This is a genomic window from Streptosporangium becharense, from assembly GCF_014204985.1.
In the GTDB taxonomy this organism is placed as follows: domain Bacteria; phylum Actinomycetota; class Actinomycetes; order Streptosporangiales; family Streptosporangiaceae; genus Streptosporangium; species Streptosporangium becharense.
In genome coordinates this window covers 4,236,292-4,351,634 of record NZ_JACHMP010000001.1, presented here as the reverse complement: position 1 = coordinate 4,351,634, position 115,343 = coordinate 4,236,292, and the positions used below count along the sequence as shown (strand labels likewise).

Sequence of the window (115,343 nt, the reverse complement as noted above, 5' to 3'; positions counted from 1 at the left end):
GCTGAGGAGCCCACCGCCTCCGGTGCGGACGTGAAGGTTCACCCCGCCCCGGAACCCGCCCGGCCCCACGACAGCCGTGAGGGCACTCCCACGGTCATCGTCGACGACCTGCACATCATCTACCGGGTCTACGGCGCGGCCACCGAGGCGGAGAAGGGCAACGCCGCCAACGCCCTCATGCGCCTCCTCAAGCGCCAGGGACGCCCGCAGATGAAGGAGATCCACGCCGTTCGCGGGGTGTCCTTCGTGGCCCGCCACGGCGACGCCATCGGCCTCGTCGGCCGCAACGGCTCCGGCAAGTCCACCCTGCTGCGGGCCATCGCCGGTCTGCTGCCCCCGCACTCCGGCGCGGTCTACACCGACGGCCAGCCCTCTCTGCTCGGCGTGAACGCCGCGCTGATGCGCGAGCTCACCGGCGAGCGCAACATCGTGCTCGGCTGCTACGCGATGGGCATGAACCCCAGCCAGGTCAAGCAGAAGTATGACGACATTGTCGACTTCTCCGGCATCGGGGAGTTCGTGCAGTTCCCCATGTCGACCTACTCCTCGGGCATGGGCGCCCGGCTCCGCTTCGCCATCGCCTCCGCCAAGTCCCACGACGTGCTGCTCATCGACGAGGCCCTGGCCACCGGCGACCGCGAGTTCCGGCGCAAGAGCCAGGATCGCATCAAGAAGATGCGCGAGGAGGCGGGCACGGTCTTCCTCGTCGCGCACAACCTCGACGTGATCGAGGAGACCTGCAACCGGGTCATCTGGCTGCACAAGGGCAAGATCAAAATGGACGGCGACCCGAAGACCGTGCTCGCCGCCTACAACAAGGGCTGATCGCAGGGCAAGATGAGGGGCGACCGACAAGACGCTCCTCATCGGAGGTGAATCGTGTCCTCACAGCCACCGATCCCATATGACTTCCTGCCCCAGGTCCCGGCGCTGACCGTCGAAAGCGACGACGTCCGCGACGGCGAGCGCCTGTCCGAGCGACACGTGTTCGACGGCTGGGGTGCGAGCGGCCAGAACGTCTCACCCCACCTGCGCTGGTCCGGCGCCCCCGACGGGACCCTCAGCTACGCCGTCACGTGCTTCGACCCCGACGCCCCCACCGGCAGCGGGTTCTGGCACTGGCTGCTGTTCGACATTCCCGCGGACGTGACCGAGCTGCCCGCCGGCGCCGGTGCGGCCGGTGCCGGCCCGGGGGTGCACGGCCGCAACGACTACGGCACCAACGCCTACGGCGGCGCCGCCCCGCCCCCCGGCCACCCGCACCGCTACATCTTCGCGGTGCACGCCCTCGACGTGGAGAAACTCGGCGTCGATGCCGACGGCTCACCCGCCGTGGTGGGCTTCAACATCACCGCTCACACCCTGGCCCGCGGCTACATCGTGCCCGAGTACGAAAGCTGAGCCGTGTCGATGGCGGCGCCGTGTTGATGGCGGCGCTGTGCTCGATGGCGACGCTGTGCTCGACGGCGACGCCGGCGCGTCGCGGTTCAGACGCTCCGACCCGGCTCCTTCCCTCGTCGCGCTGTGCTCGACGGCGACGCTGCGCGTCGCGGTTCGGACGCTCCGACCCGGCTCCTTCCCTCGTCGCTCATCCGCTGCGCTCCTTCGCTCCTCAGTCCAGTCGCCGGCGCGTCCTCACGGGCGCTTCACGCCTTCACGGGCCCTTCTGGCGGGAGTGGGACGCGCGGGGTGAGTGACTGACAGGGAGTTCGGTGTTCCGATATGATTCGAACGTTGTTTCGATCTGAGGAAGCCGTCATGGAGTGGGGGCGCGCGATGCGAGAGCTGTCAGCCGCGATCGACCACCTGGCCGTTGAGGACCCATCGGAGGTTCCTCGTCTCCAGCTCACCGAGCAGCTCATCGAGTTGCACTGGCAGATGGCGAGGCTTCAGGCAGAGATCGCCCGTCGCACCTCCGTGCGGGGCCCGAGTCGCTGAAGTGGAGAAACCGGCCGGTGAGCACCGGCCGGTTTCTCTGTGCCGTGACCGGGCGGCCCCCACCCGCCGCGGCGGCCGCCCGGTCCCTCCCGCCACCGGAGTCACCCGGCGGCGATCTCGGTCACCGGTCCTCGTCATCGGCCACGGAGGCGACGGCGCCGGTGACAGTCGGGGTGCTCCCCGCGGTGGCCACGCTCACCGGTGGGGAGATGTCGTCATGGACCCGCACGTTTTCGCCGAACGCGTGGAGACCGCGAGCCCGTCACCCGGATCACCGGCGGGGCGAGGTGCGGGTTTTCAAAAAGCCCCGCCGGAAGTCACTCCGGCATTTGTACCACCACCGCCACCGGCTCCCAACCCGAACCGTGAAGTCCGGTCGCCTCCGGCAGCCCGGCCTGTAGCCCCGGCACGGACGTGCCGACCAGGCACAACGGCCCATCCACCTCGGCCAGGAAAACCGAAATAAGGTAACAAATACCCGCGAAATTTTCCGCTTTATATGACGAATGCCTCAACCGCCGGGAGCCGTGTCCGTTCGGCGCAGGACACCCTGCGGAGAAGGGAGAGAAAAGAAAACCCGATGGTCCAGGCACCGGATTTTCCATCCGCCGGATGCTCGCTTGACCCGGCGGGTCAGCCGAGTCGCAGGGTGGCCGTCTTCGAACCGTCTTCGAACCGCCTTCCCGGTCCGCCGGCCGTCCGAAGGCGTGAACGCCCGCCGTGGCTCTCTCCAGGAGCCGGTGCCCACGGGCCGGATCGCGGCACCGGCCCCGGACACGACCCGCCCGGCGGGGACAGGCGGCATCGCAGTCCGTTCACTGTGGAACAACATGTCGGAGGTATCGAGATATATCTTGAATAGTCGTACACTCGCCCTATGAGCCCTCAGGACTCCTCGCCACCGGCCTCTCGGCACGCCGCCTCGCGGGTGCCCGCCCTTGCACCCGGCTCCGCCCTGCGGGCGTCCGACGCCGACCGTGACCGGGTGGCCGCCGTACTGGGCGAGGCACTCGCCACCGGCCGCCTGACCAGCCTTGAGCACGCCGACCGCCTCGACGCGACCTACGCCGCGGTCACCGTGAGCGATCTCGTCCCGATCACCGGCGACCTTCCCGACGTGACCGCCACCTCTGCGGCCTCCCCCACCGACCGGCAGGAGGTCGGCGCCCTGTTCAGCAAGGTCGTCCGAGGCGGACGCTGGCTCGCCGGACGACACACCCGGCTCAGCGCGACCTTCGGCGCGCTCATCGTCGACCTGTCCGAGGCGGTGCTCCCCGGTCGCGAGATCACTCTTGAGGTCGGCGCTCACTTCGGCAAGCTGATCATCCGGGTGCCCGAAGGCGCCCATGTGATCGACGAGGTCAGCGGAATGTTCGCCAAGCGCCACATCTCCGGCGGCCAGGGGGGCGAGGGCACCCCCGTCATCAGGGTCGTGGGCCGCGCCGCCTTCGGGAAGATCGTCGTCTCCCGGGAGAGAACCGACTGGAATCTCCCAAGCAACCCCTGATCGCCCCGGCGGCACGATCACTCCGCAGCCCGCCTACGATGCGGACAAAACATCCCGCATGAGGTGACCGCTTGCCCGAGACAGACGCCCCCGGCGTCCTGCCGATCGCACTGGACGCGATGGGCGGTGACCACGCTCCCGACGAGATCGTGGCGGGAGCCGTACAGGCGGTGCGCGAGCACGGGATCCCCGTGGTGCTCGTCGGTGCCCCCCGCCCCCTCGCCGAGGCGCTCGCGCAGCACGACGCGACCACCGAGATCCCCATCGTCCGCGCCGAGGAGGCCCTGGCCATGGACGCGGGCGCCCTCGCCAGCCTGCGACGCCCCCGCTCCAGCATCGCCGTGGCATGCCACCTCGTCCGCCGGGGCGAGGCCGGCGCCGTCGTCTCCGCCGGATCCACCGCCGGGATCGTCGCCACCGGCAAACTCAGGCTGCGCAGCCAGCACGGCGTGCTGCGACCGGCCATCGCCGTGGCCCTGCCGACCCGGCCGCACCCCACCGTCCTCCTCGACGCGGGAGCGAACGCCGAGGTCAAACCGGAGATGCTGGTGCAGTTCGCCCACCTCGGCGCCGCCTACGCGGAGACCGCCCTCGATGTCGAGGCCCCCCGGATCGGCCTGCTCACCATCGGCAGCGAACCAGAGAAGGGCAACAAGATCGTCAAGCGTGCTCACGAGCTGCTCTCGGCCGCTCCCGGCCTCGACTTCGCCGGCAACGTGGAGGGGCACGACCTGCTCAGCGGGGCCGTCGACGTCATCGTCGCCGATGGTTTCACCGGCAATGTGGCACTCAAGACCATGGAGGGCAGCGTCCGCTTCGCCTTCGCCGAACTGCACGAGACGATCATGGAGAGCCGTACGGCCAGGGTGGGTGGCCTGCTGCAGAGACGGCGTATCAGGGAGCTCCATCGGCGGCTCGACCCCGAGGCTCACGGCGGAGCCGTGCTACTCGGCCTGAACGGCACCGTGGTCATCGCGCACGGCGCCGCCCGTGCCAAGGGTGTCAGCGCCGCCTGCCTGCTCGCAGCCAGGCTGTCCGCCCACGGGGTGGTCACCCGCATCGGCGAACGTCTCGCCCCGGCGCGCCGCCCGCACCTCCCGTGGTGAGCCGCCCGCACCTCCCCGCTGAGACGCCGGTACCTCCCCGGCAAGGCGCCGGAGCCTCCCATGGTGAGCCGCCCGCATCTCCCCGCTGAGACGTCCTCACGCCTTCACCCGCGTCTTCCCCTGGCGACCCTCTTCACAATCGCACGCCCCCGGATAAGCCGCCGGTTCAGGAATGTCCAGCCGATACCCTTAGACCATGACCGACCCGCAGTTCGTACTCACCGAGCGCGTCCAGCAGGCGCTGGCCGCGGCCTTCGGCCCGGAGTACTCCGACGCAGACCCGCTGATCCGTCCGTCCCAGTTCGCCGACTACCAGGCGAACGTGGCGATGAGCCTGAGCAAGCGACTGCGACGGGCGCCGCGGGAGGTCGCCCAGGAGATCGCCGACCGGCTCACCGGCCCGGCCGACGGCGCTGAGCCGTTCCCCGGCACGGTCGAGGTCAGCGGTCCCGGCTTCCTCAATCTGACGCTCTCCGACGACTGGATCGCCGCCCGGGCCGCCGAGACGCTGACCGACCCGCGCACCGGCGTCGGCCTGTCCGCCCCGCCGCAGACCATTGTGATCGACTACTCCGCACCCAACGCGGCCAAGGAGATGCACGTCGGCCACCTGCGCACGACCATCGTCGGCGACGCCCTCGCCCGGATCCACGAGCACCTGGGCAACAAGGTCATCCGGCAGAACCACCTGGGCGACTGGGGCACGCCGTTCGGCATGCTCATCGAGCACCTGCTCGACATCGGCGAGGAGGCGGCCGTCGCCCAACTGGAGGCCGGCGAGGGCAACGCCTACTACCAGGCCGCTCGCTCGAAGTTCGACACGGACCCGGAGTTCAACAAGCGCGCCCGGGCTCGGGTGGTCACCCTCCAGGCCGAAGAGCCCGAGACCATGCGCCTGTGGCACATCTTCATGAACGCCACGGTCCGCTACTTCAACAAGGTCTACACCCAGCTCGAAGTGACGCTGACCGACGACGACATCGCCGGCGAGAGCATGTACAACGCCATGCTCGCCCAGGTCTGCGACGAGCTCCAGGAGCGCGGCATCGCCGTCCTCAGCGACGGCGCGCTGTGCGTCTTCCCGCCCGGCTACACCGGGCGTGAAGGCCAGCCGCTCCCCTTCATGATCCGCAAGAGCGACGGCGGGTACGGCTACGCCACCACCGACATGGCCACGATCCGCTACCGGGTCGACGACCTCAAGGCCGACCGGATCATCTACGTGATCGGCGTCACCCAGTCGCTGCACATGTCGATGCTGTTCGACTCGGCCCGGCTGGCAGGCTGGCTGCCCGACCACGTCAGGGCCGAGCACGTCCAGATCGGCAGCGTGCTGGGCGCTGACGGCAAGATGTTCAAGACCCGGAGCGGCGAGTCCGTCAAGCTCCTCGATCTCCTCACCGAGGCCGAGACCAGAGCCGCGGCGGTGATCGAAGATCGCGACTACGCGGAAGAAGAGCGCGCCGGCATCGCCCACGCCGTCGGCATGGGTGCGGTCAAGTACGCCGACCTGTCCGTCAGCCACGACAGCGAGTACGTCTTCGACTTCGACCGCATGCTCGCCCTGACCGGCAACACCGGCCCCTACCTGCAGTACGCCCAGGCCCGCATCCGTTCCATCTTCCGCAGGGGCGGCCTCTCCCCGGCGGAGGCGGCCGGTCCGGTCGTCCTCGGCCATCCGGCGGAGCGCGCTCTGGCCCTGCGACTGCTCGGGTTCGGCGCCACCGTGAACGAGGTGGCGGAGAACTCCACGCCGCACAAGCTCGCCTCCTACCTCTTCGAGACGGCGAGCGCCTTCACCACGTTCTTCGAGAACTGCCCGGTGCTCAAGGACGACGTCGCCCCGGCTGTCCGGGCCTCACGGCTGGCTCTGTGCGCGCTCACCCTGAAGGTGCTGGAGACCGGTTTGGGGCTTCTCGGCGTCCAAGCGCCTGAACGCATGTAACCTACCGCCCGGATGATCGCCTTGTTTCCGTAAACCAAGGCGATCATCCGGCAAAGTCGTATTCGGCGCGCCTCCCAGCGGGGATGTCCGAAGCGCACTACGCTGGCGCGGTCATCGGTCACAACTTCGGGGAGTTCTCTGCCTTGAGCATGGACCTGACCGCGAATCCGCACGTTGAGATGGAGTTGCACCGTTACGCGGAGGCTCTCCTGGCCGAGTTGGCCGCCGGCTCCGTCCTCTCCGTGCCACCCGCGGCTCTCACCGATGTCCCCGGCCACTGGCTGGCTCCCGCCGTCGAGGCTCTGACGCTGCTCACCCGCGGCGAGGACGCCCTCGACGCTCTCGGCCGTGCCGCCCAGTGTGACGAACGGCGCACCGCGCTCTTCCTCTGCCTCGCCCTCGCGGTCTCCGGCCAGGGCGACCGGATCCACGCCTCGTGGCTGGGCACCGCCTTCGGCGACCTCTCCCTCGACCGTCCGGTGACCCACGGCCAGCGTGCGCTCTGGCTCGCCGCAGCCAGGGGTGCGTACGGCCCCGTCGGCAAGATCTTCGTGCTCCGCAAGCTCGACGCGGTGTCGGCATCGCCCGCCTCCGAGCCGGACCGCTGGTTGAACGCGCTGACCCCCGCCGAACCGTCGGTGGCCGTGTCACCGTCCCTGGCCGGCTTCCCCGACCTCGCCGGGCTTCCCGAGCTGGCCGACCCCGTACGCGCCGCAGCCCGGCTGGCCCAGCTGCGCGACCGTTGCGCCGAGATCACCTCGGCCGGTGAGAACAGGCGTGGTGACCGCGCCGGTGGCGCGGCGGACAGGCGAGACCACCTGAGGAGAGCGTCCACCGGCTCCGACGCACCGGACGGACTGCTCGACGCACCGGACGAACTGCCCGGTGGGCTCGCGGGCCTCGCCGCCGCGCAGGCCGACCATTCGGGTGAGGCGACCGTCGTGTGGAGCGAGGACGAACCGCTGGCCGTGCTCCGCCGACTGATCAGTACGGCCGATGCCTCGGAGGCGCCCGCGAAGCCGCTCACCGGGTATCTCCTCAGCGACCTGAGACCCGGCTCGCATCCTCACCTGGCGGCGATCGCGTTGCACGTGGCCGCGCCGATCGTGCGGGAAGCGGCCGAGAACCTGGAGCGGGCCACCCACGTCGAACCACCCGAGGCGGTCGCCGTGCCGATCCTCGGTCACCGCGTGACGCTCCACCCCGAAGGCCCCGACCCCGAGTCGCTGGCCGACGCCGAAGCGCACGTCACCTCCGAGGGAATGCCGGTCCGCGGACGGCCCTGGGACGTCTACGCGCTGTTCGTTCTCACCGCGGTGGCTCTCGTGGCCGCCCTCGTCGTACCAACGCCTCCGTCCGCCGCCCTGGCCGCCCTCGCTCTGCTTCCGGCCGCCGGCGGCGGCTACCGGCTGTGGCAGCGACGCAGACGCGAGCGGGCGGATGCCGAATACGTGGCCGCCCAGCTCTCCGAGCTCCGCGAGACGGCCCAGAGCGCCGTCTGGGCCCTGCACGAGTATGCCCGTGAGTCCGAGGAACGCGCTCAGCGCGCCAAGACGGACCTGGCCGAACTCATCCGTCTACTCCGTAGAGGTCCTCGCGCCGGATAGCGCCGGATGGCGCCGCCGCGTGATCCGGAAACGGTGGTGCTCCCGGCCCCGGCGATGCCCCCAGCCCTGGCGAGGCGACCCCGGCCCCAGTCCGAGTGAGACGATCCCGGCCCCGGCGAGAGACTCCCGGTCCCGGTGAGAAGACCGGGGCGAAGAACTCTGCCGCAGGGCGTGGGACGGTGCGCAACGTGGCACGGTATGCGGCGCGGCACGGTATGCGGCGCGGCATGACGCCATGTCCCCGATCTCAGGACCCGTGAAGCGCCGGCTGTGCGACACGCGGGTCAGCCGTTGGTGATCTCCACCTCGGCGGGGGCCAGCAGGAAGACCTTCTCGGCGATCCGCTCGATACGCCCCTCGCAGCCGTACGCCAAGCCCGCGACGAAGTCGACCATCCGCGTGGCCTCAGCGGTGCTCATCCCGCTGACATCCATGATGACGGTCTGTCCTTCTCGGAAGTGTTGCCCGATAACCGGTGCGTCGTTGTACTTCAGCGGCGCCAGCATCACGATCCTCGACGGTTCGCTCACCGCACCCCAGCGCTTGGCCGCACGCTCGGAGGCAGACTCCCAGTCGTCGTCCTCGACCTCGACCTCATCCTCGTAGTCGTAAGGCTCGTCATACTGCTCTGCCTCGCCCAGGCCAAGGTAGCTGGCTACCTTACGCACTGCCCCCATCGGCTCGTCCTTTCCTCAGGACCACGCCGCACCGGCCTGTCCCTACACCTTGGACGGTAACCGACGATCCGGAGTTCGCCATGCGACACGCCCAGCGCTTATTTCCACTTTGTACGACTACCGCACTGGTTTGCTTGATCCACGACTTTGCCCGATCCCTCGGCCCGTCTTCAACCGATATCTCCGCTGCGACTACCATCGCCTCATGCGGATCTACACGGTCGATTCGTTTACCGACGAATTTTTCAAGGGTAACCCTGCTGGCGTCTGCATACTCGACGAACCGGCTCCCGATGCCTGGATGCAGTCCCTTGCGGCGGAGATGCGGCACTCCGAGACAGCCTTCCTGCTCAAGGGAGGAGTCGGCGAGCCGCACTCGCTCCGGTGGTTCACGCCGACGACCGAGGTCATCCTGTGCGGACATGCGACCCTGGCTACGGCGCATGTGCTGTATTCCACAGGAACGGCATCAGAAACCCTCGAATTCTCCACGAAGAGTGGAATCTTGTCTGTAGCCAAGGACAAATACGGGTTAATCACCATGGATTTCCCGGCAAAAGCACTCCAAGAGACCGCTCCTCCGGAGGGGTTGATCGAAGCACTGGCCGTCCGACCTGTTTGGGTGGGAAAAAACGTTCGCGACTACCTGGTCGAAGTCGAGTCCGAGGACGAGGTGCTCGCCGTGTCCCCCGACTTCCGGGCCCTGGAGGCCGCCGACGCGCGGGCGACCATCGTGACGGCTCGCGCGTCGCAGTCCGACGCCGACTACGTGTCCCGGTTCTTCGCACCTCAAGGTGGGGTTCCAGAGGACCCGGTGACCGGCTCCGCGCACTGCGCTCTGGCACCGTACTGGTCGGCCAAGCTCGGCTCCGACACGCTGGTCGGAACCCAGCTCTCCCGACGCGGAGGGTCGATTCGCACGACGGTTCGAGGCGACCGGGTGGAGCTCGCGGGCCGCGCTGTCACAGTGTTCTCGGGCACGCTACACGTCTAACCGGACACCACATGCCTAAACATCCGTAAATGGAGGAAAGAGCCCAACAAGCTCGAAGAAAATCGCTGTGAATACAAGAAGAGCCCCGTCAGCTCCATGGCCCTGAACCGGTCCAGTTCCTTGAAGGCTGAACCGGCCCAGTGACTTCGGAGTGACAAACCGAATCGATCCCTGTGAGCTTCCTCCACAGGCCGGGAACCCCATCCCGTCAAAGGCCGCCGTGAGCGGACACCGGGAAACCCTGGCCGGCGGCCATACGTATACCGGTACACGAGCATGAGGCCCCCAGACGGACAATTCCCTCCTCGACCTGGAGGCAGAGGAGGGGGAAGGACACTGAGCGCCTGACCACGGGTGGTCGGCCGCATCGTATGGCGAAAGTCTCGGTCCCGCCCCGGCGCGATCAGCCGGGCGGTCCCCAGAGCGGCCGTCGGGGAGATCTGAAGAGGACTGTCTCGTCGGCGGCCTTTCGTCGATCTCTGCCCGCGATGGATCAGGGCTACGCAACCACCTGGGCTCGCCGGTGCCGCACACCTCACCACCGAAGTCGCCGGCCTGCCGACAGCCCAGCACTTCAGGAACGGCCCCCTGACAGTACGGTCCACGCAGCACTCCTCGGCATAGGTCATGTAGCACTCATCCCAGCAGAAGCCACCGACATCAAAGGTCCACCCGGGAAGACCCGGGCTGCGGCCGTTGGTGATCACCAGTGGACGTTCAGCACCGCCCAGGGCACCCAGGGCCCGGTGGGCACAGCCCGAGGCGTCTTCCGCTGCCCCCATGGCGCTGGGCCAGTGAGCGGCGGGTCAGTGAGCGGCGGGAGCGCGAAGAACGGCAGAGCACAGCAGGAAGGAGCCGAACCTGCGCACCTCTCCTCCACACATCCTCCACACACCAAGGAGGGGCCCGACCTCCTCCGCGCGCCAAGAAGATGCCCGGCGGAATCCCTCGCATACGCGCAAAGGACCCTGCGCACTCTTCCCTCGCCCACACGAAAAAGAGAGCCCTGCACCGCCCCTCCCGCACCCGCACCCGCACAAAAAAAGGGGGGCCCGCCCCCGGACCCCCCTGACACACAAAAAAAGGGGGGCCCGCAAACCCCCGGAACCCCATACAACCAAAAAAGAAGAGCCCCCCACCATCCCGGCCGGCCCCCCGCACACGCACACGCACACGCACACGCGCACGAAAAAAAATGAGGGGGAGGAGCCCGTCCCCTCACGGGACGGACCCCTCCCCCTCACATAACGATTGTCCGGCGGCGACCTACTCTCCCACACCGTCCCCGGTGCAGTACCATCGGCGCTGAAGAGCTTAACTTCCGGGTTCGGAATGTAACCGGGTGTTTCCCCTTCGCCATAACCGCCGTAACCCTATGAAACACACAACCCACCGGTTGCTGCCTCAGAATTGCCTAGTGGACGCGAGCACAACAAGACTGCTTCATGGTCAAGTCCTCGGCCTATTAGTACCGGTCAGCTCCACACATTACTGCGCTTCCACCTCCGGCCTATCAACCCGGTCATCTCCCGGGAGCCTTACCCCCTCACAGGGTGGGAGACCTCATCTCAAGGCGAGCTTCCCGCTTAGATGCTTTCAGCGGTTATCCCTTCCGAACGTAGCCAACCAGCCGTGCTCCTGGCGGAACAACTGGCACACCAGAGGTTCGTCCGTCCCGGTCCTCTCGTACTAGGGACAGCTCCTTTCAAGTCTCCTGCGCGCGCAGCGGATAGGGACCGAACTGTCTCGCGACGTTCTAAACCCAGCTCGCGTACCGCTTTAATGGGCGAACAGCCCAACCCTTGGGACCTACTCCAGCCCCAGGATGCGACGAGCCGACATCGAGGTGCCAAACCATCCCGTCGATATGGACTCTTGGGGAAGATCAGCCTGTTATCCCCGGGGTACCTTTTAGCCGTTGAGCGACGGCGCTTCCACATGCCACCGCCGGATCACTAGTCCCAGCTTTCGCTCCTGCTCGACCCGTCGGTCTCACAGTCAAGCTCCCTTGTGCACTTACACTCGACACCTGATTGCCAACCAGGCTGAGGGAACCTTTGGGCGCCTCCGTTACCCTTTAGGAGGCAACCGCCCCAGTTAAACTACCCACCAGACACTGTCCCTGATCCGGATCACGGACCGAGGTTAGACGTTCAAAACGACCAGAGTGGTATTTCACCAATGACTCCACCCGAACTAGCGTCCGAGCTTCACCGTCTCCCACCTATCCTACACAAGACGCTCCAAACGCCAATGTCAAGCTGTAGTGAAGGTCCCGGGGTCTTTCCGTCCTGCTGCGCGTAACGAGCATCTTTACTCGTAGTGCAATTTCACCGGGTCTGCGGTTGAGACAGCGGGGAAGTCGTTACGCCATTCGTGCAGGTCGGAACTTACCCGACAAGGAATTTCGCTACCTTAGGATGGTTATAGTTACCACCGCCGTTTACTGGCGCTTAAGTTCTCACCGTCGCCAGGCAAGCCTGGCTAAGCGGTCCCCTTAACGTTCCAGCACCGGGCAGGCGTCAGTCCGTATACATCGTCTTACGACTTCGCACGGACCTGTGTTTTTAGTAAACAGTCGCTTCCCCCTGGCCTCTGCGACCCCCACCAGCTCCGGACGCACGGTCCATCACCAGCGAAGGCCCCCCTTCTCCCGAAGTTACGGGGGCAATTTGCCGAGTTCCTTAACCACAGTTCACCCGATCGCCTTAGTATTCTCTACCTGACCACCTGAGTCGGTTTCGGGTACGGGCCGCCGCGACACTCACTAGAGGCTTTTCTCGGCAGCATAGGATCACCCACTTCGCCACAATCGGCTCGGCATCACATCTCAGGATACGCGGACCGCGGATTTGCCTACGGTCCTCCCTACATGCTTACCCCAGGAACAACCATCGCCTGGGCTGGGCTACCTTCCTGCGTCACCCCATCGTTTACCTACTACCAGATCAGGCCAGGCGTTCACCCTGACGCCCGCTCCGAAGAGCAGACCGGGTTAAGGACCCTTAGTATCACTGGATTCAGTATGGGCGCATCACAGCGGGTACGGGAATATCAACCCGTTGTCCATCGACTACGCCTGTCGGCCTCGCCTTAGGTCCCGACTTACCCTGGGCGGATTAGCCTGCCCCAGGAACCCTTGGTCATCCGGCGCAGAAGTTTCTCACTTCTGATTCGCTACTCATGCCTGCATTCTCACTCGCACGGCCTCCACAACTGGGTCACCCCGCTGCTTCGCCGGCCGCACGACGCTCCCCTACCCATCAGCGTCTCTCAACCACAAAGGCTCGAGTTCATACGCTAATGCCACGACTTCGGCGGTGTACTTGAGCCCCGCTACATTGTCGGCGCAGAATCACTTGACCAGTGAGCTATTACGCACTCTTTCAAGGGTGGCTGCTTCTAAGCCAACCTCCTGGTTGTCACTGCGACTCCACATCCTTTCCCACTTAGCACACGCTTAGGGGCCTTAGTCGGTGATCTGGGCTGTTTCCCTCTCGACTACGGAGCTTATCCCCCGCAGTCTCACTGCCACGCTCTCACTTACCGGCATTCGGAGTTTGGCTGACGTCAGTAACCTTGTCGGGCCCATCGGCCATCCAGTGCTCTACCTCCGGCAAGAAACACGCGACGCTGCACCTAAATGCATTTCGGGGAGAACCAGCTATCACGGAGTTTGATTGGCCTTTCACCCCTAAACACAGGTCATCCCCCAGGTTTTCAACCCTGGTGGGTTCGGTCCTCCACGCGGTCTTACCCGCGCTTCAACCTGCCCATGCCTAGATCACTCCGCTTCGGGTCTACAGCATGCGACTCAAACGCCCTCTTCAGACTCGCTTTCGCTACGGCTCCCCCACACGGGTTAACCTCGCCACACACCATAACTCGCAGGCTCATTCTTCAAAAGGCACGCAGTCACATCACAGCCCTCCGAAGAGGACTACGCTCCTACGGCTTGTAGGCACACGGTTTCAGGTACTATTTCACGACCCCTCACCGGGGCACTTTTCACCTTTCCCTCACGGTACTCGTGCACTATCGGTCATCAGGGAGTATTTAGGCTTACCAGGTGGTCCTGGCAGATTCACACAGGATTTCTCGGGCCCCGTGCTACTTGGGATCCCCTCCAGAAGCCCCCACGATTTCGCCTACCCGGCTCTCACGGTCTACGGCAGCCCTTCCCAGAGCTTTCGACTATCACAGAGGTTTATCACTTCTCACAGTCCCGGCAGAGACCGTCGGAGAGTCCCACAACCCCGCACACGCAACGCCCGCCGGCTCTCACACGTGCACGGTTTAGCCTCTTCCGCTTTCGCTCACCACTACTCACGGAATCACTATTTGTTTTCTCTTCCTACGGGTACTGAGATGTTTCACTTCCCCGCGTTACCACCAACCGCCCTATACATTCAGGCGGAGGCAACACCACATGACTGGTGCTGGGTTTCCCCATTCGGACATCCCCGGATCACCGTCTGGTTGGCGACTCCCCGGGGCTTAACGCAGCCTCCCACGTCCTTCATCGGCTCCTGATGCCAAGGCATCCACCGTGTGCCCTAAAAAACTTGGCCACAAAGATGCTCGCGTCCACTATGCAAATCTCAAACAACAAACAGCCACCGCACCCACCCACCCCACCACGGGAGCGGACGACACAGCCCTGTACACGAGGCCAAACGAACCAGGACCCACCCACCGCATCGCCATCACGACGACCGGCCGGCACGCCCCTGAGAGTGTCCGTTCCCTCAGGACCCAACAGTGTGTCCAACCAGCCCGGCCCTCCGGCAGACCAGCGTTCCCTCTCCCCCGGAGACGAACCCCGGAAGCGGTACTAACGGCCCGGTGACCCCGGCCTGGTTGAGTAGCCAGTGCTCCACTAATGAGCGCGCCGTGTGCAGGACACGCGCCTGCAGACACGACATGAACCCGCGCCCCCACCCCGAAGAGGTGGAACCACGCGAGCCGACTGCTCCTTAGAAAGGAGGTGATCCAGCCGCACCTTCCGGTACGGCTACCTTGTTACGACTTCGTCCCAATCGCCAGCCCCACCTTCGACCGCTCCCCCCAGCAAGCTGGTTGGGCCACGGGCTTCGGGTGTTGCCGACTTTCGTGACGTGACGGGCGGTGTGTACAAGGCCCGGGAACGTATTCACCGCAGCGTTGCTGATCTGCGATTACTAGCGACTCCGACTTCATGGGGTCGAGTTGCAGACCCCAATCCGAACTGAGACCGGCTTTTAGGGATTCGCTCCGCCTCACGGCATCGCAACCCTCTGTACCGGCCATTGTAGCATGTTTGCAGCCCAAGACATAAGGGGCATGATGACTTGACGTCATCCCCACCTTCCTCCGAGTTGACCCCGGCAGTCTCCCATGAGTCCCCACCACCCCCGAAGGAGCGTGCTGGCAACATGGAACAAGGGTTGCGCTCGTTGCGGGACTTAACCCAACATCTCACGACACGAGCTGACGACAGCCATGCACCACCTGTCACCCGGTCCGAAGAGGGCTCTGTCTCCAGAGCTTTCCGGGCGATGTCAAGCCTTGGTAAGGTTCTTCGCGTTGCGTCGAATTAAGCAACATGCTCCGCCGCTTGTGCGGGCCCCCGTCAATTCCTTTGAGTTTTAGCCTTGCGGCCGTACTCCCCAGGCGGGGCGCTTAATGCGTTAGCTACGGCGCGGAAACCGTGGAAGGCCCCCACACCTAGCGCCCAACGTTTACGGCGTGGACTACCAGGGTATCTAATCCTGTTCGCTCCCCACGCTTTCGCTCCTCAGCGTCAGGTAAGGCCCAGAGAACCGCCTTCGCCACCGGTGTTCCTCCTGATATCTGCGCATTTCACCGCTACACCAGGAATTCCGTTCTCCCCTGCCTACCTCTAGCCAGCCCGTATCGAATGCAGACCTGGAGTTAAGCCCCAAGCTTTCACACCCGACGCGACAAGCCACCTACGAGCTCTTTACGCCCAATAATTCCGGACAACGCTTGCGCCCTACGTATTACCGCGGCTGCTGGCACGTAGTTAGCCGGCGCTTCTTCTGCAGGTACACGTCACCTTCGTCCCTGCTGAAAGAGGTTTACAACCCGAAGGCCGTCATCCCCCACGCGGCGTCGCTGCGTCAGGCTTCCGCCCATTGCGCAATATTCCCCACTGCTGCCTCCCGTAGGAGTCTGGGCCGTGTCTCAGTCCCAGTGTGGCCGGTCGCCCTCTCAGGCCGGCTACCCGTCGTCGCCTTGGTAGGCCGTTACCCCACCAACAAGCTGATAGGCCGCGAGTCCATCCCCAACCGAAACAACTTTCCACACGCATCCCATGCAGGAACGTGTCATATCCGGTATTAGACCCAGTTTCCCGGGCTTATCCCAGAGTCAGGGGCAGGTTACTCACGTGTTACTCACCCGTTCGCCGCTCGAGTACCCCGAAGGGCCTTTCCGCTCGACTTGCATGTGTTAAGCACGCCGCCAGCGTTCGTCCTGAGCCAGGATCAAACTCTCCAAACAATGTCTTCGAGTTCTCCCGGCTGAAAGCCCCCCGTCACCCCCCGGGACCGAAACGGCCCGGCGGACACGAGGGAACATCAACCAAAGGAATCCCATCCCCCCACCGGCCACAGACCGGCGAGTCGGACGGGGTTGTGCTTCATGCACTGGCTTTTAACACACTGTTGAGTTCTCAAGAAACGGACGCGTTCACCGGATGACCGACCCCTTTTTCGGGGGGCCGAACGCCCGGGGCGTTCGTTTTTGTTTTGTTCTTTCGTTGTGCCTTTATTCTTTCAGGCCCGCTTTTTCGTGTCAAACCGACTCGATTTCGCCTGCCTGCCGAATTCCGGCGCTTCCCCTTTCGGGGCAACCCCTCAAACTTACCAGCCCTTGAGCGGTTCTGCGAACCGATCTCCGGGCCGTTGGCTTCAGAGGAAGATCGGCGGACACGACACAAGCCATACTGAAGTCACCGGGGTGATTGGAGTGGTTTGCGCCGGACCTCGCCGACGGCAAAAGATTAGCAGCCCCTCACGACCTCTCGGGCCACAACGACGAACCCCGCGCACCGCCGAACCCGGCACACACCCCGTCAACGTGTGAAACCCACCAGGTCGGCACGGCACGACCCGTCCTGGCGGGGAAACATAGACTCGGCGGGGTGAGCAGTCAGAGGCCGCCGAAGGCGAAGAAGGTTCCCAGCGAGCGCACGCACCACGGCGACACCGTGGTCGACGAGTACGCGTGGCTGACGGTCAAGGAAGACCCCGACACGATCGCCTATCTGGAGGCGGAGAACGCCTACACCGAGGAGGCGACCGCCCACCTCAAGCCGCTGCAGGAGACGCTCTTCCAGGAGATCAAGAACCGCACCCTGGAGACGGACCTGTCGGTTCCCACCCGCAAGGGCGCCTGGTGGTACTACTCGCGCACCGAGGAGGGCAAGCAGTACGGCATCCAGTGCCGGGTGGCGGCGCAGGGTGAGACGCCGCCGGAGCTGAAGGCGGACGAGGCGCTCCCGGGCGAGGAAGTACTGCTCGACGGCAACGAGCTGGCCGCCGGCGGCGACTTCTTCGCGATCGGCACCAGCTCGGTGAGCCCGGACGGCACGAGGCTCGCCTACTCCGTCAACTTCACCGGCGACGAGCGCTTCACCCTCAGGATCAAGGACCTCACCACCGGCGAGGTCCTCCCCGACGAGATCCCGGGCATCTTCTACGGCGGGGCCTGGTCCGCCGACGGGAGCGTGTTCTTCTACACCACGGTCGACGAGGCCTGGCGGCCCAACCAGGTGCACCGGCACACCGTCGGCACCCCTGCCGAGGACGACGTGCTCGTTCATCAGGAGGACGACGAGCGGTTCTGGATCGGCATCGGTCTCACCCGCAGTGAGCGGTTCCTGGTCCTCTCCTCCGGAAGCAAGATCACCAGCGAGGTCCGCGTCCTGGAGGCGGACGACCCGACGGGCGAGTTCCGGCTCATCCGCCCCCGCGAGACCGGCGTCGAATACGGCGTCGACCACGCGGGCGACCACTTCCTCGTCCTGCACAACCGGAACGGCGAGAACTTCGAGCTGGCGACCGCGCCGCTCGACTCCCCCGGCGACTGGACGCCGCTGGTCGAGCACCGCGAGGACACCCGGCTGCTGGACGTCGACGCCTTCGCCGGTTACACCGTCGTGCACTTCCGCAGGGACGGCCTGACCGGCATCCGTGTCCTGCCCCGTGACGGCGAGCCGTACGAGATCCCCTTCCCCGAGCCGATCTACGACGTCGGTCCGGCGGGCAACCCGGAGTTCGTCACCGAGCGGCTCCGTCTCGGTTACACCAGCATGGTGACGCCGCCGTCGATGTACGACTACGACCTGCGGGCCCGCGAGCTGATCCTGCTGAAGCAGAAGGCCGTGCTCGGCGGTTACGACCCCGCCGACTACGAGCAGTTCCGCGAGTGGGCGACCGCCTCCGACGGCACCCGCATCCCGATCTCGATCGTCGTCAGGAAGGACACGGAGCGGCCGGCGCCCACGGTCCTGTACGGCTACGGCAGCTACGAGACCTCGATGGACCCCTCGTTCTCCATCGCGCGGCTCAGCCTGCTCGACCGGGGGTTCGTCTTCGCGGTCGCGCACGTCAGGGGCGGCGGCGAGATGGGACGCCGGTGGTACGAGGACGGCAAGTTCCAGAAGAAGAAGAACACCTTCACCGACTTCGTCGCCGCCGCCGAGCACCTGAAGGCGGAGGACTGGTCGAGTTCGGTCATCGCCAGGGGCGGGTCGGCCGGCGGGCTGCTCATGGGGGCGGTCGCCAACATCGCGCCGGAGACGTTCGCGGGTGTGGTCGCCGAGGTGCCGTTCGTGGACGCGCTGAACTCGATGCTCGATCCGTCGCTGCCGCTGACCGTGATCGAGTGGGACGAGTGGGGCGACCCGTTGCACGACCCCGAGGTGTACGCGTACATGAAGTCGTACACGCCGTACGAGAACGTGGACGGCCGGGTCTACCCGCCGATCCTGGCGATCACCAGCCTCAACGACACCCGGGTCCTCTACCACGAGCCCGCCAAGTGGGTGGCGAGGCTCCGCGATGTCGCCGCCGGCGGGCCGTTCCTGCTGAAGACGGAGATGGGTGCCGGGCACGGCGGTCGCAGCGGCAGGTACGACGCCTGGCGCGAGGAGGCGTTCACCCTCTCCTGGATCCTCGACACAGCGAAGGTGAGCCGATGAGTTACATCGCGGACGGAAACCGCTACGACGGGCGCCAGCCGTACAACCGGGTGGGCAAGAGCGGGCTCAAGCTGCCCGCGGTCTCCCTGGGGCTCTGGCACAACTTCGGCGACGACAAGCCCTTCGAGATCCAGCGGGACATCCTCCGCAGGGCCTTCGACCTGGGGGTGACCCACTTCGACCTGGCCAACAACTACGGTCCGCCGTACGGGTCGGCGGAGACCAACTTCGGGCGGCACCTGCGCGAGGACTTCGCGCCGTACCGGGACGAGCTGGTCATCTCCACCAAGGCCGGGTACGACATGTGGCCCGGACCGTACGGCGAGTGGGGGTCACGCAAGTATCTGCTGTCGAGCCTGGACCGGTCGCTGGAGCGGATGGGGCTCGACTACGTCGACATCTTCTACAGCCACCGGTTCGACCCGGAGACACCGCTGGAGGAGACGATGGGCGCGCTGGACCAGGCGGTCCGCTCCGGCAAGGCGCTGTACGCGGGCATCTCGTCCTACTCGCCGGAGCACACCGCGCAGGCGGCCCGGATCCTGCGGGACATGGGCACCCCGTTGCTGATCCACCAGCCGTCGTACTCGATGCTGAACCGGTGGATCGAGGGCGGCCTGCTCGACGTGCTGGAGGAGGAGGGCGTGGGCTGCATCGCGTTCTCCCCGCTGGCGCAGGGCATGCTGACCGACCGCTACCTCGGCGGCGTCCCCGAGGGGTCGCGGGCCTCGCAGGGACGCTTCCTCACCACGGAGATGCTGACCGAGGAGACGATGCGGCACGTCCGCACCCTCAACGCGATCGCCGGGCGGCGCGGTCAGTCCCTGGCGCAGATGGCGCTGGCGTGGGCGTTGCGCGACCGGCGCATCACCTCGGTGCTGGTCGGCGCGAGCAGCGTCCGGCAGCTGGAAGACAACCTCGCGGCGGTGGAGAACCTGGCGTTCACCGCGGAGGAGCTGGCGGAGATCGACAAGGACGCGGTCGAGGCGGGGGTCAACATCTGGAGCCGGTCCAGCCAGGCGTGACCCGCCCGGGGTGAGGGCGGTCGCCGGTCCCGGACGACCGGCGACCGCCTGCCGCGGAGGCACGCGGGCTACAGGGCCTGCTGCCGTTGCAGGTAGGTGAAGGAGGCCCAGCCGGGCAGGACCGGCAACCAGAAGGTCAGCAGCCGGAACAGCAGCACGGCCGAGGCCGCGACCTCCGGGGTCAGTCCGGAGAGGGTCAGGCCGGCCGAGAGGGAGAACTCGACGGCGCCGAGGCCGCCGGGGGTGGGGGCGGCCGAGCCGACGGCGTTGCCGGCGAGGAAGACCACGGCGACCGCGGCGAAGCTCAGCGAGCCGCCGAAGGCGCGGATCGAGGCGTCGAGGCAGAGCACGAAGAACATGGTCAGCAGCAGGGTGCCGCTGAACCCCTCAATGATCTTCCGGGGCGACTGGAGCACGTCGAGCAGGCGTGGGATGACACCGGAGAACATCGAACGGATGCGCGCGGTGACCATGCGCCGCAGACGCGGCACGCCCACGATGACGAGGACCAGTGCCGCCACGGCGAGCACCGTGATGATGAGCGTGCGCGACGGGTTGAACGAGGGTGCCGTGTCGGAGCCGGTGATGTAGGCGAACAGCAGCAGCAGCCCGATGTGGAAGGCCAGGCCGATGAGCTGTGACGCGCCTACGCTGGCCACCGCCTGCCCCGGCGGGATCCCGCGTTTCTGCAGGTAGCGGGTGTTGATGGCGACGCCGCTCACTGCGGCGGGGGCGACGAGCTTGACGAACGACCCGGCGAATTGCACGAGCACGGTTCGGCCCAGTGGCAGCGGTTCCGGGACGAACCCCATCAGCATGAGGGCGGCGGCGACGTAGCTCAGCATCGCGGCGATCAGCGCCACACCGGTCCAGCCCCACTTGGCCGACGTGATCATGTTGAGGTTGATCTGCGTCAGGTAGTAGACCAGGAAGTACGCGGCGAACGCGGTGGCGATGATCGTGATCAGGGTCCGGGGGCGGAAGCGTTCGAGGCGTACCTCCTCGACCTCGGTCCTGGGCCTGAGCTCGACGATCCGCTCGCGGATCTCGGTGAGCAGCTCCTTGTTCTTGTTGAGCGCGGCTCTCGTCTCGCGGGTCATCGCGATCCGCTGGAGCAGCGGGAGCGCGTCGGCCAGCATGTTGGCCCCGGCCACGGCCGCGGCGGCGTCGACCGAGCGCCGGGCCCCGACGCGCAGGCTCAGGTAGGTGAGCAGTTGGGCGACGTCGATGCGGAGCAGCAGGTCGCCGGCGGCGATCTCACCGCTGCGGGCGTCGGTCAGGACGACCCTGCCCTCGCCGTCGACGTGGATGCTGTCGCCGGTCAGCCGCCGGTGGGCGAGCCGCTGGACCTGCAGCAGCAGGACCTGCTCCCAGATCTGGGAGAGCAGGTTGTCGTCGATCTCCTCGTCGGGGATGTCGTCCAGGGTGCGGGTGGGGGCGTGCTCGTACACCAGCAGCGCGGCCTCGCTGCCGATCTCGCTGGTGGCCAGCAGCCGCGGGGTGCTCGCCCCGGCGGCGTGCGCGGCGTACGCCATCAGGGCCTCGCGTTCCAGCTCGGCGCGGAGCGAGCGAATGGCCTTGCGGCGGGTCTCGGAGTTGAGCCGGATACGGCGCCAGAGGCGGTAGAGCAGCCCGGCGACCTGACGGTCGCGGTCGAGGACGGTGACGTCCAGGCGGCTGCCGTCCTTGAGGTCGACGGCGTAGCGGCGGCTGCTCTGGTGGTCGTCGTCGAGCCTGCGGGCCTTGACGGGGGCGAAACCCAGCTTGCGCAGGGCCGCGACGATCGCGCTGCCCGGCGGGCGGGTGTTGGGGCTGCCGACGCCGTACAGGGTGGCGTAGCCCACGGCCAGGCCGACCAGGATCGAGACGACGATGCCGAGGATCGTGGCGGCCGTCGCCGCGAACAGCGCGACCGCGTTGAGCGCGACCGCGGTCCACAGGGCCGCGCGCCAGGTGGGGCGGCGGGATATCCGCACGGCGGTGACGTAGGCGATGACCGGGGTGAGCAGCGTGTTGACCGGTTCGACGCCGGATCGGCCGCCGGTGAGCAGCAGTCGCAGTTCCTCCGGGCCCGCGTGGACGATCCACTCGCCCAGCACGAAGGACAGGACCATCCCGGCGATGGCCGCCGACAGGCCCTCTGCCACCCGGACGCCGTCGCGGTGGAGCACCCGCTCGATGGCGAAGGCCGCGGGGACGCCCAGCATGGCCGCCGCGCTCGTCACCCCGACGAGGCCGCTGAGCAGGAACGGCACTCGGCTCGTGCCGTCGGCCACGTCGCCTTCGAGCCCGTTGAGGGTCTTCTGCGCGACGAGGGCGAGCAGGATGACGACGCTCAGGCAGAGCAGGGTCGCCAGGAAGCGCAGCAGGTCGGACGGCCGCCGGATCCGCTGCGGGAGCAGCGGTTCGACGACGGGCACGATGGAGCCGTCGTCCGTCGAGGGCCGCGCGCCGTCGGCGGACGCGAGTTTGTCGCGATCGCTGATTTCCGTCACCGCCAGCGATTCTGCATGTTCCGCATCACAGGTGCGTCACCGGTCTTCTCTTCCAACCTTCACTATCGGAGCCACACACGGGTTCGCTGCCCGTGACGGCCTCGACGATTCCCCGTAGGCCGCCGTTCTCCTCGTCCGTTCCGCACAATCGGAGTATGCGTATCTCAGTCGCCTCCGACAGTCTCGACGGTGTGGCTCCCATCCTGGTGTCCGAAATCGAAAAACGCGGTCACACGGTGATACCGCACGGCGCGGTGGGTGACGAACGCGCCGACTGGGCGTGGTGCTGCTCCCTGGCCGCCGCCGACGTGGCCTCGGGGGCCGCGGACCAGGCGGTGGTGTGCTGCTGGACCGGCACCGGCGCCTCGATCGCGGCGAACAAGGTGGCCGGGGTGCGGGCGGCGCTGTGCGTGGACGCGGCCACCGCCGACGGCGCCCGGAGGTGGAACGACGCCAACGTGCTGGCGATCAGCCTCCGGCTGACCTCGGCGCCGCTGCTCGGGGAGATCCTCGACGCCTGGTTCGCCGGCGCACCGAGCCTCGCCGAGGAGGACCAGGCGAACATAGCGTACCTGTCGCAGATAGAGAATTGACCCTTCCAGCTGCGGGAATGCTGGATCGCGGGGGTCGCGGCCTGGGAGTCTGAGCGTCACGTTCCGCTCGTCGCTCGCCGATCCCGGCGCACGGGCCGGGAGCCCTTCCACCCGGCCGTGTCCGGCCGTGATCGCGGGAGCGCCGTCCAACCCGTGACTGAGGAGTCCCGCATGCGTGCACGTGCCTCCAGAGGGCTGCTGACCGCGATCACCGCGGTCTCGGCGGTGGCCCCCGCCCTCTGCGCCGGCCCCGCCGACGCGGCTCCGGCCCCCGAGCCGGCCGCCCTGCCCGTCGTCCCGCCGGCGGTCATGCCCGCCGCGGTCTCGCCCCCCGGTCCCGGCGGGCAGCCCGGGGCGGGCCCGGCGCGGCGGCCGAACCCCGGGACGTTCCAGGGGTCGGCCAGAACTCCGGCCGTCAAACGGCACCTGACGCACCTGCAGCGCATCGCCGACGAGAACGGCGGCACCCGCGCCTCGGGCACCCCCGGTTTCGACGCCTCGGCCGCGTACGTCGCCGACCGGCTCCGCGCCGCCGGGTACCGGGTCACCATGCAGGAGTTCGAGTTCCCGTTCTTCCGGGACGTCGAGCCGCCCGTGCTGAAGCGGACCGCGCCGGCCGCCAAGACGTACGAGCTCGGTGAGGACTTCCGGACCATGACGTACTCCGGTTCGGGGAACGTCACGGCCCCGGTGCAGGGGGTGGACCTGGTCCTGCCGCCGAGCCCGGCGCCGAGCTCCACCTCCGGGTGTGAGGCGAGCGACTTCGCCGGGTTCACCCGGGGCAACATCGCGCTCCTCCAGCGCGGCACCTGCACCTTCCAGGTCAAGGTCGAGCTGGCCCAGGCCGCGGGCGCCGCCGGAGTGATCATCTTCAACGAGGGGCAGCGGGGCACCGACGACCGGACGGGCCTGCTGGGCGGCACACTCGGCGCTCCCACCGTGAACATCCCGGTCGTCGGCACCACGTTCGCTGCGGGCGAGGAGCTGGCCGCCGCGGGGACGACGGTGACGCTCACCGCGAAGACCGAGGGCGACCCGCGTCGCAAGACGCACAACGTGATCGCCGAGAGCAGGTGGGGCGACCCGGACCGGGTCGTCATGCTCGGCGCCCACCTCGACAGCGTCGCGGAGGGCCCCGGCATCAACGACAACGGGTCCGGCACCGCGGCCGTGCTGGAGACGGCGCTGGCGGCGAACGTCCTGCCGACACGCAACAGGCTGCGCTTCGCCTTCTGGGGGGCCGAGGAGCTGGGCCTGCTCGGGTCGCGGCACTACGTGTCCGCGCTTTCCGCGGCGGAGAAGGAGAAGATCAAGCTGTACCTGAACTTCGACATGGTCGCGTCGCCGAACCACATCTTCGGGATCTACGACGGCGACGACTCCGACGCGGTGGGCGCCCCGGCGGGCCCTCCCGGCTCTGACAAGATCGAGGAGCTCTTCGAGTCGTACTTCCGCACGATGGGCCTGTCGTACCAGGGCACCGACTTCACCGGCCGCTCCGACTACGGGCCCTTCATCGAGGCGGGCATCCCCTCGGGCGGGCTGTTCACCGGCGCTGAGGGCATCAAGAGCGCCGAGGAGGCGGCGAAGTTCGGCGGCAAGGCGGGAGAGGCCTACGACAAGTGCTACCACCGGCGGTGTGACACCATCGCCAACATCGGCGACAAGCCCCTCGGGGTGAACACCGGGGCGATCATGATGGCGGCGTTCGTCTACGCCTACGCCTCCGACCTGCCGGGCGCCGGTGCCCCCGGCCGGACCGCCGTCCAGCCGACGAAGGGCGGCGGCGGCCTGGAGCACCAGCACGGCGACACCCCCGCCTCCCGGTGAACCGGTCTCCCCGCGGGCCCGCACCGGCGGAGGGGGACCGGGCCCCGGCGGGTTCACGCCGGTGACGGCGACGCCGGGAGGGGGAGCGCGTTTTTCTGTCCTCCCGGCGCGCCGATACAGTCGTGAGCATGTCATCAGGCGAGTTGCGCGTGCTGGGGGCCTGCCCTCTGGACTGCCCTGACACGTGTTCGTGGGTGGTGACCGTACGCGACGGCGAGGCCGTCTCGATGCGGGGCAACCCGGACCACCCGTACACCCGCGGCGCGCTCTGCGTGAAGGTCAACCGCTACCTGGAGCACACCAGGGCCCCCGGCCGCATCCTGCACCCCCTGCGGCGGGTCGGTCCCAAGGGTGCCGGCCGGTTCGAGCGCATCAGCTGGGACGAGGCGCTGGACGAGATCTCCACGCGGCTGCGCGGCATCGTCGAGGAGCACGGCGGCGAGGCCATCTGGCCGTACCTGGGCACGGGGACGCTCGGCTACCTCCAGGGGGCCGAGGGGGTGGCCGGGCGCCGCTTCTGGAACGTCCTCGGCGCCTCACGGCACCATCTGAACATCTGCTCGGCGGCGGGCACCACCGGGCTGCAGCAGATCTACGGCACGGCCGGCGGAATGGACCCCGAGACGTTCGCCCTGTCACGGCTGATCCTGCTCTGGGGCACGAACACGCTGACCAGCGGCCACCACCTGTGGAAGTTCATCCAGGAGGCCCGCGCGTCCGGAGCGCACGTGGTGGCGATCGACCCGATCCGCACCCGCACCGCCGAGCAGGCCGACGAGCACCTGCCGATCCGGCCGGGCACCGACGCGGCGCTCGCCCTGGGGCTGATGAACGTCGTTCTGGCCGAGGGCGCCGAAGACCGCGACTACCTGGAGAGCCGCACCAGCGGCTGGGAGGGCTTCCGCGAGGAGATCCTCCGCTACCCGCCGGAGCGGGTGGCGGAGATCACCGGGCTGCCCGAGGCGGACATCCGGGCCCTGGGCGTGCGGCTGGCGCACACCCGGCCCACCGGAATCCGGGCCACGATGGGCCTGCAGCGGCACGCGGGCGGCGGCACCGCGCTGCGCACGATCGCCGCCATCCCCGGGGTCACCGGCGACTGGCGTCACCCCGGGGGCGGCGTCGCCTACTCCACCAGCGGTCACATCCACCTGAACATCGACACCCGCGACGACCTGCTCGCCCGGCCGGTCCGCACGCTCGCCATGACCCGGCTCGGCGACGAGCTGGACGAGTCGGTGAAGTGCCTGTGGGTGTACGGGGCCAACCCGATGGCCTCCACCCCCGACCAGAACCGCGTCCGGGAGCGGCTGACGCGGGAGGACCTGTTCACGGTGGTGATGGAGCAGTTCCCGACCGACACCGTCGACTACGCCGACATCGTGCTTCCGGCGACCATGCAGATCGAGCACGCCGACCTGCACGCGGGCTACGGGCACATGTATCTGCTGTGGAACGAACCCGCGGTCGAGCCACCGGGCGAGTGCCTGCCGACCACCGAGACGTTCCGCCGCCTGGCCGCGCGCATGGGGCTCACCGAGCCGTCCCTGTACGACTCCGACCTCGATCTGGCCGAGCAACTGCTCTCCTCGGGTCACCCGTCGCTGGAGGGTGTGACTCTCGACCGGCTGCGTAAGGAGGGCTGGGTCCGGCTCAGCGTGCCGCAGCCGTTCGTGCCGTTCGCCGACGGCTTCCCGACCGCTTCGGGGCGGATGGAGTTCGGTCCGGGGCCGGCCTACGTGCCCCCGCGCACCGCCTCGGCCGCGTCCGGGCCGTACCCGCTGGCGCTGATCACTCCGGCGCCGCACATGTTCCTCAACAGCACCTTCGCCAACAATCCCGAGCTGCTGCGCCGCTCGAAGGGGCCCCGGGTCCTGGTGAACCCCGAGGACGCCGCCCGCCGCGGGCTGGCCGACGGGCAGCGGGCCCGGGTGTTCAACGGCAACGGGGAGTTCGAGGCGGTCGTCGAGGTCAGCGGGAAGGTACGGCCCGGTGTGGTGGCGTCTGCGAAGGGGCACTGGCGCAAGCTCAGCCCCGGTGGCGCGACGGCGAACGCCGTGGTCGACGGGTGTGAGGCGGACATGGGGCGGGGCGCCGTCTATCACGACAACCTGGTCGAGGTGGCCCCGCTCTCCCCGCCCGCTCCGGAGGCGCCGCCGCCCGGCGGGCCGGTGCGGGCCGGGCGGAACCGGTAGGCCGAACCGGTGGGCCGGTGGCCCCCGGCGGCCCTGCTGCCGGAGGGGACGCCGGGGGTGCTGCCCTGGCCTGGCTGCTGGCCCTGCCCCCGCGGGTTCCAGTAGCCGGGCCGGAATCGGGTAGGCGCGACGATATGACGCGTCTTCGATTTCCCGTCGATTATGTCAGAGTCGATCTGGACGGCCGTCCCGCGTTTCCGGGTGACGGGCGGCGGCGGACGCGAACCGTTGCCGTCCGCATGGACCGTCAGACCCTGCTCTACTCTCCGGAGCACCGCTTCGAGTTCTTGATCACCGAGGCCGCTATAACTGATCTTGGAGCCCACCGTGACGCCAGCGGAAATGGTTCGCGAGTTCCATGAAAGGTTCGGATTCCCTGTAGCCGACGCCCTGACCACGCCAGACGAGACACTGGTTCGCCTGCGCCAACGCCTCCTCGACGAGGAGGTGAAGGAGGTTACCCAGGCCGTTGAGGCCGGCGACCTGAAGAACCTCGCGCAGGAGCTGGCCGACGTGGTGTACGTCGTGTACGGCACGGCTCTCACCTACGGCATCGACCTTGACGCCGTGCTGGCCGAGGTCCATCGCTCGAACATGACCAAGGAGGGCAGCCAGAACGGCAAGGCCGGAAAGGGGCCGAACTACGAGCCCCCGGACCTGGCCCGCGTCTTGGGCCTGGACGGGTAGTCGTGCGGGTTCCTGGTCGCAGTGTCCAGCAGGTCGGTACCCTCACCGTCGTCACCATCTCGCGCAAGGAGTGGCAAGCCTTCCTCGCCGAGTACGACAGAGGAGAGCCGGCCACCCGATACACCACGCCGACGATCTTCTACGGCGAGACGAACCGATACGCCAGGTCAACCACGCCCGCCGAGGTCGAGCCCAAGACCCGATACGAGGAGATCCGCAACGTGGTCCTGCACATGGGCGATCGCAGGAAACTGATCATGGAACGCCCTGAACGCTCGTACGCGATGGACACCGGGTACCACCCCCGGCTCGTAGTGCGGGTGGAGTAGCCCCGGAGCGGGTCGCGGAGGCCCTGGGAAGGTCTCCCCAGCACAGACGAGCCCCGCCTGGGCGGAAACCGGGCGGGGCTCGTAGCTGTCTCCGTGAGGCTCAGTCCTGCGGGATCGGGAAGCCATGCCTCCTGGAGATGTCGCCGAGTGCGCGTCTGCACGCCGAGTGAACACGCTCATCGTTCCCGTACCGGAACATCACGCTCGCGAACGGTTCCTCAGGGCAAGGCGTCCCTTCGTTCGTCCCATGCCACCCGCACCTGCCCGCGTGCCCCTCGGTCCCCGGATCATGGTGCTCGGCACTCCAGGGCTTGACCTGGACAACCACCTTGTCCATGAGGGGCAACGTACCCCCGCACTGAGACGGCAGGACACTGGCCGGAACGGAAGGGTCAGGGTGCCCGCTGATCTGCGGGAGGCAGAAGGCTCGGCGGTGTGGGCTTCCGCCAACGGGTGGGCAGAGATCTTGACGAGTTCCCCGGAGAACGGCGGCCGCTCCGGCTCCGTGCGCCGGTAAGTTCACCGGCGAAAGCGTCAAGCGTCCTTACAGGGGGTTGGCCGCCTTGACACGGTGGAGGTGAACCACGATGTCGTACGCCTGGCCCAGGGCCAGCGGCGCCTTGAGCATGTCGGGGAGGTAGGTGGCAGGCACGGTGAACGTCGGGCGGGCGGTGTCGAGCCACTTCCGCGTGGCCGGGTCACGCTCCGCCTCGCGCAGGCTCACGTAGTAGTCGCGGTGGCGCACCTTGTCGAGGATGTGCTCGTTGCTGTCCGGCCCCGCGGCCCCCGTGTCGAAGTTCTCCGTCTTGCCGTTGTCGGGATTGATGGCCCGGAATCCGCCGCTGTGGATGGAGGTGCCGATGGCGACGTAGGAACGCCCGGCCATGGCACGTAGCTGGGCCCCCTGGGTGACGGGGTAGTGCTGCGGGTAGGGGGAGAGGTAGGTCACGTGCCCGTTGTGCGCGGCGGCCACGATCTTCAGGCCGGTGTTCCGCTTCCACCACATGGTGTTCTCCGCCATGAACCGGTCGCGGTTACGGTGCAGTTCGGACCCCTCCGAGGCGTACACCGTGGTCATCTGGTAGATGACGCGGGCCTCCTGGAGCACGTAGGGGCTGACCTTGCCGGCCTTCTCGACCAGGTGGTAGGCGGCTTCGGCGTCCTCGGCCAGGGCCTTGAGCTGCTCCGGGGGAAGAGCCGTCAGCGCGTCGACCCGTTCCTTCGCACCACCGGGAAGGGCGAGCAGCTTCGCGTAGCGGCGGCGCAGTTCGGGCAGGATCGAAGGCTCGTGCTCCTCGGCCCAGTCGAGGATCCGCCGGTACTGCTGCGGGTGGACGTCACTGAGGTCGAAGCCCATCACCCGCAGCTTGGTGCGGGCGGTGCGGTTGTAGTCGCGCATCCAGGAGTACAGGTCCAGCCACTCCTTGGTACTCCACACGCCGCCGGTGGTCTCGCCCTCCTCCTCGATGATCGTGCGCAGGTCGCCCTTGCCGGTGCGTACGTACTCGTCCAGGCGGACGCCGGCCGACCACGGCGCCTCCAGCGCGAGGGTGGTGAAGCCCTGTGTGGTCGCCAGGTGCCGGAACAGCCGGTGCCGCAGGGTGAACAACTCCTTGGAACTGTGGGTGGCCTCACCGATTCCCACGATCTCCGCGTCGCGGACCAGCGCCGACAGCGCCTTCAGGTCATGTCCCGGCGTGTCCGGTCGTGTGCTGCGCAGTGGGTGGGCGTGACGCTCAAGGCCCGCGACGACGCGCTCCTCCGATGTCTCCGACGCCAGCGCGGGAGCGGCCTGGGCGGGAGTGGCCAGCGCGGGAGCGGCCAGGGCGCCCAAGGCGACCGCCACCAGCAGGCCGCGACGCAGGGGAGTCTTCCTCATGGGTGTTCCTTCGGTTGGTGTTACCGGACGCTCATCAAGCTAGGGATCGGCGCCGGACGTTTCGATCCGGCAGGCCGGTCCATCGTGGTAGTGCTGGCCCCCTCCCCTCGGGGGACACCGTGCCGAGCGAGGCTCCCCGCGCCTTGGCCGCCCCGGTGCCCGGGTCACGCCACCAACGCGAACGGGACCCTCGATGCAACAGGTCGGGGATGGATCAGGGTTGCTCCCCGATGCGGGCAGGGGAGAGTCGAGGGCAGCCTGATGGACATGAACGAACTGACTCGACGTGACGAGATGTCCCTCGCCGGCGCGGCGCTGCGCGGGGCGCCCTGGAAGACCGCCGCGATCACTGGCACCGCCGCGTCGGCCGCCAGCTTCGTGATGGCCGTCATCGGGGGGGAGGAGAGTCTGACCTGGTCGGCGTCGCTCGGCATCGGCCTGTTCGCTCTCATCGCGGCGATCGGCGCGGTCGGCAAGCCCGAGGTCGGGGACCGGGTGACCCGGCAGGCCCGGCTGTGGGCGTTGCGCCGCCCCTGGCGGTTCGCGCTCTACCCGGCCCTCGGCGCCGCCACCCTCATGTATCCGGTGCAGCTCATCCTCGACGGCGAGGGGGTGTTCGGCGCGGCGCTGGACGCGCTCCAGGGCGGTGTCGTGGTCTACCTGGTCACCGCGCTGGCAGCACTGGTCATGCGGGGACGGGGCCAGCGGTCGCTGCCCGAGGGCCGCTGAGACCCGGGACGGCCGGACGAGGGGACCCCTGAGAGGCGGGAACGACGCGACCCGCGAGGAGCGGGAACGGCGGGAACCGTGAAAGGCGGGAAACGGCAGGGAACGACGGGGAACCCCGAGGGGGACGCGCGGGTGAGGGCCCGCGCGGACGGGAACCCGGACGCGTCAGGCGCCCGCGAAGGCCGCGGGCGCCTGAAGGTTCCCCGCCCGACGACGGGGCTCCGGCTCCCCGTCCGAGTGCCTCCGCCCGGGGACGGGGAACCGGGAGCCGTCAGTTCCGCTCGTAGTCGGCGCGGCAGACGCAGAACTCGTTGCCCTCGGGGTCGAGCATGGTGACCCAGCCGCTGCCGTCGGGGTTGCGGTGGTCCGCGGAGATCGTGGCGCCCAGGGTGAGGAGCCGCTCGACCTCCTGCTCGCGGGTGGTGCCGTCGGTGCCGGTGACATCGACGTGGACCCGGTTCTTGACCGTCTTCCCCTCGGGGACCTTGATGAACAGCAGGTTCACCGAACCCTGGACGAGGACCTCGTCGTCGTCCTTGGCCGTCTCCGGGTGGAGTTCCCAGCCGGTGGCCTCGCTCCAGAAAGTCGCCAGCTCGTACGGCCGGGCACAGTCGAACGTCACGTAGTGCACATCAATCATGCGCTCAGCCAACCGTGACACCACCTAAAGCGTCAAGCCGGTTTCAGGGAAGGTCGCGCACCGGAGACCGCGGTCGGTGCCCTCAGCGTCCACTCAGCGTCCGCTCGGTGCCCGCCCAGTGCCCGCCCAGTGACCCGCCCAGTGACCCGCAGCGCCCGCTCGGTGCCCTCAGTGCCCTCACTGCCCGCCGGCGAGGTTGAGGCCGACGACGCCGGCCACGATGAGCAGGATCGATGCGATCTTGAGGAACGACGCGTCCTCACCGAGGGCGAGGATGCCCAGCGTGGCGGTGCCGACAGCGCCGATGCCCGTCCAGACCGCGTAGGCGGTGCCGACCTCCAGGCTTCGGAGGCCGAGTGCGAGCAGGCCGAAACTGAGCACCGCGAAGACCGCGAACCCGACGCTCGGCAGCGGCGCGGAGAACCCGTCGCTCATCTTCAGCGAGTAGGCCATCGCGACCTCGAAGAGACCGGCGACGACGATGAGAACCCAGGCCATGACAGCCCCCCAACCTCAGGAGCGTCGTCTTGGCAGACCGGGTACGGCGCGTCTCGTCCGGGAACCTCCCTGTTGGGCGTTCTACCGGGAGAGGGTAGCAAAGCTCATGGTGAATCCCACCAGAGCGTGAACCACCGGTCACGCGGCACTGGCCACATGTCCAGCTCGACCACGGCCGCGATGACGTCGTCGGCCCGCTCGGGCCCCAGGCAGAGCCGGCGGCAGGCGCTCTCGGCGAGGTCCTCCAGCTCGGTGAAGCGGGTCAGCGGGGCCTGGCGCGACTCGTGACGGACGTCGTAGCCGAGCCGCTCCGCGATGTCGATCACGTCCCGGGCGGTGGGACGGCTCGGGCGGGTGACGCCGTGGAAGTGCTGCCACAGCGGGTTGAGCCAGCTCAACGGGTGGCGGCCGGTGAGCTCCAGAACGACCCTGCGGCGGGCGTGCCGCGTCAGTTCGGTGAGGAACCCGGCCAGGTCGGGCACGTTGTAGACGACATGGGCACAGACCGCGACGTCCGCCGCCGGGGTCTCGGCCGCGACGGCGGGCCAGCGACCCCGGACGACACGGGCCGGCACGCCGAGCCGCTCCGCGCGTGAGGTCAGCTCGGCCAGCATGGCGTCGGAGACGTCCACCGCGACCAGTTCACCGAGGGCGGCGGCGAGCGGCAGGGAGGCGGCGCCGGTGCCGGCACCCACGTCCAGCACGCTCCCGCCGGGCGGGAGCGCCTCGGCCACCCGCGCCAGGGTCGGCCCCTCGGGTTCGGCGAGGGCCCGGTCGGTCCGCTCGGCGAAGCGTGTCGGGGAGTGCCCCCACGGGTCGGCGGGGGCCCGCGCCGCGATCTCCTCGGGGATCCTCCACAGCTCCAGGCCGGCCCGCCACCGCTCGTCCACGGCGCCCGCCCGCTCGCCCCCGGCCGGACCGTCCGCACCCCGCCCGTCCACGGGCCGTCCGCCTTCGACCGGCCCGTCCGCACCCCGTCCGTCCACGGCAGGAGCCTAGAGGAGCTTCCCGAGCTGGTCGATGAGCGTCAGCACCGAGAAGTAGCCGAAGAACGCGAACGTCAGCAGCACGACCGCCAGCCGGTACCCGCGGATGCGGATGGGCTCGGGCAGCAGCCGGCGGTTGAGCACGGCGAGCAGCGCCGAGTAGAGGAACATCATGATCCCGCCGACACTCGCGGAGATGACCAGGAGCGTGATCGGCTGGTCGAACCCGACGGTGAGCATCGTGATGCCGAACAACACGATGAACCAGACGACGAGGCTGTAGACGCGACTCTCGGTCCACCGTTCGCTGGCGGGCAGGTAGACGGTCTTGACGATGTCGGCGACCATCCTGGCGACGTAGTCGCAGATGCCCATGCTGGCGGCGAAGAGGGACAGCGCGCCGACGGCCCAGAAGAAGGTGCCGAACCACGACAGCCGCTGGTTGAGCACCTCGCCCTCGGTCCGCAGGAAGCTGACGTTGTTCGCGGTCTCGGCGCCGAAGACCGTGGAGTAGGCCAGCATCGACATCAGGAAGATCGTGATGATGGTGATGGCCACGAACGAGACGAGCTGTTCGATGTTGGCCACCCGCCACCAGCCGCGCCAGCGCGAGAGGTTGGCCTCGTCGGGGGTGAAGGTGAAGCCGGTCGCCGGAGCCGCCTGGTCCTCACCGGTGATCGGGGAGACCAGGCGCGGGATCCGCTCGCCCATGCCCATGTTCTTGTCCCTGATCCAGTTGCTCTGCACCAGGTTCTGACCGCCGCCGGCCCCGGCGAAGGCCATCGCGCCGAGCACCAGCGCGGCGCCGAGCTGGGCGGGGACCTGCCCGATGTGGGTGACCGCCTCTCCCAGGCCGCGGTAGGCGTCGCCGGTGATGGCCAGGAACAGCGCGATCACCAGGAAGACGAGCACGGCGCCGACCTTGATGAACTGGGTGGCCTCCAGCGTCCGGTAGACGACCGGGGAGAGGGTGAGCGCGACCGCGATCAGGAGCAGCTCGACGACCGCGATCACCGTGATGTCGCCGCCCACCGCGTAGGTGAGGACGGTGGCCGAGCTGGTGGCCCAGCCGGGCCAGATGTTGGCGAGCACCGCCATGGCGGCGAAGACCAGGCCCCAGTGCCGGCCCAGGCGGCTGAACCCGGTCAGCGCGGTCTCGCCGGTGGCGAGGGTGTAGCGCTCGATCTCCATGTTGAGGAAGTACTGGGCGACCACACCCACCACGGCGGCCCACAGGAAGACGAGGCCGACGTTGGCGGAGATGTAGGGCCAGATGACGAACTCCCCGGACGCCAGGCCCACCCCCGCCGCGATGACCCCGGGACCTATCACCTTGCGCAACGGCTTCGGGTCCGGCAGCTCCGCCGGACGGAAGTCGGGAATCGTCTTGACGGCCATGCTTCCCGTCTGCCCGAAACGAGTGTGACAAACGTCTCACCGCCATGGTTTTTGCGGGTTACCGACGGGTAGCATTAGCGGTAACGTTACTGGCCAGTACGGACGACCGCGGTCCCCGGTTTCAAGGAGAAGAACCCCCATGGGCCACTACAAGAGCAACCTCCGCGACCTGGAGTTCAACCTCTTCGAGGTCTTCGGGCGCCGGGACGTCCTCGGCACGGGCCTGTTCGCCGACATCGACAAGGACGTCGTGCGGAGCGTCCTGGAGGAGGTCAACCGCCTGGCCACGGGCGTCCTGGCCGACTCCTTCGCCGAAGGCGACCGCACGCCGCCGGTGTTCGACCCCGCCACCGGCACGGTGACGATGCCCGAGGGGTTCAAGAGGTCCTTCGCCGCCTACCGCGACGCCGGCTGGACGAACCTCGGCCTGCCCGCCGAGCTGGGCGGCCCCGGCCTGCCCAGCAGCGTGAGCTGGGCGGTGGCCGAGCTGATCCTCGGCTCCAACCCCGCCATCTGGATGTACTCCAGCGGCCCCGCCTTCGCCCACGTGCTGCACGTGATCGGCACCGAGGAGCAGAAGCGCTTCGCCGACCTGGCCATCGAGCGCCAGTGGGGTGCCACCATGGTGCTCACCGAGCCGGACGCCGGCTCCGACGTGGGCGCCGGCCGCGCCAAGGCCGTGCGTCAGCCCGACGGCACCTGGCACATCGAGGGCGTCAAGCGCTTCATCACCAGCGCCGAGCACGACATGTCCGACAACATCTTCCACCTCGTGCTCGCCCGCCCCGAGGGCCACGGCCCCGGCACCAAGGGCCTGTCGATGTTCCTGGTCCCCAAGTACCACGTGGACCTTTCGACCGGCGAGCTCGGCGAGCGCAACGGCGTCTACGTGACGAACGTCGAGAAGAAGATGGGCCTGAAGGTCTCCACGACCTGCGAGCTCACCTTCGGCGAGAAGCACCCCGCGGTGGGCACGCTCGTCGGTGACGTGCACGAGGGCATCCGGCAGATGTTCATGATCATTGAGCACGCCCGGATGATGGTCGGCACCAAGGCGATCGCCACGCTGTCCACCGGCTACCTCAACGCCCTGGAGTACGCCAGGACCCGGGTACAGGGTGCCGACCTGACCCAGATGGCCGACAAGACCGCCCCGCGCGTGACCATCACCCGCCACCCGGACGTACGCCGCGAGCTGATGCTGCAGAAGGCGTACGCCGAGGGGATGCGGGCACTGGTCCTGTTGACGGCGACCTACCAGGACACCGTGCAGATCGCCGAGCACGAGGGACGGCGCGACGAGCACGCCGAGGCGATGAACGACCTGCTGCTCCCGCTGGTCAAGGGTGTCGGCTCCGAACGCTCCTACGAGCTGCTGGCGCGCTCGCTGCAGACCCTCGGCGGATCCGGCTACCTGCAGGACTACCCGATCGAGCAGTACATCAGAGACGCCAAGATCGACTCCCTCTACGAGGGCACCACCGCGATCCAGGGCCAGGACCTGTTCTTCCGCAAGGTCCTGCGCAACCAGGGTGCCGCCCTCGGTTCGCTGTACGGCGACATCACGTCCTTCGCCGCCTCCGAGGCGGGCAACGGCCGGCTGAAGGAGGAGCGCAAGCTCCTCGCCGAAGCCGCCGACGAGGTCAAGGCCATGGCCGACACCATGGCGGGCTGGGCCCTCGCCTCCATGGAGACGCCGCGGGAGGTCTACCGGGTCGGCCTGAACACCACCCGGTTCCTGCTCGCGCTGGGCGACGTGGTGATCGGCTGGCTGCTGCTGCGCCAGGCCGAGGTCGCCCTGGCCGCCCTGGGCTCCGCGCCGGGCTCGGCCGACACGGCCTTCTACACCGGCAAGGTCGCCGCCGCCTTGTTCTTCGCCCAGACGGTCCTGCCCCGCATCGCCGCCGAGCGCCGCACGCTCGACGCGACCGGCCTGGACCTGATGGACCTGCCCGAGGACGCCTTCTGACCCTCCGGACCGACCCCGCCGGCTGACCTTCCGGTCGATCCCGCCGGCCACCCGCTCCCGCGGCGAGCGAAGAGGGGCGGCCCCGCACCCCGGGGCCGCCCCTTTCGTCGTCACCGCCTGCCCCGCCGAGCGCCGGACCGTTCGCCGACCCTCCGTAAGCGGGCCGTTGCCCGAAGTCCCGAACGCCGCCCCGAGCCGCCAGAAGCTACGAGGCGCGTCTGTGCTGGTACTCCGTGACGGCAGCCATGATCACACTTATGGGGATCACGGCGTCCTGCCCGGCGAGCGCCGCCTCCACCCATTCCCGGATGAGCGCGGTGGGTTTGACCCCCCGTTCCCTGGCCCGCTCACGAACCTGATCCATCACGGGCTTCGGCAGCCGCAGCGAGGTGACGATCATCACCTCGTCGGCGATCACCGGCTCCTGCGGGACCGCGCGCTCCAGGTCCGCGGTCGTGTCATGCTCGTCATAGTAGGCAGCCAGATCATCGATCTTGTCCTGCGCCACCGCGATCACCTCGTCTTCCGGGCGAACAGTCGCTTCTCACCGATGGTCAGGTCTCGCGCGGTGGCCACATACCAGGCGTCCGGCTCCACGGCGCTGTCCACCACGACGACGAGCAAATGTCGCCCGGCATCCGTCACACCGTAGACGAGAGTGCTGCCTTGCCGGCCTGCCGCCTCCTAACGGGGACGAGTGAACATCACCTGCTCCCCCTCTGTCGGCGTGACACCATGCCGCGCGATGTGTTCCTCGGAACGCTCAGTCCAATGGACGGTTCGATACCCCACACAGCTTAACGTAATACGTTCGAAATACAAGCAGGGAAGGAATGACGCATCACGGGGATGTGTGAAGTTTGACTGGATTGCGAATACTTGCGTAGCTCGAGATCACAACAGGGAAGACGAAGGCACCTCGCCGCACTTGACACCGCCGCGAGTCATTCTCATACTGAGAACATCTCAACCTGAGAAGGACGCATGATGAACGAAGCCGAGTTCCTGACGGGTTACGACCCACGGGCCTATCCGGCGGTCGCGGTGACCGTCGACGTGGTGGCGCTCACCATCCGTGAAGGTGCGTTGCACGTCCTGCTCGTCCGGCGGGGCGAACAGCCCCACGCGGGGCGGTGGGCACTGCCCGGCGGGTTCATCCGGCCCGAGGAGGACCTGCCGCAGGCGGCGGCGCGCGAGCTGGCCGAGGAGACCGGGCTGCCCGGCCGGATCCACATCGAACAGCTCGCCAGCTACGGCACGCCCGGCCGCGATCCGCGTATGCGGGTCGTTTCGGTCTCCTACCTGGCCTTCGCCCCCGGCCTGCCCGACCCCCGGGCGGGCACGGACGCGGCGGACGCCGCCTGGCACCGGGTCGAGCGGCTCCCCGACCTCGCCTTCGACCACGCGCGCATCCTCGGCGAGGGCCTGGAGCGGGCACGGAGCAAGCTGGAGTACACCCCGCTGGCGACCGCGTTCACCGGCGAGACGTTCACCGTCTCCGAGTTGCGCTCGGTCTACGAGGCGGTCTGGGGCGTGCCGCTGCACGCGGGCAACTTCCACCGCAAGGTCCTGTCGGTCCCCGGGTTCGTGGAGAGCACCGGCGAGACCACCGAGACCGGCGGGGCCCGGGGCGGCCCCCGGGCCAAGCTCTACCGTGCCGGAGACGCCCGGCTGCTCCACCCCGCACTGCTACGACCCGCGCGGGAGGAGGAGGTCCGGTGACCAGCACGGCCGAGGCGATCGCCCTGGTGACCGCCGCCCGCACGCCCGCCGACCTGTTCGGGGACGACTCCCCGCGCCGGGCGTACCGGAGGCTGGCGCGGCTGCTCCACCCCGATCTCGCGCCGGGCCCGGAGGCCGCGGCGGCGTTCACCCGGCTGGCGGCGCTCTGGGCGGCCCACGGCGGCGCCGAAGAGAGGCGGTCCCCCGAGACGGTGATCACCACCCGGCGGGGCACCTACCGGATCGGCCGTGCCCTGCGGCGCGGCGCCACGGCCGTGCTCTACGAGAGCGGCGCCGACACGCTGCTGAAGATCCCGCGCAGCCACACGGACAACGACCTCATGCGCCGCGAGGCCGACGCGCTCACCGCGATCGCACGCGACGGCGACCCCCGGCTGCTGCCGTACGTGCCCCGGCTGGTGGAGTCGTTCCGGCACCGGTCGGCCGGGGTCGAACGGCGGGCCAACGTGATCAGCCGGGTGCCGGACGGGTTCCTGAGCCTGGCGGAGATCTCCCGGCGCCGGCCGGTGCTCGACCCGAGGGACGTCGCGTGGATCTGGCGTCGGCTGCTCGTGGCGATCGGCGCGGCGCACCGGGCGGGGATCGTGCACGGGGCGGTCTTCGGACACCACGTGCTCGTCCACCCGATCGACCACGGTCTGGTGCTCGTCGACTGGAGCCAGTCGGTGCCGGTCGGCACCCCGATCACCGCCCTGGTGGCCAGGCACCAGGGCGACTACCCGCCGGAGGTCCTCGCCAGGAGAGCGGCGACCCCGGCCACCGACATCCGTCTCGCCACCCGGTGCGTGGCCGCCCTGATGGGCGGGCACCCGCCCGGCCCGATCCGCCGTTTCGTCCGCGGCAGCCTGCTGGCCCCGCCGGGCGACGCCTGGTCTCTCCTCGCCGAGCTGGACGAGCTGCTCGACGACGAATACGGGCCGCGGAAATACCGGCCCCTGCATCTCTGACCCCGAGAACGTCCCACCCCTAATCCGAGGAGATCCCCGTGGGAAGCGGAATCTGGTCCACCGACGTCTACGCCGCCGCCGCGAGCTACCGCAAGGCCAGCGGCGCCAGCGCCTTCTCCTACAGCGACAGCGGCGCACGCACCGTGCACGACGACCTCGACCCGCGCGGCGTGGCGGCCCGCGAGAGCCGCGACTCCGACGAGCACCCCGACTCCCTCGCCGTCGCCGTGCTGTTCGACGTGACCGGCTCGATGGGAGGGGTGCCCCGGACCCTCCAGACCAAGCTGCCCGACCTGCTCGGGCTGCTGCTGCGCAAGGGCTACGCCACCGACCCGCAGATCCTCTTCGGCGCGATCGGCGACGCCACCTGCGACCGGGCCCCGTTGCAGATCGGCCAGTACGAGTCGGACAACCGGATGGACGAGCACCTGGGCAAGATCCTGTTGGAGGGCGGGGGCGGCGGCCAGAAGACCGAGTCGTACGAGCTGGCGATGTACTTCATGGCCCGGCACACCTCGATCGACTGCTTCGAGAAGCGGGGTCGCCGAGGCTACCTGTTCATCATCGGCGACGAGCTGCCCTACCCGCGGGTCAAGCGCCGCGAGGTGCGCGAGGTGATCGGCGACCGGCTCGATCAGGACATCCCCACCGAGGAGATCGTCGCCGAGCTGACCCGGATGTACGACGTCTACTACATCCTTCCCGCCGGGGCGAGCCACGCCGGGGACGGCCAGGTACTGGCGGCCTGGCGGAGGCTGCTCGGTCAGAACGTGCTGGAGCTCGACGACCTGAACGCGGTCTGCGAGACCATCGCGCTCACCGTCGGACTCGGCGAGGACGCCATCGACCTGCGCGAGGGGCTGGACGACCTCGACGAACTCGGCTCCGACGCCGGGGCCGCCGTGGGCAAGGCCCTGGCCAGGCTCGACCGGGGTGCGCTCGTGGTGGCCGACGGCCTCGACCTCGGCGGCGACAGCGGAGTGATCCGGCTCTGAGGAGCCCGCCCGCCCGGAGACGAACGGCGGGCGGGCCTCCGGAGACGGCGGGGCTCGGAGACGGCGGGCCTCCGGAGACGGCGGGCGAGGCTCGGAGACGGCATGGCTCCCGGAGACGGACGGCAGGAGACGACAGTGGTGGACAGGTGGTCGTATGCGTGAGCACGTGATCGTGGCCGACCTCGGGTACGGCGACGCGGGGAAGGGAACCGTCGTCGACTGGCTCTGCTCCCGGGGCTCCCGGGAACCGGTCCGGGCCGTCGTCCGGTTCAACGGGGGCGGGCAGGCCGCGCACAACGTCGTCCTGCCCGACGGGCGGCACCACACGTTCGCCCAGTTCGGGGCGGGCACGTTCCACGGCGTGCCCACCCACCTGTCCAGGTTCATGATCGTGGACCCGCTCTCCCTGGCCGGGGAGGCCGCCCACCTGGCCGGGCTGGGCGTCCCCGACCCCTTCGAGCTGCTCACCGTCGACCGGGACGCGCTGCTCGCCACGCCGTACCACGTGGCGGCCGGGCGGGCCAGGGAGGTCGCGCGCGGCGAGGACAGGCACGGGTCGTGCGGGATGGGCATCGGCGAGACCATGGCCTACGCCCTGGAGCATCCGGGCCTGGCCCCGGTCGCCGGCGACTGCGCGACCCCGGCCGTGCTCACCCGTAAGCTGCGCGCGCTCCGCGAGGCACTGGGAGCGGCGGCCGGGCCGCCCGTCGAAGACTGCGTGGCGGCCTACCGGGCGTTCGCGGAGCGGGTGAGACTGGTCGGCTCCTCGTTCACCGCCGCGCTGCTGCGCCGTGGACCGGTCGTCTTCGAGGGGGCACAGGGCGTGCTGCTCGACGAGTGGCACGGCTTCCACCCCCACACCACCTGGAGCACCACGACCTTCGCCAACGCGCTGGAGCTGCTGGACGGGGCGGCGGCCGTGCGGCTGGGGGTGCTGCGGACCTACACCCCGCGGCACGGCCCCGGGCCGCTGGTCACCGAGGACGCCGGGCTCGCGCTGCCCGAGCCGCACAACGGAACCGGCCCCTGGCAGGGCCCCTTCCGCACCGGCCACTTCGACGCGGTGGCCCACCGCTACGCGCTGGCCGCGGCCGGCGGGGCCGACGGGCTGGCGCTGACCCACCTGGACGCGCCGGTGTCGCGGATGTGCGTCTCGTACGACATCGGCGAGCTTCCGGTCGGCCCGGCCGGAGACCTGGACCGCCAGACCCGGCTGACCGCCCGGCTGTCGGACGCGTGTCCCCGTTACACCGACGGGATCACCGACTGGCCGCAGGCGGTGGCCGAGGCCCTCGGCGTCAGGGTGTGGCTGGGGTCGTCCGGGCCCACCGCGGCGGACAAGACGGTTCTCGACGGTGAGATCGCGTCCGAACGGGTATGACCGTTCGCGGACGTTCTCTTTGCCTCGCCGTCAGCTCTGCCCGGAGGGACCGATGGGTGTCGGGGTCAGCATCTTCTTTCTCACGATCGGCGCCATCCTTCGCTTCGCCATCGAACCCGACGTCCTCGGGCCGGACGTCCACATCGACGTGATCGGCCTGATCCTGATGATCGTCGGGGGCGTGGGGGTCGTGCTGAGCGTCGTGCTGGCCCCCCGGCGCGGCAGCACCTCTGAGGGTCGCCTGATGCACCGGGAGAACCGCCCTCCGGACGCGTAGGCGTCCGCCGCCTGCCCTAGACCTCGAACTGGGCCGCCGCCCGGGAGGCGAGGACCGGCTTGATGTGCTCGGCGATCACCGCCTGGTGGGCCGGGTGGTCGCGGTAGACGAGGTAGTCGTCGACATCGTCGAAGTCGGCGACCACGGCGAACTGGTGGTTGCCGGGGTTGACGCCCGCGTCGGCGCCGACGGTGTAGGCGCGGATCTCCGAGATGACGCCGGGCAGCCTGCGGAGCTCCTCGGCGATCTTCGCCTTCTGCTCCTCGGTGGCCTCCTGAGCCCAGGTGAACAGCACGACATGCCGGAACATGGTCTTCCCTTCGTTGGAGTGCCCGGCCAGCGTACGACCGGGCCCGGCGCGGCCCGGCACCGGGCGCCTCACGCCGGGCGTGTCACATCGAAGGCGTCACACCGGTCACACCGGGAGCGTCACACCGGGAGCGTCACACCGGACGCGTCACGGCGTCGCGGCGCCCGGCGGACCGGATTCTCACCCGGCTGGTCCGGCGCCGGACGGGTTCGAGGACGATCTGGCGTGCCGTCTCGGGGATGAAGCGCAGGTCATGGGTTATCAGGATCGTCGTGCGGCCGGCCATCAGCCGGTTGAGCGGCTCCATGATCCGGGCCGCGGTGAGCGCGTCGAGGCCGGTCATCGGCTCGTCGAGGACGAGCACGGGCGCGTCACGCAGGATCGCGCGGGCGATGGCGAGCCGTTGTCGCTGCCCGCCGGACATCAAGCGGCCGCGTTGCCCGACGGGGGTGTCGTACCCGTGCGGCAGCGTGCCGATGAAGTCGTGCACGTCCGCCAGGACGGCCGCCCGGACGATGTCGTCCATGCTCGCGTCGGGACGGCCGTAGGCGATGTTGTCGCGGACGGTGCCGGAGAACAGCAGGTTCTCCTGCTGAAGGATGGTGACGTCGTCCCGCAGCGACTCCCTCGGCAGTTCCCGGATGTCGACGCCGTCCAGGAGGATGCGGCCGACGGAGGGGTCGTAGAAGCGGAGCAGGAGCTTGGCGATGGTCGACTTGCCCGCGCCGCTGGGGCCGGTGCACACGACCAGCTCCCCCGGTTCGGCGACGAACGACAGGTTCCTGAGCGTGGGCCGGTGCCTGCGGGGATAGGTGAAGTCCACCGCCTGGAACTCGATCCGGCCGCGGCTTCGTGCCGCCGGCCGAGCGGGCGCCTCGCGGTCGGTCACCGCGGGCCTGGTCCGGAGCACCTCGATGACGCGGTCAGAGCCCGCCGCCGCCTCGGAGACGGTGAGCGCGATCTGCCCGAGGCTCTGCACGGCGGGGTAGAGGTAGGCGAGGTAGGCGGCGAAGGCGAGCAGCCCGCCGATGGTGAGGCGGCCGGAGACGATCTCCCACGCGCCGACTCCGAGGATGACGAGCAGGCAGACGGTCTCGATGACCTGGACGACCGGCCCGTACAGCGACGCCAGCCACGCCTGGGCGAGGTTGGCCCGCAGCCAGGTGCGTCCCTCGGCGTGCAGCCGCTCGGCCTCGGTCCGCTGCCGGTTGTACGCCTGGACGAGGGACTGGTTGGACAGGCTCTCCTCGATGACGCTGTTCATGGAGCCGTTGCTGGACCGCTCCCGGGCGGCGGCGGTCCGGAACCGTGCCGCGAAGACCTTGGACACCAGCAGGAAGGCGGGGATCAGGGTGAACGTGACCAGCGCGAGGTCCCACCGGATGTAGAAGGCGGCCCCGGCGAAGAAGACGACGCTGGCGACCGTGGTGAAGAGCTTGACCAGACCGGAACCGACCAGTTCCTCGATGGCCTCGATGTCGTCGGTGAGCCGGGCCATCAGGTCGCCCAGCCGGCGGTTGTCGAAGAAGTCGGGGGTGAGGGTCTGCAGGTGTTCGAAGACCCTGCCCCGCAACCGCAGCAGGAAGCGCTCCCCGCCCACCGCCGTGGCGTAGGAGCCGGCGAAGGAGACCGCGCCCGCCACGACGGTGAGGCCCAGCCAGAGCACCGCGGGCGTCCAGAACGCCCCCAGGTCCTGGTTGCTGAGCACCTCGTCGGTGATGTATCCGAACAGCGCGATCGAGAGGACCTCGCAGACGGCCGCCACGATCGCCAGCACGGCACCGATCACGAGGAACCGGCGGACACCGCGGGTGTCGGGCCAGAACTCCCGGAAGGTCCTGCGGACGGAGACCCGCGGCGCCGCGGGAGGCGTACGCGTCGTACCCCTCGCGCCGTCCGGCGGGAGGGGCGAAGAGAAGGAGAGCCGACGGTTGACCCGTCGGCTCTCATCGGGCGGTGCTACCACCACCACCTCCGGCCCCAACCGCCGCCGCATCCGCATCCACGACGCCACCGGCGTCGCCAGCCGCAGCCGCCGCCCCAGCCCCAGCCCCAGTCACGGCCGGTCGGGAAGAGCTTGGTGAAAGTCATGGTTCCCCCCTCGCTGAGCTCCGCTTGTGAGCTCTCGTGCACTTACCAATCCCGACAGTAGCACTCAGAAGGGGGCAAATCACCCAATACGGCACTCCTTATACAGGCTTTAACTCATTGTTCCAAAAAGCCGCTGAACGTGACATTGGTAAAGCCGGGCACAACACCGCCACTACCCCCGCTCATGCCCTCCCACCTGAGGCGATGTTTCCTAAAGGCCGTTCCACAGAAATCCAAAGCAGGGCATTCACGATTAACCCCCAAGTGGGGTCGCATACCTTCCGAAGAGCCCCCGGCACCCCGCCCGACTCCTTTGTGAAGTTTCTCGTCACCTTAATTGACAAGCCCAGTCAATAAATGCGGGCGAATGCGCTGACGCATATCGCCGTACTCGGCATATCGAAGCGTGGATCAGGCCCGTCACGCGGCTCCCGTGGCAGCACGAGAGGGGCCCGGAGCGCAACGGCGAGCCCGGAGCGCAACAGCCACGAGCCCAGAGCGCAACGGCGACGAGCCCGCCCCCGGTGGGGACGGGCTCGCAGGTCACGGGCGGGCCGGCTCCGGCCGGACGGGAGGGGCCGGAGGCCGGTCCTCCCGCTCAGCTCCAGGCGAGCACGCGGAGCCGGTCCTTTCGCTCAGCTCCAGGCGAGCATGCGGAGCGGGTCCTCCAGCATGGCGCCGATGTCGCGCAGGAAGAGGGAGCCGAGCTCGCCGTCCACGATCCGGTGGTCGAACGACAGGGCGAGGGTGCACACCTTGCGCGGCACGATCTGCCCGTCCACCACCCAGGGCATGTCCCTGATCTGGCCGAAGGCCAGGATCGCCGACTCCCCGGGGTTGAGGATCGGGGTGCCCGCGTCCACCCCGAAGACCCCCACGTTGGTGATCGTGATCGTGCCCTGGGCCATGTCGGCGGGCTGGGTGCGTCCCGCCCTGGCGGCCTCGGTGAGCGCCTTGAGCTCCCTGGCCAGGTCGGGCAGGGACAGCGCGTGGGCGTCCTTGACGTTGGGGACGAGCAGGCCGCGCGGGGTGGCGGCGGCGATGCCGAGGTTGACCCGGTGCTTGACCACGATCTCCTGGCGGGCCTCGTCCCATGTCGAGTTGACCATCGGGTACCTGCGGGCGGCGACCAGCACCGCCTTGGCGACCAGGAGCAGGGGCGACACCTTGACCTCGGCGAAGTCGGGCATCTCCCGCAGCCGCCGGACCGCCTCCATCGTGCCGGTGACGTCCACCTGGAGGAACTCGGTGACGTGCGGCGCGGTGAACGCAGAGGCCACCATCGCCTGCGCGGTCGCCTTGCGCACCCCCTTGACCGGGATCCGCTCCTCGTCCTGCGGCGCGCTCGGCGCCGGTGCCCCGGTCCGCCCGGCGGTGACCGCCGCGTGGACGTCGTCCCTGGTGATGGAGCCGTGCGGGCCGGTTCCGGTGAGGGTGGAGAGGTCCACCCCCAGGTCCTTGGCCAGCTTGCGTACCGGGGGTTTGGCGGCCACCAGCACCCGTCCCGCCGCCCCGGCGACCGGCCGCGGCACGGGCGCCGGAGCGCCCGCGAGCGCCACCGCGCCGGGCACCCCGGAGGGCACCGAGGGCGTTGAGGACACGGAAGGCACTGAAGACACGGAAGGCCCGGCGGTGCCGGACTGGCCGGGAGGGACGGCGGTGCCCGACGACGCGGGCGCCGCCCCCGGGGACGCGGCGGCCTTGCGGGGACGACGCTTGGCCGCGCCGGGCTTGACGCCGTACCCCACCAGGACCGGCTCCCGCTTCTCCTGCGGAGGGGCGGGCACCATGTCGTCGGCCGGGCTCCCGGCCGTCGCGGGGATCCCGGCGGGGACCGGAGCCGACGTGGCCTCCGCACCGGACGGGCCGGAGCCGGGGCCCGTGCCGTCGTCCACGGAGATGATCGGCGTGCCGACGTCGACGGTCTCGCCCTCCCCGGCCATCAGGGCGGCGACCACGCCCTCGAACGGGCAGGGCAGCTCGACCACGGCCTTGGCGGTCTCGATCTCCACGATGATCTGGTTGACCGCCACCGGGTCACCCGGCTTGACGTGCCAGCGGACGATCTCGGCCTCGGTCAGGCCCTCTCCCACGTCGGGGAGCTTGAATTCCTTCATCTCGGCTCCCTCCTTTAGAACGCGAACGCGCGGTCGACGGCGTGCAGGACCCGGTCCAGGTCGGGCAGGTAGTGGTCTTCCAGCCGCGAGGGAGGGTAGGGCGTGGACGGCCCGCCGACCCGCAGGACCGGGGACTCCAGGTGGTAGAAGCACTCCTCGGTCACCCGGGCGGCGATCTCGGCGCCGAAGCCGGTGAAGACGGGCGCCTCATGCACCACGACGCAGCGGCCGGTCCTGCGTACCGACTCGACGATCCGGGGGACGTCGAGCGGGTTGAGCGAGCGCAGATCGACGACCTCCAGGGAGCGCCCGTCCTCCTCGGCCGCCTTGGCGGCCTCCAGGCAGGTCTTCACCATCGGCCCGTAGGCGAGCAGGGTGACGTCGGTGCCCGGCCGCACCACCCTGGCCTGATCGAAGGGCGGCCAGTCGGCGGACTCGACGTCCACCTCGGCCTTGTCCCAGTAACGGCGCTTGGGCTCGAAGAAGATGACCGGGTCGTCGCAGCGGATCGCCTGCCGGAGCATCGTGTAGGCGTCGGCCGGGTTGGAGCAGGTCATGACCCGCAGGCCCGCGGTGTGCGTGAAGTACGTCTCGGGCGACTCACTGTGGTGCTCGACCGCGCCGATGCCACCGCCGCACGGGATGCGCACCACGACCGGCAGCTTCAACTTCCCCAGCGAGCGCAGCGGCATCTTGGCGAGCTGGGTGATGATCTGGTCGGCCGCCGGGAAGACGAACCCGTCGAACTGGATCTCGCACACCGGGCGGTAGCCGCGCAGCGCGAGGCCGATGGCCGTGCCGATGATGCCCGACTCGGCCAGCGGGGTGTCGATGACCCGCTGCTCGCCGAAGTCCTTCTGCAGCCCGTCGGTGACCCGGAAGACTCCGCCGAGCTTGCCCACGTCCTCGCCCATGATGAGGACTTTGGGGTCCTCCTCCATGGCCTTGCGCATGCCCTCGTTGAGGGCCTTGGCCATCGTGAGAGTGGTCATCCCTCGAACCCCTCCAGGTAGGCGGCGAACTCGGCGCGCTCGGCGTCGATCAGCGGGTGGCGCTCGGCGTAGACGTGCTCGAAGATCGCCATCGGTTCGGGGTCGGGCAGTGCGAGGCAGCGTTTGCGGACGTCGCGTCCCAGCTCGTCCGCCTCGGCGTCGATCGCGTCGAAGAACTCCTGGTCGGCGAGCTGGTTCTTGAACAGGTATGCCCGCACCCGCTCGATCGGGTCCTTGAGTTTCCACGCCTCCAACTCGGCCGCCACCCGGTAACGGGTGGGGTCGTCGGAGGTGGTGTGGGCACCCATCCGGTAGGTGAACGCCTCGATCAGCACCGGCCCGCCACCCGACCTGGCGTCGGCCAGGGCCTTGCGGGTGACGGCGAGGCAGGCGAAGACGTCGTTGCCGTCGACCCGGACGCCCGGGAAGCCGAACCCGCTCGCCCTGCGGTACAGCGGGATGCGGGTCTGCTTCTCCAGCGGCTCGGAGATGGCCCACTGGTTGTTCTGGCAGAAGAACACCACCGGGGCGTTGAACACCGAGGCCCAGATGAACGACTCGTTCACGTCCCCCTGGGAGGTGGCGCCGTCGCCGAAGTAGACGAGTGTGGCCGCTTCGGCGCCGTCACGCTGGATGCCCATGGCGTAGCCGACCGCGTGCAGGGTCTGGCTGCCGATCACGATGGTGTACAGGTGGAAGTTGTGCTCGGCGGGGTCCCAGCCGCCGTGGTTGACCCCGCGGAACAGGCCGAGCAGGTTGACCGGGTCGACACCACGGCACCAGGCGACGCCGTGCTCGCGGTAGGTGGGGAAGGCCATGTCCGTGTCCGCCATGGCTCGTCCGGAGCCGATCTGCGCGGCTTCCTGCCCCAGCAGAGAGGCCCACAGCCCCAGCTCGCCCTGGCGCTGCAGGGCGACGGCCTCCATGTCGACGCGGCGGACCAGGACGAGGTCCCGGTAGAGCGCGCGGACCTCTTCGGGGCTGAGGTCGAGGGGGTAGTCGGGATGCTCGATCCGCTCACCTTCGGGGGTGAGCAACTGGACGAGTTCGGGGGGTGCTTCCGTACCACGGGAGCCATCGGCTGTCACGTGCCGCTCCTGAGCGCTCGGGGCCGTCTGGATGGGTTCGCCACCGTCGTCCGGCCGATCAGCAACGCGTCTGATCCTTCTGGTAGTGGTTCATCCGCGTTTGTGGCCATCGTGGCAGAGGTCACACGTATGTGCGCAAGACCTGCCGGGGCGTTCATGTGATCCACATTCCCCGCGCCTCCCCTTTCACCCCCCGCGTGACACCGGTCTTCGGGCGGGCGGCGCGGATGCGGCCCGGCCGGTCCCGGTGGGAGGACACGGCAGGGGACACGACCGGCGCCCGCGGCGGAAGCGATGGTTCACGGCCCCGGCGGCGGAGTACCGCGCGGGGCGGCTACTCTTGAGGCGCCGGACAGTCCCCGCCCAACCAGGAGGAACACCGTGGCGCGCGTCATCGTCGACGTCATGCTGAAGCCCGAGATTCTCGACGCGCAGGGGCAGGCCATCGCCCGCGCGCTCCCGCGGCTCGGCTTCTCCGGAGTCTCGGCGGTACGCCAGGGCAAGCGGTTCGAGGTGGAGCTGGAGGGCCCCGCCGACGACGCCGCGATCGCGGAGGTCCGGAAGATGGCCGAGACCCTCCTCGCCAACACGGTGATCGAGGACTTCACCGTCACCGTGGAGTCGTAGCACGGCGGGCTCGTAGCACGGCGGCCCTGCGGATCTCCTTCTTCCAGGTCGGACTAAATCCGACTTTGGGCGGTGAGCAATCCCATGGGTTGACCACCGGCAAATAACATTACGGTTATTTTGCGGTTAGCCCGGATTCCGTAGGGAAGCCTTCACCGGGTGACGTCTCACTCCGGGAGGAAAGCGGTGGGCATGGAGTTCTCCCTCGCTCTGCCCAGGCAGGCCGTCGGGATTCCGATGGTCCGCAGGGCTCTGGGCGACTCCCTGCGTTCGCTCGGCGTCACCGAGGAATGCGTCTCCGACATCCTTCTCGCCGTCACCGAGGCGTGCGCCAACGCCGTGCGACACGGCGGCCCCGCCAACCGCTACCGCGTCGAGACCAGCGTCGGCGGCGGCCGTTGCGACGTCCGCATCATCGACCGCGGGCAGGGCCTCGTCCGGGTGCCGGAGCAGTACCCGCCGACCGACGTGGAGAACGGCCGGGGCATCCTCATCATGAGGGCCGTGGTCGACGAGATCTCCTTCGACATCACCCCCGGCCGGGGCACCGTCGTGCACCTGTGCAAGCACCTCGACTGGGACGACGACGCCGCCTACGCCCGCGAGCGGGTGCTCGCCGCCGTCTGACCCCGCTCCGCCCGGCCGGCAGACCGGTCCGTGAGCGTGAGACCGGCCCGTCAACGATGAAACCGGCCCGTGAGCGTGAGACCGATCCGTCAACGGTGAGACCGGCCCGTGAACCGCGTGTCGGACCGTGAACCGCGAGGTCACCCCGTGAACCGTGAGGTCGGGCGGCTCCACGTGTGACCTCTCCCCAAAGGAGCGGATAGCCTGGACACACCGCCGCAGACCGATGTCCGATGTGTGAGATGTCGGCGCGGCGCTCGTTTGTGGAGGGGAACGCTGTCATGAGTGCTGCCCGCGTGGGCGTCGTCACTTTTCCCGGAACTCTTGACGATCAGGACGCGGCGCGTGCCGTGCGCCACGTGGGCGGCGAGGCCGTCCCGCTGTGGCACGCGGACCCCGACCTCAAGGGGGTGGACGCGGTCTTCCTGCCGGGTGGGTTCTCCTACGGAGACTACCTGCGCTGCGGGGCCATCTCCCGGTTCGCGCCGCTGATGGAGGAACTGATCCCGGCCGCCAGGGCGGGCCTGCCGGTGCTGGGCACCTGCAACGGCTTCCAGATCCTCTGCGAGGCACACCTGCTGCCCGGCGCGCTGATGCGCAACGCCGGGCTGCACTACATCTGCCGCGACCAGGGGATCCGGGTGGAGAACACCACCACCCCCTGGACGTCCGACTTCACCGAGGGCCAGGAGATCGTGCTGCCCGTCAAGCACGGCGAGGGCCGCTACGTCGCCGACCAGGCCACGCTGGAGGCGCTGGAGGCGGGCGGCCAGGTCGTCTTCCGCTACGTCGGAGGCAACCCCAACGGCTCCCTGAACGACATCGCGGGCATCCGCAACGAGGCCGGCAACATCGTCGGCCTCATGCCGCACCCCGAGCACGCCGTCGAAGACCTCACCGGGGCCCCGAGCACCGACGGCCGCGGGTTCTTCACCTCCATCCTCAAGAAGCTGGTGAACGCATGACCCTCGACACCGTCAAGCGCGCCGAGGAGACCCCCGAGGAACGCCAGCCCTACGCCGAGCTGGGCATGAAGACCGACGAGTACGACCGGGTCCGCGAGATCCTCGGCCGCCGGCCCACCAGCTCCGAACTGGCCATCTACAGCGTCATGTGGAGCGAGCACTGCTCGTACAAGTCCTCCAAGGTGCACCTGCGCCAGTTCGGCACCAAGGCCCCCGCCTCGGAGGCGCTGCTCGTCGGCATGGGTGAGAACGCCGGCGTGGTCGACATCGGCGACGGCTGGGCCGCCACCTTCAAGATCGAGTCGCACAACCACCCGTCGTACGTGGAGCCGCACCAGGGTGCGGCGACCGGCGTCGGCGGCATCGTCCGCGACATCATGTCGATGGGCGCCCGGCCGATCGCGGTGATGGACGCGCTGCGCTTCGGCGCGGCCGACGCCCCCGACACCCGGCGGGTGCTGCCCGGCGTGGTCGAGGGCATCAGCCACTACGGCAACTGCCTGGGCCTGCCCAACATCGGGGGCGAGGTCGTCTTCGACCCCTGCTACATCGGCAACCCGCTGGTCAACGCGCTCTGCGTGGGCCTGCTGCGCAAGGACCAGATCAAGCTGGCCACCGCCCCCGGCCCCGGCAACAAGGTCGTCCTGTTCGGCGCGCTGACCGGCCCCGACGGCATCGGCGGCGCGTCGGTGCTGGCGAGCGCGACCTTCGAGGACGAGTCGCAGGCCAAGCGACCCAGCGTCCAGGTCGGCGACCCCTTCATGGAGAAGCTGCTGATCGAGTGCTGCCTGGAGCTGTACCAGGCGGACGTGGTCGTCGGCATCCAGGACCTCGGCGCGGCCGGCGTCTCCTGCGCGACGACCGAGCTCGCGGCCAAGGGCACCGGCGGTATGGACGTCCGGCTCGACCTCGTCCCGCTGCGCGACCCGTCGCTGCGGCCCGAGGAGATCCTGATGAGCGAGTCGCAGGAACGCATGATGGCGGTCGTCACCCCCGACGACATCGATGCCTTCATGGCGATCTGCGCGAAGTGGGACATCCCCGCGACCGTCATCGGCGAGGTCACCGACTCCGGCCGCCTGGTGATGACCTGGCACGGCGAGACGATCGTCGACATCCCGCCGGGCACCGCGGCCGACGAGGGCCCGGTCTACGAGCGCCCGTTCCACGAGCCCGCCGGCCAGGCCGAGCTGAACGCCGACGACCCGGCCCGCCTCGACCGGGCCGCCGACCTGCGGGCGACGCTGCTGCGGCTTCTCGGCTCGCCCAACCTGGCGTCCAAGGAGTGGGTCACCTCCCAGTACGACCGGTACGTCCGGGGCAACACGGTGCTGGCCCAGCCCGCCGACGCCGGGGTGCTCCGCATCAGCGAGGCCATGCCGGGTGCCGAGGAGACCGTCCGGGGCATCGCGCTGGCCACCGACGGCAACGGCCGCTACGCCCGTCTCGACCCGTACGCCGGGGCCCAGCTCGCGCTGGCCGAGGCGTACCGGAACGTGGCCGTGACCGGTGCGAAGCCGCTCGCCGTCACCAACTGCCTCAACTTCGGCTCCCCGGAGGACCCGGAGGTCATGTGGCAGTTCGCCGAGGCCGTACGCGGCCTGGCCGACGCCTGCAAGACCCTGGGCGTGCCGGTGACCGGTGGCAACGTGTCCTTCTACAACCAGACGGGCAGCACCGCGATCCACCCCACCCCGGTCGTGGGCGTGCTCGGCGTCATCGACGACGTGGCCACGCGGGTGCGGTCCGGTTTCACCGGCGAGGGCGACCGGGTCGTCCTGCTCGGCGAGACCGAGGAGGAGTTCGGCGGCTCGGAGTGGGCCCACATCGTCCACGGCCACCTCGGCGGGCTGCCGCCCGCGGCGCGCCTGGAGTCGGAGCGCGCTCTGGCGCGCGTCCTGGCCGAGGCCGCCGCGCAGGGGCTGCTGACCGGCTCGCACGACCTGTCCGACGGCGGGCTGGCCGTCGCCCTGGCCGAGGCGTGCCTGGCCCGGGGTGTCGGCTGCGCCGTCTCCCTGCCGGGTGACGACGCGTTCGTCGACCTGTTCAGCGAGTCGTCGGCCCGCGCGCTGGTGACCGTCCGGCCCGAGTCGTTCGACGCCTTCGCGGAGCTGTGCGCGGCCCACGAGGTGCCCTGCCACGGCCTGGGAACCACCGGCGGCACGTCGCTGACGGTGGAGGGCGTCCTGGAGATCCCGGTGGCCGAGCTGCGGGAGACCCACGAGGCCACCCTGCCGGGCATCTTCGGCTGACGGACCTGCCGTCCGGCCGTGAGGCCGGGCGGTCGTCCGGGAAACCAAAAGGGGTACGGCTTGCGGGCGCCGTACCCCTTCTTCATGCGACCTGCCGGCTCAGTGAGTGGCGGGGTGTCACTTCCCGGCGCAGATCACGTAGACGGTGCCGCTGGCGGAGGAGCCGAAGCCCTGCGCCGAGACGCCCTTCTCCTCGGACTTGCCGGTGGGCGAAGGAGCGGCGGAGGAGTTGGCGTTGCCGTTCGCGTTCGCGTTGCCGTTGCTGTTCGCGTTGAAGTCGAAGATGCCGTAGTCGTTGTCCACGGTCACCGTCCAGGTCCCGCTGGCGGACGGGTAGCTCGCGGTGACGACGGAGCGCTTGAGGTTGGCCTGGTAGCCGCCGCCCGTGGCAATGTCGCCGGTGTTGCACTTGGCCGAGGCCGTTCCATCGCCGTCGCCGAAGTGGAAGCCGTCCTTGTTGATGTAGGTGCTCAGCTTGGCTCCGGTGCCCGGCTCGCCCTTCGGGCCCTGGGGACCCGCGGGGCCCGTCGTACCCCGAGGGCCCGTCTCGCCCTTGTCACCCTTGTCGCCCTTCGGACCCTGGGGACCCGCGGGGCCCTGCTTGCCCTGAGGGCCCGTCTCGCCCTGGGGGCCCTGAGCGCCGGTCTCGCCCTTCGGGCCCTGGGGACCCGCGGGGCCCTGCTTGCCCTGGGGACCCGTCTCGCCCTGCGGCCCCCGAAGGCCCGTCTCGCCCTTGTCACCCTTCGGACCCTGCGGGCCCGGCCTGCCCTGCTCGCCCTGAGGGCCGGCGGTGGCGACGCCCTGGGAGCCGCCGCTCTGGCTCCAGGTGACCCGGATCTCGGTCGGCTTGCACCTGGCGGACGCGTTCACGATCCGCGCGTAGCGCGTCTTCTTGTGGACGCAGGCGTAGATGTCCCCGTCCGCCGACGAGGCGACGGCGGCGGCGCTGCCGCCCACGGTGAGGATCGATCCGGCCAGCACTCCAACGGACAGGACCGCGAGCGTCCGTCCACCCCGCAATTTGGCAGCCACGTGGCTTCCCTTCTGTGACACCAGAGTTCAATGTGGCCCTGAGGGACACGCGTAGTTGACGTTTCGCACGTTCCACCAGTTGTCCGTCAAACATCACATTTGAGACTCGAAGCCCCGCCTCCGGAAATGGCCCCTGAGACCGGCTCACGACGGGGATCCGGCGGCCCGGAGTCCGGCTCCGGCGGCCGAGGGCTCAAGATTCGGTGGCCGACGGCCCGGAGGCCTGCGACCCGGCGGCCGGGGGTCCGAACGCCTCCCCCCGAAGTCGCCTGTCCAGGCCGGTCGATTACGCGATAATCAGTCCGTTCGGGGGAACCCCGCCCCCTCGGGGCGTGGGCGGACGAGACGGGGAGCCCTCCGCTTCCCCAGACACGGAGACCACTGTGCCGACGATCGACCCGACGAGCACGACCGTCGAAGACCCCTCCGGGCAGGAGCCGTATCTGCCGCCGGCGACCCAGCCGGTCCGCACCCTCGTCTGGGTGCTCCACCTGGCGTTGCCGATGCTCGGGCTCTGGCTGCTGCTGGCCCGGCCCCACCTCAACATCGTGTGGCAGGACAATCCCGGCCACTTCTGGCTGATCATCGTCGTGGCCGGGATCAACCTGGCCCTGGGCCTCCTGGTCGGGGAGGCCGCGAGGCGCCGGGCGGACGCCCGGCTGCTGCTGGTCTCCCTGGTCTTCCTGAGCGGCGCCGGATTCTTCCTGGTGCACGGCCTGACCACACCGAAGGTGATCCTCGGCGGGCCGAGCCGCGGCTTCGACCTCTCGCACCCGGTCGGCCTCGTCGTCGCCTCGGTGCTCGCCTTCGTCTCGGCGCTGCCGCTGGGCGACCGAGCCGCCGCGACCGTCCTGCGGAACCAGGTGTGGCTGCGCGGCGGTGTCGCCGCGCTCATCGCCCTGTGGGGGGTCGCCTGCCTGGTGCCGGGCCTCACCCCGCTGAGTCGCCCGGCGCCCGGCGCCGACCTCGGCGGCGTCGAGCTGGCCGGGGCGGCCCTGTTCGTCGCGGCGGCGGCGATGCTGTTCCGGCTCCACCGCAGGCGTCCGGCGGCGGTGCTCGTCAGCCTGGTCACCGCCTACGCACTGCTCGCCGAGACGCTGGTCGCCGGGATGTCCCACCACAACTGGCACCTGTCGTGGTGGCTGTGGCACGTGCTGCTGACCACAGCGTTCCTCTTCGTCGCCTACAGCGCCTACCTGCAGTTCCGGCGCGAGGGCGGCAGCGCGGGGCTGTTCGACGCGGTGGCTCTGGCGGCGACGGTCCGCAGGATACGGGCCGACTACGAGGCCGCCCTGGAGGAGCTCGTCGGCCACCTGAGGCGCCGGGAGGAGAGCCGGGTCCCGATCGCGGACAGGCTGGCCGGCAAGTTCGGGCTCACCGAGGCGCAGGCGGCGGTGCTCGACCGGGCCGGTGAGGCGCTCGCCAACGAGCGCGAGCTCAGCGAACGGCTCACCGCGCTGGTCGAGGCGGGACGGCTGGCCCAGGTGGGCGTGCCCTAGGAGGAGCTTCTCACCCGGGGGCTCACCCGGATCCGGCAGGCGTACGGCGACGTCCGCGTCGAACTGGTGGACGACGGGCGGGTCGGTGTGGGCTCCGCGCGGTACGGTCTGGACGACTTCCCCGATGCCGGGCCGATCCGCCTGGCCAACAGGGTGATCCACCCGCTGACGGTGAAGGGACGCCTGGCCGGTGCGCTGGAGGTGCCGGTCGGCCGTACCCCGCACGACGAGGCGCTCGCCGCCACCCTGGCGGGCCAGCTGTCCATCTCTCTGGAGAACGCCCGGCTCTACCGCGAGCTGGAGACGCTCTTTCGGCAGTACATGTCGCCGGACGTGGCCCAGTCGCTGCTGGCCGATCCCCGCACCGCGGCACTCGGCGGCGAGCTGGTCGAGCTGACCGCGCTCTTCGCCGATCTGAAGGGCTTCACCAGTTTCTCCGAGCGGGTGGCGCCTGGTGAGATCGTCGAGATGCTGAACCGCTACCACTCCGCCGCGGTGCCCATCATCCTCGGCAACGGCGGCACGATCGTGCAGTTCGTGGGGGACGCGCTGCTGGCGCTGTTCAACGCGCCGGCCCGGCAGGAGGACCACGCGACCGCGGCGGCCAGGGCGGCACTGGCCATGCAGGAGGCAGCCGAGGAGATCGTGGCCGCCATGCCCGGTTATCCCCGCTTCAGGATCGGGATCAACACGGGTCAGGCGCTGGTGGGCAACATCGGCAGCCCGGAGCTGCGCGGCTTCAACGCGATGGGCGACTGCGTCAACGTGGCCGCCCGCCTGGAGGGCGTCGCCGAGCCCGGCACCGTCGTGATCGGCCAGGCCACCCTCGACCTGATCGGCCCCGGGGCCAGGGTCCGCCCGCTGGGCGGGCTCAGCCTCAAGGGCAAACAACACCCCGTCCACGCCTACGTGCTGTCGGGCCTGTCCTAGCCGTACGCTCGGCCGGGGATCCGTCCACGTCACCAGCGAGATCACCAGGAGGTGATCATGAATTTCACCCCGGAACCGGGTGAGTTCATCACGATGCTCACGAGTGAGGAGATCACGGCCCTGTACGCCGCCGGGCGTCCCCGGCGCTGGGACCGGGGCGCCACGATGTTCACCGAGGGCGACGTGTCCGACTGGGTGCTCCTGCTGACCTCCGGCCGGGTCAAGGCGTCCTCGCACACCGCGGTCGGCAGCGAGGTGGTGCTCGCGGTGCGCGGGCCGGGCGCGCTGCTCGGCGAGTTCGCGGCGATCGACCGCCTGCCCAGGTCGGCCACGGTCACCGCGCTGGAGCCGGTCGAGGGGATCGTCGTCCGTGACTTCCCCGCCTACCTCCAGGAGAACGGGCGGGTGGCGGTGCTGCTCATGCGGCTGATCACCGCCAAGATGCGCGACTCCGACCGCAAGCGGATCGAGTACGGCGCGTTCGACACCGCGGGCCGGGTGGCCACCCGCCTGGTCGAGCTGGCCGAGCGGTACGGCGAGGCGGTCGACGGCGGCGTCCGGGTGTCGCTCCCGCTCTCCCAGGATGAGCTGGCCGGCTGGACCGGCGCCTCCCGGGAGGCGGTCAGCAAGGCTCTGCGTTCACTCCGCGACCGGGGCCTGATCGAGACCGGCCGCCGCCGTGTGATCGTCCATGACATGGACGGCCTGCGCAGGAGAGCCCACTGACGCCCCGCGCCGCGACTGACGTACAACGTACGTCAGACTGGGAATCATGGTCGCAGTTCCCCAAGATCTGCCCGGTTCCCCGGAATACCTGTCAAAGCTCCGTTACGCCTGGCGGGTCTGCTCGGTCACCAGCCTCGGCATGGTCCTGATCGGCGTCTCCGGCAGCACGTTGAACGTGGCACTCCCCGCCGTGGTCCGGCACTTCCGGGCGGACGCGTTCGCCTCGGGCTGGGTCCTGCTGTCCTTCCTCCTCGTCAACACCGCGAGCCTGGTCTTCTTCGGCCGGGTGGCCGACCTGCTGGGCCGGCGGGAGATCTACCTGGCGGGGTTCGCCCTGTTCACCGCCGGGTCGTTGCTCGCCGGACTCTCGCCGGGCGTCTGGTTCCTGATCGCGATGCGGGTGGTGCAGGCGGTCGGGGCGGCGATGATCCTGGCGAACGGAACCGTGATCATCACCGACGCCTTCCCTCCGGACCGGCTCAGCCAGGGCATGGGCGTCTACATCGGCACGCTCTCGGTGGCCCAGCTCGCCGGGCCGACCCTGGGCGGTCTCGTCGCCGACATCGCCGGTTGGCAGTGGATCTTCTGGGTGAACGTGCCCGCCGGGCTGGTCGCCCTCACCTGGGGGGCGTTCACCCTGCGCCGGGCTCCCCGCGGGCCGCGCCGGCCGGTGGACGCGCCGGGCAACCTGATCGTGTTCGCCGTGCTCTCGGCGGCCCTGATCGCGCTGTCCGAGGCGGGGTCACGGGGTCTGAACAGCCCGGTGGTGCTGGCCGGGGCGGCGGTCGCGGTGGCGCTGGTCCCGGTCCTGGTGTTCGTGGAGCGTCGTTCCCCCAACCCGGTGCTCGACATGCGGCTGTTCGGCGACCGCATGCTGGCCTTCGCCAACGCGGCCTCGTTCTGCAACGCGCTGGCACGCGCGGCGCTGGTCCTCCTGGTCGCCCTCTACTTCCAGGCGGCCAGGGGCGTCGACGCCGTCACCGCCGCGCTGGGCGTGCTGCCGGTGCCGATCGGCATGGCCCTGGCCTCACCGGTGGCGGGTGCCGCCGGCCGCCGGGTGCCGCCCTACGCGCTGTCCGTGGGCGGAGCCCTGATGAGCACGGCGGGACTGGGTGCGCTGTTCCTGACCGTGGACCCGGCCACGCCGTACTGGATCGTCGGGGCGGGCCTGTTCCTGTGCGGCTGCGGCAGCGGCACCTTCCTCACCGGCAACACCACGCAGGTCATGTCCGCGCTGCCCGCCGGAAGCATGGGCGTGGTGAACGGCTTCCGGCTCATGATCATGAATGTCGGGATCGTGCTCAGCGTCGCCCTCACCCTGAGTGTCCTGACCGGCTCGGTCAGCGCCGGGCTGCGTGCCCAGGTGTACGCGGGCACGCTCTCACGCGTCTCGCCGGTGGCCGTCGAGCAGCTGATGGACGGGTTCCGCAACGCCTACGCCATGTTGTTCGCCGTCGCTCTGGCGGGCACCCTGACGGCCGCCCTGGCGCGCACCCGCCGGGACCCCGGCGCACCGTAGCGGGACGGCACGGGACCGGCCGGCTCCGAAGCGGGAGCGGCCCGCCGGGCCGGTGGGTGTCACCCCACCGGTCCGGCGGTGGTTCGGCTCACGCCCGTCCCCGGACACCGTCCGGGGACGGCTCGCGCCTGCTCCCGGGACGGTCGCGAGCCGGGACCGGGCTCAGGAACCGATCTTCTTGCCTCCGGTGTGCCAGACGACCGCGACGGACGGGCGGGGCTGGGCGGTGCCGCCGTCGGGCCAGTGGCTGCTGGGAGTCTCCGGGCTGGCGTCGTCGGTCTCACCGGGGTGCTGCACGGCCACGAAGACGCTGCGCTGGTCCTTGCTGATCAGCGGACCGCACGTCTCCGCGCCGACCGGAACGCTGAGGAACTGGCGCAGGTGGCCGCGCTCGGAACCGCGTACCGGCATGACGAACAGGCCGTCGTTGGCACCGAGCTGGTTGCCGTCGGTGGAGATCCAGAGGTTGCCGTCGGCGTCGAAGGCGACGTTGTCCGGGCAGGAGATCGGCGAGACCTTGGTCTTGTCGAATCCGGCGAAGTAGGTGGCGGGGTCCTTCGGGTCGCCGCAGACCAGCGGCAGCGACCAGGCGAAGGTCGTGGCACCGGCGTCGTTGCGGCGTTCGGCGATCTCCAGGACGTGACCGTGCTTGTTGGACGCGCGAGGGTTCGCCTCGTCCGCCTGGGCCGGGGTCCGGTTGGAGTTGTTGGTCAGGGCCACGTAGACGCCGCCGGTGACCGGGTTGCGCTCCACGTCCTCGGGACGGTCCATCTTGGTCGCGCCGACCTTGTCGGCCGCCACCCGGGTGTAGACGAGCACCTCGGCGGCGGTCATCCCGGGCACGTGCGAGACGTTCCCGGTGACCAGCGGGATCCACTCGCCGGAGCCGTCGAACCCGCCGTCGGCGGGGAGCTTGCCGGAGCCGTCGATCTCGGCGGCCGGGCTGTCACCGGTGAACTTGGCCACGTACAGCGTGCCGTCGTCCAGCAGGGTCCGGTTGTGCCGGTCGAACCCGGGGATGTAGCGCTTCCTGGAGACGAACTTGTAGACGTACTCGAACCGGGAGTCGTCCCCCATGTAGGCCACGACCCGGCCGTCCGCGGCCAGGGAGGTGGTGGCGCCTTCGTGCGCGAACCGGCCCAGGGCGGTGCGCTTGATCGGCGTGGAGTCGGGGTCGAACGGGTCGATCTCCACGATCCAGCCGGTCCGGTTGATCTCGTTGGGGTGCTTGGCCAGGTCGAACCGCTCCTCGACCCGGTCGAAGCGGCGGCTGCCGCTCGGGATGCCCGTCGTGGGGCTCACGCCGTACCGCGAGAGGTAGGGCTTCTGCGCCTCGGGCACGCCGTTGCCGTTGACGAAGTACTGGTTGAAGTTCTCCTCGGCGGTGAGCACGGTGCCCCACGGGGTGGTGCCGCCGGCGCAGTTGTTCAGCATGCCGACCGGCTTGGTGCCGGACGGGTCGGCGGCGGTCTTGAGCAGGTCGCTGCCCGCCGCCGGGCCGGTGAACCTCATGGGGGTGTGTACGGTGATGCGGCGGTTGTAGCGGCGACGCCCCCGGGTGACCAGCCGCCACTCGCCGGTGTCGCCCACGCGCTGGATCTCGACGACCGAGCCGCCGTGCGCGGCCATGCCGATCTTGATCTGCTCCTCGGTGGCGGACGTGCCGTCCTTGTAGCCGCGGAACATCAGCGTCTCGTCGGAGTACTCGTGGTTCACCCAGAGCAGGCCGCGGTTGTGGCCCATCGGGAAGAACGTCACGAAGTCGCAGTTGTAGCCGAACTGCGCGGCCTGAGCGTCGGCCGTCTGGTTCTCGAAGTCGAACTCGGGGGCGCCGGGCAGCACCGGGTCGCCCCAGCGCACCACGGCCACCGAGGCGTACCCCGCGGGGACCGTCAGCTTGTCGTCGGTGTTCGGTGCGACAGGGGTGAAACGCAGGCTGCCCCTCCCGCCGTGCCCGTTCCCGTGCCCGTTGCCGTGCCGGAAACCCTCCGCCTCGGGCTCCGGGTCGGCGACGGCCGGGAGGGCGGTGCCGACCCCCGTCCCGACGACCAGGGCGCCGAGGGCTCCGGCGCGGAGCATGTTGCGGCGGGAGACCGCCTGGGCCACCACGTCACCGAAGTACGGGTTGCCGCTGGTGTTGGTCACTTCGTGGGCGCACTGGTCGCCGCAGCGGAAACGGCAGGTGAGCGCGCTGCGGCCGCCCTTGTGGGGGCTGGTGAGCAGCGGGAGCAGTCGGCGCGGCGACATGTTCGCCACAGGTCCTCCAAAAGGAAGCGAGGTCGTTGCGCCGGGACGTTACGGGTGCCATCCGAACCGGGGGTGAACGATGTTTGCCCGGGTGATGAACCGTTCGTCCGAATGATCCTTTGCGGTGGGCGGGCATCTTCACGGTGGGCGGGCATCATGGAAGGCGTGCCACCACACAAGCCCGATCCCGCCAAGGTCCGTGCCGCCCTCGACGGCCAGCTGATCGCCCTCGACGAGCCGCCCTACGACGGGCCCGAGAAGCTCACCGCGCTGCTGGGAGCCTGCGTCGGCGCGACCCTGCGCGCCTTCGAACGGGGGATCGTACCCGAGCGCGACGCGGCCCGGTTCGCTGTGCGCCACCTGCTGGACGAGCTGGCGACGACCGCCCCCGGCCGGACCGTCGAGGTGCGGGTGCCGCCGTACGCGGCCGTGCAGTGCGTCGAGGGGCCCTGCCACACTCGGGGCACCCCGCCGAACGTGGTCGAGACCGACGCGCGCACCTGGCTGGAGCTCGCCACCGGCCGGATGACCTGGGCCGAGGCGACGGAGGCCGGGAAGGTCACCGCGAGCGGGGCCAGGGCCGACCTCTCCGGCCACCTGCCACTGCGCTGACGATCTCTCCGGCCCACCGCGCCGGCGGTTCCTCCGGCCGTCCGTCACCACACGGCGATCTCTCCGGCCGCCCGCCGTGCCGGACGGCCGCTCCGGGCACCCGCCGCCGCGCCGAACCGCCGGAGGCCGGCCGCGTCGCCCACCTGGGGAGACGCGACCGGCACCGGGTCAGGACCCGGTCTCGATCTGGACCCCGAACCGATCCTCGATGCAGCGCTGCTGCAGTTGCGGGGGCAGGTTGAGGCAGTCGCCCGCCCGGTTGTAGACCCAGGCGACGAACACCGCGGCGAGAACCAGGGTGAGGACGCTCAGGACGATGCCCACCCAGGCCCGGCCCTTGTTGGAGCCCTTGGCGACCGCGACGATGCCGATGATCAGGCCGACGAGCGCCGGCAGCACGCCGATCCCGCAGACGACGAGCAGCAGGATGCCGGCGATGCCCAGGACGAGCGCGGCCGTGCCCAGGCCGCCGCCCTGCTTCGCGGGACCGCCCGGGTAGGCCGGGTACGGCGTGCCGCCCGGGTAGACGGGCGTGCCGGGCATCGGCTGCCCCGCGTACGGCCCGCCGGCCGGAGGCCGGTCCGCGTACGACTCGCCACCGGTCCGTGGCTGCGCGGAGTACGGTTCACCGGCGTGCGGCTCACCGGGCCGGGACTGCTCCGGATGCGCTTCACCGGCTCGGGGCGGGGTGCCCTCGTGGGACGGGTACGACCTACCGGCCGGTGGCGGCCCCTGCTGCCAGGTCCCGCCCTGGCCTGGAAGGTGCCCCGGCTGGGTGGTGTCGTGCTCGTCCTGGTCCGCGTCCCGGTCGCCGTGGTCCGGGACGCCCTCCGGGACCGTCGGCGGGTCGTAGCGCGAGGGGCGGGCGGAGGCCGGGATCCCGGACGGTCCCGGCCCACCGGCGGGCTCCGCGGCGCTCTCCCAGCCGGGGTAGGCGGGGGGCGTGGCACCCGGCACCGGGTGAGCGGGCCGCTCCTCCTCCCGGTCCTCCGCTGCCGCGTCCGCCCGGTCCTCCGCTGCCGCGGCGTCCGGCCGCGGGTAACCCGGCGAGCCGTATGTCATCGTGGCGTTCGGATCGACCTGCTGCGGGCCGGGCACCTCCGGCGCGCGCGGCTGGTCCGGGTGCCGCGGGAGCGACGGCTCCTCGGGCACCGGCGACGACGGCCGTTCCGGGAGGTCCGGCTCGTCGGGCTCGGGGGACCACGGGGTGGGCTCCCCCGGCTCGCCCGGTCCCGCCGGTGTCGTCGCGGACGGCCGGTCGGCGGGCTCCTGCGGCCACACGCGCTCGTCGGCGGACGACTCCCAGCCCGGCGTGGGGCCCCGCCCGGACGGCTCCCAGGCCGGTGTCCCCGTCCGCTCGACGGGTTCCCACGCGGGCGTCACAGTCGGCTCGGACGGCTCCCAGGCGGGCGTCCCGCCCGCTCCCGGCGGTTCCCACCGGGACGCCCCGGGCGGTCCGGAGGGTTCCTCCGCGGGGCCGGAACGTTCCATCCACTCCTGCGCCGACGCGCCGGACGACTGCGGCCCGGTGTCGGGCCCGGGCGGAGGGGAGACGGCGTGGGCGGAGGGTTCACCCGAGCGAGGAGGGGCGGCCCCGGGTCGGGAGGCGGCCTGCTCGTCCTGAGCCGTCGGCTCCTCGGAGGCGCTCGGCGGCTCCTCCGAGCCGGACCCTTCCCGCTCGGGCCGCCCGCCCTGCGGCTCACGCCGCCGGCCGGGCTGGTTCGGGTCCATGGGTGTTATCACGTCTGCTCTCCCGACGCTTGGACATGCCGGATACCTCACACTCCCCTGCGACCCGCCGATCAAACAGGACGACACGGCAAAACACTGACGATCATTTGGTCACGGTGAGCCATGTCACGAAAAGGACCCTGGGCGCGAGCAACGAACAGGCCAACCTAGAATGAACCACGTGCTGAAGGGCGACGGCCATCTGAGCCATGACCTTGACCCCCACGACCGGCCCCCGAAAGACGCATGTGGCGTCTTCGGCGTCTGGGCTCCTGGGGAAGAAGTCTCCAAACTCACCTACTACGGGCTGTACGCGTTGCAGCACCGCGGCCAGGAGTCCGCGGGCATCGCGGTCAGCGAGGGCAGCCGCATCCTGGTCTACAAGGACATGGGCCTGGTCGCCCAGGTGTTCGACGAGTCGGTGCTCGGCACCCTCCGCGGCCACCTGTCGATCGGCCACTGCCGCTACTCGACCACCGGGTCGAGCGTCTGGGAGAACGCCCAGCCGACTCTGAGCTCGACCGAGGAGGGCGGGCTCGCGCTCGCCCACAACGGCAACCTCATCAACACCCCGGAGCTGGCACGCCGTCTGGCGCCGGGGTCGACCAGGGCGACCACCGACACCGAGGTGTTGACGTCGCTGCTCGCGCAGGACCGCACCCAGTCCATCGAGGACGCCGCCGCCGAACTCCTCCCGCAGGTCAAGGGCGCCTACTCGCTCGTCTTCATGAGCGAGAAGACGCTGTACGCGGCCCGTGACCCGCAGGGCGTCCGCCCGCTGGTGCTGGGGCGCCTGGAGCGCGGCTGGGTCGTCGCCTCCGAGACCGCCGCGCTGGACATCGTGGGCGCCACGTTCGTCCGCGAGATCGAGCCCGGTGAGCTGATCACCATCGACGAGCGCGGGGTGCGCTCGCGCAGGTTCGCGCTGGCCGATCCCAAGGGCTGCCTGTTCGAGTACGTCTACCTGGCCCGGCCCGACACGACGATCGCCGGCCGCGGTGTGCAGACCACCCGGGTCGAGGTCGGCCGCGTGCTGGCCCGGGAGCACCCGGTCGAAGCGGACCTGGTCATCCCGACCCCCGAGTCGGGCACGCCCGCCGCCGTCGGCTACGCCGAGGAGAGCGGGATCCCGTACGGCCAGGGTCTGGTGAAGAACTCCTACGTCGGCCGCACCTTCATCCAGCCGTCGCAGACGATCCGCCAGCTGGGCATCCGCCTGAAGCTCAACCCGCTGAAGGAGGTCGTCGCCGGCAAGCGCCTGGTCGTCGTGGACGACTCGATCGTCCGGGGCAACACGCAGCGGGCGATCGTCAAGATGCTGCGCGAGGCGGGTGCCCGCGAGGTGCACGTCCGCATCTCCTCGCCGCCGGTGGCCTGGCCGTGTTTCTACGGCATCGACTTCGCCACCCGGGCCGAGCTGATCGCCGGCTCGCTGAGCGTGGAGGAGATCCGCGCGTCGCTGGGTGCCGACACGCTGGGCTACATCTCGCTGGAGGGCCTGACCGAGGCCACCACGATCCCGGCGAAGCGGCTCTGCCGCGCCTGCTTCGACGGCGAGTACCCGATCCCGATCGACCAGGACAACGTGGGCAAGTACGTGCTGGAGGCCAAGCTGTGAGCAGGCCAGTCAGCCGACCGGCCCGGACGACGAGGAGTGCCGTCGCATGACCAGCTACGCCGCCGCCGGGGTGGACATCGACGCGGGTGAGCGTGCCGTCGAGCTGATGAAGGCGAAGGTCGCGCGGTCGCGGCGGCCCGAGGTGGTCGACGACGCCAGCGGCTTCGCCGGTCTCTTCGACGCCTCGGCGCTGCTGGGCTACCGGCGTCCGCTGCTGACCACGTCGACCGACGGTGTCGGCACCAAGGTCATGCTGGCGCAGCGGCTGGACAAGCACGACACGATCGGCATCGACCTGGTCGGCATGGTCGTGGACGACCTGGTGGTCTGCGGTGCCGAGCCGTTGTTCATGACCGACTACATCGCCTGCGGCAAGGTCGTCCCGGAGCGGATCGCCGAGATCGTGGGCGGGGTGGCCGAGGGCTGCCGGATGGCGGGCTGCGCGCTCATCGGCGGGGAGACGGCCGAGCACCCCGGGGCCATGGGCGCCCAGGAGTACGACCTCGCCGGTGCCGCCACCGGAGTGGTGGAGGCCGACCGGATGCTCGGCCGCGACCGGGTCCGCGAGGGCGACGTGGTCCTCGCGCTGGCGTCCTCCGGCATCCACTCCAACGGCTACTCGCTGGTCCGGCACATCATCAAGCTGGCGGGGCTGTCGCTGGGGGCGGAGGTGCCCGAGCTGGGACGAACGCTCGGCGAGGAGCTGCTGGAGCCGACCAGGATCTATTCGCTCGACTGCCTGGAGCTGGCCCGTTCGGTCGACGTGCACGCATACGCGCACATCACGGGTGGCGGTCTGGCGGGCAACCTGTCCCGTTCCCTGCCGCCGACGCTGGACGCGCTGCTCGACCGCTCGTCGTGGACTCCGCCCGCCGTCTTCGAGGTGCTCGCCGGGCACGGCAAGGTGGCGCAGGCCGACATGGACCGCACCTTCAACCTGGGTGTGGGCATGGCCGCGATCGTCGGCCCCGACGCCGTGGACCCGGCCCTGGCCCTGCTCGCGGAGCGCGGCCTGCCGGCGTGGGTGCTCGGTGAGATCGTCGCCGGCGACGGTCAGGCGCGCTTCCGCTGACCGGTCGGCCGCCGGCCCGGTACCGCACGCCGGGCCGGCGGCCGACCGGCCCGCCCAGGGGGAATCGCCGAGCGGGCCGACCGGCCCCGGGAAACACCGGGCGAGCGGCCGGTCGGCCCGGGGCGCCACCGGGCCGCGGGCACCGGTCTCCGGCACTCACCCGCGGTGGAACCAGCGGGGGTGGACACACCAAAAGCGCCCCGGGCATCCCGGAGCGCCGTCGTGTCACCGACTCACACGGAGAAGGGCACCCGGTGGTCTCGCCGACCATCGGGTGCCCTGCTCACCGTCAACGTGGAGCTCACCTAGCGGCGACCGGAAGGCCCGTCTTCGCGGTCGTCCCCGGAGCCGAATTCATCGGCGTAGTCGGCGTACCGCTCCGCCAGCTCGTCGTAGGCGTCGTTGGAGTCGTCGTTGTGGTCGGAGTCGTCTCTGACTCCGAGCTCGTCGCGAAGACGGTCAAGATCAGTGCCACCGCTGTTGTACTTCAGCTGGCGAGCAACCTTGACCTGCTTGGCCTTTGCTCGGCCGCGCCCCATTGGCTCGACCCCCTCGTGTGGGGTCGTGCCCGACCCCTCGTCGCTAACGCACCACGCACTGACGCCACCTGAGTTGAGGCGTCAGCTCTCGTTCGCCTACAACCGTACCTGTTTTGCGCCCGGCTCGGTACGCCGTATGGACGCGAGGGGCTAGCGGCCCAGCCAAATGCCCCTAATCCGCCCGACTTCCGACATTCTGCGCTCGGCTAGCCTATCGGCTGCGACCGCAGGAGGGACGCCGTCCTCCGCCGCGCTGGCGAAGATCTTTAGAGTCGTTTCGTAGATCTGGGTGGCCTTTGCCTTGGCGCGATCCATGTTGAAGCCCTGGATCTCGTCCGCCACCTGGATGACCCCGCCCGAGTTGACGACGTAGTCGGGTGCGTAGAGGATGCCGCGGTCGGCGAGCTGCTTCTCGACCCCGGGGTGGGCCAGCTGGTTGTTGGCCCCGCCGCACACGATCGTGGCGCGCAGCCGGGCGACCACGTCGTCGTCCAGCGCACCGCCGAGAGCGCACGGCGCGTAGACGTCGATCTCGGCACCGGTCAGCTCCGCCCGCCCGGCGACCACCTCCACCTGCGGGTGACGCCGCCGCACCAGCTCCACGGCCCGCTCGCTGACGTCGCAGACGACGACCTCGGCGCCGTCTTCGACCAGGTGGTCCACCAGGCGGTGGCCGACCTTGCCGACCCCCTCGACGCCGACACGCCTGCCGCGCAGCGTGGGCGTGCCGTAGGTGTGCTCGGCCGCGGCGCGCATGCCCTGGAAGACGCCGTACGCGGTCAGGATGGAGGAGTCTCCGGCGCCGCCGTTGGCGAACGTGCGGCCGGTCACGTAGGAGCTCTCGCGGGCCACCACGTCCATGTCCTCGCTGTAGGTGCCCACGTCGCACGCGGTGAAGTAACGCCCGCCCAGCGACTGGACGAACCGGCCGTAGGCGCGCAGCAGCGCCTCGCTCTTGCCGGTCGCCGGGTCGCCGATGATGACGGCCTTGCCGCCACCGAGGTCGAGTCCGGCCAGGGCGTTCTTGTAGGCCATCGCCCGCGAGAGGTTGAGCACGTCGGCCAGCGCGGCCTGCTCGCTCTCGTACGGGTAGAACCTGGTGCCGCCGAGGGCGGGACCGAGGGCGGTGTTGTAGATCGCGATGATCGCGTGGAGGCCACTTCGCTCGTCGGAACAGAAAACGACCTGCTCGTGCCTCGCCTGGCTGCTTACCGGGCCCGCGTCCTTGTGGGACAACCCGAAGACGTCGGTCACTGTGGTGACTCCCAGTCATCCGTTCCCGCCGCACCGTCGCGGCGGAGATCACCCTCAGCGTAACCACAAGCGGGCGAAGGCACGACGTGCGCGTACGGCGTATCTCAGTGGCCGAGACAGGGAGATCTTGTCGCATCGAGAAGCGGCCAGATACGGACAACAACCGCCTCTTCATGACACGATGCGGTCGTGCTGCCCTATGCCGCGTACCTCCGAGTCTACGAACCGCTGGTCGCGTTCAGCCCGGCGGAGCGTGCCTCGTGGGCCGCGTACGCCGAGGCGACCGACCGGCCCCGCCGCGCGAGCGCGCTCCACGCCGAACACGGGGAGGCCGTGCGCCGCCTCCTGGGGGTGTCTCCGGCCCCCGCACCCGCGCAGGAGAGTCCCAACGCCTATCTCAGGCGTGTGGACGACGTCCTGTACGTCTGTCCCTGGCAGAGCAGGCTCAGATCATGGCTGGCCTTCTCGCGACTGCGGGGGACGACCCCGCCCAAGCTGATGGAGCGGTTCGTGCCGGCGGCGGTGGCCGAGCAGACGGCCGACGACTTCGACCGCTTCAAGCGTCGCGGCGGCTCGGCCGCGCTGCGCACCCACATCCGCAGTTCCACCTGGCACGTTCCCACATCCTGGTTCATCCCCTTCGACGGCAACGAGCGGTGGCTGGTCATCGACGGCGAGAACCCGCCCGGGGGCACGACCACCACCCGCAACCTGATCTACGTGACGTCCATGGCGCACGCCAGGCGCCGCAGCGCCCGGGCCCTGCAGATCATCCGCAGGCAGGTGGGCGAGGTCGCGGTCGCCGCCGACGTCGAGGACGTGGCCCGCTGGCTGGAGGAGTTCCATCCGCATTCACTGGTGGAACTCGACTACGGCGGCATCGTCAATCTCATGGACGACGACGAACTCCAGGGCGACGAGTCGGTGGCCGAGCTCGCGGCGGCGCTGACGGGTCTGGAGAAAGGCGAGGAAGACCTGGCATTCGCCATGTACCAGCGGGTGATCCTACGCTGGAGATCAATACAACTTCTCGAATCAGCAAACTGAGTCGCAAATCATCCCTTCGACCTGCGTAAGTAGGTCCGTCGATGACCGGGGATGCACCTACGAACTGAGTAGTTTGCCGTTTTCACTGCGATACCACGAAACGTGTCGCTAGAATCACCGAGCGTGACCACAACATGTACACAAGAGAGATGAGTCACTCAAAGACTCGCCAATCGCTCTACGTGGCTGTATGGTCACATCGGGTGATGCCGCATATGGTCCGAACAGCCGCACGCAAGGGGCCATACGAGGACATCCGTGACAAGCGTCAAGTCGCAGGATCGCTGTCGCCGGTCCACATGGAGGAGAGGCCGCACAAATGTCAGCTCGTACACCCGAGGCAGAGCCGCTGCTCACGCCCGCGGAGGTCGCAACCATGTTCCGCGTCGATCCCAAGACCGTGACCCGGTGGGCGAAGGCGGGCAAGTTGACGTCCATCCGCACCTTGGGCGGACACCGCCGGTACCGGGAGACCGAGGTTCGCGCACTGCTCGCGGGGATTCCGCAGCAGCGCTCGGAGTAAGACGGGGTCGTCACCGATCTAGGGGGGACATCGCGCGCTCACCCTCCGTGAGCGCGTAGGTCGAACGGGTTCTGTGGGGAGCGGCGTCGCCCGCCCGGCGCCGCCCCGGCACCCCTCCCCACGGAGACTCCGCACCCCTCCCCCGGCCCGGCCCGGGGCGCTACGCCGCCCCGTCTCCGGTCAGAGCCTCCAGAAGCTCCCCGACCTGCGGGTCGTGATCCGCCGCCACCCCGAACAACGCCACCATGTGGTCGACCAGCATGCGCTCCAGGACCGGGCGCTCGATGTCGCGGTGCTCCAGCCAGTCGAGGCCGGCCGTCTCGACGGAGGCGATCCAGGAACGCAGGGCGACGCGGAGAGCGGGCCCCGGTTCCTCGACACGCATCTGCTTCATGATCAGGCGCATCATCCGGCGCCTGACCGATTCGACGATCTCTCCGATCTCACCGCTGCGATTGGCCGGGCCGCCCCGCAGCAGCGCGGCGAAGCCCGCCGCGTGCTCCTCGACGAAGTCGAAGTAACGCCTGAGTCCTCCGGCCAGCTCCTCCAGCGGGCGCCCGCCGCCCTGGGGCCGCAGCCGCTCCTCCAACTGGGCCGCCGCGCTCCTCAGCGCGGCGACGTAGAGCTCCTGCTTGCCGCCGAAGTAGTGGTAGACCAGGGCACGCGACGCGCCGGCGGCGGAGGCGACGTCGTCGATCGACACGTTCCCGGTGTCCCGCTCACTGAACAGCTCCAGCGCCGCGGCCATGAGCTCCTCACGGCGCCGATCCACGCTGAGCCTGCGGCGCGCCGGCCGTGCGACCGCCGAGGCGGATTCGTGCTGCTCGGCGGCTCCGGATGTCGAACCCACGCCGTGCAGACTATCGGAGCCCCGCCCCGCACCGCCGAGGTCAAGATCGGACTTCCCTCCTCCCAACCCGTACCCCATTCGGAACTCGATCGTTTTCAGTGACAGGTGCCCATCCACCATCACGGGGGAGAGCCATGTCAGGACCGCCGGTCAACACCACCGCCACCCGAACTCAGGGGTTCGCCGACCCCGTCTTACCCGACGGGGCCGGGCCGCGCCCGCGGCCCACGATCCGCAACGTGGCCGAGCGCGCCGGTGTCTCCAAATCACTGGTGTCGCTTGTGCTACGCGGATCACCACACGTGAGCGAGCACCGCAGACAGGCGGTGCTGCAGGCCGCCAGAGACCTCGGCTACCGGCCCAACGCGGTCGCGCGCAGCCTGGTCGAGGGCCGCACCCACCTGGTCGGCGCGCTCGTCGCCGACCTGCACAACCCCTTCTACGCCGAGTTCCTGGACGGCCTCCAGGAGAGCCTGCACGGCGACGGGCTGCGGTTGCTCATCGGCAACAGCCAGTGGGACCCGGCCTTCGAGGACGAGGCGGTCGAGGCGTTCCTGGAACTGCGCGTCGACGGGCTCGTCCTGCTGGGCATCGCACCCACCAGTGGGACGCTCGTCGAGGCCACCGGCTACACGCCGACGGTCGTGGTGGGCGAGCGCGACATCGACCTCGGCGGCGTGGACATCGTCGTCGACGACGACCAGTTGGGTGCCCGCCTGGCCGTCGACCACCTCGTGGAGCTCGGCCACCGCCGGATCGCCCACATCGAGGGCACGGGCTCCTCCTCCGGCAGGTTCCGGTGCGAGGGCTACCTGGTGGCGATGCGCCGGCACTCGCTGGCGCCGTACATCATGGTCGAGGAGGGCGACTCCTCCGAGGATGGCGGCGCGCGCGCCGCGCACAACCTGCTGACCCGCTCCCCCGCACCGACGGCGATCTTCGCCGCCGACGACCGGGTGGCCCTGGGCGTGCTCGCCGCAGCCGCCGAGCTGGGTCTGCGGGTGCCCGAGGACCTGTCCGTCGTCGGGTACGACACCATGCGCCAGGCCGGACCCCAGCCGATCCCGCTGACCACCGTCGACCAGCCCCGCCGGGCCATGGGCCGCTCCGCGGCGACACTGCTGAACGACCGGATCGGCGACCCCCGCCAGGCCTCGCGGCTGCGTCAGATCGCCCCTCAGCTGGTCGTACGGCAGAGCACGGGACCCGTGGCGCGGTAAAGAGCCTGCCTGGAGCGTTACACGACGCCCAGGCAGGCTTCAGGAGCTCCCCAAGAGCGGGTCAACCTCATCGGCGGCGGTGTGTCGGCGGTGTTGACTCTGGCCGTGACGAGGGGGGTTGAAATGCGTGATCCTGAGCTGGTCGCATGCGCTCAGCGGGCCGCCGCCGAGTTGGAGCGGGCATGGACGCAGTGGCGGGCCGCCCGGGGCCGCGGCGACGCCGGAGCGGAGTCCGTGGCGAGCTACGTGGCCCATTCGATCGACCATCCGTGGGGGCGTCCGCGCGTCGTCCTCGGGCTGGACGCCGAGGACGCCAGGGAACTCGCCTCGCTCCTGCAGAAGCAGGAGGTCGGCGAGCACGTCTGGTAGCCGGGGGGGCATATCGGGGGGAACGGCCGATTCATGCCGTCGGGCCACGTAGGTTGGGTGGTTGACGATTCCTGCGAAAGGGATGGAAGCGTGACCGGCAAAGCACTCGCGGCGACCCTCGTCCTCTGCGGCCTGGGTGCCGCCGCATGCGGCGGCACCCAGGGCTCCGCCGCAGACCCGGCGCGGGGCGCCGCCGCCCCGTCCGCGGCGAACCCGGCGACGGCGGGCACGGCGCAGAGCACGGCCGCCCGGCCCGCCCGTGAGGCGGCGGAGCCCGCGACCGGCCCCGAGACGGCCGCGGCGGGCTCCAGCATCGAGGCCAAGCCGCTGAGCGGCAAGGTCGTCGTCATCGACCCCGGCCACAACGGGCAGAACTTCCGCCACCCGTCGGTGATCAACAAGAAGGTCAACGTCCTGACCCAGTGGAAGGCGTGCGACACCACCGGCACCGCCACCGCGAACGGTTACAGCGAGGCGGCCTTCACCTGGGACGTCTCCCAGCGTCTGGCAAAGATCCTCAAGAGCCGCGGCGCGACGGTGAAGCTGACCCGCGACGGCAACGACGGCGTCGGGCCGTGCATCACCGAACGGGCGGCGATCGGCAACAAGGCCAGGGCCGACGCGGCGATCTCGGTTCACGCCGACGGGTCGAGCCCCGGCAACCGCGGCTTCCACGTGATCATGCCGCGGAAGATCAAGGGGCCGGTCGACCCGGTGGTCGGAGCCTCCGAGAAGCTCGGCGTCGCCGTGCGCGACGCCTTCCGCAGCGGTACCGGCCTGCCGTACTCCACCTACATCGGCAAGGCGGCGCTCGACTTCCGCAACGACCTCGGCGGGCTCAACCTCTCCACGGTGCCCAAGATCTTCGTCGAGTGCGGCAACATGCGGAACGCGGGGGAGGCGGCCAAGTTCCAGCAGCCCGCCTTCCGGCAGAAGATCGCCCTCTCCCTGGCGAACGGCGTGCAGGACTACCTGCAATAGCCCTGCAATAGCGTGGCCGGGTGCGACTTGGCATGATCGGCGGCATGACGCACCTCCTGCCGCTTCCCGCCGCGGTCGTTCCCACCGGCGGTTCCGCCGAGCTCCCACCCGGGACCACCGTGGCCGGTCCCGCCGAACTGGTCGACGCGGTACGGCTCGCCCTGCCCGTGCTCGATCCGCGTCCCGCCGCCACGGGGACGATCATGGTGGAGTCCGCCGCGTCGCTCGGCGCCGAGGCGTACACCCTGGAGGTGACCGCGCAGGGCGTCCGGATCACCGCCGGAGGCCGGGCGGGGGCCTTCTACGCGGGGCAGACCCTCCGGCAGTTCCTCCCCGACGCGGCCTTCCGCACGGTGCCCCGGGCCGGGTGGACCGTGCCCTGCGGGCGGGTGGAGGACGCCCCCCGCTTCTCCTGGCGGGGGGTGCACCTCGATGTGGCGCGGCACTTCCTGCCCAGACGCGAGGTGCTGCGGATGATCGACCTCATGGCGGTGCACAAGCTGAACCGGCTCCACCTGCACCTGGTGGACGACCAGGGATGGCGCGTCGAGAGCCGTGCCCACCCGCGGCTGCACGAGGTGGGCTCGCACCGTCGGCGCACCCTCGTCAGCTACTACCGGGAGGAACCCGTCTTCGACGACGTGCCGCACGGCGGGTACTACACGCTGGACGACCTCGCCGAGATCGGCGCGTACGCGCGGGCGCGCGCGGTGACGGTCGTCCCCGAGATCGACGTGCCGGGGCACGCCTCGGCGATCCTCGCCGCCTACCCCGAGCTCGACGCCCGCGCCACCGGCGGGCGGCGTCCCGAGCCCTTCCACGTGCTGGAGCGGTGGGGCATCTCCCCCGCGATCCTGTCGCCGCTGCCCGGGACGATCGACTTCCTGACCGCGGTGTTCGAGGAGATCCTGCAGGCGCTGGGCGAGACCCCGTACGTCCACATCGGCGGGGACGAGTGCGTGCTCGACGACTGGGCCGCCTCCCCCGAGATCGTCGCCTTCCAGGCGGAACTGGGACTGGCGGGTCCCGCCGACCTGCACGCCTGGTTCCTGCGGCGGCTGGCCGACGTGCTGGCCGAGCGGGGCAGCCGGGCGGTGGTGTGGGACGAGGCGTTCGTCAGCGGCATGCTCAGGCCCGACACGGTCGTGATGCCCTGGCGCGGCCCGGGGGTGGCCCGCCGCGCCGCCGCGGCCGGGCACGACGTGGTGCAGACGCCCGTCTTCCCGCTGTACTTCGACTACGCCGAGGCCGCCTCCGAGCGGGAACCGCTGGCGATCGGCGACACGATCACCGTGTCCGACGTCGCCGCCTTCGACCCGGCGCCGGGGTCGTGGACGGATTCGGAGCGCGAGCGCGTGCTCGGAGCGCAGTTCCAGCTGTGGAGTGAACGGCTCCCCGACGCGCGGGCGGTCGACTACCGGGCCTGGCCGCGCGGGTGCGCGCTGGCCGAAGTCGCCTGGTCGGGTTCGGCCGGGCCCGGCTTCGACGCCCGGCTCGAAGGCCACCTGGGCCGCCTCGACGCGCTGGGCGTGGAGTACCGGCCGCCGGCCGGGCCGCGTCCCTGGCAGGAGGGCGGCACCGGCCGCCGTCGTCACCGCCCGGGGATCGTCAGGGTGGACGAGGCCATGCGGCATCTGGAGGAGATGACGCACGCCGCCGACTCCACCCGCCCCAGCATGTGATCATCCTGCGCCGCCGCCCCGGGACCTCTCGGGGCGGCGGACCGTCGAAGACCGCGCGGGGTCGGCCGAAGACCGCGCGGGGTCAGCCGGCCACCTCGTAGCCGGCCTCCTTGATGGCGGCGCGGACGGCCGCGTCGTCGAGGGACTCCCCGGAGACCTCGACCCGGCCGGTCGGCAGGTCGACCTCGACGCCGGTGACGCCCGGCACCTCGCCGACCTCCTCCTTGACGGAACTCACGCAGTGGCCGCAGGTCATGCCCGTGACGGTGTATGTGGTCACGCTCATCGTGCCTCCCATGTCGGTTCTTACCCACCCAGGGTATACGCCCGGACGGATGGAACCCGCCGGGGGTATGCCTCAGCCGGCGGTCCGCCCGATGATCTGCCGGAGGTCGACGACCTTGTGGCGGCGGAGGCGACGGGACAGCTCACGGTTGATCCGGTGGGCCCAGAGCGGCCCCTCGTAGATCAGTCCCGTGTAGCCCTGGACCAGCGTGGCCCCGGCGAGCAGGCGCTCCCAGACGTCGTCCACGTCCTCGACGCCGCCGACCGAGACGAGCACCAGCCGGTCGCCCACCCGGGCACGCAGCCGGCGCAGGACCTCCAGGGAGCGGGCCTTCAGCGGCCTGCCGGACAGGCCGCCCCGCTCGTCGCGGACCGCCCGGTCGCGGGGCCGCTCGGCCTCGGTCAGCGGCTCCCTGCCGATCGTGGTGTTGGTGGCGATGATGCCGTCCAGCCCGAGCTCCAGCGCCAGGTCCGCGACCGCGTCCACGTCCTCGTCCGCCAGATCGGGGGCGATCTTGACCAGCAGCGGGGTGCGCTTGGGGGTGCCGTCGGCGACCTCCTTGACCGCGCGCAGCAGCGGGCCGAGCAGCTCGACGGCCTGCAGGTCGCGCAGCCCGGGGGTGTTGGGCGAGCTGACGTTGACGACGAGGTAGTCGGCCAGCGGGGCGAGCTCCTTGGCGCTGGTCACGTAGTCGTCGACGGCGCCCGAGTCGGGCACGACCTTGGTCTTGCCGATGTTGACGCCGACGATCGCCGGGACCCCCCGGGTCCTGCCCAGCAGGCGGGCCGCGGCGCCCGCTCCGGCGTTGTTGAAGCCCATCCGGTTGATCACCGCGCGGTTCGCCGGCAGGCGGAACAGCCTGGGGCGGGCGTTGCCGGGCTGGGCGTGCGCCGTGATCGTACCGACCTCGACATGGCCGAAACCGAGCGCGGACAGGGCCTCCACGCAACCGGCCTCCTTGTCGAAGCCGGCCGCCAGGCCGAACGGCCCGGGGAAGTGGACGCCGAAGGCCTGCACGCGCAGTGCGGGATCACGCGGCGCGAGGCGGCGGTGGACCAGGCGCCTGAGCACCGGCGTCACCGAGAGAAGGCGAAGCGCGCGGACCGTCAGCCGGTGGGCGTCCTCCGGATCGAGGCGGCTGAGGACCTGCGTGAACACGAATCGATACATCACCGATCAGGTTAGTCCCCCGGCGGTGCGGTCGGCGTCGGCCGTACCACCGCAGTGGCGGATCAGCAGGTGACGATCGAACTCCAGAAGCCGCAGCAGTCGCGTCACTAGGCCGGACGGCCGCACGAGGGTCACCGTGCCGCCGAGGCGGCGGGCGTGTTCGTCGGCCCAGAGCAGCGTCCTCGCGCCCGCGCAGTCGAGGAAGGTCACATGGGCCAGGTCCAGCTCGATCGTCGCCGTGCCGAGCGCGCCGACGACGCGCCGCAGTTCGACACCCGTGACGACATCGAGGTCGCCGTAGACGACGATCTCCGCCCGGGCGGCCCCCTCCGGCGACGCGAGCAGGATCACCGCAGCTCGCCCGCCCCCTCGCCCAGCACCTCGGCGGCCAGGTCGGCGACGCGGCGACGGCTGTCGCGGGCCTGCTTGCGCAGGCCGGTGAACGCCTCGGTGGCGGTCATGTCGTGTTTGCCCATCAGATATCCGATCGCCCGCTCGATGACCACGCGGTAGTCGAGGGCATACTGCAACTGGTCGGCCAAGGCGCTCTTCTCCTCGGCGGCCATCGCCGCCATGAGCAACTGCTCGATCACGTCCGCGTAGCCGTAGAGCGCCTGGACGTCCGACTCATCCCATTCATACGCCGTGGACTGGTAGACGTTCAACGTGCCGACCGGCTCCCCGCCCAGCCGCACCGGCACCCCGGCGACCGCCCGCACATCGGGGTGGAGCCGGTCGGCGAGTTTCGGCCAGCGCGGGTCGGTGTGCACATCCGTGGAGGTGACCGCCGAATTCTGCTCGTACGCCGAAACGCACGGCCCCTGCCCGAGATAAAGCTGGGCACCCTCAAGACTGCGTCCGCGCTCGTCGGTGGCGACCAAATAACGCAGATCTCTGCCCTCCTCCGCAAACATCAAACCCGCACCCGAGTAGCCGAACATCGTGTTCACCACATCGACCGCACGTTCCAATTGATGGACTATGCCGGTCGCAGGGGAGGTCGTCTGAAGCCTTCTCAGGCTCGCCACCAGCGCTTCCGGATCAATGTGAGTCATATGTGTGGCGCCTTTCAGCGTCGGCCTGGTTACTTGACTTACGCACTACGACTTCCCAGGAATGGGAGAAATATGAGCGGGGGACCGGAGGGCCATGACCGTGGTCTCTCCCGGGTGTTCGCACGGCCGGGCTTTCACGGAATGCCGTTCACGGCTGATCCGGCCGTGGGAGCCGCGTGCCGGTTCGGCTGTTCCCCCACCAGGTGACGGCACCGGGAACACGGCCCGGATTCCGGGGAACCCTCGGCGGCACCGGGGCGGCCGGTGAGAGCGCCCGTCGTGCGGCTGACAGGCCGGGACATTCCGACGACCCGGGTCATGGGCGGGCTCCTCCACGTTGAGGTAGCTCCGCGGACACAGGGCGGAATGATCTACGGACAGCAAGCCTAGTGCCGCCCGATGACTCCGGCCAAGCGGTTCCCCCTTCCCCGGCCTGGGGGTGAGTCCGCATATAACCGTCAATACATCGTTAAACGTTCAGCAAACGAAGATCGTCAGGCTGGGTGCATGAGCAGCACGTCACGTTCGGCCGCCGTGCGACGGCGGCGCTCCCTGGCGCACGTCGTGCTCCGCGACCTCGCGGAGACCGGTGACGTCACCGTCCCCGCGTGGTGGGAGGACGACATCCGGCGCGAGTTCGGCGGCCTGGACGGGTTCCTGTCCGAGCTGAGCCGCCAGTGGTGGACGGCCTACGCCGCGTACCTGGACGCGCTGATCGAGCTGGGCCACGACGATCCGTCCCGCGCCTGGGACGATGTGGCCGAGCAGCTGCCGCACCTGCGCGCCGTACTCGACGCGTACGCCGGTGAGGTCGTGCTGGCCGAGGCCGAACGGCGCCACTGCGACGTCCTGCGCTGGACCGCCCGGCGGGAGCCCCGCCGCGCCGCCTGAACCCGGCCTCCTCCGGCCGGAGGAGGCATATCCGGCGGACATCGGGTAGCCATGGACGATGGTCAGGATTATCGATGGTCAGTCCTCGCACCGCCGGCCAGCAGACGATCATGCATCTGACCGGCGGCTGGGCATACGGCTGACCCTGGCGGTGATGGCCGCCTGGGTCTTCTCGGTGCCCTTCGCGCTCCTGCTCGTGTTCGTCAAGACCTCCTTCGTCCCGCTCGACTCCTTCGACAGGGGCGTCACCCTCGACATGCACGAGGACGCGCTGGAGAACCCCGGCTACACGGCCTTCCTCAGGGTGGCCACCGAGGTGTTCGGGCCGTGGACCTGGCGTGTGATGGTGGTGCTGGTGGCACTGTGGCTCTGGCGACGGGGGTCGCGGCGACTCGCCGTCTGGGCGGTCGCCACGATCACCTTCGGCGGCCTGCTGAACCTGGCGCTCAAGGAGATCGTCGACCGCGCCCGCCCCGACCTGCCGGACCCGGTGGCGTCCGCACCGGGTGCGTCGTTCCCCTCCGGCCACGCGATGGGTGCCGCGCTGGGTGCGTGCATCCTGATGCTGATCCTGCTCCCCTCACTGCGGAGCCGGGCCGCCCGGATCGTCGCCTGGGCCGCCGCGGCGGCCGTCGTGGCCTTCGTCGCCTACAGCAGGGTGGCGCTCGGCGTGCACTGGACCAGCGACGTCGTCGCGGGGGTCACGCTCGGTGTGGCGTTCGTCACGGGCACCGCGGCGGGCTACGAGACCTGGCGGCGGGGTGAGGGCCGCAGACCGGTCGTGGCGCCCGAGGAGGGCATCGAGCCCGAGGCGTTCCAAGGAACGGATCAGGGGTAGCTGGCGCGCCATGTCGAAAATGTCGGTGGATTTCCGGGGCGTGGCGCGCCTCATCCTCCTGCCACTGGCCGTCATGGCGGCTCTGACGCTCGGCGTCGGGCTCCTCATCACCAAGGTCCTGCAGACGACGACCCTCATCGCGAACGACCAGGGTGTCAACGCCGAGATGGCGAAGGACCGCACGCCCTACCTCAGCTCGATCACCGATGTGGTGTCGAGTCTCTCGGACACTCCGGTGATCATCATCGGCACCGTCCTGCTGGGCGTCGTCTTCCGCCTGGTCTTCAAGCGCTGGAACGAGTCGATCTTCCTGGCCCTGGCCGTCTTCTCCCAGTCGGCGATCTTCCTGCTGGCGACCGTCTTCGCCGAGCGCAAGCGGCCCGCGGTGGAGCACCTCGACCCCGCGCCGCCCACCTCCAGCTTCCCCTCCGGGCACACCAGCGCCGCGGTGGCCTTCTACTGCGGCGTCGCGCTGGTGCTGACCCTGCACACCCACCGGTACAGGATCCTCAACCTGCTGTGGTGGCTGGTCGGCCTGGGCATCCCCCTCGGGATCGCCTACTCGCGGATGTATCGCGGGATGCACCACCTGAGCGATGTGAGCTGGGGCTTCCTGCTCGGCCTGGTCTGCGTCGCGGTGGCGGCCAACGCGCTGCTCCTGCGGCCGGTGCTGACGGAGCGGGGCCGCGGGAAGGCGGTGGTGTAGTGGCCGGGCGGTCACGAGCGGCCCGGTGTGCGGCCCGGTCCGTCCGGAGCGGGAAGGACCGGTGTGACGCTCGGCACGGGAGATGGACAATCGCTACCGCTCGGCCCCGTGACATGAGACTGTGTGAAGCGGCGCGACCAAGCCTTACATCTGTCACTTCGTGTGCATCAATCATCACCATAAGTAACGAAGTAAGCTAGAAGTCCTCGGCAGGGAGATTGGTATCTCCCTCTCGGGGCACGAGCAGCCAGCCGGCCGGACCGACGAGCGTTCGACGGCTACCCTTACGGAAGGAAGCCGTCCCATGGATCGCCAGTCCGTCGTCTGCCATAAATGCACAGGCGTTCTCCTCGCCACCGACTCACGCACCTACACGGCGCAGCGCGGGCGGTTGATCCTGACCAACGGATACTGCACCTGCCCGGCCGCCGCGCAGGCGCCGGCGGACTCCGCCGACCTCCAGTCCCACCCCCAGGCCGAGCCCCAGCCCGCTCAGGCGCAGGGCCTGCAGCCCACCGTCCAGCCGCAGGCCCAGTCCGCCCAGGGACACCACCAGATCCAGACCACCGGCCAGAACGCGATGGTGGTCGCCTGACGGGCGCCCGAAACGCCACCGCGGTCTCGGGCGGCGGCCGACCGGCGCGGCTTCGGACAGCGGCCTGTCGGCGCCGAGTGCCCGGGGCGGTGTCTCCACTCCGTCCGGCCCCGGCCCGTCCGGCGGCCGGGTCGCCTCAGCCGGACAGGCCCCAGGCGACGACGACGGACAGGCCGCTCGTCGCGAGCAGGCCGATGAGCACCACGACGGCGATCACACGACGGTTCATGTCCCAGAGCCTAGTCATGCCCAGCGTCGCCGGCGCGCGTCCGGGCGGGGTCAGGACGGCTCCCGGCCCGATGTGGGCCAGACCGGCCCGGCGCCCCGGCTGCTCTCGGCGCGGATGATGTGGATGACCGCGTTGATGAGCGCGAGGTGGGTGAACGCCTGCGGGAAGTTGCCCAGGTGGCGGCCCGTCACCGGGTCGATCTCCTCCGCGTACAGGCCCAGGGGGCTGGCGAAGGAGAGGACCTTCTCACAGAGCCTGCGGGCGCGGGCGTACTCGCCGATCTCCGTCAGCGCCGAGACGAGCCAGAACGAGCAGATGGTGAAGGTGCCCTCCTCACTCGACAGGCCGTCGTCGGTCTGCTTCGGGTGGTAGCGCAGGACCAGGTCGTCGACCGTGAGGTCGTCGGCGATCGCCAGGACGGTGGCGCGGATCCTGGGATCGGTGGGCGGCAGGAAGCGCACCAGCGGGATGAGCAGGAGTGACGCGTCGAGGGCGTCGGTCCGGTAGTCCTGCCGGAAGACCCCCGCCTCGCTGACGCCGTTGGCGCACACGTCGGCGTGGATCTCGTCGGCGATCCGCTGCCAGCACTCGGCCAGCCGGAGGTCCTCGCGGATCCGGGCGAGCCTCGCCCCCCGGTCGACCGCCACCCAGCACATGACCTTGGACGAGGTGAAGTGCCGGGGTTCTCCGCGTACCTCCCAGATGCCACGGTCGGGCTGGCGCCAGTATTTGACGGCCGACTCGACCTGCCGTTTCAGGATGGGCCAGATCCGCTCGTCCAGGCGGTCACGGGAGCGGGTGTGGAGGTAGAAGGAGTCGAGGACGGCACCCCAGACGTCGTTCTGGCGGTGGCGGTAGGCCGCGTTGCCCACCCGGACGGGCCTGGCCCCGTCGTAGCCGTCGAGGTGGTCGAGGATCCGCTCCTCCAGCTCGCGTTCACCGTCGACGCCGTACATGACCTGGAGTTCCTCGTCCCGCTCCGCGACATCGGCGATGAACCAGTAGAAGTCGTCGGCCTCCCAGTCGAACCCGAGGGTGTACAGGGCCCAGAGGGCGAAGGTCGAGTCGCGGATCCAGGTGTAGCGGTAGTCCCAGTTGCGGTCGCCGCCCGGGGTCTCTGGCAGGGACGTGGTCGCCGCAGCGATGAGCGCGCCGGTCGGGGCGAAGGTCAGCCCCTTGAGGGTGAGGGCACTGCGTTCCAGGAAGCTCCGCCAGGGGTGGTCGGGGAAGTTTCCCCTGGCCAGCCAGTGCTGCCAGTGGTGGGCGGTCCACACCAGCCTCCGGTACGCCTCCTGGAAGGTGTACGGCGGCTCGTGCTCGGTCCACGACAGCGCGCAGAAACGGGTGTCGCCCTCTTTCAGGAGGGTACGCGCCGTCGCGCGGCAGCCCTCGAAGCCCAGCCGCATGTCGGTGGTGAGCGCCAGCCGCAGGTTCTCCCCGTCCGCGGTCGCCACCCCCTGGTGGTAGCCCCGGTCGGTGTACGACCAGCGGGCGGGCTTGAGGCCGTAGCCGAAGACCGGTTCGCAGTCGAGGGTGGTCTGCACCTCGCCGCTGACGCAGCGCACCGTCCGCAGCAGCACGTGCGCGGCGTCGTAGTCGGTCGGCGCCCGCCGGTGCGTGTGGGAGAGCTCCTGTTCGTGGTGCCAGGGACCGATGAGGAGGAGGTCACGCACGATGACCCAGCCGGTGGGCGTGCCCCAGCTCGTCTCCAGCACCATGGTGCCCGGCAGGTATCGGCGGGCGGCGGGCACCCGCAGGTCGGCGGGGCCGAGCCGGAACCCTCCGGCGTCGCGGTCGAGGATGGCGGCGAAGACACCGGGCGAGTCCATCCGGGGCAGGCAGAGCCACTCGACGTTCCCGCTGGGGGCGACCAGGGCGGTGGTCTCGCAGTCGGACAGGAAGGCGTAGTCCCCGATGGGCGGGAAGGGAGAGGAGCCGGGGAACGCGCCCGCCGACGGATGCGATGTCATGCCAAGCTACTACCCTTATATGCCCTTTAAGCACATATGTCGGAATTTATCGGGAGCCACTTCTCGGGAAGGCGGACCGCGCGCCGGACGCCTCCGCCGGCTTTCTCGACGACACGCCCGCAAGTGCCGACGACGGGGAACCCGGCCGTCCGCGTTCACCGGATTCCCCGCCTGCTCGACACCGGGGCGGAGCCTCGGCGCCAGTCCCGGTCGATCCGGGTCCAGGTTCCGGTCCTGGTCCAGGTCCGGTCCCGGTTCCGGTCCGGTCCCGGTTCCGGCCCTGGCCCTGATCCCGGTGCAGGCCCTGATCCCGGCCCTGGTCCTGGTCCTGGTCCTGGTTCCGGCCCTGGCCCTGATCCCGGTGCAGGCCCTGATCCCGGCCCTGGTCCTGGTCCTGGTCCTGGTTCCGGCCCTGGCCCTGATCCCGGTGCAGGCCCTGATCCCGGTCCTGGGGAGTTCATCTCTTACCGGGAGGTTCGTACCCCTCCTTTGAGATTTCGGTCCTCTCCGCGGGTCATACTTCTTCCAGAGGTTCCGGTCATCCCGGAGGTCGCGGTCTTTCTTGCCGCCACCGGGCGCCGCTCACACCACCGCGAGAAGGGGAATGCGCGCTCGGGACGACGGCTTACCGCCGGCAACGGTTGTCACCACGCCCGTACCCCACGCCGCGTCCCGCACCGTCCCGCGCCGCCGGGCCCCTCGCACACCTCGGCCGTCGTCGGCCGGATCAACCGAGAGACTCGGCATTGCCTTTCGGCCTTCCTATAAGCTGCTCAGTCACGTTAATGCCTGATGCGAGTGAAGTTTTCGGACATATCACTGCGAAATCTGCTAGGAAGATGCCCGACCAAGATTCACATCAGAAAGGTTCATCGTGGGGCGCGACGGTATCCGGCGAGCATCCGACGGGGGGCCCGGTGAGTGGACCGGGCCGCCGGTACCCGTTCCGCACCCGGGAGCCGATCCGGAGGGCGATGTCCTGTCAGACGGCTGGGACCACGGATCCAAGGACTGGAGCCCGGCCCCCGAAGCCCGACACGCGGCACCGGAGGGACTGAGGCCCGAAGCCCGGCACGCGGCACCGGAGGGACTGAGGCCCGAAGCCCGGGACCGGAGCCATACCCCCGGGGATCAGGCCATGGACGACACGTGGAGTCAGACCTCCCTCGGCAGCGGCGGGACCAAAGTGATCGTCCACGTCGACGGGTCCCGGGAGATCGTTCATCCGGACGGGTCCCGGCAGATCGTCCACCTGGACGACCGGCGGGAGACCGGCGGACGTGACATCGCGGACGGGCGTTCCGCCGAGAACGGTGAGCGGACGCGCGACCTCCCCGGACCCGCCCGGCGAAACACCCCGGGATCCCGTAGGAGAAGCCGCCACGGCAGGGACGGCAACCGGGGCAGGACACTGCTGGCGATGGCCGGCGGCATCGTGGCGGCGGGGGTGCTGGGCGGCTGGGTGCTCTCCTCCTCCATGGATTCGGCGTCCGACGACACGTGCCCGCAGGGCGTGCGGTGTTCGACGTCCGACCTGTCGGACGCTTCTCCGGAGACACCCGCGGACGGTCCTGCCCGGCAGTCGGCGAGGACGCCGACCGTCACCCCGTCCCCCACCGCCGCCCCGGAGAACGTCCCCGTTCGGGCGCCCCGTGCCCGGACGTCGTCGCCATCGCGGCCGACCGCGACCCGGCAGACTCCGCGAAGGCCCCGCCCCAGCGAGGAACAGCGGCATGTGGGCGACTCCCGGAAGAGCCCGGACCCCGAGCCGTGGACCTCCGACGAGCCCGCGTCCACGTCTTCGCCGACGGACGAGGCGCCCACCCAGACCACGGCGCCCGCGACCCAGGCACCCCCGCCGGCACCGTCGGACCCCCCGGCACCGACGCAGGACACGGGTGGGGGCGGGAACTCCGGGGGCGGGAACTCCGGGGGCGGCGGCCTGCTCGGCTGGCTGTTCTGACAGCGGCCCACCGTCATCCCGCGGCCCGCCGGAAACCCGCGGATTGCCGGAAACCGGCGGGCCGCCAAAGGACGCGCCGCGATCACCCGGAAGATGCGCGGACGTCGGGGTGGACGGTCCCCGGGAGCCGGTCGGGCGGTTACACGCCCTCTCCGGCCGGATCCACCGGGCCGCGGGAGGCACCCGGGGCCGGGAGAGTGAGACGCGCGAGCGCTCCCGTCTCCAGCGCGGCCCAGACGGCGCCGTCCGGGGCCACCGTGACGCCGTGGGGCTCCGACGACGAGGTGGGGAGCGCGTACCGTTCGACGCCACCCTCCGGGGTGACCCGGCCGATATGTCCGGTGGCCCACTCGGTGAACCAGCAACCGCCCCGGGGATCGGCGGCGACGGCGTGCGGGCGGGCCGCGCGGTCGGGGAGGGGGAACTCCTCGATCTTCCCGTCCGGCCGGACGCGTCCGATCTGACCGGCGCCGATCTCGGCGAACCATACCGAGCCGTCGGAACCGGCGGCGATGCCCACCGGGGCCGCACCCCCGGTCGGCAGCGGGTGGACCACGATGTCACCGTCCGTCCCGATCCTGCCGATCGCGTCGGCCGCGTTCATGGTGAACCACAGGCCGCCGTCCGCACCACAAGTGATCATGGATGGGAAAGACCTCCGGTCCGGGAGCGTGAACTCGACGACCGTTCCCTCGGACGTGACGCGGCCGATCTGGCCCACGGCGGACTCGGTGAACCACAGCGCGCCGTCCGGCCCCACGGTGATCCCGTACGGACCGGCCTCCGGCGTCGGCGGGGTGAACGAGCCGACGTCGCCGCCCACCGTGACGCGGCCGATCCGGTGGCCGCGGAACTCGGTGAACCACAACGCCCCGTCGGGACCGGTGGTGATGAGGGAAGGACCGGAGGAGTCCCCGTCCAACCGGTACGAGGTGAGGTCGCCACCGGGCGTCATCCGGCCGATCAGACCGTGATGGACCATGGTGAACCACAACGCGTCGTCCGGCCCCACGGTGATCCCGTACGGACCGGCGTCGGGGCCCGAGACGGGAAACTCCTGGATCGAGACCATCAGGTCGTCCGACATCGCGGTGTCCTTCCTGGAAAGGGGGAAAGCGGGGAAGCCGGAGGCGCGCGGACGGGCGCTCCGGCGGCTCAGAGCAGGCGGCCGTCGCGCATCTCGACCTGGGCGCCGGCGAAGCGGGACCTCGTCGCCCGGTCGTGTGAGACGACGACGAGGGCACCCCGGTAGGCGCCGAGGGCCTCCTCCAGCTCCTCGACGAGCTTGAGCGAGAGGTGATTGGTCGGCTCGTCCAGCAGCAGCAGGTCGGCCTCGGCGGTCAGCAGCCTGGCCAGGGCGAGCCGGCGGCACTGACCGACCGAGAGCGTGCCGACCCGGGCATGGAGGGTGTCCGCGCGGAAGAGCCCCAGCGAGGTCAGGCTCGCCCGGTGTTCCTCAGCATCACCGGGGCGGCCCTCGGCGAACGTGTCGAGGACGGTCCGCTCGGGCCGGGTGAAGGTGATCTCCTGCGGCAGGTGGCCGATCCGTCCGCGACGCCGTACGCTCCCCCGGTCCGGCTCCAGTTCGCCGGCGAGGACCCGCAGGAAGGTCGACTTTCCCGCTCCGTTGGGACCGTGAACCAGCAGCCGCCGCCCCTGCCCGATGCCGAAGGAGTCGACGGCGAGGCGGTCCGCCACCCGCACGCCGTGCAGCTCCGCCACCGGTCCGTCGGCCGTGCCGCGCTCGAACAGTCCCCGGAAGCGCAGCGGCTCGGGCGGTTCGGGGACGGGATCCTCCTCCAGACGCCGTAGCCGCTCCTGTGCCTGGCGGAGGCGGCCGGCGATCGAGCTCTGCACCCGTCCCGCGTCGCGGTCGTAGGCCATCTTGTTGCCGTCCTTCATGGGACGGCCGTGGGCGACGCGGTGCGCGGTGGTCGCTGCGAACGCCCGTACCCGCCGGATTTCCTCCACCCAGTCGGCGTAGGCCTGCTCCCAACGCTGCCGGGCGGCCGCCTGCTCGGCCAGGAAGCCGGTGTAGCCGCCGCCGAACCGGGTGACCGCGCCGTTGTCGACCTCCAGGATCGCGGTGGCGACCCGGTCCAGGAAGACACGGTCGTGCGAGACCGCGACCACGGTGCCCCGGTGTGCGCGCAGCCGCTCCTCCAGCCAGGTCGTCGCCGCCTCGTCGAGGTGGTTGGTCGGCTCGTCCAGCAGCATGACCTCCGGTGCGGCGGCCAGCAGGCAGGCCAGCCCCAGCCGAGCCTGTTCGCCGCCGGAGAGGCTCCCCAGGCGACGATCCCGGCCGATGTGCGCGAGACCGAGGCCGTGCATCGCCTTGTCGATCCGGGCGTCGGCCTCGTACCCACCGCGAGCCTCGTACACGCTGAGCAGGTCACCGTACTCGGTGAGCAGCCGGTCATGTCCGGCGAGCCGTGCCCCGCACCGGTCTTCACACCGGTCTTCACACCGGGCCTCGCAGCCGTCGGGCCCGTCGGTGGCGAGATCGGCCTCCAGTTCACGCATCCGGCGTTCCATGGCACGCAACTCGGCGAGCGCGGCGTCGACGGCCTGCTGGACGGTGTGGTGGCCGGGCAGGTCGAGGATCTGGCCGAGGTGACCGACACCGTCACCTGAGACGGTGACGACCTCGCCCTCGTCCGGTTGCTCGACACCGGCGATCAAACGCAGCAGTGTCGACTTGCCTGAGCCGTTCTCCCCGACGACGCCGAGGCGTTCCCCCGGTCTGACACTGAAGGAGACGCGGTCAAGAACCGCTCGGTCACCGTAGGACTTCGAGACTTCTCTGAGGGTGAGCTGGGTGGACAGGGTGTGCCTCCGGAACGTCGACTGAAGGGGTCGTCGCGGTCTCCGGTGACTGGCCCACGGCTGCTGCCCTCTTCCATCGGCGGCTATAAATGCAACTTAGTTGCTTTAGGGTGAGTATGCCAGACAGGGAGAAACCCATGCAACGAGAGGTGACCGTGGCGTCTTCCGCCTCTTCCACGTCCTCTGTGTCCGCCGGCACCCTGCGTCCCGGCGGACGTACGGCGCGGGTGCGCGAGGCGGTGCGCGAGGCGACCCTCGCCGAGCTGGGGGAGAAAGGTTTCGAGGGGCTGACGGTGGAGAGTGTCGCCCGGCGCTCGGGCGTGCACAAGACCACGGTCTACCGGCGCTGGGGCAGCGTGGAAGGACTGGCCGCCGATGCGCTCGACCTGGCGGGCGGCGAGCCGTGGCCGGTCCCCGACACCGGCACGGTCGAAGGGGACCTGCGGGAGCTCACACGGCTGGTGCTGACCGGCTTCACCGATCCCGCCACAGGCTCCATTCCGACCGCCTTCATCTCGGCCGCCATGCGCGATCCGGTCGTCGCGAAGGCGCTGCGCGACTTCTTCGCCGCCCGCCACCGCCAGTCGGCCCCCATCGTCGAGCGGGCCGTCGCGCGCGGCGAACTGCCCGAGGGCACCGACGCCGCGGACGTCGTCCGGACCGCCGTGGCGCCGCTGTACTACCGCCTGTTCATCAGCGGCGAACCGGTGGACGAGACGGTCGCCGACCGCGCCGCCGCCACCGCCCTGGCCGCCGCCCGCGCCGGCGCCTTCGTCACCCCGGCCTGAGACCGGTGGACGGCCGCCGGTCCCCCGGGTCCCCGGGACGTGCGGGTCAGAGCGGGTCAGAACCGTCCGCCCCGGACGGCGTTCAGGAACCACCGGCGGACCACGGCGCCCGCCAGCGGCAGCGGTACCGTCCCCGCGCCGAGCCCCACCTCGACGAGCAGGTCGAAGACGTCCTTGCGCCGGGCGGCGGTGGCGATCGCGGCGTCGATGAAGCGGGGCGACTGGGCGGCGCGGGCGAGCACGTCGGTGGTGCGGAGGTGGCGGCCGAGCGCCTTCGTCAGAGCGCGCCGGTAGGCGGACAGCGGGTCGCCGGGCGCCCCCACGGCGGCCTCACCGGCGAGCCGGCCGGAGACCAGGGCGTAGTAGATGCCCTCACCGGTGAGCGGGTTGACGAGGCCGGCCGCGTCACCGGCGAGCATCACCCGGCCGGCACCGGGTCTCGGCCGGCCAGGTGACAGGGGCAGGTGGTGAGCACGCAGGTCACGGGCGGGCAGGTGGGGCAGGAGTTCGGCCAGCCGGCCGTGGAGCACCTCGCGACCGGGGAGTCCCACGGCGCGCAACCGGGGAAGGAGCATGCCGAACCCGACGTTGGCGGTCCCGTCGCCGACCGGGAACGACCAGGCGTACGCGGGCCACCCGTCCCTCTGCATGGCGATGAGCTGGACGTCGTCGCCGGCGGGCACGTCGGCGTAACCGCGGACCGCGATCGCGGTGTGCCTGTCCGGGGAAGGGGGGAGGCCGATGAGGCGCCGTACGGTCGAGTTGGCCCCGTCCGCGGCGACGACGGCGCGAGCGGTGACGGTGCCATCGACGACGACGTGACCGTCGCGGGCGGCGAGCTCGCGGACGCGGTGACACCGGACCTCGACGCCACGCTCGCGGGCGGCGCGGACGAGACGGGCGTCGAAGACCTTGCGGGGGACGACGTGGTTGGGCCGGGCGACGGCGGCGGAGACGCGCGCACCACCGGGAGAGACCACCGACAGACGGTGCGTCGGCCGGTAGTCGGCGACCAGGTCGGGGACGCCGAGCAGGGCGAGCTCGTCACGGCCGTGGGCGGCGATGCCGTCACCGCACGCCTTGTCCCGGGGGAACTCGGCCCGGTCGAGCAGCAGCACCCGCGCGTCCGGCCGGAGCCGCTTGGCGCCCAGGGCCGCCGCGGAACCCGCGGGGCCACCGCCGATGATCACCAGATCCCACCCGTCGTCCACGCCGGTGAACGTGCCACCGTACGGGCCGGCGAAACCCACCGGGATGCCCGGCCGCCCGGAAGGCCCGGGCGGCGTGGTCAGGGATGGGGCGGCAGGCGTGGTCAGGATCGGGCGATGCGGTGGCGGATGAGCCGGGCCGCCCGTCAGCGGACGCCGTGCCGCCGGGCACGGACCGCGCCGCCACTCACGGGCCGCGCCACCGGGCACGGGCCGCGCCACCAGGCACGGGCCGCGCCACCAGGCACGGTCCCGCCACCGCTCACGGGCCCGCCATCGAGCACGAACCCACCACCGAGCACGGGCCCGCCACCGGGCACGGGTCACCGGTGGTCCTCAGCTCGGGCGGGACGTGATCCGGTCGAGTTCGGCGAGCGCCTCCGCGTCGGGCCGCCAGGTGCCCGCGACGACGTTGGCCTTGATCTGCTCCGGTTTCGTCGCACCGGCGATCACTGAGCTCACCTCCGGTCGCGCGAGGAGCCCGCCGATCGCGACGTCGAGCAGGCCGACGCCCTGCCGCCCGGCGAACTCCGCGAGCCGCTCCACGATGTCGAAGCGGGCGTCGGTGAGGTATTCGGGGCGCCCCGCCAGGCGGCTGCCCTCCGGTGCCGTGGCGTCGCGCCGGTACTTGCCGGTCAACAGCCCGTTGGCCAGCGGGAAGTACGGCAGCAGGCCGACGCCGTAGTGGGTCAGGGCGGGCATCAGCTCCCGCTCCACCTGCCGGTTCAGCAGGCTGTACTCGTTCTGCGCGCTGACGAAGCGCTCGTAGCCCCTGGTCCGGGCGATCCAGTCGGCGTCGGCGACCTGCCAGCCGGCGAAGTTGGACGAGCCGATGTACCGGACCTTGCCCTCACGCACCAGGTCCGACAGGGTCGCCAGGGTCTCCTCGACCGGCGTGGCCGGGTCCGGGAAATGGACCTGGTAGAGATCGATCCAGTCCGTGCGCAGACGCCGCAGCGACCGCTCGACCGCCTTGCGGACATACCGGCGGGAGGTACGGACGTCCCAGTCGGGGCCGTTGGCCCCGCCGGTGTTCCCACCGAACTTGGTGGCCAGGACGATCTCGTCCCGCCGTCCTCGCAGCACCTCCCCCAGGAACTCCTCCGACTCGCCGTAGATGTCGGCGGTGTCGATCAGGGTGATTCCGGCGTCGAAGGCGGCGTCCACCACCGCCCGCGTCGCGTCGAGGTCGATCCGGCGGCCGAAGTTGTTGGCACCCAGGCCGACGGCCGAGACGACCAGCCCGGACCGGCCGAGCCGGCGATATGACATGTCGGGCATGAGCTGCACTCCAGTTCTCCGTCGCGAGTATCCGGCCTCCGAGCATTCAAGCACCCGGGTTCGGACGCCCCGTCCAGGGGTGGGGAGGCGTCTCGCGCTGCGGACCCGCTCGCCGGGATCCGCTCACCGGGCCCGCTCACCGAGGCTCGGGCACCGGGGTTCACTCGCCAGGGCCCGCTCACCGAGGCTCGGGCACCGCAGGAGAGCCCGTGCCCGAGCCGTTCGGCGAGCACGGCCGTCAGCGGCCGGCGGGCAGACCGGACTCGACGGGGAGCCCCGCCTCGACCCAGTCCTGGATGCCCTCGCGGTACTTGCGGACGTTGGTGTAGCCGAGCCGGTAGAGCCGCTGGGCCACCGCCTCGCTGTTCCCGCAGGCCGGGTTGGAGCAGTAGGTGACGATCGCCGCGTCCCGGTCGCCGGGGAGCACCTCCGCGGCCCGTTCGGCCACCTCGTCGGCCACCAGGGCGACCGCTCCCGGCAGGTGCTGCTGCTTGTAGTACTCGCCGCCCAGGGCGTCCACCACGACGACGGTTCCCGCGTCGATGGCGGCCCTGAGCTCGTCGCGGCTGATGAGTGCGGTCATTGCACCCTCCCAACTAAATGGACTACAGTCCGTTTCGTGAACGATTCAGAACTTAATGGACCGCAGTCCGCTTCGTCAAGCGAGGTGCTGCAGATCCTGCGCGGGCAACCGCCCCGGGAGCGGGCCGACGCGGCGCGGAACCGGGAGAAGGTGCTGGCCGCGGCGGCCCGGCTGTTCCGGGAGAAGGGGGTCGACAACGTCTCGATGGACGCCGTCGCCGCCGAGGCCGGGGTCGGCAAGGGCACCCTCTTCCGGCGCTTCGGTGACCGGTCCGGGCTCGCAGCGGCACTGCTCGACGAGCGCGAAAGGGAGCTGCAGGGACGCATCCTGTCCGGTCCGCCCCCGCTCGGTCCCGGGGCACCCCCGGCGGAACGGCTGGCGGCCTTCGTGGACGCGTACCTGGACTACCTGCTCGGCCATCTCGACCTCGTACGCGTCTCCGAGACCGCGGCCCCCGGCGCGCGCTACCGGATCGGCGCCTACCGGTTCTGGCACCGGCACGTCGCCGTCCTGCTGGCCCTGGCGCGTCCCGCCTCCGATGCCGACTGCCTCGCCCACGCCCTGCTCGCCCCGCTCGGCGCCGAATCCGTCGCCGCGCTCCGCGGCGAACTGGGCGACGAGCGGATCCGGAAAGGCGTACGTGACCTGGCGCTGGCCGTGGTGGGACACGGCTCAGAAGGCAGCCGGGAAAGCACGGCGTGACCGGGCACACTTCGGCCTCCGGCAGAGGCCGACCGGGCGACACGTCCCTGGCGACGGTGCTTCGCCCGGCATGTCCCGGCCGACTCATGACCGGCGCCGCCGTGGGCTTCCGGAGCCGGCCCGTGGTTCCCCGAGCCTGACGAGCCGGACCTCCCGCGCCGTGGGCTTCCGGGACCGGCCCGTGAAGTGCCGGAGGTCCGAATGCGGGCCCCCGCCGTCATGGATCTATCCGCGGAAGCCCGAGTGCGGAAGCATCAGCCAGCCGAAAAGACTCTCCAGCACGGCGGTCCCGGCGTTCACGACACCCAGGGCGGCGACACCGCCGATGACGACGCCCACCGCGATCATTACGAGAACAGCGACAACCGCCCGTTTCATTCAACGAATGCTATTGTCCGGAAACCTCGCGAGGAACGGCGGTCTGCGAAAATCCTCGTTCCCAAAAGACCGAGCAATTCACCATGACCAAGCGTGAACGCCCGCGGCCCGCCGCCCGTCCAGGCTCCTTGCGACGGCGACCCCGCCGGACTGACGCGACACCGAATCGCGGGAAGAGGGGAACACGTGTGGCTCACCGGCGGCACGCATTCGTCGAACACCTCGACCTCCGTGAACCCGTCACCTGCCAGGTCGGCACCGACGGCGTTTTCGACGATGCCGGCCGCGTCCCGATCGACCGCGACACGGTCGATCGTGCCGGACAGGTTCGAGAAGTACGACCGCCATGCCGCGCACGGTGTTCAACGGGTCCGAACGGAGTGGCCCGCGAGCGGTCATCACGCACCCCTGAACGCCCGGACGAGCATCAGGCCGGTGATGTCCGGCACATCCCTTGAGCCAGAAAGTCACCGGCAGGCGGTAACCGCTCATATGGAGCCTCCGCATCAAGAGAATACGGTCGGCGGATTCCTGGACCGGATGCACGGCGAAGAAAATCCAGAGGGCCCACTGGAAAAACCCGACGCCGCATGTGATGATGCTGCCTGTATTTCTCAGCCGGGAACGCGCCGGTCGGCGGATTGACGGCCCACCGGCCGATGCCCGCACGCGATCTTTTGAGATTCTCCCCAGTGGCGCCGCACTCTACCGCGGGCGTCCTCAGAGCTTCGCCCCTGTTCTGCTTCTCACCCCCGACGGAGCGAGCGATGCCCCCACGAGACTGGGATATCAACAGATTCAGGGAGCCGGCGGATCCCCATATCCGCATTCCCAAGCCTAATCCGGTGGTCGAACACGGCGGAATCGCCGAGGCGATGGAAAAGATCACGGCCGAGCGCGCGATCAAAGCCGTCTGGAATGCGGAAGGCGGGCCGAGAAGCTCACTCGGCCTGCCCAGGGCTCCCAAACTGGTCGTGCGCAAGAACGGCGACCACTGGGAAGCCGACTTCCGGTCGGGAAAGATAACAGTGAAGCATCACGGCCGGTGTCACGTTCTGACCAACAAGGTGATGAAGGTCAACTTCGTGGGACTGGAATGCGTGTCACGCCAGGAAGGCGAAGACGAGGTATACGGGGTCGTCGGACTCATCGGACCCGGCAACAGTGCGCTGAAGACCCACTCCTTCCCGGGCGGCGACGGGACCCTGAGCATGGGCAAGCGCGGTTCGCGGATCTGGACGACCGACCAGTTGCTGTACGAGGGCCCGATCCAGGACGTGGTCGTCATCGGGGCACTCATCGAGCACGACGACTTCGCCGATGTGGACGCCGTCGCGCGGAATCTCGCCGATCAGATAGCGCAGAAAGGCGGGCAGCTTCTCGGCGCACTCACCGGGCTTCCCGCCGAGTCGGTCACAGAGGAGACGTGGTTCCGGGACACCCTGGCCTTCGCCTTCGGGTTCGTCATGGGCGACGTCTTCGGGATGGGTGACGATCCCTATCCTGGCCAGAGCCTGCGGATCCCCTGGGATCAGGTGGGTGATTCAGGGCCGCCGAGGCAGCCGGCCAGGACCAGGCCCGACGATCCGAAACAGATTCCGCGCTGGACGCACAAGCTCACTCTCAGCGCGCGCGACGACGCCGGGGATTTCGGCCACTACGATCTTTTCTTCGACGTATGGGTCGACACTGTGTCGATAACACGTGAGTGCCCGGTGCCAGCTGAATAGTGGGGTCCGTCTATGAGGGCAGCGGTTCATTTCAGGTACGGCCCGCCGGATGTGGTTCGGGTCGCCGAGGTGGATGAGCCCCCGGTCGGGAACAAGGACGTTCTGGTCAGGGTGCACGCGACGACGGTGAACCGAACGGACTGTGCCTACCGGGCGGCGAGGCCCTTCTTCGTGCGGATGGCCACCGGCCTCACCCGGCCGCGGCGCAGGGTCCTCGGAACCGAGTTCGCGGGAGTGGTGGAGGCGGTCGGCGGCGGCGTCACGTCATTCGCCGTGGGCGAGCGGGTGTTCGGGTACAACGAGGGTGCGTTCGGAGCGCACGCCGAGTATCTGTCGGTTCCCGAAGACGGCATGATCGCGACCATGCCGGCGGGCACGACCTTCGCCGAGGCCGCTCCCGGCACCGAAGGCTCGCATTACGCGCTCTCGTTCATCAGGACGGCCGGGATCCGGGCTGGGCAGGACGTCCTCGTCCATGGGGCGACCGGTGCCATCGGCTCGGCGGCGGTGCAACTGCTGAAGAGCCTTGGTGTCACGGTGACCGCGGTATGTGACACGGCGAACGTGGAGCTGGTGCGGAGCCTGGGCGCCGACCGGGTCGTCGACTACACGGCTCAGGATTTCACCAGGGACACACAGACCTACGACGCGGTGTTCGACGCGGTCGGCAAGAGCACATTCGGCCGCTGTAAGCGGCTGCTGAAACCCGGTGGGGCGTACCTGTCCTCCGACTTGGGGCCCTGGTGGCAGAACCTGGTCCTGCCGCTGGTCACGCCGTTGCTCGGCGGCAAAAAGGTGAAGTTCCCCATCCCGCGGAACGACCGGGAGATGGTAGGACACCTTCGGGAGCTGATCGAGAACGGGCAGTTCAGGCCGGTCATCGACCGACAGTACCCGTTGGACCGGATCGTCGACGCCTATCGTTATGTCGAAACCGGGCAGAAGATCGGCAACGTCATCATCGAGGTCGTACCGCCGAGCTGACCGACCTCATGGCGGCCAAGGCACTCCAACGCAACAATTCGCGTTGGAGCACCGGAGAGGCTTGAGGGCCGGGGTCACGGGGGTTGGAAGTCCAGGTCAGTCTTGGCGGTGAAGCCGGTGATGACCGATCGGCCGGCATCCGCGACACCCGAAACTCCCGCGCGACCCGGGCATCGCTTACGCCTTCGGCGAAGCGGCCGGCTGCTCGCATCCTCACCTGCTCGCGGCGTGATCGCTGCTCGGTGGTCAGAGCACCGCCATCGGGACACCTCACGCACCCCAGGTGGCACCGCGACGACCCGCTGCCGGCTCACGGCGAGGTCAGGCCATGCAACCCTCACCCTTGAACGTCTCTGAGCGCAAACCGAAATCCCGGCACAGGTCTGTCCCGCCACATCGATTCACCTATCAAAAAAGGCCATCAAACCATTGATAACACAATGAATACATGAAATATCAAATGCATCCCCGCATATAGGATACAGAGGAGCATCAGGTGAAAATCCCCCCAATCACCTCAAGAGCCCCACGATCCACCGGTCGTCTGACAGTGGCGCTGGGAGTCGCCCTCGCCATGGTCTCGGTGGTCTCGGTGGGCGCCGCCCAGGCCGTCGCGGCCCCCGCTCCCTCCCCCGTCAAGGACGCCGTCACCCGGGCTGTCGAGCCGGCCGACGAGGTCCCAGGCGGTTTCTCCTCCTGGAAGGACCTGCTGGCCACCCAGGAGAAGCTGGTCAAGGCCGCCGACCGCGTCACCGCAGCCGTCAAGACACAGGACGCCGCCGGGTTCGCCGGCATCATCGCGGCACCGGAGAACCGCGAACTGCGTGTCTACTGGAAAGGAGACACCCCCGAGCGCATCAGCGACCTGGTCGGCCGACTGCGCCGGGACGTCCCGGTCAGCATCCTGCCCGCGGCCTACTCGGCCCGCGAGTTGGAGAGCGAGATGAACCGCCTCGTCCGCGCCTCCGGCGACGCGATCACCTCGATCGCGCCGAACGCCGACGGCTCGGGCCTGACGATCTCAAGCGCCGGCCACGGACCGAACCGTTCGAAGGTCGCCGACTCGGCGGTGCCGGTCACCGTGGAGGCCGGCGTCACACCGGCACCGGCCAGCCGCTGGGACGACACCGCCCCCTGGCTGGGCGGCGCGGCCTGGCGCAACGCCGGCACCGGCCGCGCCTGCTCGACGGGCTTCGCCGTCACCGCCGGCGGGGCGAGCTGGATGCTGTCCGCGGCCCACTGCGGCACCATCGGGCAGACGGCCGTCGACCCGACCGGCCAGGTGATCGGTCCGATCGCCCACGCCAACACCAGCCGCGACGTGATGCTGATCCGCGCCGGCACCGCCGGCCGCGTCTACAACAACAACCCCGGCACCATATCGCCGGAGTTCAGCAACCCGGTCGCCGGCACCTCCGCCTCCTACGTGGGCATGTGGCTCTGCACCTCCGGCGCCTCCTCGGGAACCATCTGCCTGTGCCAGGTGAAGATGATCAACGTCACGGTCTACCTCGCCGACAGCGTGCTCCACAACCTGGTCCTCCTGGAGAACTCGACGCGCAGGAACGCAGCCGGCCAAGGCGACAGCGGCGGCCCGGTGGAGACTCCCGAACCGTCCAGCACCACCCGGCAGTACGCGGTGGGGGTCATCTCCCTCATCGACACCAGCGCTCAGGTGCCCTGCACCGGCTACGTCATCAACGGCCGCATCTGCTCCTGGCGGCTGTACTACTCGCCGTGGAGCAACGCAACCACCGCCTTCCCGGGAATCGCCATCACGACCGGCTGACGGGTCGATGGAGCCGACCATCGAGGCATCGTCGCCACCGAGGATCAAAGGCCCCGGACGATGATCGTTCGGGGCGTCTTCCCTGGTCAGACATCATGGACGGAGGCCGGGTCGAGTACCGTCGACCGCGCGGGGAACAGGGCGGTCTCGTAGGGCGGTCCGCCGGCGACAGCTTGCCGCCCCGCTCCGGGCGGCCACCTACGAGGCACCCAGATCACCTGTAAGGACATCCGGGCACCCGCAAGGAACCTGTAAGGACGTCCGGGCACCGAAGCGGACCCGCCTCCGTCGCCACGACCGGCCCCCGAAGCGGAACTACGCCCTCCGGAGCGGAACCATACCCCCGGGAGGAAATCCACCCTCCGGAGCGGAACCACACCCCCAGGGGAATCCACCCTCCGGAGCGGAACCCCGCCATCATCCCCACAACCGTGCGATCCCGCACTGTCGTTCATTTACCGGCCCTTGGCTTCTGAGGACGCACGGCAGGGGTATGTCGTCCCCCATAGGGCGATCTTGGACCTCGGGGGGTCAGCTGTGTACGCAACGGTACGGCGCTACGAGGGGGTAACCGATCCCGTCGAGGCGGGACGCCGGGTGAGTGAGGGGTTCGTGCCGCTCATCCGCCAGGTCCCCGGATTCGTGGCTTATTACTGGGTCGACGCCGGGGATGGATCAATGGTCTCCACCAGCGTCTTCGAAGACCAAGCCGGAGCCGAGGAATCCACCGAAAGGGCTGCGGACTTCGTGCGGGAGAATCTTGCCGCCCTGCTCCCGAATCCTCCCCAGGTCACGGCCGGCGAGGTGGTGGCGTCCGGATAGTGGGTCACCTCCACTGAGGTGGTGTACGAACTGCCACCGTGATGCGTTCTCGCCACTGTTCCCTCGGGGAAGGCCGATCTTCAGGCGGGGCAGTCGCCCCGGTCATCTGCTGCGAGCTGGAAGCGGACAGATGCGGACGACGCCCCGGGTGTGTCCGCGGTGGCGGACGTCGCCGCCACCGTTGTCGTCGGCGCTCACCGGGGAACGACCTGTGCCCGCACGCCGGGGAGGTCGTCGAACGCGGCGGACGAGTCCATCGTGATCACGATTCTCGCGGTGGCCGCGGCCGTCGCGGCGATCAGCAGGTCGTATGCCCCGCGCGCCTTCCCATCCCGTCGTACGTGTGCCATCAGCCGAGCATGGACCCTGGCGACGTCCGTGGTGTACTCCTCGACCGGGATCAGCGCAAGGATCTCGTCCACGAAGGCCTGCCGAGCAGGACGGCGTGCCGCGTCCGCCGTCTCCACGCCGACGAGCAACTCGGCCACGGTGATCGCGACGATCGCCACATCGTCGGCATCCCCGATCACCGTGTCCACGGAAGCCTTGCCTCGCTCGGCGGCGATGAGCACACCGGTGCCCAAGATCAGGCGTCGGGCCACGTGCTCCTCATCTCGTCGTCGACCACCTCCCGGGCCGCCGCGACATCGGCCTCGAAATCGGCGTCCAACGTCCCCACGCTCTTCGACAGAAAGGCCTTGACCATACGCCCGGGTGCCGTCGGCGCGGGACCGATCACCGCGATTCGCTTGCCTCCACGGGTGACCACGATCGTCTCCCCTCGCTCCGCCTCGTCCAGAACGGTCGCGAAGCTCCAAGACGCCTCAGTGGCGGTCGTCACCTTCATGGAATCCGATTATCTGATAGCTACCTTGCTCTGTAAGAAACCAGACGCCGATGTTCGGTAACCAATCGGATCATCAGCTGAAGCCTCTGAGGAGCAGCGGCCAGGAGTTCTGCACCGTCCGCCAACGGGTCGCCCTCACCCCCTGTGATCAGCACCAACGGTGATCCCAGCCCGGCCCTTGCCACCGCCAGCGCTCGACCGCGGCGCGGTGTCACCGGAACCGGTCGCCCCGCCTGCCGGGAGGCCACAGCCGGACGACAAGGCGGCCAACCTCGGGGACATGCGCCTCCACGACCTCCGGCACGCCTGCGTGAGCCTCCTGCTCGACCTGAGGGCGTGCCCCGCACATCGTCCGCGAGATCGTCGGGCCCCTCATCCAATTCCGGACCGGTTTCCCGGGTCACCGTAGAACGGTGTTCACGCCTTTTGATTGAAGAACGTCCACAATGGACTTGAAATAGGTCGGCTGTTCATCTTCCCAGCCCATCAGCCTGGTCAAGTGCTCGCGGGCGACGTCCGAGTCATGCCAGATCAGTGTGAACGGCACCGTCGCCCCGAAGCCGCCGCACAGGCAGTCGCTCAGGGCATCGAGGGACGCGCCGAAGTAGCCGCCCGGTCCGTTGACGGCCTCGCCGATCGCGCAGTAGAAGCTCGCCTCATCGACGATGTGGTTGCCGTGGAGCTCGTACGTCTCGCCCGGCGGATCGTCCGGAGTCTGGCCGTAGTGCTCACCGTTGTAGAGCCTCACGACCGTCAGCCACTCTTTCCTACCCTCCGGCCCGTATTCGGCCCAGAGGTTGCACGCCTCCGGCCTGCCTGAGCGCCAGTGCTTCCGGACCAACGTCTCCTCCGCCTGATCAAAGCACGTTGCTGTCACCGGAGATCAAAAAAGCCCCGAACGGTGATCGTTCGGGGCGTCTTCCCTGCTCAGTTGATGTGGTCAGGGGCGGGGTCGAACCGCCGACCTTCCGCTTTTCAGGCGGAGCAATCGTCCTCGTCGGGCGGCGGACACCGTGGTCAGAAGGTGGTGGAGGGTTGTCGAAGTGAGTCCCCGTATGGGGACGTTGCTGTCAGAGTTGCTGTCAGCAGCAGCCGAGACCGTCGCGCCGCAGAACACGAAGCTGGTCAACGAGGTCATTGCCCCGTTCCGAGTGAAGGCTCGGGAGGTGTCTCTGGCAATGTGGGTTCCGGGGGCTTCTCACTTTCAACAGGAGCGGACACCACCGGTGTGGGCATGGGCGTCGATTCTTCAGGTGGGTTACTCCCGCTGAGCGCCTTCAACGCGATCAATGCCCCGATCGCGAGAACCATGATCCCACCAAGTCCAGCCGCTTGCCCCACAGAGATATGACGAACATGAGGCTTGACCCACGTGCGTCCTCCTCCCGGACGCTTCCGGTAGTGCCCTTTCACGTAAGACTTCCGTCTGGCATTCACTCGCAGAACTTATAAAGTCGATGGACCCCTAGCCAGAGAACGCAAAGTGACGCCTATCCGCCTTACGGTGACAGAAGAGAGGCCCATCTCAGGATTGTCTAGGCTCATCGCCCCTCAATCGATCCTTGAATGAGGTCCATCGCTTGGAGCACATCCGGGACGGCATGATCCGCCTTGTGTTCCCGTCCGGGCCACGGCCCTCGGTCGATCCAGATCGTATGAAGGCCGGCGGCCTGTCCACCGGCGATGTCGGCGACCAGGTGGTCACCGACCATCCAGCCCCCGTCAGCTAGAGTCATGCCACACCGCCGGGCGGCGATCTCGAACAGGCCGACATCGGGCTTGCGGATGCCTTCAAGTCCGGAGAGCGCGTAGGCGTCGACGGCCTCTGCCAGTCCCGTCCGCTGGATCTTGCCGAGTTGGTTGTCCGCCGTCCCATTGGTGACGATGGCCACCTTCCACCCGGACGCACGCAACCGCGCCAGTCCATCCATGACCTCGGGCCGGCAGCGCACCAGACACGGCATGTGCCTGCGATAGCGGCCCCACAACTCCTCGACCGACTCGGAGAGGGCGAAGTGCTCGCGGACCTTGCCGAAGAAGACCTCACGATGCGGATAACCCGCCTGGTCGAGAGCGATCAGCCAGTCAACCGCCTCGCGTCCGAGGCCGTACCCGTCGGCGAACTCCGCGGCCCACACCCGAAACGCCTCGTCCAGGTTTACGAGCGTGTTGTCCAAGTCGAAGAGCGCGAGCCGTTGCACGGTGACACCCTATGTGGGCCCCTGCCGATGGATCGCCTGTGTCACGAACTGAGGACTACCAGCACTTCTCGGTGAACGGCCGCTGAGACCAGCACCGATGTCGCAAGTGGGCCGCTGACCTGCACTTTAGCCCCTCATCCTTTCGCAGCATTTCCGGGCGTCTCGCACCGTCGTGTGCCCGCGCTGTGCCCCGCCGCCTAGGTCTCGGCCCGACCATCGATCACAAGTTCGATAACGGTTTGATCACGAGCCTCTTGCGCCGGTCAAAGAGTTCCAAAATCTCGACCTCATATGAGGTAGAGTTCTTGGAACCGAGATGACCTTGGAGGTGGTCGATGGACGAGTTGCCGTATGCCGATTGGCGATCGGTCAAGAAAGCCGAAGATCTGGGCCTGACGTCGGAGATCATTCTGGCCGCGCTGGAGATGGCGGCTGCCGACGCGCGGACCTGCACTGGAATGGACGCCCCGAGCGCCGGCGGGATCATGTTCTGGAGCCGGGGAAACCGGTACCTCCGCGAGCAGCTGCGGGACCGCCTTCTGCCCGAGGTCTGGGGGTACAGCAACCGGGACTCGATCCTGCGGACCATCCACCCTTCGGGGGCGTTCGCCGTCACTGTGATCAGCGGTGCGGGCGGCGTTGGCGATCTCAAGAAGAAGGTTCGGGCGAAGAACCCCAAGGGAAGCGCCGTCGCGAGCCTCGTGAAGCGCAACGAGCAGACGACTCTGTTCGACCTCGATGAGGACCTGGCGGTCGAGATCGAGGATGTTGAGGACGTTGACGTCGACGACATCCCGACCTGGTTCATTCTCTACCGCATGGACAAGAATGGTGAAATCCACGTCGAACTTTCTTTGCCGGTGGAGATGCACGGCAAGTTTGTGGACACGTGGCTCGTGCGCATTCCCATCGGAAGGATCGCTCCGCCCAGCGACGGCGGCGGGGAGATCGACCTTAACCCCACCAACAGCGATGAAGGGCCGGACTTCGACGTCACTTACAAGGGCCTCTGATTGCACTGGTAAGATGACGCCCTACGGCCACATTTGGTCATATGGGGATGAAATAAATGTTCACAGCGTCTCGTCTCATACACGCCCGCAAACGGCGTCGTATGACTCTAGCGAAGCTTTCTCAAGCTTCTGATATTTCCGTTCGCAGCTTGACTGCGTTCGAGAACGGTCACAAGTCCCCTAGCGGCGACACCCTGTTGTCGCTCGCTAGGGCACTTGAACTGCCACCTTCATTCTTTTCCGCTGGCGACTTGTCTGAAATTCCGGTAAACGAGGCCAGCTTTCGTGCGCTCACGAAAACGAGCGCCCTGGATAGGGATGCAGCGCTAAGCGCCGGCAGTTTCGCCGTCTCAATTAATGACTGGATTGAAGCAAGGTTCGATCTACCTCGGGCAGACGTACCAACTTTCCCTCACCTCGAACCGGAGCAGGCAGCGGAGCTTTTGAGGGCACGATGGGGGCTTGGAGAGTCTCCGATCGGCAACATGATCCGTTTGCTAGAAGCGCACGGAATACGCGTGTTTTCGCTTGCCGTGGACTGCTCCTCGGTGGATGCTTTTTCTATCCGCCACAACGGCAATCAGCCGTTCATATTCCTCAATACGCAGAAAAGCGGGGAAAGGGGTAGGTTTGATGCGGCCCATGAATTGGGCCACCTAGTCCTTCACTCCGAGCATCGAATTCCTCACGGGCCGGAAGCGGAGCGGGAAGCGCAGCAGTTTGCATCTGCATTTCTTATGCCGAAGTCCGGGCTACTTGCACAAGACCTCCACAACGCATCTCTTGATCGGATCATGAAGGCCAAGAGAAAGTGGAATGTGGCGGCCATGGCTCTGACGTACAGGCTGCACGAACTGGGTCTCACATCCGACTGGATATATCGAGTAACGGCGAAACAGTTGTCACAGATGGGATATCGTCGATCGGAGCCGGACGGGATTCCGCGAGAAACCTCTCATCTCCTGACAAAGGTATTCGCCACCCTTCGCGAAAAGGGAATTAGCGCTTCACAGGTGGCCGAAGCGGTACATCTGAATCTCGATGAATTGAATAAGCATATCTTTGGCCTCGCGCCTATCGCGCTTGAGGGAGGAAGGGAAACAACCTCCCCGGTCCGCCCAAAGTTGCAGCTTATCGAAAGTGGTGCCGCCAGCAGCAAAAGGTGAGCCGATAAGAGTGCTTGTCGGCAATATTCATGCGGGGATAGAGGAAGCTCAGGATCCGGGGGCACCTGCCCGCAGGTGTTCCCGTCCTGATCTCCCGTCTGCCGTCGACCCATCGCGAAGTGACAGCGGGCCGGGGATGGAGGGCCAAGCCCTGCCTCGCGTGTACCTGCTCCCGGTGACCTTCCTCGCGCGCTGGTTGTCCTGCCCGCACGGCTGGGCTTGACCTGGAGGAGCCGGGCTGCTGGGCTCTGCCTGGGTCGATGGCGGGCGAGTGATCAGGCTTCCGGCCCAGCCAGCTACGGCGCCAGCTCGCGGCCTCCCTCTCGGAGTCGGAGGCCCCGGGGTTTGGGGCAGCGCCCCAAGGTCCTTCCTGCACCTTCCGCCCCGTCTCCGTCTCTACCTCTCTCCCTCTCCCTCGTCTGCCAGCGTCGCCCTCGTGGTTTCCGGGTTTTTCGGCGTCGTGGTGCCGCTCGTGGCCGACGACCCGTTCACCCTCTTGGGGAGAGGGATCACTTTTCGCACATTGCCGCTTTGCCGCCATCGGTTGAACACCGCTCCCCGGCGGCAAGTATGGTCCGCTTTTCTGCTACATCCTTGGCGTACTTCACGATCCTTCCATTGATGAGAACTATAGGCACTGGGAGGCAGTGAACTCGCTGCTGTAGCGATGATTGAGCTGGATCCGCGGCCCACCGCGTGAGGCGAGAACCCCGTCATCCGGTGGCAAGCCGATCCGTACCGCAGGGCCGCCAAGGCCCGAGGAACGGAAGCGGTGCGGCAGCCTTACGGAGGGATCGCCTCGACCGCCGGAAGACTTTCCTGGCTGAGGTGGTCTGCCTGGTGGACATCAGCGCGTGGGCGGCGCGGCCGCGACCGGCCGAAGAGCCGCAGCGCGGCCAGCGTCCGCCCGACGCGCGGCGAGACGCCGTAGGCGGCTCGCCTTTAAAGACGTAGAGAAAGTTCTCATCCGGAGTAAGCAGACTCCAGCGATCTTGAAAGCTGTAGAGGCTACCCGGCTGCCTCGTTGGACTCCGCGGCTCGCTCCTCTTCGGTGGTGACGAAGCTGCCCATGCCGCGTTCGGTGCGGATCCACCGGTCCTTGCGCAGGGCGTTCATGACCTTCTGTGCGGTCTGGGTGGCGATGCCGAACTCTTGGGTGAGGTCGACGACCGAGGGGATCCGTTGTCCGGGCCGGTACTGGCCGGCTTCGATGCGCTGGACGATGATGTCGCGCACCTGTCGCCACCTGGGCAGATCGTCACGCAGCTCGGTCATGAGCACACGGTAGGAGCCTGTGGTGGAGGCCACTCCAGCGGAACATACTGCTGTGTTCTATGGTGTACTACGGTATTGCTTGCTTATGATGCGGGCATGGCATCGGTGAGCGGCTGTCTACGGGCAAGTCCGGGACCGCTTCCCACACCCGCCCCGTCTCGCGGCGCCGGAGGGGGCATCGCGAGACACGGTCCCGGTCTCCGCTCACCGATGCCACCTACCGAGGGCCTTTCGCGACCGGGGCGGAGAAGGGAGCGCACCGTGAGCAGCCTGGGTCACCTGGCCGCGTCCTACCACGGTATTCACGTCGCTCCCCTGCGCAAAGGCGCCGAGGTGCTGCGCTGGCGAGACCGGATCCCCCGGGCCGACCGGGTCCGGGTGCGCGAGCACACCTGTGAGTGCGACCGGCTCGTCTACGAGCTGTGCGCGGCTGGCGGGGTGGTGTTCGTCCGGCGGCGCTACCGCGAGGACAAGAAGATCACCGTGTGGGAGAGCGAATGGCTGCGCACGGCCGAAGGAATGGGCCTGTGGATGGCCATCCTCACCGGGTCGGCCCGCTGACGTGCCAGATGTGGAAGATAGGGAAGGGGACGCGATGCCCGGATGGCTGCTCGCGGCGGCGTGGAAGGCAGACCCGGCGGCGTGGAAGGCAGACCCGGCGGCGGACGCGCCATTGTTCGACGGCTGGGAGACCGAGACCAGCGCGTCGGGGGTCTTCTACGCGCGCCGAACGCTCGAACGGCCGCTGACGCGGCATGAGGTGCTGGCCGGGCTCACCCGCTACCTCGTGGCCCACAGCCGCCACGAGTTGCTCCGCCTCCTCGACGCACAACGCCGCATCGCGGAACACCTGCGGGCGGGATCACCGCCTCCGGTGTGCCCGCACTGCGGGCACGGCCCGGGTGAGGCGCCGCTCATCGTGACCGCGGATGAGTCGTCGGTCACCGCGGAGCGCTGCGCGCGCAGCTACGGGGATGACGGCGAGTGCGGGCACGAACGGGTCGAGTGGACCTATGAGCATCCGCTGCCCGACGGGGCACGCTGCCGTGACTGCGGCACCTGGTGGCGGCTCGACCTGATCCCCGAGGAAGTGGCGGCCCGGCTCACCGGCGGCTCTGTCGCACCTGCGGGCAGCCCGCGTCACGCAGACGGTCATACGCCCGCATGATCTCGCGTGCCGCCGCATCCGCCCCGATCCGATCGGTGTGGAGACGCAGATGAAAGAACCCGGCGTCAGCCCCGGTCTCCAGGTCGGTGAGCGTCTCGTCCCATGCGGCCAGTCGCCTGCCGGTGTCGACGTCGCCGCGCGCCTTCGAACGCTGTTCGGTGACCTCGCGCGGCACCCACAGCAGCACGCGCAGCCAGGAGTCCGGCGTCGTGCCGATGAGGCGGCGCAGGTCGGCGAGGTTGCCCATGTGGGTCACCGGGACGTGCCCGGCGGCACGCCGCTCGTCGATCATCAAGCGGTCGACGGCGTAGACGTTGCCGTAGCGGTGGGTCTCGGCCACCAGGCGGCCCGCGTCCCGCAGCATGGCCAGGCGTTCGGCGCTGACGAACTCATACCCCTCGCCTCGGCCGGTGCCGACCTTGAGCTTGGGCAGCAGACTGAACCGGGCGTCCAACCGAGCCAGCGCCGCTGTGACGGTGTCCTTACCGCTGGCCGGCGGACCGTACAGCACAATCCCCAGCGGGCCGTTCACGCGAGGATCCGCTTGAGCGCTTCACGGGTCTGGTCGGCGAGACTGATCGCCGCACCGAGCCGGTTGTCGACCGTGACGTGGGCGGTGGGCGGGCTGGTCTCGACCTCCAGGCCGGCGGCGTACTGCTGCCAGTTGTCCAGCTTCCAGGCGTCCCGGGCGGCGCCGCGGAACTCGATGTACTCACGCATCGACTCGGGATCGCACCGCACCCAGATGGCGGCCACGTCGATGCCCTTGGCCGCGCACCGGTTCTCCAGGCGGGCGAACCACGCCGCGTCCTTCAGCTCCGCGATGAACGGGGCCGACAGGATGGTGGAGGTGCCGACGTTGAGGTTGTCCCACGCGGCTTCCATCAGGCACCGGTACTCCAGAGGGCGGACCTCCTTGAGGTACAGGTCGGTGTGCCGGTCGTTGGGGTCACCGCCCAAGGAGACGAGCAGCCGCTCCACGATGCACCGGGTCAGGGAGTCCTTGTCCAGGAAGGCCCAGCCGGTGATGTCGGACAGGAAGCGGGAGAACTCGGTCTTGCCCGATCCGGCGTACCCGCCGACCAGGACCAGGATGGGCTTGGGGCTGCCGCCGCCGTGGCGTCGACGCCAGGCGTCGACCACCCGGTTGCGTAACAGCGCCTGCGGGGAGTCGCCCGTCTCGATGCCGCCGACGGAGACCTTGGTGAACGCCTCCTCGATGACCTGGGCGGCGGCGTTGTCGGCGGCGGGGTCGGCGGGCTCGGGTAAATCGGAAATCATGACTTCCGCTTTCAGTGATTCACCGGGCAAAGGGGGACGAAACCCAAGTTCAGGCTCGGTGGCCTGGTAAAGCAGGCAGTAAGCGCGTCGGTAATGCGGACCGGGGAAGACGGTCCCCTGCTCGTGTCCCCAGAGAGTCTGGAAGTTCGCCGCCGGCACCGCCAAGCCGTGACGCATGGCCGCCTGACGTAGCCGTTCACCGGCGGCCTCCAGGGTCAGGCCGTGGGCTTCACGGTGTTCCCGCAGGCGGGAAGGGGTCCAGCCGGGCCGCTGGGTCGTCTTCATTGCATACCTTCGCCTTCACGCTTCGGTGGGTGGTGCGCGGTGTGCGTCGTGCATGTGAAAACGCTTATGTAAATGGTCGTTGAACCGGACTGAAGAAGCTTAACTACGTCCGCGTGATACAGGAACTCCGCAGCTCACGGTGAACTTAGGCCATCCCGGAAGGCGAACGACGCCGGAGGATGACCAGGAGAAACGAGCATGAATGCGGACATGCGGAGAATCGCCCGGGAACTAGCCGAAATGCGGGCTCAGGTGGACGAGTTGGCCTGCCGGGTCGAGCAACTCACTTCGGCTCTTGGAATACCGCCGACTCCAGAGCGGCAAGCCGATCCCCCAGCTCCTTGAGCGACTGGCGCATCTGGGTGAGCTGGTCCAGGATCTCGGCGGTCGCCTCGGACGCCTCCGGCTCAGGGGTCTCGGCCGGCGTCTCGCGGACGAACACGCCCTTGCCCTGCTGGCCGATCACGACCCCTTCGGTGCGCAGAACGCTGATGGCGGCCTTGACCACGCTGGCGGAGACGTCGAACCGCTCGCAGAGCTGGGCGATGGAAGGCAGAGCGGTGCCGGGCGGCAGCGAGCCGGCGCGGATCTGACCGCGCAGCTCGTCGACGATCTGCAGGTAGGCCGGTCGCCCGCTCTTCTCCACCATCATCCGCTCTCTCCTCGGCTCGCCTCCAGTTGAGCACACCCCGGTAAAGAAACCAACCAAGTCTGCGAGGAACTCATTGACAACTTAGAATTCCAAGAGTTCCATGTATTCCAAGAACTCCAGCTAGCAAAGGAACCGATCATGCGCACCATCCCGATCCCCGTCGACGTCACCAAGCTCCACATCACCTGCGCCAAGGCCGCCAAGCCCCGCCTCGTCAACAAGGACACCGGCGAGATCAAGCGCGACAAGGACGGCAACACCATGTACGAGGTCACCCTCCTGATCGAGGACGACTTCAACCGCATGGAGCTCGTCAAGGTCAGCATCACCCCGGAACCGCCCATCTCGGCCGGCGACGAGGTGATCCCGGTCGGCCTGGTCGGCTACGTCTGGCAGCAGGGCGACCGGTGGGGCATCTCCTACCGGGCTCAGTCCTTCGTCCCCGCAGGCGCGACCAGAACGGGGGCGGACCTGTGATCGACCCCGGACATCCCCTCGTCAAGGTCCTCGCCGTCCTATTCGTGCTCCTCGCCTGGCGGCGCTGGGCCCCGTCCTCCTACTGGTACGTGCTCGTCTTCCCGCGCAAGGCCCTGTGGTTGCGCTGGTCCTGGCGGCACGTGGCCTCCGGGTGCGGGCTGACCAAGAAGCGTCAGCGCTGGTGGTTCACCACCGTGCCCGGCCTGATCGCCTCGACCGGCGTCGTCCGGGTCAAACGGCGCTTCCAGCGGGTCGAGGTCGACACCAAGCCGTGGATGGGCCTGCCCCGGCCGGTGCGGGGCGGCTTCCGCATCACCTTCCACCTGCTCGACGGCCAGGTGCCTGACGACTACGCCAAGGTCTGCGAGCGCCTCGCGCACGCCTGGCGGATCGAAGCGGTCCGGGTCGTCGACTCCCGGCCCGGCCGCGTCACCCTCCAGGGCATCACCCGCGACCCTTTAGCCCACGTCGCGCCCGCCGCACCTCCGGCTGAGCCTCCCGGCGGCTGGCGGGCCGACGACCTGCTCCGCCCGATCGTCGGAGTACTGGAGACCGGCGCGGCCTGGCGGATGGACTTCCGGCTCATCCCGCACTGGATGAACGCCGGGGCCACCCAGTCCGGCAAATCCAACTTGATCAACGCGCTCATCGTCGCCCTGGCCCCGCAACCGATCGCCCTGGTCGGCTTCGACCTCAAGGGCGGAGTGGAGCTGTCGGCCTACGCCGACCGGCTCACCGCGCTGGCCACCACCCGCGCCGAATGCCTCGACCTGCTCAGCGACCTCATCGCCGTCATGGGCGCCCGGATGCTCGCCTGCCGCCGCTACGGGGTGCGCGACATCTGGCAACTCCCGGACGCCTCCCGCCCGATCCCGGTCGTGGTCCTGGTCGACGAACTGGCCGAACTGTTCCTCACCGCCGACAAGGCCGAGAAAGACCAGGTCACCCGGACGGCCACCGCGCTGCTGCGCATCGCCCAGCTCGGACGCGCGTTCGGGATCCACCTGGTGCTGTCCGGCCAGCGCATCGGCTCCGACCTGGGCCCCGGCGTGACCGCGCTGCGCGCTCAGATCGGCGGACGGATCTGCCACCGGGTCAACGACCCGGAAACCGCGGTGATGACCCTGGGCGACCTCGACCCCGAAGCCCTGGTGGCCGCCCGGTCCATCGCCCCGGAGACACCCGGCGTGGCCGTGATCACCGGCTCCGACGGCCGGTGGTACCGCGCCCGGTCCGGCTACGTCTCCACCGCCACCGCCGAACAGGCCGCCGGCACCTATGCCGGGATGACCCCCTCGTGGGCTCAGGTCGCCGCCAGCGGCCTCGGCCACGAGCTGCCCTTCGACACCAACCCCGAACTCGCCGCCTGAGACCGCCTGACTCCTCAGAAGGGAGGACCCTGCCGTGACCACGACCGCGCCCCGCCTGGCCGTACGGCTGGCCGACTCCGGACCGGTACTGATCCTCGCGGCGATCGCCGGGGCGGGTTCCTTCACCCACATCCGCGAGACCGCCACCGAGCACGGGCAACCCGGCTGGATGGCCTGGGCCGTGGCGGTCTGCGTCGACCTGACCTGTGTCATGGCCGCGCGGGAACGACAGCGCGACCGCAAGAACGGCCGGCGGCCGGACGGCTGGATCTCCTGGCCCACGCTCGTCCTCGTCGGCGGGATCGTCCTGTCCCTGGCCGCCAACCTCGCCCAGGCCGAACCGTCCCCGTGGGGGTGGATCACCGCGGCGACCCCGGCCGGAGCGTTCCTCATCGCGGTCTCCATGCTGGAACGCCGCGCCTCCGAACCCCGTACGGAACCGTCCCCGGTGCCCGTCCCCGTTCCGGACGCCGTACCGGAGACCGTTCCGGCGGTGACCGTCGCCCCCGAAGGCCCCGCCGCGCTCGTCCCACCACCCGGCCCTGCCGTACCCGACCGGGACAGCGCCGAGAACGGCCAGAACGACAGCGGTCCCGTCCCCGGCGCGCTGCTCGACTACGCCCGCCGGGTGGCCGACGAACACCACGCCCGGCACGGCCGCCCCATCACCCGCGACACCCTGCGCTCCCGGCTCGGGGTGTCCAGCCAGCTCGCCTCCGACCTGCTGCATGCCCTGCGCGACAGCCCCGAACCCGCCTGAACCCGAAGGAGAACACCCATGACCGGCACCGACCACCGCACCGCCCTGATCAACGGGCTCGTCGACCTGGCCGCCTTCCTGGAGGCCAACCCCGGCGTCCCCGTCCCGGACTTCCCGAGGATCTACCACTTCGCCGACGGAACCGACGACGAGATCCGCGCCGAGATCGACGTCATCGCCGGTCTCCTCGGCGCCGAGATCAGCCCCGGTGACCGGGGCTACGGCCACTACAAGACCACCCGCTTCTTCGGACCGGTCGAGTACGCGGCCGTGGGCATCCTCGCCCACGCTCGGGCCCGTCGCGACGCCGACACCTCCTACGCGGGCTGCGTCGTCCCCGACCCCGTCACCCCCGACATCGACACCGACACCCCGGCCCACGCGGCCTGACCCGAAGGACACCCCTCATGCGCATCCGCATCGACGGCACCCACGCCGAACTCGTCCACACCGTCAACAAGCTCCGCACGATCCTGCCGGTCGGATCGGTCTCCCCGATCCGGCGGCGCAGGCGCCCGTACACCTGGCGCGTGTTCATCGACACCGCCCCCAACCGCGACACCGGCCGGTGGATCGCATGACCGACGACCCCGACGACACCGCCCCGATCGTCCTGCCCGCCCCCAAACGCTGGCTGTGCTGCCACTGCGGAGCGACCGGCGTCGACGGCCACGGCCAGACCTGCAAGCACTGCGAGGGCCTCGGCTTCGTCTGAGACTCCTCGGCGCCCCCGGCGTGACCACACATCCGCCAAGACGTCCGTCACGTCGGGGGCCATCCCGCACCGAACCTCACCAGCCCGGAAGGGACACACCCCATCATGCCAAGCACCCACGCGGTAGCCGGGATGATCGCCCGGCTCCACGATCCCCAATACGCCCGCTGGGCCGCGCAGATCCGCCGGACCGGCGGCTGCCGACAGCCCGTCCACCTGCGCGGCCACGTCTTCCACGTCGACCCGCTCACCGGCGAGCGGCTGCACTCCTACACCACCGCCACCGAACCGGACGGCGTACTGCGGGTGCCGTGCAAGACCCGCCGCGCCTCCCGCTGCCCCACCTGTGCAGAGACCTACCGGGCCGACACCTACCAGCTCGTCCGCGCCGGCCTGGTCGGCGGCAAGGGCGTCCCAGACACCGTCAGCGCGCACCCGTGCCTGTTCGTCACCCTGACCGCCCCGTCCTTCGGCACCGTGCACACCCGGCGAGAGAAGGACGGCACGGTCCTGCCGTGCCACGCCCGCCGCGACGCCGGGAAATGCCCGCACGGACGGGTGATGTCCTGCACCGCCCGACACAGCGCCGACGAATCCTGTCTCGGCGAACCGCTGTGCCCCGACTGCTACGACTACGCGGGCAGCGTGCTGTTCAACGCCCTGGCCCCGGAGCTGTGGCGACGCTTCACCGAAGCCCTGCGCCGGCGGGTCGCCAAGAACGCCGGGCTGCCCCTGCGGGAGCTGCGTGAACAGGTCGTCATCTCCTTCGCCAAGGTCGCCGAGTACCAACGACGCGGCGTCGTCCACTTCCACGCGGTCATCCGCGTCGACGGCCCCAAGGGACCCAGCACGGCTCCTCCGGCCTGGGCGACGGCCGACCTGCTGACCGACGCCGTCCAACACGCCGCCTCCGCGGTGACGGTGACCGCCCCCGAGGTGCCCGGCGAACCCACACGGGCCTTCCAGTGGGGCACGCAGCTCGACGTCCGGCCGATCACCCTGCACGGCGACCTCACCGATCAGGCCGTGGCCGCCTACGTCGCCAAGTACGCCACCAAGGCCGCCGAATGCGTCGGCACCCTCGACCGGCGCATCAACCCCCTTGACGACCTGGAGGCGCTTCCGATCCGGGAGCATGCCCGGCGGCTCATCGCCGAGTGCCTGCGCCTGGGCGTCCTCGACGAGCTGGCCGAGTTCCGGCTCGTCAAGTGGGCCCACATGCTCGGTTTCCGCGGCCACTTCTCCACCAAGAGCCGCCGCTACTCCACCACCCTCGGCAAGCTCCGCGCCGCACGTACCGAGCACATGCGCGGAGAAGCCGTCACCACCGGACGGCTGCCCCTGTTCGACGAGGACACCGTCCTCGTCATCTCCCACTGGGAGTACGCCGGACAGGGCCTGTCGATCGAAGACGCCCTCCTCGCCGCTGCCTTAACCGGCAACAGCGTTCCGCCTTTGTCCGGAGAGGCCCATGGATGACGAACAGCTCCTGACCGTCGACGAGGCCGCCGCGCGCCTCCGGGTGAGCCGGTGGACCCTGTACTGCCTGATCCGCTCCAAGGAACTCCGAAGCGTGAAGATCCGGCGTCGTCGCCTGATCCCGGTTGGCGCGGTGGCCGAGTGCATCCACAACCTGATGGAGGTGGCGTGATGGCCAAGACAGCGCTCGGCACGCCCGAGGAGGAACCGAAGCGGCAGAGCCGGCGCCGCATCCGTAAGCGCTCCAACGGTGAGGGAAGCATCTGGCCCCGGAAGGACGGCCGGTACGGCTACGCCGCCTTCGTTCCTACGACGGGCGGAGCCATCAAGCGAGTGCAGGGCTCGGCCCGATCCCAGGATGAGGCCAGAAGGAAGCTGACCGAGCTTCTGAAGAACTCCGACGAGGGTATCCCCGTCTCCTCGGAGAACTGGACCGTCGGCGACTACCTGAACTACTGGCTGGTACACATCGTCCGTGAGGAACGGCGTCCCAAGACCTACCAGGGTTATGAGAGCGTCGTCCGGCTCCACCTGATCCCCGGCCTGGGCAAGCGGCGGCTGAACAAGCTCAACGCCCAGGACGTCCGGCTGTTCATCACCCGCACCCGTACCGAGTGCCAGTGCTGCAAGCACGGTTGGGACGCCTCCCGGGAGAAGCCTCTCTGCTGCGCGCTCAAGAGCGGCCGATGCTGCGAGTCCCGGCTGTCGACCCGCATGGTTCAGTCCGTACACGCCGTCCTCCGCAACGCCCTGGAGTCCGCGGTACGCGAGGAGATCATCCCCCGCAACGCGGCCAAGCTCGTCAAGGTCCCGGTGCCCAAGTACAAGGTCAACCGCGGCCTGACCATGCCGCAGGCCCGCGCACTCCTCAAGGCCGCCCGAGAGCACCGGCTGTCCGCGCTCTACGTCCTGGCCCTATGCCTCGGCCTACGACGCGGGGAACTACTCGGACTCCGCTGGGTGGACGTCGACCTCGACGGAGGGAAACTGGAGGTGATCCAGACCCTCCAGCGGGTCGGCGGCCGTCTCCAGTTCGTCCGCCCCAAGTCCGACGACTCCGAGCGAACCGTCCCGCTCCCCTCGATCTGTGTCGAGGCGCTCCGGGAGCATCGCAGGCGGCAGTTCGCCGAACGCTCCGACCGCTGGCCGAACTGGGAGGAACACGGCCTCGTCTTCCCCTCCCGGCGCGGAACCCCGATGGAGCCGGACAACCTCCGGCGGAGCTGGGGAACGATCCGCAAGGCGGCCGGCCTCGGCGACATGCGGTTTCACGACCTCCGGCATACCTGTGTGACGCTGCTGCTCAACCTCGGCGTGCCACCCCAGGTCGTCCGCGACATCGTCGGCCACAGTGACATCGAAGTCACAATGACGATCTACGCCCACGTATCCCTCGACGACAAGCGCAACGCCCTCGGCAAGCTCGGTGATGCCCTCGACTGAAAGCCGATTCTCGGATCGCCCTGGTCACTGACGGCCGGGGCGATCTGCATTGGTTAGCCACGATCTTCGGGAAGTTCGGCATATACCGAGATGCAGTGCGGTCCCCTGTTCTAGCCTGGGACGGCTACACCAGTGGGACAGCAGCCACATCACTTCCTCGTCGCCCCGTAGTCAGATGCCAATGCTTGGCTCCGACAAGGAGAGGAGGTGATGTATATGGCTGGAAGGCACCGACGTCCACAACCGTGGGCCTGGGTGTGGCCCGTCCTGGAAGCCGCGATAAGGTTCGCCCCCTTGGTGACGGCTTTGCTAGCTCTGAGGAGCTAGCAGACGGACCATCCCACAGCCGGCCCGGCTCGACTGCTAGTCGAGTCGGGCCACTCTCTTCTCTGCTGTCGCTAGCGACACCGCTTACGAGTTGCAGGCATTTAGCGTAGCCCGAGCATGGGTCATCATGGAGCACGATGGAGCAACATGGTGCATGACGCAGCTGGATTTCACCCGTCAAGCCCCGTGTACGGCAGTGGAGCAGCCTCGGCCAGCGGTCGACGTTGCTGTCAGCGTTGCTGTCACCGAAGATCAAAAAAGCCCCGAACGATGATCGTTCGGGGCGTCTTCCCTGCTCAGTTGATGTGGTCAGGGGCGGGGTCGAACCGCCGACCTTCCGCTTTTCAGGCGGACGCTCGTACCGACTGAGCTACCTGACCTAGTTGGTGGATCGAACACCTACCAGAGCGGTCCTGACGGGACTTGAACCCGCGACCTCCACCTTGACAGGGTGGCGAGCACTCCAAACTGCTCTACAGGACCTTGTTTTCTTGACCGGGGTTTGTGGCCCCTGTCGTTCTTGCCTTGCTTAGCTTACCAGCTCTTCGGAGGTCTTCGACCTGCCGTTTCCCCGGTGAGCTTTCGCTCGGCCGTGCCCCCAACGGGATTCGAACCCGTGTCGCCGCCTTGAAAGGGCGGTGTCCTAGGCCACTAGACGATGGGGGCTCAGGACTTGCGTCCTGTTCCGTGCCGTCTTCCGTTGGAGACCTCTGAAGCATAGGGGACTTTTGCCCCGTTGCCAAAGCGGCTTTCCGGCTTACGGCGTCGGCGTGGCGCTGGCCGACCCCGCTGGAGACGGGGTGACCGTCGGCACAGGAGAAATTGTACGGCCAGGGTCGGCCTCAACGTGACGCTGGATCTGAACGGACTGCTCACCGAGCCCTCCCAGGGTGATGTCGTCCCAGGCCCGCAGGCGGTGCGTGGCGCGGTCGAAGTACAGGACGGAGGCCGCGACGGGGGTGGGTTCGTCGTGTTCGAGGGCCCGCAGCCCGGCGCCGCCGGTGGAGCCCTGGACCAGGACGCGGGTGCCGGAGGGGAGCAGTTCGGTGGAGCGCTCGTGGGAGTGTCCGGTCAGGACCATGGGGACGGCGCCGGAGAAGCCCTTGGCGATCGTCGGATCGTGCACGGCGACCAGATCGACAGGCTCGGTCTCCTGCGCCAGCCCGGCGGCGTGGGAACGGCCCAGCGCCTCCAGGGAGGCGAGGTCGGAGTCGACGGGGACGGACTTGTCAGGGGTGAACCTGGGGTCGCCGAGGCCGTAGATGCGCAGCCCGGCCACGGTCTGGGCGGCCCCGTCGAGCACGACGGCCCCCTTCTGCTTCGCCACGGCCCGCTGGGTGGCCTTGGAGTCGTGGTTGCCCCGCACGAAGACGTACGGCACGCCGAAGGTGCCGATCTCCTCGACGAACCTGTCCTCGGGACCGGTGCCGTGGTCGGTCAGATCACCGGTGTCGATGATCAGGTCGATCTCGAACTGGGCGGTCACGGAGCGGATGAGGTTCCATCCGATGGGGTTGAGATGGATGTCGGAGACGTGCAGCACCCGGATGGAGGTGGGGTCCGCGTCGTAGACCGGCAGCGAGGAGACCGTGTCGTACAGCTGGGAGACGTTGTTCACGATCTTGGCAAGCTGGACCCGGTATGACTCGAACCTGGTCACGATCGACTCGGCGTCGCCGACCAGGGACGGCGCGCCCGCCAGCAGGCCGGTGTACTTCGGCTCCACCACGGAGTCGGGCCGGAAGGTGAGGGCCGTGGCCGCGCCTGTGCCGGCCATGGCCACGGCGACGCTCAGCATGCCCGCCAGGGCGGGTCCCGGGCGCCGGAAGACCACGAGGGCGACGACCAGGGCGCCCGCCAGGCCGCAGAAGCCGGCGCGCAGCGCCATCGTCCTGACGCCCTCGCCCAGTTCCTCCTCCAGGAGCCGGGGCAGCCGGTCGGCGGAGAACTGCGGATCGTCGAGGAATCCGCGAGCCCGGTCGGGGTTGATGT

104 protein-coding genes, 3 tRNA genes, 3 rRNA genes and 1 riboswitch (2 of these 111 only partly in view) are annotated in these 115,343 nt (G+C 69.3%); of the genes, 64 read left to right on the top strand and 46 right to left on the bottom strand.

The window, feature by feature from the left end:
- The 7 genes from F4562_RS19265 to F4562_RS19235 all read left to right on the top strand — a co-directional run.
- On the top strand, positions 1-825 hold the 3' portion of the coding sequence (locus F4562_RS19265) for an ABC transporter ATP-binding protein (RefSeq protein ID WP_184547348.1). 36 nt of this gene lie to the left of the window's left edge; the window shows 825 of its 861 coding nt (coding positions 37-861); its start codon lies off the left edge, out of view; the stop codon is at positions 823-825.
- Positions 826-879: 54 nt separating this feature from the next.
- Positions 880-1,401: a YbhB/YbcL family Raf kinase inhibitor-like protein gene (locus F4562_RS19260; protein ID WP_311734262.1), complete on the top strand. Its 522-nt coding sequence runs from the start codon at positions 880-882 to the stop codon at positions 1,399-1,401.
- A 375-nt stretch (positions 1,402-1,776) separates the two neighbouring features.
- Positions 1,777-1,938, top strand: a complete 162-nt coding sequence (locus F4562_RS19255) for a hypothetical protein (RefSeq protein WP_246473483.1) — start codon at positions 1,777-1,779, stop codon at positions 1,936-1,938.
- 877 nt (positions 1,939-2,815) lie between these two features.
- Positions 2,816-3,445 carry a DUF1707 SHOCT-like domain-containing protein gene (locus F4562_RS19250; RefSeq protein WP_184547352.1) on the top strand — a complete coding sequence of 210 codons (630 nt, stop codon included), beginning with the start codon at positions 2,816-2,818 and terminating at the stop codon, positions 3,443-3,445.
- 71 nt (positions 3,446-3,516) lie between these two features.
- On the top strand, positions 3,517-4,551 hold the full coding sequence (gene plsX / locus F4562_RS19245; protein WP_260316351.1) for a phosphate acyltransferase PlsX: 1,035 nt from the start codon (positions 3,517-3,519) through the stop codon (positions 4,549-4,551).
- Positions 4,552-4,747: 196 nt separating this feature from the next.
- On the top strand, positions 4,748-6,496 hold the full coding sequence (gene argS, locus F4562_RS19240) for an arginine--tRNA ligase (protein WP_184547354.1): 1,749 nt from the start codon (positions 4,748-4,750) through the stop codon (positions 6,494-6,496).
- 149 nt (positions 6,497-6,645) lie between these two features.
- Entirely contained in the window at positions 6,646-8,103 is a 1,458-nt protein-coding gene (locus F4562_RS19235; protein ID WP_246474170.1) for a hypothetical protein, read from the top strand.
- Positions 8,104-8,387: 284 nt separating this feature from the next.
- Here F4562_RS19235 and F4562_RS19230 read toward each other — a convergent pair whose 3' ends face one another.
- Positions 8,388-8,780, bottom strand: a complete 393-nt coding sequence (locus tag F4562_RS19230; RefSeq protein ID WP_184547356.1) for a cell division protein SepF — start codon at positions 8,778-8,780, stop codon at positions 8,388-8,390.
- Positions 8,781-8,985: 205 nt separating this feature from the next.
- On the opposite strand from F4562_RS19230, the gene F4562_RS19225 reads away from it, so the two are divergent.
- Positions 8,986-9,774 (top strand): PhzF family protein, encoded by a 789-nt coding sequence (locus tag F4562_RS19225; RefSeq protein ID WP_184547358.1) that lies wholly within the window; start codon positions 8,986-8,988, stop codon positions 9,772-9,774.
- 1,253 nt (positions 9,775-11,027) lie between these two features.
- On the opposite strand, the gene rrf is transcribed toward F4562_RS19225, so the two are convergent.
- From rrf to F4562_RS19210, 3 genes are all read right to left on the bottom strand, one after another.
- Positions 11,028-11,144 (bottom strand): 5S ribosomal RNA (gene rrf / locus F4562_RS19220).
- 75 nt (positions 11,145-11,219) lie between these two features.
- A 23S ribosomal RNA gene (locus F4562_RS19215) occupies positions 11,220-14,345 on the bottom strand.
- Positions 14,346-14,754: 409 nt separating this feature from the next.
- Positions 14,755-16,278, bottom strand: a 16S ribosomal RNA gene (locus tag F4562_RS19210).
- Together the 16S, 23S and 5S rRNA genes form the textbook arrangement of a ribosomal RNA operon.
- Positions 16,279-16,921: 643 nt before the next feature.
- Here F4562_RS19210 and F4562_RS19205 point away from each other — a divergent pair.
- Both F4562_RS19205 and mgrA read left to right on the top strand, forming a co-directional pair.
- A complete protein-coding gene (locus F4562_RS19205) occupies positions 16,922-18,982 on the top strand; it encodes a S9 family peptidase (RefSeq protein ID WP_184542832.1) in 2,061 nt (686 codons plus the stop codon).
- A complete protein-coding gene (gene mgrA / locus F4562_RS19200; RefSeq protein WP_184542834.1) occupies positions 18,979-20,007 on the top strand; it encodes an L-glyceraldehyde 3-phosphate reductase in 1,029 nt (342 codons plus the stop codon). Before F4562_RS19205 ends, mgrA begins: the two co-directional genes overlap by 4 nt.
- A gap of 68 nt (positions 20,008-20,075) precedes the next feature.
- Here mgrA and F4562_RS19195 read toward each other — a convergent pair whose 3' ends face one another.
- Positions 20,076-22,502: a lysylphosphatidylglycerol synthase transmembrane domain-containing protein gene (locus F4562_RS19195; protein ID WP_311734040.1), complete on the bottom strand. Its 2,427-nt coding sequence runs from the start codon at positions 22,500-22,502 to the stop codon at positions 20,076-20,078.
- Between the two features lie 155 nt (positions 22,503-22,657).
- On the opposite strand from F4562_RS19195, the gene F4562_RS19190 reads away from it, so the two are divergent.
- The 5 genes from F4562_RS19190 (at position 22,658) to F4562_RS19170 (ending at position 28,136) form a co-directional block, all read left to right on the top strand.
- Positions 22,658-23,095, top strand: coding sequence for an RpiB/LacA/LacB family sugar-phosphate isomerase (locus tag F4562_RS19190; RefSeq protein ID WP_184542836.1), 438 nt, complete (start codon positions 22,658-22,660; stop codon positions 23,093-23,095).
- Between the two features lie 171 nt (positions 23,096-23,266).
- Positions 23,267-24,925 carry a M28 family metallopeptidase gene (locus F4562_RS19185; protein ID WP_246473481.1) on the top strand — a complete coding sequence of 553 codons (1,659 nt, stop codon included), beginning with the start codon at positions 23,267-23,269 and terminating at the stop codon, positions 24,923-24,925.
- Positions 24,926-25,053: 128 nt separating this feature from the next.
- Complete coding sequence (locus F4562_RS19180) at positions 25,054-27,120, top strand: molybdopterin-containing oxidoreductase family protein (protein ID WP_184542838.1); 2,067 nt, start codon at positions 25,054-25,056, stop codon at positions 27,118-27,120.
- A 342-nt stretch (positions 27,121-27,462) separates the two neighbouring features.
- Positions 27,463-27,807, top strand: a complete 345-nt coding sequence (locus tag F4562_RS19175) for a pyrophosphohydrolase domain-containing protein (protein WP_184543479.1) — start codon at positions 27,463-27,465, stop codon at positions 27,805-27,807.
- Positions 27,808-27,809: 2 nt separating this feature from the next.
- The gene (locus tag F4562_RS19170) at positions 27,810-28,136 is read left to right on the top strand and encodes a hypothetical protein (RefSeq protein ID WP_184542839.1); all 327 of its coding nucleotides are present in this window, start codon (positions 27,810-27,812) and stop codon (positions 28,134-28,136) included.
- Positions 28,137-28,680: 544 nt separating this feature from the next.
- Here the strand turns inward: F4562_RS19170 and F4562_RS19165 are convergent.
- Positions 28,681-30,015: an erythromycin esterase family protein gene (locus F4562_RS19165; RefSeq protein WP_184542841.1), complete on the bottom strand. Its 1,335-nt coding sequence runs from the start codon at positions 30,013-30,015 to the stop codon at positions 28,681-28,683.
- 267 nt (positions 30,016-30,282) lie between these two features.
- Here F4562_RS19165 and F4562_RS19160 point away from each other — a divergent pair, with 267 nt between their 5' ends.
- Complete coding sequence (locus tag F4562_RS19160) at positions 30,283-30,744, top strand: hypothetical protein (RefSeq protein ID WP_184542842.1); 462 nt, start codon at positions 30,283-30,285, stop codon at positions 30,742-30,744.
- A 271-nt stretch (positions 30,745-31,015) separates the two neighbouring features.
- Here the strand turns inward: F4562_RS19160 and F4562_RS19155 are convergent, their stop codons facing one another.
- The 4 genes from F4562_RS19155 to F4562_RS19140 all read right to left on the bottom strand — a co-directional run bounded on the left by F4562_RS19155 (position 31,016) and on the right by F4562_RS19140 (position 34,266).
- Entirely contained in the window at positions 31,016-31,396 is a 381-nt protein-coding gene (locus tag F4562_RS19155) for a VOC family protein (RefSeq protein WP_311734041.1), read from the bottom strand.
- Positions 31,397-31,561: 165 nt separating this feature from the next.
- Positions 31,562-31,882, bottom strand: a complete 321-nt coding sequence (locus tag F4562_RS19150; protein WP_184542844.1) for a DMT family transporter — start codon at positions 31,880-31,882, stop codon at positions 31,562-31,564.
- Positions 31,883-31,900: 18 nt separating this feature from the next.
- A riboswitch (guanidine-III (ykkC-III) riboswitch) is annotated at positions 31,901-31,965 on the bottom strand.
- Positions 31,966-31,986: 21 nt separating this feature from the next.
- A complete protein-coding gene (locus F4562_RS19145; RefSeq protein WP_311734042.1) occupies positions 31,987-32,868 on the bottom strand; it encodes a class I SAM-dependent methyltransferase in 882 nt (293 codons plus the stop codon).
- A 9-nt stretch (positions 32,869-32,877) separates the two neighbouring features.
- Positions 32,878-34,266 carry an Nramp family divalent metal transporter gene (locus F4562_RS19140; RefSeq protein ID WP_184542846.1) on the bottom strand — a complete coding sequence of 463 codons (1,389 nt, stop codon included), beginning with the start codon at positions 34,264-34,266 and terminating at the stop codon, positions 32,878-32,880.
- Positions 34,267-34,405: 139 nt separating this feature from the next.
- On the opposite strand from F4562_RS19140, the gene F4562_RS19135 reads away from it, so the two are divergent.
- A complete protein-coding gene (locus F4562_RS19135) occupies positions 34,406-36,235 on the top strand; it encodes an acyl-CoA dehydrogenase (RefSeq protein WP_184542848.1) in 1,830 nt (609 codons plus the stop codon).
- Positions 36,236-36,440: 205 nt separating this feature from the next.
- Here the strand turns inward: F4562_RS19135 and F4562_RS19130 are convergent, their stop codons facing one another.
- Positions 36,441-36,743 (bottom strand): hypothetical protein, encoded by a 303-nt coding sequence (locus tag F4562_RS19130; RefSeq protein ID WP_184542849.1) that lies wholly within the window; start codon positions 36,741-36,743, stop codon positions 36,441-36,443.
- Positions 36,744-36,748: 5 nt separating this feature from the next.
- A complete protein-coding gene (locus F4562_RS35885) occupies positions 36,749-36,880 on the bottom strand; it encodes a hypothetical protein (protein ID WP_260316006.1) in 132 nt (43 codons plus the stop codon).
- 342 nt (positions 36,881-37,222) lie between these two features.
- On the opposite strand from F4562_RS35885, the gene F4562_RS19125 reads away from it, so the two are divergent.
- From F4562_RS19125 to F4562_RS19105, 5 genes are all read left to right on the top strand, one after another.
- Entirely contained in the window at positions 37,223-37,957 is a 735-nt protein-coding gene (locus tag F4562_RS19125; RefSeq protein WP_184543485.1) for an NUDIX hydrolase, read from the top strand.
- Entirely contained in the window at positions 37,954-38,925 is a 972-nt protein-coding gene (locus tag F4562_RS19120) for a lipopolysaccharide kinase InaA family protein (RefSeq protein ID WP_184542851.1), read from the top strand. The genes F4562_RS19125 and F4562_RS19120 overlap by 4 nt, the downstream gene beginning before the upstream one ends.
- 38 nt (positions 38,926-38,963) lie before the next feature.
- Entirely contained in the window at positions 38,964-39,920 is a 957-nt protein-coding gene (locus F4562_RS19115) for a hypothetical protein (protein WP_184542853.1), read from the top strand.
- Between the two features lie 154 nt (positions 39,921-40,074).
- Positions 40,075-41,301, top strand: coding sequence for an adenylosuccinate synthetase (locus tag F4562_RS19110; protein WP_184542855.1), 1,227 nt, complete (start codon positions 40,075-40,077; stop codon positions 41,299-41,301).
- Between the two features lie 52 nt (positions 41,302-41,353).
- Complete coding sequence (locus F4562_RS19105; protein WP_184542857.1) at positions 41,354-41,578, top strand: hypothetical protein; 225 nt, start codon at positions 41,354-41,356, stop codon at positions 41,576-41,578.
- 16 nt (positions 41,579-41,594) lie between these two features.
- Here F4562_RS19105 and F4562_RS19100 read toward each other — a convergent pair whose 3' ends face one another.
- From F4562_RS19100 to pdhA, 5 genes are all read right to left on the bottom strand, one after another.
- Positions 41,595-41,960: a Dabb family protein gene (locus tag F4562_RS19100; protein WP_311734043.1), complete on the bottom strand. Its 366-nt coding sequence runs from the start codon at positions 41,958-41,960 to the stop codon at positions 41,595-41,597.
- A gap of 61 nt (positions 41,961-42,021) precedes the next feature.
- Positions 42,022-43,677: an ABC transporter ATP-binding protein gene (locus F4562_RS19095; RefSeq protein ID WP_311734044.1), complete on the bottom strand. Its 1,656-nt coding sequence runs from the start codon at positions 43,675-43,677 to the stop codon at positions 42,022-42,024.
- Between the two features lie 937 nt (positions 43,678-44,614).
- Positions 44,615-46,096, bottom strand: a complete 1,482-nt coding sequence (locus F4562_RS19090; protein ID WP_184542859.1) for a dihydrolipoamide acetyltransferase family protein — start codon at positions 46,094-46,096, stop codon at positions 44,615-44,617.
- 14 nt (positions 46,097-46,110) lie between these two features.
- The gene (locus F4562_RS19085) at positions 46,111-47,088 is read right to left on the bottom strand and encodes an alpha-ketoacid dehydrogenase subunit beta (RefSeq protein ID WP_184542861.1); all 978 of its coding nucleotides are present in this window, start codon (positions 47,086-47,088) and stop codon (positions 46,111-46,113) included.
- Positions 47,085-48,176: a pyruvate dehydrogenase (acetyl-transferring) E1 component subunit alpha gene (gene pdhA, locus F4562_RS19080; protein ID WP_184542863.1), complete on the bottom strand. Its 1,092-nt coding sequence runs from the start codon at positions 48,174-48,176 to the stop codon at positions 47,085-47,087. Before pdhA ends, F4562_RS19085 begins: the two co-directional genes overlap by 4 nt.
- A gap of 381 nt (positions 48,177-48,557) precedes the next feature.
- Here pdhA and purS point away from each other — a divergent pair, with 381 nt between their 5' ends.
- The 4 genes from purS to purL all read left to right on the top strand — a co-directional run bounded on the left by purS (position 48,558) and on the right by purL (position 52,647).
- Complete coding sequence (gene purS, locus F4562_RS19075; RefSeq protein WP_184542864.1) at positions 48,558-48,803, top strand: phosphoribosylformylglycinamidine synthase subunit PurS; 246 nt, start codon at positions 48,558-48,560, stop codon at positions 48,801-48,803.
- Between the two features lie 192 nt (positions 48,804-48,995).
- A complete protein-coding gene (locus F4562_RS19070; RefSeq protein ID WP_246473479.1) occupies positions 48,996-49,430 on the top strand; it encodes an ATP-binding protein in 435 nt (144 codons plus the stop codon).
- Between the two features lie 281 nt (positions 49,431-49,711).
- Positions 49,712-50,395: a phosphoribosylformylglycinamidine synthase subunit PurQ gene (gene purQ / locus F4562_RS19065; protein WP_184542866.1), complete on the top strand. Its 684-nt coding sequence runs from the start codon at positions 49,712-49,714 to the stop codon at positions 50,393-50,395.
- Positions 50,392-52,647, top strand: a complete 2,256-nt coding sequence (gene purL, locus F4562_RS19060) for a phosphoribosylformylglycinamidine synthase subunit PurL (RefSeq protein WP_184542868.1) — start codon at positions 50,392-50,394, stop codon at positions 52,645-52,647. The genes purQ and purL overlap by 4 nt, the downstream gene beginning before the upstream one ends.
- 117 nt (positions 52,648-52,764) lie before the next feature.
- Here the strand turns inward: purL and F4562_RS35880 are convergent, their stop codons facing one another.
- Positions 52,765-53,679 (bottom strand): collagen-like domain-containing protein, encoded by a 915-nt coding sequence (locus F4562_RS35880; RefSeq protein WP_221207251.1) that lies wholly within the window; start codon positions 53,677-53,679, stop codon positions 52,765-52,767.
- A gap of 383 nt (positions 53,680-54,062) precedes the next feature.
- On the opposite strand from F4562_RS35880, the gene F4562_RS19050 reads away from it, so the two are divergent.
- The 4 genes from F4562_RS19050 to F4562_RS19035 all read left to right on the top strand — a co-directional run bounded on the left by F4562_RS19050 (position 54,063) and on the right by F4562_RS19035 (position 58,353).
- Positions 54,063-55,178, top strand: coding sequence for a hypothetical protein (locus tag F4562_RS19050; RefSeq protein ID WP_184542870.1), 1,116 nt, complete (start codon positions 54,063-54,065; stop codon positions 55,176-55,178).
- 66 nt (positions 55,179-55,244) lie between these two features.
- Positions 55,245-56,108, top strand: coding sequence for an adenylate/guanylate cyclase domain-containing protein (locus F4562_RS19045; RefSeq protein ID WP_221207252.1), 864 nt, complete (start codon positions 55,245-55,247; stop codon positions 56,106-56,108).
- Positions 56,109-56,165: 57 nt separating this feature from the next.
- Complete coding sequence (locus F4562_RS19040) at positions 56,166-56,834, top strand: Crp/Fnr family transcriptional regulator (RefSeq protein WP_184542872.1); 669 nt, start codon at positions 56,166-56,168, stop codon at positions 56,832-56,834.
- 46 nt (positions 56,835-56,880) lie between these two features.
- On the top strand, positions 56,881-58,353 hold the full coding sequence (locus F4562_RS19035; RefSeq protein ID WP_184542874.1) for an MFS transporter: 1,473 nt from the start codon (positions 56,881-56,883) through the stop codon (positions 58,351-58,353).
- Positions 58,354-58,515: 162 nt separating this feature from the next.
- On the opposite strand, the gene F4562_RS19030 is transcribed toward F4562_RS19035, so the two are convergent.
- Positions 58,516-60,609 carry a PhoX family protein gene (locus tag F4562_RS19030; protein WP_446459026.1) on the bottom strand — a complete coding sequence of 698 codons (2,094 nt, stop codon included), beginning with the start codon at positions 60,607-60,609 and terminating at the stop codon, positions 58,516-58,518.
- Between the two features lie 147 nt (positions 60,610-60,756).
- On the opposite strand from F4562_RS19030, the gene F4562_RS19025 reads away from it, so the two are divergent.
- A complete protein-coding gene (locus F4562_RS19025) occupies positions 60,757-61,212 on the top strand; it encodes a sterol carrier family protein (protein ID WP_184542876.1) in 456 nt (151 codons plus the stop codon).
- 168 nt (positions 61,213-61,380) lie between these two features.
- On the opposite strand, the gene F4562_RS19020 is transcribed toward F4562_RS19025, so the two are convergent.
- A complete protein-coding gene (locus tag F4562_RS19020; protein ID WP_184542877.1) occupies positions 61,381-62,943 on the bottom strand; it encodes a DUF4190 domain-containing protein in 1,563 nt (520 codons plus the stop codon).
- Positions 62,944-63,115: 172 nt separating this feature from the next.
- Here F4562_RS19020 and purF point away from each other — a divergent pair, with 172 nt between their 5' ends.
- Entirely contained in the window at positions 63,116-64,561 is a 1,446-nt protein-coding gene (gene purF, locus F4562_RS19015; RefSeq protein WP_184542879.1) for an amidophosphoribosyltransferase, read from the top strand.
- A gap of 46 nt (positions 64,562-64,607) precedes the next feature.
- Positions 64,608-65,633 carry a phosphoribosylformylglycinamidine cyclo-ligase gene (purM, locus tag F4562_RS19010; protein WP_184542881.1) on the top strand — a complete coding sequence of 342 codons (1,026 nt, stop codon included), beginning with the start codon at positions 64,608-64,610 and terminating at the stop codon, positions 65,631-65,633.
- Between the two features lie 305 nt (positions 65,634-65,938).
- On the opposite strand, the gene F4562_RS19005 is transcribed toward purM, so the two are convergent.
- Together F4562_RS19005 and F4562_RS19000 are read right to left on the bottom strand one after the other, a co-directional pair.
- A complete protein-coding gene (locus F4562_RS19005; protein ID WP_184542883.1) occupies positions 65,939-66,172 on the bottom strand; it encodes a DUF3073 domain-containing protein in 234 nt (77 codons plus the stop codon).
- A gap of 150 nt (positions 66,173-66,322) precedes the next feature.
- Positions 66,323-67,426: a Glu/Leu/Phe/Val family dehydrogenase gene (locus tag F4562_RS19000; protein ID WP_184542885.1), complete on the bottom strand. Its 1,104-nt coding sequence runs from the start codon at positions 67,424-67,426 to the stop codon at positions 66,323-66,325.
- Positions 67,427-67,615: 189 nt separating this feature from the next.
- Here F4562_RS19000 and F4562_RS18995 point away from each other — a divergent pair, with 189 nt between their 5' ends.
- Together F4562_RS18995 and bldC are read left to right on the top strand one after the other, a co-directional pair.
- On the top strand, positions 67,616-68,473 hold the full coding sequence (locus F4562_RS18995) for a DUF8083 family protein (protein WP_184542887.1): 858 nt from the start codon (positions 67,616-67,618) through the stop codon (positions 68,471-68,473).
- A gap of 319 nt (positions 68,474-68,792) precedes the next feature.
- Positions 68,793-68,996: a developmental transcriptional regulator BldC gene (bldC, locus tag F4562_RS18990; protein ID WP_013133571.1), complete on the top strand. Its 204-nt coding sequence runs from the start codon at positions 68,793-68,795 to the stop codon at positions 68,994-68,996.
- Between the two features lie 160 nt (positions 68,997-69,156).
- Here bldC and F4562_RS18985 read toward each other — a convergent pair whose 3' ends face one another.
- On the bottom strand, positions 69,157-69,846 hold the full coding sequence (locus F4562_RS18985; protein WP_311734047.1) for a TetR/AcrR family transcriptional regulator: 690 nt from the start codon (positions 69,844-69,846) through the stop codon (positions 69,157-69,159).
- A gap of 134 nt (positions 69,847-69,980) precedes the next feature.
- Here F4562_RS18985 and F4562_RS18980 point away from each other — a divergent pair, with 134 nt between their 5' ends.
- The 4 genes from F4562_RS18980 to F4562_RS18965 all read left to right on the top strand — a co-directional run bounded on the left by F4562_RS18980 (position 69,981) and on the right by F4562_RS18965 (position 74,098).
- Entirely contained in the window at positions 69,981-71,066 is a 1,086-nt protein-coding gene (locus F4562_RS18980; protein WP_184542889.1) for a LacI family DNA-binding transcriptional regulator, read from the top strand.
- Positions 71,067-71,189: 123 nt separating this feature from the next.
- Positions 71,190-71,435 (top strand): hypothetical protein, encoded by a 246-nt coding sequence (locus tag F4562_RS18975; protein ID WP_184542891.1) that lies wholly within the window; start codon positions 71,190-71,192, stop codon positions 71,433-71,435.
- Between the two features lie 90 nt (positions 71,436-71,525).
- Positions 71,526-72,416, top strand: a complete 891-nt coding sequence (locus F4562_RS18970; protein WP_311734048.1) for an N-acetylmuramoyl-L-alanine amidase — start codon at positions 71,526-71,528, stop codon at positions 72,414-72,416.
- A 20-nt stretch (positions 72,417-72,436) separates the two neighbouring features.
- Positions 72,437-74,098, top strand: a complete 1,662-nt coding sequence (locus tag F4562_RS18965; RefSeq protein WP_311734049.1) for a beta-N-acetylhexosaminidase — start codon at positions 72,437-72,439, stop codon at positions 74,096-74,098.
- A gap of 82 nt (positions 74,099-74,180) precedes the next feature.
- Here the strand turns inward: F4562_RS18965 and F4562_RS18960 are convergent, their stop codons facing one another.
- The 4 genes from F4562_RS18960 to F4562_RS18945 all read right to left on the bottom strand — a co-directional run bounded on the left by F4562_RS18960 (position 74,181) and on the right by F4562_RS18945 (position 76,525).
- A complete protein-coding gene (locus F4562_RS18960; RefSeq protein ID WP_184542895.1) occupies positions 74,181-74,384 on the bottom strand; it encodes a heavy-metal-associated domain-containing protein in 204 nt (67 codons plus the stop codon).
- Positions 74,385-74,456: 72 nt separating this feature from the next.
- Positions 74,457-75,554 (bottom strand): quinone-dependent dihydroorotate dehydrogenase, encoded by a 1,098-nt coding sequence (locus tag F4562_RS18955; RefSeq protein WP_184542897.1) that lies wholly within the window; start codon positions 75,552-75,554, stop codon positions 74,457-74,459.
- A 6-nt stretch (positions 75,555-75,560) separates the two neighbouring features.
- Positions 75,561-75,905, bottom strand: a complete 345-nt coding sequence (locus F4562_RS18950) for an STAS domain-containing protein (RefSeq protein WP_184542899.1) — start codon at positions 75,903-75,905, stop codon at positions 75,561-75,563.
- Entirely contained in the window at positions 75,902-76,525 is a 624-nt protein-coding gene (locus F4562_RS18945; RefSeq protein WP_184542901.1) for a GAF and ANTAR domain-containing protein, read from the bottom strand. Before F4562_RS18945 ends, F4562_RS18950 begins: the two co-directional genes overlap by 4 nt.
- A gap of 591 nt (positions 76,526-77,116) precedes the next feature.
- On the opposite strand from F4562_RS18945, the gene F4562_RS18940 reads away from it, so the two are divergent.
- From F4562_RS18940 to F4562_RS18925, 4 genes are all read left to right on the top strand, one after another.
- Complete coding sequence (locus tag F4562_RS18940; protein WP_184542903.1) at positions 77,117-77,500, top strand: hypothetical protein; 384 nt, start codon at positions 77,117-77,119, stop codon at positions 77,498-77,500.
- A gap of 154 nt (positions 77,501-77,654) precedes the next feature.
- Positions 77,655-78,338, top strand: coding sequence for a phosphatase PAP2 family protein (locus F4562_RS18935; protein WP_246473478.1), 684 nt, complete (start codon positions 77,655-77,657; stop codon positions 78,336-78,338).
- Between the two features lie 40 nt (positions 78,339-78,378).
- Positions 78,379-79,044: a phosphatase PAP2 family protein gene (locus F4562_RS18930; protein WP_184542907.1), complete on the top strand. Its 666-nt coding sequence runs from the start codon at positions 78,379-78,381 to the stop codon at positions 79,042-79,044.
- 304 nt (positions 79,045-79,348) lie between these two features.
- Positions 79,349-79,639, top strand: a complete 291-nt coding sequence (locus F4562_RS18925; RefSeq protein ID WP_184542909.1) for a hypothetical protein — start codon at positions 79,349-79,351, stop codon at positions 79,637-79,639.
- A gap of 279 nt (positions 79,640-79,918) precedes the next feature.
- Here F4562_RS18925 and F4562_RS18920 read toward each other — a convergent pair whose 3' ends face one another.
- Complete coding sequence (locus F4562_RS18920; protein ID WP_184542911.1) at positions 79,919-81,838, bottom strand: glycoside hydrolase family 15 protein; 1,920 nt, start codon at positions 81,836-81,838, stop codon at positions 79,919-79,921.
- 295 nt (positions 81,839-82,133) lie between these two features.
- Here F4562_RS18920 and F4562_RS18915 point away from each other — a divergent pair, with 295 nt between their 5' ends.
- Together F4562_RS18915 and F4562_RS18910 are read left to right on the top strand one after the other, a co-directional pair.
- Positions 82,134-82,331 carry a hypothetical protein gene (locus F4562_RS18915; RefSeq protein WP_184854781.1) on the top strand — a complete coding sequence of 66 codons (198 nt, stop codon included), beginning with the start codon at positions 82,134-82,136 and terminating at the stop codon, positions 82,329-82,331.
- Positions 82,332-82,976: 645 nt separating this feature from the next.
- On the top strand, positions 82,977-83,801 hold the full coding sequence (locus F4562_RS18910; protein ID WP_184542915.1) for a T-complex 10 C-terminal domain-containing protein: 825 nt from the start codon (positions 82,977-82,979) through the stop codon (positions 83,799-83,801).
- Between the two features lie 139 nt (positions 83,802-83,940).
- On the opposite strand, the gene F4562_RS18905 is transcribed toward F4562_RS18910, so the two are convergent.
- Entirely contained in the window at positions 83,941-84,888 is a 948-nt protein-coding gene (locus tag F4562_RS18905) for a Vgb family protein (protein WP_184542917.1), read from the bottom strand.
- Between the two features lie 68 nt (positions 84,889-84,956).
- The gene (gene abc-f, locus F4562_RS18900; protein WP_184543503.1) at positions 84,957-86,627 is read right to left on the bottom strand and encodes a ribosomal protection-like ABC-F family protein; all 1,671 of its coding nucleotides are present in this window, start codon (positions 86,625-86,627) and stop codon (positions 84,957-84,959) included.
- A 185-nt stretch (positions 86,628-86,812) separates the two neighbouring features.
- Here abc-f and F4562_RS18895 point away from each other — a divergent pair, with 185 nt between their 5' ends.
- Positions 86,813-87,415, top strand: coding sequence for a TetR/AcrR family transcriptional regulator (locus F4562_RS18895; RefSeq protein WP_311734050.1), 603 nt, complete (start codon positions 86,813-86,815; stop codon positions 87,413-87,415).
- Positions 87,416-87,471: 56 nt separating this feature from the next.
- On the opposite strand, the gene F4562_RS18890 is transcribed toward F4562_RS18895, so the two are convergent.
- The 3 genes from F4562_RS18890 to F4562_RS18880 form a co-directional block, all read right to left on the bottom strand.
- Entirely contained in the window at positions 87,472-88,626 is a 1,155-nt protein-coding gene (locus F4562_RS18890; protein ID WP_311734051.1) for an NAD(P)/FAD-dependent oxidoreductase, read from the bottom strand.
- 333 nt (positions 88,627-88,959) lie between these two features.
- Entirely contained in the window at positions 88,960-89,904 is a 945-nt protein-coding gene (locus F4562_RS18885) for an aldo/keto reductase (protein WP_221207253.1), read from the bottom strand.
- 238 nt (positions 89,905-90,142) lie between these two features.
- Positions 90,143-90,487, bottom strand: coding sequence for a rhodanese-like domain-containing protein (locus tag F4562_RS18880; protein ID WP_184542921.1), 345 nt, complete (start codon positions 90,485-90,487; stop codon positions 90,143-90,145).
- A gap of 36 nt (positions 90,488-90,523) precedes the next feature.
- Between F4562_RS18880 and F4562_RS18875 the strand changes: the two genes are divergently transcribed.
- On the top strand, positions 90,524-91,189 hold the full coding sequence (locus F4562_RS18875) for a TetR/AcrR family transcriptional regulator (protein WP_311734052.1): 666 nt from the start codon (positions 90,524-90,526) through the stop codon (positions 91,187-91,189).
- Between the two features lie 225 nt (positions 91,190-91,414).
- On the opposite strand, the gene F4562_RS18870 is transcribed toward F4562_RS18875, so the two are convergent.
- Positions 91,415-91,567 (bottom strand): hypothetical protein, encoded by a 153-nt coding sequence (locus tag F4562_RS18870; RefSeq protein ID WP_184542923.1) that lies wholly within the window; start codon positions 91,565-91,567, stop codon positions 91,415-91,417.
- 767 nt (positions 91,568-92,334) lie between these two features.
- On the opposite strand from F4562_RS18870, the gene F4562_RS18865 reads away from it, so the two are divergent.
- From F4562_RS18865 to F4562_RS18850, 4 genes are all read left to right on the top strand, one after another.
- A complete protein-coding gene (locus F4562_RS18865; protein WP_184542925.1) occupies positions 92,335-93,297 on the top strand; it encodes a hypothetical protein in 963 nt (320 codons plus the stop codon).
- A gap of 12 nt (positions 93,298-93,309) precedes the next feature.
- The gene (locus tag F4562_RS18860) at positions 93,310-94,281 is read left to right on the top strand and encodes an NAD(P)-dependent alcohol dehydrogenase (RefSeq protein ID WP_184542927.1); all 972 of its coding nucleotides are present in this window, start codon (positions 93,310-93,312) and stop codon (positions 94,279-94,281) included.
- Between the two features lie 550 nt (positions 94,282-94,831).
- Positions 94,832-96,070, top strand: a complete 1,239-nt coding sequence (locus F4562_RS18855; RefSeq protein WP_184542929.1) for a chymotrypsin family serine protease — start codon at positions 94,832-94,834, stop codon at positions 96,068-96,070.
- Between the two features lie 465 nt (positions 96,071-96,535).
- Positions 96,536-96,892: a hypothetical protein gene (locus F4562_RS18850; protein ID WP_221207256.1), complete on the top strand. Its 357-nt coding sequence runs from the start codon at positions 96,536-96,538 to the stop codon at positions 96,890-96,892.
- A gap of 194 nt (positions 96,893-97,086) precedes the next feature.
- On the opposite strand, the gene F4562_RS18845 is transcribed toward F4562_RS18850, so the two are convergent.
- From F4562_RS18845 to F4562_RS18830, 4 genes are all read right to left on the bottom strand, one after another.
- Positions 97,087-97,494, bottom strand: a complete 408-nt coding sequence (locus tag F4562_RS18845) for a PIN domain-containing protein (RefSeq protein WP_184542930.1) — start codon at positions 97,492-97,494, stop codon at positions 97,087-97,089.
- Positions 97,479-97,739: a type II toxin-antitoxin system Phd/YefM family antitoxin gene (locus F4562_RS18840; RefSeq protein WP_184542932.1), complete on the bottom strand. Its 261-nt coding sequence runs from the start codon at positions 97,737-97,739 to the stop codon at positions 97,479-97,481. Before F4562_RS18840 ends, F4562_RS18845 begins: the two co-directional genes overlap by 16 nt.
- Before the next feature lie 400 nt (positions 97,740-98,139).
- Positions 98,140-98,487, bottom strand: a complete 348-nt coding sequence (locus F4562_RS18835; RefSeq protein WP_311734053.1) for a barstar family protein — start codon at positions 98,485-98,487, stop codon at positions 98,140-98,142.
- A gap of 793 nt (positions 98,488-99,280) precedes the next feature.
- Positions 99,281-99,940 (bottom strand): HAD family hydrolase, encoded by a 660-nt coding sequence (locus F4562_RS18830; RefSeq protein WP_184542936.1) that lies wholly within the window; start codon positions 99,938-99,940, stop codon positions 99,281-99,283.
- A 335-nt stretch (positions 99,941-100,275) separates the two neighbouring features.
- Here F4562_RS18830 and F4562_RS18825 point away from each other — a divergent pair, with 335 nt between their 5' ends.
- Both F4562_RS18825 and F4562_RS18820 read left to right on the top strand, forming a co-directional pair.
- Positions 100,276-100,953 (top strand): hypothetical protein, encoded by a 678-nt coding sequence (locus F4562_RS18825; protein WP_184542938.1) that lies wholly within the window; start codon positions 100,276-100,278, stop codon positions 100,951-100,953.
- A gap of 56 nt (positions 100,954-101,009) precedes the next feature.
- The gene (locus F4562_RS18820; protein ID WP_184542940.1) at positions 101,010-102,119 is read left to right on the top strand and encodes an XRE family transcriptional regulator; all 1,110 of its coding nucleotides are present in this window, start codon (positions 101,010-101,012) and stop codon (positions 102,117-102,119) included.
- A gap of 1,008 nt (positions 102,120-103,127) precedes the next feature.
- Here F4562_RS18820 and F4562_RS18815 read toward each other — a convergent pair.
- The gene (locus F4562_RS18815) at positions 103,128-103,394 is read right to left on the bottom strand and encodes a GntR family transcriptional regulator (RefSeq protein WP_184542941.1); all 267 of its coding nucleotides are present in this window, start codon (positions 103,392-103,394) and stop codon (positions 103,128-103,130) included.
- A 261-nt stretch (positions 103,395-103,655) separates the two neighbouring features.
- Here F4562_RS18815 and F4562_RS18810 point away from each other — a divergent pair, with 261 nt between their 5' ends.
- Both F4562_RS18810 and F4562_RS18805 read left to right on the top strand, forming a co-directional pair.
- On the top strand, positions 103,656-103,955 hold the full coding sequence (locus tag F4562_RS18810; protein ID WP_184542943.1) for a hypothetical protein: 300 nt from the start codon (positions 103,656-103,658) through the stop codon (positions 103,953-103,955).
- Positions 103,956-103,989: 34 nt separating this feature from the next.
- Complete coding sequence (locus tag F4562_RS18805; RefSeq protein ID WP_184542945.1) at positions 103,990-104,562, top strand: hypothetical protein; 573 nt, start codon at positions 103,990-103,992, stop codon at positions 104,560-104,562.
- On the opposite strand, the gene F4562_RS18800 is transcribed toward F4562_RS18805, so the two are convergent.
- The 3 genes from F4562_RS18800 to F4562_RS18790 form a co-directional block, all read right to left on the bottom strand.
- The gene (locus tag F4562_RS18800) at positions 104,498-105,094 is read right to left on the bottom strand and encodes a nucleoside/nucleotide kinase family protein (RefSeq protein WP_184542946.1); all 597 of its coding nucleotides are present in this window, start codon (positions 105,092-105,094) and stop codon (positions 104,498-104,500) included. The two genes, F4562_RS18805 and F4562_RS18800, sit on opposite strands and share 65 nt — an antisense overlap.
- Positions 105,091-105,843 carry a P-loop nucleotide/nucleoside kinase family protein gene (locus tag F4562_RS18795; RefSeq protein ID WP_246473475.1) on the bottom strand — a complete coding sequence of 251 codons (753 nt, stop codon included), beginning with the start codon at positions 105,841-105,843 and terminating at the stop codon, positions 105,091-105,093. The genes F4562_RS18800 and F4562_RS18795 overlap by 4 nt, the downstream gene beginning before the upstream one ends.
- A 568-nt stretch (positions 105,844-106,411) precedes the next feature.
- Entirely contained in the window at positions 106,412-106,780 is a 369-nt protein-coding gene (locus tag F4562_RS18790; protein WP_246473474.1) for a GntR family transcriptional regulator, read from the bottom strand.
- A 138-nt stretch (positions 106,781-106,918) separates the two neighbouring features.
- Here F4562_RS18790 and F4562_RS18785 point away from each other — a divergent pair, with 138 nt between their 5' ends.
- The 9 genes from F4562_RS18785 (at position 106,919) to F4562_RS18745 (ending at position 113,024) form a co-directional block, all read left to right on the top strand.
- Positions 106,919-107,257 (top strand): SCO3933 family regulatory protein, encoded by a 339-nt coding sequence (locus F4562_RS18785; RefSeq protein WP_184542950.1) that lies wholly within the window; start codon positions 106,919-106,921, stop codon positions 107,255-107,257.
- Positions 107,254-108,627 carry an FtsK/SpoIIIE domain-containing protein gene (locus F4562_RS18780; RefSeq protein ID WP_184542952.1) on the top strand — a complete coding sequence of 458 codons (1,374 nt, stop codon included), beginning with the start codon at positions 107,254-107,256 and terminating at the stop codon, positions 108,625-108,627. The genes F4562_RS18785 and F4562_RS18780 overlap by 4 nt, the downstream gene beginning before the upstream one ends.
- Positions 108,628-108,661: 34 nt before the next feature.
- Positions 108,662-109,387 carry a DUF2637 domain-containing protein gene (locus F4562_RS18775; protein WP_184542954.1) on the top strand — a complete coding sequence of 242 codons (726 nt, stop codon included), beginning with the start codon at positions 108,662-108,664 and terminating at the stop codon, positions 109,385-109,387.
- An 18-nt stretch (positions 109,388-109,405) separates the two neighbouring features.
- Positions 109,406-109,777 (top strand): hypothetical protein, encoded by a 372-nt coding sequence (locus tag F4562_RS18770; RefSeq protein ID WP_184542956.1) that lies wholly within the window; start codon positions 109,406-109,408, stop codon positions 109,775-109,777.
- Positions 109,778-109,794: 17 nt separating this feature from the next.
- Positions 109,795-109,968 (top strand): hypothetical protein, encoded by a 174-nt coding sequence (locus tag F4562_RS18765; RefSeq protein ID WP_184542958.1) that lies wholly within the window; start codon positions 109,795-109,797, stop codon positions 109,966-109,968.
- A complete protein-coding gene (locus tag F4562_RS18760; RefSeq protein ID WP_184542960.1) occupies positions 109,965-110,102 on the top strand; it encodes a hypothetical protein in 138 nt (45 codons plus the stop codon). Before F4562_RS18765 ends, F4562_RS18760 begins: the two co-directional genes overlap by 4 nt.
- A gap of 105 nt (positions 110,103-110,207) precedes the next feature.
- Positions 110,208-111,581 (top strand): replication initiator, encoded by a 1,374-nt coding sequence (locus F4562_RS18755; protein ID WP_184542961.1) that lies wholly within the window; start codon positions 110,208-110,210, stop codon positions 111,579-111,581.
- Entirely contained in the window at positions 111,574-111,753 is a 180-nt protein-coding gene (locus F4562_RS18750; RefSeq protein ID WP_184542963.1) for a helix-turn-helix domain-containing protein, read from the top strand. Before F4562_RS18755 ends, F4562_RS18750 begins: the two co-directional genes overlap by 8 nt.
- Positions 111,753-113,024 (top strand): tyrosine-type recombinase/integrase, encoded by a 1,272-nt coding sequence (locus tag F4562_RS18745; RefSeq protein ID WP_184542965.1) that lies wholly within the window; start codon positions 111,753-111,755, stop codon positions 113,022-113,024. The genes F4562_RS18750 and F4562_RS18745 overlap by 1 nt, the downstream gene beginning before the upstream one ends.
- 633 nt (positions 113,025-113,657) lie before the next feature.
- Here F4562_RS18745 and F4562_RS18740 read toward each other — a convergent pair.
- The 4 genes from F4562_RS18740 to F4562_RS18725 form a co-directional block, all read right to left on the bottom strand.
- Positions 113,658-113,731: transfer RNA gene (locus F4562_RS18740), tRNA-Phe, on the bottom strand.
- Between the two features lie 28 nt (positions 113,732-113,759).
- Positions 113,760-113,834: transfer RNA gene (locus F4562_RS18735), tRNA-Asp, on the bottom strand.
- Between the two features lie 110 nt (positions 113,835-113,944).
- Positions 113,945-114,017: transfer RNA gene (locus F4562_RS18730), tRNA-Glu, on the bottom strand.
- Positions 114,018-114,108: 91 nt separating this feature from the next.
- On the bottom strand, positions 114,109-115,343 hold the 3' portion of the coding sequence (locus F4562_RS18725; RefSeq protein ID WP_184542967.1) for a metallophosphoesterase family protein. 268 nt of this gene lie beyond the right edge of the window; only the last 1,235 of its 1,503 coding nucleotides appear in the window; its start codon lies off the right edge, out of view; the stop codon is at positions 114,109-114,111.

Coding starts and splice junctions, on each gene's coding strand:
- F4562_RS19125 (WP_184543485.1), top strand. CDS start 37,223: ATGAACGAAGCCGAGTTCCTGACGGGTTACGACCCACGGGCCTATCCG.
- F4562_RS19250 (WP_184547352.1), top strand. CDS start 2,816: ATGAGCCCTCAGGACTCCTCGCCACCGGCCTCTCGGCACGCCGCCTCG.
- F4562_RS19160 (WP_184542842.1), top strand. CDS start 30,283: ATGAACGAACTGACTCGACGTGACGAGATGTCCCTCGCCGGCGCGGCG.
- F4562_RS18885 (WP_221207253.1), bottom strand. CDS start 89,904: ATGCCCGACATGTCATATCGCCGGCTCGGCCGGTCCGGGCTGGTCGTC.
- F4562_RS19225 (WP_184547358.1), top strand. CDS start 8,986: ATGCGGATCTACACGGTCGATTCGTTTACCGACGAATTTTTCAAGGGT.
- F4562_RS18750 (WP_184542963.1), top strand. CDS start 111,574: ATGGATGACGAACAGCTCCTGACCGTCGACGAGGCCGCCGCGCGCCTC.
- mgrA (WP_184542834.1), top strand. CDS start 18,979: ATGAGTTACATCGCGGACGGAAACCGCTACGACGGGCGCCAGCCGTAC.
- F4562_RS19020 (WP_184542877.1), bottom strand. CDS start 62,943: ATGGACCCGAACCAGCCCGGCCGGCGGCGTGAGCCGCAGGGCGGGCGG.
- F4562_RS18815 (WP_184542941.1), bottom strand. CDS start 103,394: ATGACCGAGCTGCGTGACGATCTGCCCAGGTGGCGACAGGTGCGCGAC.
- F4562_RS18955 (WP_184542897.1), bottom strand. CDS start 75,554: ATGTATCGATTCGTGTTCACGCAGGTCCTCAGCCGCCTCGATCCGGAG.
- F4562_RS19105 (WP_184542857.1), top strand. CDS start 41,354: ATGGGTGTCGGGGTCAGCATCTTCTTTCTCACGATCGGCGCCATCCTT.
- purQ (WP_184542866.1), top strand. CDS start 49,712: ATGAGTGCTGCCCGCGTGGGCGTCGTCACTTTTCCCGGAACTCTTGAC.
- F4562_RS18880 (WP_184542921.1), bottom strand. CDS start 90,487: ATGACCGCACTCATCAGCCGCGACGAGCTCAGGGCCGCCATCGACGCG.
- F4562_RS18980 (WP_184542889.1), top strand. CDS start 69,981: ATGTCAGGACCGCCGGTCAACACCACCGCCACCCGAACTCAGGGGTTC.
- bldC (WP_013133571.1), top strand. CDS start 68,793: ATGTCAGCTCGTACACCCGAGGCAGAGCCGCTGCTCACGCCCGCGGAG.
- F4562_RS18820 (WP_184542940.1), top strand. CDS start 101,010: ATGTTCACAGCGTCTCGTCTCATACACGCCCGCAAACGGCGTCGTATG.
- F4562_RS18960 (WP_184542895.1), bottom strand. CDS start 74,384: ATGAGCGTGACCACATACACCGTCACGGGCATGACCTGCGGCCACTGC.
- F4562_RS18785 (WP_184542950.1), top strand. CDS start 106,919: ATGCGCACCATCCCGATCCCCGTCGACGTCACCAAGCTCCACATCACC.
- F4562_RS19090 (WP_184542859.1), bottom strand. CDS start 46,096: ATGAAGGAATTCAAGCTCCCCGACGTGGGAGAGGGCCTGACCGAGGCC.
- F4562_RS19185 (WP_246473481.1), top strand. CDS start 23,267: ATGCGTGCACGTGCCTCCAGAGGGCTGCTGACCGCGATCACCGCGGTC.
- F4562_RS18905 (WP_184542917.1), bottom strand. CDS start 84,888: ATGTCGGACGACCTGATGGTCTCGATCCAGGAGTTTCCCGTCTCGGGC.
- F4562_RS19035 (WP_184542874.1), top strand. CDS start 56,881: ATGGTCGCAGTTCCCCAAGATCTGCCCGGTTCCCCGGAATACCTGTCA.
- F4562_RS19255 (WP_246473483.1), top strand. CDS start 1,777: ATGCGAGAGCTGTCAGCCGCGATCGACCACCTGGCCGTTGAGGACCCA.
- F4562_RS18910 (WP_184542915.1), top strand. CDS start 82,977: ATGGACGACACGTGGAGTCAGACCTCCCTCGGCAGCGGCGGGACCAAA.
- F4562_RS19040 (WP_184542872.1), top strand. CDS start 56,166: ATGAATTTCACCCCGGAACCGGGTGAGTTCATCACGATGCTCACGAGT.
- F4562_RS18760 (WP_184542960.1), top strand. CDS start 109,965: ATGACCGACGACCCCGACGACACCGCCCCGATCGTCCTGCCCGCCCCC.
- F4562_RS18925 (WP_184542909.1), top strand. CDS start 79,349: ATGGATCGCCAGTCCGTCGTCTGCCATAAATGCACAGGCGTTCTCCTC.
- F4562_RS19070 (WP_246473479.1), top strand. CDS start 48,996: ATGGAGTTCTCCCTCGCTCTGCCCAGGCAGGCCGTCGGGATTCCGATG.
- F4562_RS18825 (WP_184542938.1), top strand. CDS start 100,276: ATGGACGAGTTGCCGTATGCCGATTGGCGATCGGTCAAGAAAGCCGAA.
- F4562_RS18975 (WP_184542891.1), top strand. CDS start 71,190: ATGCGTGATCCTGAGCTGGTCGCATGCGCTCAGCGGGCCGCCGCCGAG.
- F4562_RS18765 (WP_184542958.1), top strand. CDS start 109,795: ATGCGCATCCGCATCGACGGCACCCACGCCGAACTCGTCCACACCGTC.
- F4562_RS18920 (WP_184542911.1), bottom strand. CDS start 81,838: ATGACATCGCATCCGTCGGCGGGCGCGTTCCCCGGCTCCTCTCCCTTC.
- F4562_RS19235 (WP_246474170.1), top strand. CDS start 6,646: ATGGACCTGACCGCGAATCCGCACGTTGAGATGGAGTTGCACCGTTAC.
- F4562_RS18865 (WP_184542925.1), top strand. CDS start 92,335: ATGCCCCCACGAGACTGGGATATCAACAGATTCAGGGAGCCGGCGGAT.
- F4562_RS18795 (WP_246473475.1), bottom strand. CDS start 105,843: ATGATTTCCGATTTACCCGAGCCCGCCGACCCCGCCGCCGACAACGCC.
- F4562_RS18745 (WP_184542965.1), top strand. CDS start 111,753: ATGGCCAAGACAGCGCTCGGCACGCCCGAGGAGGAACCGAAGCGGCAG.
- purM (WP_184542881.1), top strand. CDS start 64,608: ATGACCAGCTACGCCGCCGCCGGGGTGGACATCGACGCGGGTGAGCGT.
- F4562_RS18840 (WP_184542932.1), bottom strand. CDS start 97,739: ATGAAGGTGACGACCGCCACTGAGGCGTCTTGGAGCTTCGCGACCGTT.
- purL (WP_184542868.1), top strand. CDS start 50,392: ATGACCCTCGACACCGTCAAGCGCGCCGAGGAGACCCCCGAGGAACGC.
- F4562_RS19025 (WP_184542876.1), top strand. CDS start 60,757: ATGGAAGGCGTGCCACCACACAAGCCCGATCCCGCCAAGGTCCGTGCC.
- argS (WP_184547354.1), top strand. CDS start 4,748: ATGACCGACCCGCAGTTCGTACTCACCGAGCGCGTCCAGCAGGCGCTG.
- F4562_RS18940 (WP_184542903.1), top strand. CDS start 77,117: ATGAGCAGCACGTCACGTTCGGCCGCCGTGCGACGGCGGCGCTCCCTG.
- F4562_RS18935 (WP_246473478.1), top strand. CDS start 77,655: ATGGCCGCCTGGGTCTTCTCGGTGCCCTTCGCGCTCCTGCTCGTGTTC.
- F4562_RS19110 (WP_184542855.1), top strand. CDS start 40,075: ATGCGTGAGCACGTGATCGTGGCCGACCTCGGGTACGGCGACGCGGGG.
- F4562_RS19175 (WP_184543479.1), top strand. CDS start 27,463: ATGGTTCGCGAGTTCCATGAAAGGTTCGGATTCCCTGTAGCCGACGCC.
- F4562_RS18805 (WP_184542945.1), top strand. CDS start 103,990: ATGCCCGGATGGCTGCTCGCGGCGGCGTGGAAGGCAGACCCGGCGGCG.
- F4562_RS18770 (WP_184542956.1), top strand. CDS start 109,406: ATGACCGGCACCGACCACCGCACCGCCCTGATCAACGGGCTCGTCGAC.
- F4562_RS18860 (WP_184542927.1), top strand. CDS start 93,310: ATGAGGGCAGCGGTTCATTTCAGGTACGGCCCGCCGGATGTGGTTCGG.
- F4562_RS19165 (WP_184542841.1), bottom strand. CDS start 30,015: ATGAGGAAGACTCCCCTGCGTCGCGGCCTGCTGGTGGCGGTCGCCTTG.
- purF (WP_184542879.1), top strand. CDS start 63,116: ATGAACCACGTGCTGAAGGGCGACGGCCATCTGAGCCATGACCTTGAC.
- F4562_RS19150 (WP_184542844.1), bottom strand. CDS start 31,882: ATGGCCTGGGTTCTCATCGTCGTCGCCGGTCTCTTCGAGGTCGCGATG.
- F4562_RS18870 (WP_184542923.1), bottom strand. CDS start 91,567: ATGAAACGGGCGGTTGTCGCTGTTCTCGTAATGATCGCGGTGGGCGTC.
- F4562_RS18790 (WP_246473474.1), bottom strand. CDS start 106,780: ATGATGGTGGAGAAGAGCGGGCGACCGGCCTACCTGCAGATCGTCGAC.
- F4562_RS19140 (WP_184542846.1), bottom strand. CDS start 34,266: ATGGCCGTCAAGACGATTCCCGACTTCCGTCCGGCGGAGCTGCCGGAC.
- F4562_RS19190 (WP_184542836.1), top strand. CDS start 22,658: ATGCGTATCTCAGTCGCCTCCGACAGTCTCGACGGTGTGGCTCCCATC.
- F4562_RS19005 (WP_184542883.1), bottom strand. CDS start 66,172: ATGGGGCGCGGCCGAGCAAAGGCCAAGCAGGTCAAGGTTGCTCGCCAG.
- F4562_RS19230 (WP_184547356.1), bottom strand. CDS start 8,780: ATGGGGGCAGTGCGTAAGGTAGCCAGCTACCTTGGCCTGGGCGAGGCA.
- F4562_RS19135 (WP_184542848.1), top strand. CDS start 34,406: ATGGGCCACTACAAGAGCAACCTCCGCGACCTGGAGTTCAACCTCTTC.
- F4562_RS19180 (WP_184542838.1), top strand. CDS start 25,054: ATGTCATCAGGCGAGTTGCGCGTGCTGGGGGCCTGCCCTCTGGACTGC.
- F4562_RS19085 (WP_184542861.1), bottom strand. CDS start 47,088: ATGACCACTCTCACGATGGCCAAGGCCCTCAACGAGGGCATGCGCAAG.
- F4562_RS18755 (WP_184542961.1), top strand. CDS start 110,208: ATGCCAAGCACCCACGCGGTAGCCGGGATGATCGCCCGGCTCCACGAT.